Source organism: Micromonospora sp. CA-244673 (assembly GCF_050948395.1).
Classification (GTDB): Bacteria; Actinomycetota; Actinomycetes; order Mycobacteriales; family Micromonosporaceae; genus Micromonospora.
This window is the reverse complement of the sequence record NZ_CP192019.1, coordinates 3,285,131-3,398,590: the sequence shown is the minus strand read 5'-3', so window position 1 is coordinate 3,398,590 and position 113,460 is coordinate 3,285,131. Positions and strand designations below refer to the sequence as shown.

108 protein-coding genes and 4 pseudogenes (2 of these 112 only partly in view) are annotated in these 113,460 nt (G+C 69.2%); 52 read left to right on the top strand and 60 right to left on the bottom strand.

Annotated elements, in window-relative coordinates:
- On the bottom strand, positions 1-147 hold the 5' portion of the coding sequence (locus ACQP12_RS15825; protein ID WP_433288737.1) for a mechanosensitive ion channel family protein. 483 nt of this gene lie to the left of the window's left edge; 147 of the gene's 630 nt are visible here — the first part of the coding sequence; the start codon lies at positions 145-147; its stop codon lies beyond the left edge, outside the window.
- Between the two features lie 144 nt (positions 148-291).
- Positions 292-537 carry a hypothetical protein gene (locus ACQP12_RS15820; RefSeq protein ID WP_433288735.1) on the bottom strand — a complete coding sequence of 82 codons (246 nt, stop codon included), beginning with the start codon at positions 535-537 and terminating at the stop codon, positions 292-294.
- A 538-nt stretch (positions 538-1,075) separates the two neighbouring features.
- Between ACQP12_RS15820 and ACQP12_RS15815 the strand changes: the two genes are divergently transcribed.
- Positions 1,076-2,278 carry a low temperature requirement protein A gene (locus tag ACQP12_RS15815; RefSeq protein ID WP_357945476.1) on the top strand — a complete coding sequence of 401 codons (1,203 nt, stop codon included), beginning with the start codon at positions 1,076-1,078 and terminating at the stop codon, positions 2,276-2,278.
- Positions 2,279-2,357: 79 nt separating this feature from the next.
- On the opposite strand, the gene ACQP12_RS15810 is transcribed toward ACQP12_RS15815, so the two are convergent.
- The gene (locus ACQP12_RS15810) at positions 2,358-2,744 is read right to left on the bottom strand and encodes a hypothetical protein (RefSeq protein WP_433289597.1); all 387 of its coding nucleotides are present in this window, start codon (positions 2,742-2,744) and stop codon (positions 2,358-2,360) included.
- A 193-nt stretch (positions 2,745-2,937) separates the two neighbouring features.
- Between ACQP12_RS15810 and ACQP12_RS15805 the strand changes: the two genes are divergently transcribed.
- Positions 2,938-3,321, top strand: a complete 384-nt coding sequence (locus tag ACQP12_RS15805) for a glycosyl hydrolase family 18 protein (protein WP_433288733.1) — start codon at positions 2,938-2,940, stop codon at positions 3,319-3,321.
- A 436-nt stretch (positions 3,322-3,757) separates the two neighbouring features.
- On the opposite strand, the gene ACQP12_RS15800 is transcribed toward ACQP12_RS15805, so the two are convergent.
- The 5 genes from ACQP12_RS15800 to ACQP12_RS15780 form a co-directional block, all read right to left on the bottom strand.
- The gene (locus ACQP12_RS15800; RefSeq protein WP_433288731.1) at positions 3,758-5,188 is read right to left on the bottom strand and encodes a sugar porter family MFS transporter; all 1,431 of its coding nucleotides are present in this window, start codon (positions 5,186-5,188) and stop codon (positions 3,758-3,760) included.
- A 295-nt stretch (positions 5,189-5,483) separates the two neighbouring features.
- Positions 5,484-5,735 (bottom strand): hypothetical protein, encoded by a 252-nt coding sequence (locus tag ACQP12_RS15795; protein WP_433289287.1) that lies wholly within the window; start codon positions 5,733-5,735, stop codon positions 5,484-5,486.
- A 44-nt stretch (positions 5,736-5,779) separates the two neighbouring features.
- Complete coding sequence (locus ACQP12_RS15790; protein WP_433288729.1) at positions 5,780-5,977, bottom strand: hypothetical protein; 198 nt, start codon at positions 5,975-5,977, stop codon at positions 5,780-5,782.
- A gap of 301 nt (positions 5,978-6,278) precedes the next feature.
- Entirely contained in the window at positions 6,279-6,818 is a 540-nt protein-coding gene (locus ACQP12_RS15785; RefSeq protein ID WP_433288727.1) for a DUF1345 domain-containing protein, read from the bottom strand.
- Positions 6,819-7,457: 639 nt separating this feature from the next.
- Positions 7,458-7,589 (bottom strand): hypothetical protein, encoded by a 132-nt coding sequence (locus ACQP12_RS15780; RefSeq protein WP_433288725.1) that lies wholly within the window; start codon positions 7,587-7,589, stop codon positions 7,458-7,460.
- 1,028 nt (positions 7,590-8,617) lie between these two features.
- On the opposite strand from ACQP12_RS15780, the pseudogene ACQP12_RS15775 reads away from it, so the two are divergent.
- The 5 genes and pseudogenes from ACQP12_RS15775 to ACQP12_RS15755 form a co-directional block, all read left to right on the top strand.
- Positions 8,618-8,908: pseudogene (locus ACQP12_RS15775) on the top strand (IS5/IS1182 family transposase); the annotation flags it as partial.
- Between the two features lie 56 nt (positions 8,909-8,964).
- Positions 8,965-9,432, top strand: a complete 468-nt coding sequence (locus ACQP12_RS15770; protein ID WP_433288723.1) for a GNAT family N-acetyltransferase — start codon at positions 8,965-8,967, stop codon at positions 9,430-9,432.
- A 289-nt stretch (positions 9,433-9,721) separates the two neighbouring features.
- Positions 9,722-10,582, top strand: a complete 861-nt coding sequence (locus tag ACQP12_RS15765) for a class I SAM-dependent methyltransferase (RefSeq protein WP_433288721.1) — start codon at positions 9,722-9,724, stop codon at positions 10,580-10,582.
- A gap of 419 nt (positions 10,583-11,001) precedes the next feature.
- Positions 11,002-11,256, top strand: coding sequence for a DUF6510 family protein (locus tag ACQP12_RS15760; RefSeq protein WP_433288719.1), 255 nt, complete (start codon positions 11,002-11,004; stop codon positions 11,254-11,256).
- 368 nt (positions 11,257-11,624) lie between these two features.
- On the top strand, positions 11,625-12,638 hold the full coding sequence (locus ACQP12_RS15755) for a hypothetical protein (RefSeq protein WP_433288717.1): 1,014 nt from the start codon (positions 11,625-11,627) through the stop codon (positions 12,636-12,638).
- A gap of 60 nt (positions 12,639-12,698) precedes the next feature.
- Here ACQP12_RS15755 and ACQP12_RS15750 read toward each other — a convergent pair whose 3' ends face one another.
- The 7 genes from ACQP12_RS15750 to ACQP12_RS15720 form a co-directional block, all read right to left on the bottom strand.
- Positions 12,699-13,418: a GntR family transcriptional regulator gene (locus ACQP12_RS15750; protein ID WP_433288715.1), complete on the bottom strand. Its 720-nt coding sequence runs from the start codon at positions 13,416-13,418 to the stop codon at positions 12,699-12,701.
- On the bottom strand, positions 13,415-14,425 hold the full coding sequence (locus tag ACQP12_RS15745) for a proline racemase family protein (protein ID WP_433288713.1): 1,011 nt from the start codon (positions 14,423-14,425) through the stop codon (positions 13,415-13,417). The genes ACQP12_RS15750 and ACQP12_RS15745 overlap by 4 nt, the downstream gene beginning before the upstream one ends.
- Positions 14,426-14,429: 4 nt before the next feature.
- On the bottom strand, positions 14,430-15,158 hold the full coding sequence (locus tag ACQP12_RS15740; protein ID WP_433288711.1) for an ABC transporter ATP-binding protein: 729 nt from the start codon (positions 15,156-15,158) through the stop codon (positions 14,430-14,432).
- Positions 15,151-15,969 carry an ABC transporter ATP-binding protein gene (locus ACQP12_RS15735; RefSeq protein ID WP_433288708.1) on the bottom strand — a complete coding sequence of 273 codons (819 nt, stop codon included), beginning with the start codon at positions 15,967-15,969 and terminating at the stop codon, positions 15,151-15,153. The genes ACQP12_RS15740 and ACQP12_RS15735 overlap by 8 nt, the downstream gene beginning before the upstream one ends.
- Complete coding sequence (locus ACQP12_RS15730) at positions 15,966-17,000, bottom strand: branched-chain amino acid ABC transporter permease (RefSeq protein WP_433288706.1); 1,035 nt, start codon at positions 16,998-17,000, stop codon at positions 15,966-15,968. Before ACQP12_RS15730 ends, ACQP12_RS15735 begins: the two co-directional genes overlap by 4 nt.
- Positions 17,000-17,893: a branched-chain amino acid ABC transporter permease gene (locus tag ACQP12_RS15725; protein WP_355056785.1), complete on the bottom strand. Its 894-nt coding sequence runs from the start codon at positions 17,891-17,893 to the stop codon at positions 17,000-17,002. Before ACQP12_RS15725 ends, ACQP12_RS15730 begins: the two co-directional genes overlap by 1 nt.
- 64 nt (positions 17,894-17,957) lie before the next feature.
- Positions 17,958-19,133 (bottom strand): branched-chain amino acid ABC transporter substrate-binding protein, encoded by a 1,176-nt coding sequence (locus ACQP12_RS15720; RefSeq protein ID WP_151460673.1) that lies wholly within the window; start codon positions 19,131-19,133, stop codon positions 17,958-17,960.
- A gap of 201 nt (positions 19,134-19,334) precedes the next feature.
- On the opposite strand from ACQP12_RS15720, the gene ACQP12_RS15715 reads away from it, so the two are divergent.
- The 10 genes and pseudogenes from ACQP12_RS15715 to ACQP12_RS15670 all read left to right on the top strand — a co-directional run.
- Entirely contained in the window at positions 19,335-20,243 is a 909-nt protein-coding gene (locus ACQP12_RS15715; protein ID WP_357945530.1) for a dihydrodipicolinate synthase family protein, read from the top strand.
- 51 nt (positions 20,244-20,294) lie between these two features.
- Positions 20,295-21,251 (top strand): proline racemase family protein, encoded by a 957-nt coding sequence (locus tag ACQP12_RS15710; RefSeq protein WP_433288703.1) that lies wholly within the window; start codon positions 20,295-20,297, stop codon positions 21,249-21,251.
- Between the two features lie 48 nt (positions 21,252-21,299).
- Positions 21,300-22,673 carry an aldehyde dehydrogenase family protein gene (locus ACQP12_RS15705; RefSeq protein ID WP_433288701.1) on the top strand — a complete coding sequence of 458 codons (1,374 nt, stop codon included), beginning with the start codon at positions 21,300-21,302 and terminating at the stop codon, positions 22,671-22,673.
- A complete protein-coding gene (locus ACQP12_RS15700) occupies positions 22,673-23,959 on the top strand; it encodes an aconitase X (RefSeq protein WP_433288699.1) in 1,287 nt (428 codons plus the stop codon). Before ACQP12_RS15705 ends, ACQP12_RS15700 begins: the two co-directional genes overlap by 1 nt.
- 4 nt (positions 23,960-23,963) lie before the next feature.
- Positions 23,964-24,392, top strand: a complete 429-nt coding sequence (locus ACQP12_RS15695; RefSeq protein ID WP_433288696.1) for an aconitase X swivel domain-containing protein — start codon at positions 23,964-23,966, stop codon at positions 24,390-24,392.
- The gene (locus ACQP12_RS15690; RefSeq protein WP_433288695.1) at positions 24,389-25,324 is read left to right on the top strand and encodes an ornithine cyclodeaminase family protein; all 936 of its coding nucleotides are present in this window, start codon (positions 24,389-24,391) and stop codon (positions 25,322-25,324) included. The genes ACQP12_RS15695 and ACQP12_RS15690 overlap by 4 nt, the downstream gene beginning before the upstream one ends.
- Positions 25,317-26,468 (top strand): NAD(P)/FAD-dependent oxidoreductase, encoded by a 1,152-nt coding sequence (locus tag ACQP12_RS15685; RefSeq protein WP_433288693.1) that lies wholly within the window; start codon positions 25,317-25,319, stop codon positions 26,466-26,468. Before ACQP12_RS15690 ends, ACQP12_RS15685 begins: the two co-directional genes overlap by 8 nt.
- Positions 26,465-26,740 carry a (2Fe-2S)-binding protein gene (locus ACQP12_RS15680; protein WP_433288691.1) on the top strand — a complete coding sequence of 92 codons (276 nt, stop codon included), beginning with the start codon at positions 26,465-26,467 and terminating at the stop codon, positions 26,738-26,740. Before ACQP12_RS15685 ends, ACQP12_RS15680 begins: the two co-directional genes overlap by 4 nt.
- A 13-nt stretch (positions 26,741-26,753) precedes the next feature.
- Entirely contained in the window at positions 26,754-28,148 is a 1,395-nt protein-coding gene (locus ACQP12_RS15675; RefSeq protein ID WP_433288689.1) for an FAD-dependent oxidoreductase, read from the top strand.
- A 30-nt stretch (positions 28,149-28,178) separates the two neighbouring features.
- Positions 28,179-29,083: pseudogene (locus tag ACQP12_RS15670) on the top strand (DUF5915 domain-containing protein); the annotation flags it as partial.
- A gap of 78 nt (positions 29,084-29,161) precedes the next feature.
- Here the strand turns inward: ACQP12_RS15670 and ACQP12_RS15665 are convergent.
- Positions 29,162-29,569 (bottom strand): winged helix-turn-helix transcriptional regulator, encoded by a 408-nt coding sequence (locus tag ACQP12_RS15665; protein WP_433288687.1) that lies wholly within the window; start codon positions 29,567-29,569, stop codon positions 29,162-29,164.
- Between the two features lie 28 nt (positions 29,570-29,597).
- Between ACQP12_RS15665 and ACQP12_RS15660 the strand changes: the two genes are divergently transcribed.
- Complete coding sequence (locus ACQP12_RS15660) at positions 29,598-30,209, top strand: hypothetical protein (RefSeq protein WP_433288685.1); 612 nt, start codon at positions 29,598-29,600, stop codon at positions 30,207-30,209.
- Positions 30,210-30,472: 263 nt separating this feature from the next.
- On the top strand, positions 30,473-32,326 hold the full coding sequence (locus ACQP12_RS15655; protein WP_433288683.1) for a GH39 family glycosyl hydrolase: 1,854 nt from the start codon (positions 30,473-30,475) through the stop codon (positions 32,324-32,326).
- Positions 32,327-32,542: 216 nt separating this feature from the next.
- Here ACQP12_RS15655 and ACQP12_RS15650 read toward each other — a convergent pair whose 3' ends face one another.
- Genes ACQP12_RS15650 through ACQP12_RS15630 form a run of 5 tightly spaced genes read right to left on the bottom strand, consistent with a single transcriptional unit; the run spans position 32,543 to position 38,271 of the window.
- The gene (locus ACQP12_RS15650) at positions 32,543-34,084 is read right to left on the bottom strand and encodes a glucoamylase family protein (RefSeq protein ID WP_433288681.1); all 1,542 of its coding nucleotides are present in this window, start codon (positions 34,082-34,084) and stop codon (positions 32,543-32,545) included.
- 28 nt (positions 34,085-34,112) lie between these two features.
- A complete protein-coding gene (locus tag ACQP12_RS15645; RefSeq protein ID WP_357945565.1) occupies positions 34,113-34,961 on the bottom strand; it encodes a carbohydrate ABC transporter permease in 849 nt (282 codons plus the stop codon).
- A 2-nt stretch (positions 34,962-34,963) separates the two neighbouring features.
- Complete coding sequence (locus ACQP12_RS15640) at positions 34,964-35,926, bottom strand: carbohydrate ABC transporter permease (RefSeq protein WP_433288677.1); 963 nt, start codon at positions 35,924-35,926, stop codon at positions 34,964-34,966.
- Between the two features lies 1 nt (position 35,927).
- A complete protein-coding gene (locus tag ACQP12_RS15635) occupies positions 35,928-37,196 on the bottom strand; it encodes a sugar ABC transporter substrate-binding protein (protein ID WP_433288675.1) in 1,269 nt (422 codons plus the stop codon).
- 43 nt (positions 37,197-37,239) lie between these two features.
- Positions 37,240-38,271 (bottom strand): LacI family DNA-binding transcriptional regulator, encoded by a 1,032-nt coding sequence (locus ACQP12_RS15630; protein ID WP_357945573.1) that lies wholly within the window; start codon positions 38,269-38,271, stop codon positions 37,240-37,242.
- 117 nt (positions 38,272-38,388) lie between these two features.
- Here ACQP12_RS15630 and ACQP12_RS15625 point away from each other — a divergent pair, with 117 nt between their 5' ends.
- Positions 38,389-40,806 carry a beta-galactosidase gene (locus tag ACQP12_RS15625; protein WP_433288673.1) on the top strand — a complete coding sequence of 806 codons (2,418 nt, stop codon included), beginning with the start codon at positions 38,389-38,391 and terminating at the stop codon, positions 40,804-40,806.
- A 52-nt stretch (positions 40,807-40,858) separates the two neighbouring features.
- On the opposite strand, the gene ACQP12_RS15620 is transcribed toward ACQP12_RS15625, so the two are convergent.
- The 3 genes from ACQP12_RS15620 to ACQP12_RS15610 are packed head-to-tail and all read right to left on the bottom strand — an operon-like array spanning position 40,859 to position 42,695.
- Entirely contained in the window at positions 40,859-42,052 is a 1,194-nt protein-coding gene (locus ACQP12_RS15620; protein ID WP_433288671.1) for a DUF418 domain-containing protein, read from the bottom strand.
- Entirely contained in the window at positions 42,049-42,468 is a 420-nt protein-coding gene (locus ACQP12_RS15615; protein ID WP_433288669.1) for an ATP-binding cassette domain-containing protein, read from the bottom strand. Before ACQP12_RS15615 ends, ACQP12_RS15620 begins: the two co-directional genes overlap by 4 nt.
- Positions 42,465-42,695 carry a hypothetical protein gene (locus ACQP12_RS15610; protein ID WP_433288667.1) on the bottom strand — a complete coding sequence of 77 codons (231 nt, stop codon included), beginning with the start codon at positions 42,693-42,695 and terminating at the stop codon, positions 42,465-42,467. Before ACQP12_RS15610 ends, ACQP12_RS15615 begins: the two co-directional genes overlap by 4 nt.
- Positions 42,696-42,795: 100 nt before the next feature.
- Here ACQP12_RS15610 and ACQP12_RS15605 point away from each other — a divergent pair, with 100 nt between their 5' ends.
- Positions 42,796-43,683: a TetR/AcrR family transcriptional regulator C-terminal domain-containing protein gene (locus ACQP12_RS15605; protein ID WP_433288665.1), complete on the top strand. Its 888-nt coding sequence runs from the start codon at positions 42,796-42,798 to the stop codon at positions 43,681-43,683.
- Positions 43,684-43,970: 287 nt separating this feature from the next.
- Here ACQP12_RS15605 and ACQP12_RS15600 read toward each other — a convergent pair whose 3' ends face one another.
- From ACQP12_RS15600 to ACQP12_RS15590, 3 genes are all read right to left on the bottom strand, one after another.
- Complete coding sequence (locus ACQP12_RS15600) at positions 43,971-44,102, bottom strand: hypothetical protein (protein ID WP_433288663.1); 132 nt, start codon at positions 44,100-44,102, stop codon at positions 43,971-43,973.
- A 185-nt stretch (positions 44,103-44,287) separates the two neighbouring features.
- Complete coding sequence (locus tag ACQP12_RS15595) at positions 44,288-44,980, bottom strand: VanZ family protein (protein WP_433288661.1); 693 nt, start codon at positions 44,978-44,980, stop codon at positions 44,288-44,290.
- Positions 44,981-45,284: 304 nt separating this feature from the next.
- Positions 45,285-45,872: a GNAT family N-acetyltransferase gene (locus ACQP12_RS15590; RefSeq protein WP_433288659.1), complete on the bottom strand. Its 588-nt coding sequence runs from the start codon at positions 45,870-45,872 to the stop codon at positions 45,285-45,287.
- 663 nt (positions 45,873-46,535) lie between these two features.
- Here ACQP12_RS15590 and ACQP12_RS15585 point away from each other — a divergent pair.
- A complete protein-coding gene (locus tag ACQP12_RS15585) occupies positions 46,536-46,901 on the top strand; it encodes a DNA polymerase ligase N-terminal domain-containing protein (protein WP_433288657.1) in 366 nt (121 codons plus the stop codon).
- A 441-nt stretch (positions 46,902-47,342) separates the two neighbouring features.
- Here the strand turns inward: ACQP12_RS15585 and ACQP12_RS15580 are convergent, their stop codons facing one another.
- Both ACQP12_RS15580 and ACQP12_RS15575 read right to left on the bottom strand, forming a co-directional pair.
- Entirely contained in the window at positions 47,343-47,579 is a 237-nt protein-coding gene (locus ACQP12_RS15580; protein ID WP_433288655.1) for a hypothetical protein, read from the bottom strand.
- Positions 47,579-48,250, bottom strand: a pseudogene (locus ACQP12_RS15575) (MFS transporter); the annotation flags it as partial. The pseudogene ACQP12_RS15575 and the gene ACQP12_RS15580, both read right to left, overlap by 1 nt.
- A 744-nt stretch (positions 48,251-48,994) precedes the next feature.
- Here ACQP12_RS15575 and ACQP12_RS15570 point away from each other — a divergent pair.
- Positions 48,995-50,155: an endo-1,4-beta-xylanase gene (locus tag ACQP12_RS15570; protein WP_433288653.1), complete on the top strand. Its 1,161-nt coding sequence runs from the start codon at positions 48,995-48,997 to the stop codon at positions 50,153-50,155.
- 124 nt (positions 50,156-50,279) lie between these two features.
- Here ACQP12_RS15570 and ACQP12_RS15565 read toward each other — a convergent pair whose 3' ends face one another.
- The gene (locus ACQP12_RS15565; RefSeq protein WP_433288651.1) at positions 50,280-51,428 is read right to left on the bottom strand and encodes an amidohydrolase family protein; all 1,149 of its coding nucleotides are present in this window, start codon (positions 51,426-51,428) and stop codon (positions 50,280-50,282) included.
- A 105-nt stretch (positions 51,429-51,533) separates the two neighbouring features.
- On the opposite strand from ACQP12_RS15565, the gene ACQP12_RS15560 reads away from it, so the two are divergent.
- A complete protein-coding gene (locus ACQP12_RS15560; protein WP_433288649.1) occupies positions 51,534-51,884 on the top strand; it encodes a Rieske (2Fe-2S) protein in 351 nt (116 codons plus the stop codon).
- 3 nt (positions 51,885-51,887) lie between these two features.
- Here ACQP12_RS15560 and ACQP12_RS15555 read toward each other — a convergent pair whose 3' ends face one another.
- The 7 genes from ACQP12_RS15555 to ACQP12_RS15525 all read right to left on the bottom strand — a co-directional run bounded on the left by ACQP12_RS15555 (position 51,888) and on the right by ACQP12_RS15525 (position 59,495).
- Positions 51,888-52,931: a Gfo/Idh/MocA family protein gene (locus tag ACQP12_RS15555; protein ID WP_433288647.1), complete on the bottom strand. Its 1,044-nt coding sequence runs from the start codon at positions 52,929-52,931 to the stop codon at positions 51,888-51,890.
- Positions 52,931-53,929 carry a Gfo/Idh/MocA family protein gene (locus ACQP12_RS15550; RefSeq protein WP_433288645.1) on the bottom strand — a complete coding sequence of 333 codons (999 nt, stop codon included), beginning with the start codon at positions 53,927-53,929 and terminating at the stop codon, positions 52,931-52,933. The genes ACQP12_RS15555 and ACQP12_RS15550 overlap by 1 nt, the downstream gene beginning before the upstream one ends.
- Complete coding sequence (locus ACQP12_RS15545; protein ID WP_433288643.1) at positions 53,926-55,137, bottom strand: hypothetical protein; 1,212 nt, start codon at positions 55,135-55,137, stop codon at positions 53,926-53,928. The genes ACQP12_RS15550 and ACQP12_RS15545 overlap by 4 nt, the downstream gene beginning before the upstream one ends.
- A 2-nt stretch (positions 55,138-55,139) precedes the next feature.
- Complete coding sequence (locus ACQP12_RS15540; protein ID WP_433288641.1) at positions 55,140-56,000, bottom strand: carbohydrate ABC transporter permease; 861 nt, start codon at positions 55,998-56,000, stop codon at positions 55,140-55,142.
- A gap of 122 nt (positions 56,001-56,122) precedes the next feature.
- A complete protein-coding gene (locus ACQP12_RS15535) occupies positions 56,123-57,121 on the bottom strand; it encodes a carbohydrate ABC transporter permease (RefSeq protein WP_433288639.1) in 999 nt (332 codons plus the stop codon).
- Between the two features lie 75 nt (positions 57,122-57,196).
- Positions 57,197-58,378, bottom strand: coding sequence for an ABC transporter substrate-binding protein (locus ACQP12_RS15530; protein ID WP_433288637.1), 1,182 nt, complete (start codon positions 58,376-58,378; stop codon positions 57,197-57,199).
- Positions 58,379-58,493: 115 nt separating this feature from the next.
- Complete coding sequence (locus ACQP12_RS15525; RefSeq protein ID WP_433288635.1) at positions 58,494-59,495, bottom strand: helix-turn-helix domain-containing protein; 1,002 nt, start codon at positions 59,493-59,495, stop codon at positions 58,494-58,496.
- Between the two features lie 89 nt (positions 59,496-59,584).
- On the opposite strand from ACQP12_RS15525, the gene ACQP12_RS15520 reads away from it, so the two are divergent.
- A complete protein-coding gene (locus ACQP12_RS15520; protein WP_433288633.1) occupies positions 59,585-60,568 on the top strand; it encodes a LacI family DNA-binding transcriptional regulator in 984 nt (327 codons plus the stop codon).
- Positions 60,569-60,585: 17 nt separating this feature from the next.
- Here the strand turns inward: ACQP12_RS15520 and ACQP12_RS15515 are convergent, their stop codons facing one another.
- The 9 genes from ACQP12_RS15515 to ACQP12_RS15475 form a co-directional block, all read right to left on the bottom strand.
- Positions 60,586-61,539 (bottom strand): zinc-binding dehydrogenase, encoded by a 954-nt coding sequence (locus tag ACQP12_RS15515; RefSeq protein WP_433288631.1) that lies wholly within the window; start codon positions 61,537-61,539, stop codon positions 60,586-60,588.
- Positions 61,536-63,611 carry a hypothetical protein gene (locus ACQP12_RS15510; RefSeq protein ID WP_433288628.1) on the bottom strand — a complete coding sequence of 692 codons (2,076 nt, stop codon included), beginning with the start codon at positions 63,609-63,611 and terminating at the stop codon, positions 61,536-61,538. The genes ACQP12_RS15515 and ACQP12_RS15510 overlap by 4 nt, the downstream gene beginning before the upstream one ends.
- 25 nt (positions 63,612-63,636) lie before the next feature.
- Positions 63,637-64,554 carry a sugar phosphate isomerase/epimerase family protein gene (locus ACQP12_RS15505; protein WP_433288626.1) on the bottom strand — a complete coding sequence of 306 codons (918 nt, stop codon included), beginning with the start codon at positions 64,552-64,554 and terminating at the stop codon, positions 63,637-63,639.
- A gap of 9 nt (positions 64,555-64,563) precedes the next feature.
- Positions 64,564-65,322, bottom strand: coding sequence for a phytanoyl-CoA dioxygenase family protein (locus tag ACQP12_RS15500; RefSeq protein ID WP_433288624.1), 759 nt, complete (start codon positions 65,320-65,322; stop codon positions 64,564-64,566).
- A gap of 150 nt (positions 65,323-65,472) precedes the next feature.
- Positions 65,473-66,546: a Gfo/Idh/MocA family protein gene (locus tag ACQP12_RS15495; protein ID WP_433288622.1), complete on the bottom strand. Its 1,074-nt coding sequence runs from the start codon at positions 66,544-66,546 to the stop codon at positions 65,473-65,475.
- A gap of 137 nt (positions 66,547-66,683) precedes the next feature.
- A complete protein-coding gene (locus ACQP12_RS15490; protein WP_433288620.1) occupies positions 66,684-67,871 on the bottom strand; it encodes a Gfo/Idh/MocA family protein in 1,188 nt (395 codons plus the stop codon).
- A gap of 46 nt (positions 67,872-67,917) precedes the next feature.
- Positions 67,918-68,178: a hypothetical protein gene (locus ACQP12_RS15485; protein ID WP_433288618.1), complete on the bottom strand. Its 261-nt coding sequence runs from the start codon at positions 68,176-68,178 to the stop codon at positions 67,918-67,920.
- Between the two features lie 521 nt (positions 68,179-68,699).
- Complete coding sequence (locus tag ACQP12_RS15480; protein WP_433288616.1) at positions 68,700-69,602, bottom strand: nucleoside hydrolase; 903 nt, start codon at positions 69,600-69,602, stop codon at positions 68,700-68,702.
- Positions 69,587-70,255 carry a ThuA domain-containing protein gene (locus ACQP12_RS15475; protein WP_433288614.1) on the bottom strand — a complete coding sequence of 223 codons (669 nt, stop codon included), beginning with the start codon at positions 70,253-70,255 and terminating at the stop codon, positions 69,587-69,589. Before ACQP12_RS15475 ends, ACQP12_RS15480 begins: the two co-directional genes overlap by 16 nt.
- 157 nt (positions 70,256-70,412) lie before the next feature.
- Here ACQP12_RS15475 and ACQP12_RS15470 point away from each other — a divergent pair, with 157 nt between their 5' ends.
- The 4 genes from ACQP12_RS15470 to ACQP12_RS15455 all read left to right on the top strand — a co-directional run bounded on the left by ACQP12_RS15470 (position 70,413) and on the right by ACQP12_RS15455 (position 73,468).
- Complete coding sequence (locus tag ACQP12_RS15470) at positions 70,413-70,649, top strand: hypothetical protein (RefSeq protein ID WP_433288612.1); 237 nt, start codon at positions 70,413-70,415, stop codon at positions 70,647-70,649.
- A 250-nt stretch (positions 70,650-70,899) separates the two neighbouring features.
- The gene (locus tag ACQP12_RS15465; protein WP_433285491.1) at positions 70,900-72,174 is read left to right on the top strand and encodes an IS110 family transposase; all 1,275 of its coding nucleotides are present in this window, start codon (positions 70,900-70,902) and stop codon (positions 72,172-72,174) included.
- A gap of 268 nt (positions 72,175-72,442) precedes the next feature.
- Positions 72,443-72,886: a nuclear transport factor 2 family protein gene (locus ACQP12_RS15460; protein ID WP_433288610.1), complete on the top strand. Its 444-nt coding sequence runs from the start codon at positions 72,443-72,445 to the stop codon at positions 72,884-72,886.
- A 201-nt stretch (positions 72,887-73,087) separates the two neighbouring features.
- Positions 73,088-73,468, top strand: a complete 381-nt coding sequence (locus ACQP12_RS15455; RefSeq protein ID WP_433288609.1) for a hypothetical protein — start codon at positions 73,088-73,090, stop codon at positions 73,466-73,468.
- Positions 73,469-74,146: 678 nt separating this feature from the next.
- Here the strand turns inward: ACQP12_RS15455 and ACQP12_RS15450 are convergent.
- Positions 74,147-74,560, bottom strand: coding sequence for a hypothetical protein (locus tag ACQP12_RS15450; protein WP_433288607.1), 414 nt, complete (start codon positions 74,558-74,560; stop codon positions 74,147-74,149).
- Positions 74,561-74,657: 97 nt separating this feature from the next.
- Between ACQP12_RS15450 and ACQP12_RS15445 the strand changes: the two genes are divergently transcribed.
- The 5 genes from ACQP12_RS15445 (at position 74,658) to ACQP12_RS15425 (ending at position 82,616) form a co-directional block, all read left to right on the top strand.
- Positions 74,658-77,342: an ATP-binding protein gene (locus ACQP12_RS15445; RefSeq protein WP_433288605.1), complete on the top strand. Its 2,685-nt coding sequence runs from the start codon at positions 74,658-74,660 to the stop codon at positions 77,340-77,342.
- A 396-nt stretch (positions 77,343-77,738) separates the two neighbouring features.
- Entirely contained in the window at positions 77,739-78,371 is a 633-nt protein-coding gene (locus ACQP12_RS15440) for a hypothetical protein (RefSeq protein ID WP_433288603.1), read from the top strand.
- 223 nt (positions 78,372-78,594) lie between these two features.
- A complete protein-coding gene (locus tag ACQP12_RS15435) occupies positions 78,595-78,825 on the top strand; it encodes a hypothetical protein (protein ID WP_433288601.1) in 231 nt (76 codons plus the stop codon).
- Positions 78,826-79,010: 185 nt separating this feature from the next.
- Positions 79,011-79,694 (top strand): DUF4291 domain-containing protein, encoded by a 684-nt coding sequence (locus tag ACQP12_RS15430; RefSeq protein ID WP_433288599.1) that lies wholly within the window; start codon positions 79,011-79,013, stop codon positions 79,692-79,694.
- 150 nt (positions 79,695-79,844) lie between these two features.
- The gene (locus ACQP12_RS15425) at positions 79,845-82,616 is read left to right on the top strand and encodes a TIGR02391 family protein (RefSeq protein WP_433288597.1); all 2,772 of its coding nucleotides are present in this window, start codon (positions 79,845-79,847) and stop codon (positions 82,614-82,616) included.
- A gap of 240 nt (positions 82,617-82,856) precedes the next feature.
- Here the strand turns inward: ACQP12_RS15425 and ACQP12_RS15420 are convergent, their stop codons facing one another.
- Both ACQP12_RS15420 and ACQP12_RS15415 read right to left on the bottom strand, forming a co-directional pair.
- A complete protein-coding gene (locus tag ACQP12_RS15420; RefSeq protein WP_433288595.1) occupies positions 82,857-83,396 on the bottom strand; it encodes a phosphatase PAP2 family protein in 540 nt (179 codons plus the stop codon).
- Between the two features lie 45 nt (positions 83,397-83,441).
- Complete coding sequence (locus ACQP12_RS15415) at positions 83,442-84,197, bottom strand: ABC transporter permease (RefSeq protein WP_433288593.1); 756 nt, start codon at positions 84,195-84,197, stop codon at positions 83,442-83,444.
- 90 nt (positions 84,198-84,287) lie between these two features.
- On the opposite strand from ACQP12_RS15415, the gene efeU reads away from it, so the two are divergent.
- From efeU to efeO, 3 genes are read left to right on the top strand one after another with little or no spacing between them, the layout of a single operon-like run.
- Entirely contained in the window at positions 84,288-85,154 is an 867-nt protein-coding gene (efeU, locus tag ACQP12_RS15410) for an iron uptake transporter permease EfeU (protein WP_433288590.1), read from the top strand.
- Positions 85,151-85,645, top strand: a complete 495-nt coding sequence (locus ACQP12_RS15405) for a cupredoxin domain-containing protein (protein WP_433288588.1) — start codon at positions 85,151-85,153, stop codon at positions 85,643-85,645. The genes efeU and ACQP12_RS15405 overlap by 4 nt, the downstream gene beginning before the upstream one ends.
- Positions 85,578-86,267, top strand: coding sequence for an iron uptake system protein EfeO (efeO, locus tag ACQP12_RS15400; RefSeq protein ID WP_433288586.1), 690 nt, complete (start codon positions 85,578-85,580; stop codon positions 86,265-86,267). Before ACQP12_RS15405 ends, efeO begins: the two co-directional genes overlap by 68 nt.
- Here the strand turns inward: efeO and ACQP12_RS15395 are convergent.
- The gene (locus tag ACQP12_RS15395; RefSeq protein ID WP_433288584.1) at positions 86,233-86,934 is read right to left on the bottom strand and encodes a phosphatase PAP2 family protein; all 702 of its coding nucleotides are present in this window, start codon (positions 86,932-86,934) and stop codon (positions 86,233-86,235) included. The genes efeO and ACQP12_RS15395 overlap by 35 nt on opposite strands.
- Positions 86,935-87,026: 92 nt before the next feature.
- On the opposite strand from ACQP12_RS15395, the gene ACQP12_RS15390 reads away from it, so the two are divergent.
- On the top strand, positions 87,027-87,413 hold the full coding sequence (locus tag ACQP12_RS15390; protein ID WP_433288582.1) for a BlaI/MecI/CopY family transcriptional regulator: 387 nt from the start codon (positions 87,027-87,029) through the stop codon (positions 87,411-87,413).
- Positions 87,410-88,300 carry a M48 family metalloprotease gene (locus tag ACQP12_RS15385; RefSeq protein ID WP_433288580.1) on the top strand — a complete coding sequence of 297 codons (891 nt, stop codon included), beginning with the start codon at positions 87,410-87,412 and terminating at the stop codon, positions 88,298-88,300. Before ACQP12_RS15390 ends, ACQP12_RS15385 begins: the two co-directional genes overlap by 4 nt.
- Positions 88,301-88,398: 98 nt before the next feature.
- Here ACQP12_RS15385 and ACQP12_RS15380 read toward each other — a convergent pair whose 3' ends face one another.
- Both ACQP12_RS15380 and ACQP12_RS15375 read right to left on the bottom strand, forming a co-directional pair.
- A complete protein-coding gene (locus ACQP12_RS15380; RefSeq protein WP_433289285.1) occupies positions 88,399-89,058 on the bottom strand; it encodes a DedA family protein in 660 nt (219 codons plus the stop codon).
- Between the two features lie 36 nt (positions 89,059-89,094).
- Entirely contained in the window at positions 89,095-90,504 is a 1,410-nt protein-coding gene (locus tag ACQP12_RS15375; RefSeq protein ID WP_433288578.1) for a sensor histidine kinase, read from the bottom strand.
- A gap of 104 nt (positions 90,505-90,608) precedes the next feature.
- Here ACQP12_RS15375 and ACQP12_RS15370 point away from each other — a divergent pair, with 104 nt between their 5' ends.
- From ACQP12_RS15370 to ACQP12_RS15350, 5 genes are all read left to right on the top strand, one after another.
- Positions 90,609-91,298 (top strand): response regulator transcription factor, encoded by a 690-nt coding sequence (locus ACQP12_RS15370; RefSeq protein WP_433288576.1) that lies wholly within the window; start codon positions 90,609-90,611, stop codon positions 91,296-91,298.
- 244 nt (positions 91,299-91,542) lie between these two features.
- Entirely contained in the window at positions 91,543-92,364 is an 822-nt protein-coding gene (locus ACQP12_RS15365; RefSeq protein WP_433288574.1) for a COG4705 family protein, read from the top strand.
- Positions 92,358-93,473 carry an MGDG synthase family glycosyltransferase gene (locus ACQP12_RS15360; RefSeq protein WP_433288572.1) on the top strand — a complete coding sequence of 372 codons (1,116 nt, stop codon included), beginning with the start codon at positions 92,358-92,360 and terminating at the stop codon, positions 93,471-93,473. Before ACQP12_RS15365 ends, ACQP12_RS15360 begins: the two co-directional genes overlap by 7 nt.
- Before the next feature lie 143 nt (positions 93,474-93,616).
- Positions 93,617-94,204, top strand: a complete 588-nt coding sequence (locus tag ACQP12_RS15355; RefSeq protein ID WP_433288570.1) for a polysaccharide deacetylase family protein — start codon at positions 93,617-93,619, stop codon at positions 94,202-94,204.
- A gap of 64 nt (positions 94,205-94,268) precedes the next feature.
- A complete protein-coding gene (locus ACQP12_RS15350; RefSeq protein ID WP_433288568.1) occupies positions 94,269-94,526 on the top strand; it encodes a DUF2470 domain-containing protein in 258 nt (85 codons plus the stop codon).
- A gap of 558 nt (positions 94,527-95,084) precedes the next feature.
- Here ACQP12_RS15350 and ACQP12_RS15345 read toward each other — a convergent pair.
- The 3 genes from ACQP12_RS15345 to ACQP12_RS15335 form a co-directional block, all read right to left on the bottom strand.
- A complete protein-coding gene (locus ACQP12_RS15345; RefSeq protein WP_433288566.1) occupies positions 95,085-95,327 on the bottom strand; it encodes a hypothetical protein in 243 nt (80 codons plus the stop codon).
- A gap of 26 nt (positions 95,328-95,353) precedes the next feature.
- Complete coding sequence (locus tag ACQP12_RS15340) at positions 95,354-102,406, bottom strand: FG-GAP-like repeat-containing protein (protein WP_433288564.1); 7,053 nt, start codon at positions 102,404-102,406, stop codon at positions 95,354-95,356.
- Positions 102,407-103,577: 1,171 nt separating this feature from the next.
- Positions 103,578-104,486: a septum formation family protein gene (locus ACQP12_RS15335; protein WP_433288562.1), complete on the bottom strand. Its 909-nt coding sequence runs from the start codon at positions 104,484-104,486 to the stop codon at positions 103,578-103,580.
- Positions 104,487-104,889: 403 nt separating this feature from the next.
- On the opposite strand from ACQP12_RS15335, the gene ACQP12_RS15330 reads away from it, so the two are divergent.
- From ACQP12_RS15330 to ACQP12_RS15320, 3 genes are all read left to right on the top strand, one after another.
- Positions 104,890-106,152: an IS256 family transposase gene (locus ACQP12_RS15330; RefSeq protein ID WP_433288560.1), complete on the top strand. Its 1,263-nt coding sequence runs from the start codon at positions 104,890-104,892 to the stop codon at positions 106,150-106,152.
- A 366-nt stretch (positions 106,153-106,518) separates the two neighbouring features.
- Positions 106,519-107,079 carry a hypothetical protein gene (locus tag ACQP12_RS15325; protein WP_433288558.1) on the top strand — a complete coding sequence of 187 codons (561 nt, stop codon included), beginning with the start codon at positions 106,519-106,521 and terminating at the stop codon, positions 107,077-107,079.
- An 85-nt stretch (positions 107,080-107,164) separates the two neighbouring features.
- Positions 107,165-108,262 carry a hypothetical protein gene (locus tag ACQP12_RS15320; protein WP_433288556.1) on the top strand — a complete coding sequence of 366 codons (1,098 nt, stop codon included), beginning with the start codon at positions 107,165-107,167 and terminating at the stop codon, positions 108,260-108,262.
- 181 nt (positions 108,263-108,443) lie between these two features.
- On the opposite strand, the gene ACQP12_RS15315 is transcribed toward ACQP12_RS15320, so the two are convergent.
- Complete coding sequence (locus ACQP12_RS15315; protein ID WP_433288554.1) at positions 108,444-108,920, bottom strand: hypothetical protein; 477 nt, start codon at positions 108,918-108,920, stop codon at positions 108,444-108,446.
- Between ACQP12_RS15315 and ACQP12_RS15310 the strand changes: the two genes are divergently transcribed.
- The 4 genes and pseudogenes from ACQP12_RS15310 to ACQP12_RS15295 form a co-directional block, all read left to right on the top strand.
- Positions 108,919-109,095 (top strand): hypothetical protein, encoded by a 177-nt coding sequence (locus tag ACQP12_RS15310; protein ID WP_433288552.1) that lies wholly within the window; start codon positions 108,919-108,921, stop codon positions 109,093-109,095. The two genes, ACQP12_RS15315 and ACQP12_RS15310, sit on opposite strands and share 2 nt — an antisense overlap.
- A gap of 158 nt (positions 109,096-109,253) precedes the next feature.
- Positions 109,254-109,571 carry a hypothetical protein gene (locus tag ACQP12_RS15305; RefSeq protein ID WP_433288550.1) on the top strand — a complete coding sequence of 106 codons (318 nt, stop codon included), beginning with the start codon at positions 109,254-109,256 and terminating at the stop codon, positions 109,569-109,571.
- Between the two features lie 121 nt (positions 109,572-109,692).
- The gene (locus tag ACQP12_RS15300) at positions 109,693-110,517 is read left to right on the top strand and encodes an SCO6745 family protein (protein ID WP_433288548.1); all 825 of its coding nucleotides are present in this window, start codon (positions 109,693-109,695) and stop codon (positions 110,515-110,517) included.
- A gap of 299 nt (positions 110,518-110,816) precedes the next feature.
- Positions 110,817-111,233: pseudogene (locus ACQP12_RS15295) on the top strand (GTP-binding protein); the annotation flags it as partial.
- A 124-nt stretch (positions 111,234-111,357) separates the two neighbouring features.
- Here the strand turns inward: ACQP12_RS15295 and ACQP12_RS15290 are convergent.
- Positions 111,358-111,714 carry a VOC family protein gene (locus ACQP12_RS15290; protein ID WP_354973484.1) on the bottom strand — a complete coding sequence of 119 codons (357 nt, stop codon included), beginning with the start codon at positions 111,712-111,714 and terminating at the stop codon, positions 111,358-111,360.
- The gene (locus tag ACQP12_RS15285) at positions 111,711-112,055 is read right to left on the bottom strand and encodes an ArsR/SmtB family transcription factor (RefSeq protein ID WP_433288546.1); all 345 of its coding nucleotides are present in this window, start codon (positions 112,053-112,055) and stop codon (positions 111,711-111,713) included. The genes ACQP12_RS15290 and ACQP12_RS15285 overlap by 4 nt, the downstream gene beginning before the upstream one ends.
- 265 nt (positions 112,056-112,320) lie before the next feature.
- On the opposite strand from ACQP12_RS15285, the gene ACQP12_RS15280 reads away from it, so the two are divergent.
- Positions 112,321-112,644, top strand: a complete 324-nt coding sequence (locus ACQP12_RS15280; RefSeq protein ID WP_433288544.1) for a hypothetical protein — start codon at positions 112,321-112,323, stop codon at positions 112,642-112,644.
- Positions 112,645-112,662: 18 nt separating this feature from the next.
- Here ACQP12_RS15280 and ACQP12_RS15275 read toward each other — a convergent pair whose 3' ends face one another.
- Both ACQP12_RS15275 and ACQP12_RS15270 read right to left on the bottom strand, forming a co-directional pair.
- Positions 112,663-113,238 (bottom strand): hypothetical protein, encoded by a 576-nt coding sequence (locus ACQP12_RS15275; protein WP_433288542.1) that lies wholly within the window; start codon positions 113,236-113,238, stop codon positions 112,663-112,665.
- A gap of 52 nt (positions 113,239-113,290) precedes the next feature.
- On the bottom strand, positions 113,291-113,460 hold the 3' portion of the coding sequence (locus ACQP12_RS15270; protein WP_433288540.1) for a TetR/AcrR family transcriptional regulator. 424 nt of this gene lie beyond the right edge of the window; 170 of the gene's 594 nt are visible here — the last part of the coding sequence; its start codon lies off the right edge, out of view; it ends in the stop codon at positions 113,291-113,293.

Genomic DNA, 113,460 nt, shown 5'->3' with positions numbered 1-113,460 from the left:
GAACGCGTTGCCGAGCGCGGTGCGCGCGGACAGGCCGAGCACCGCGCCGATCACCCCGGCCGAGGTCAGAATGGTGACGCCGAAGAGGCGTACCGGCCGGAAGGTGGTCAGGATCAGGCCTACTGCGAGGATCGTGACAACGGCCACCGTGAGCCGCCGCACCGGACGGATCTGGGTCGGGGCCCGCCGGACCGACCCTCCGGCTCGTGACCATATCGCCCGGCAGCCGGCTGAACGCGACAGCTTCGGCGACGTGCAATGCCCTGACCACCAGCCACGCACCGACGGCGATCAGGAGCAGCAGGATGGCGTGCCGCAGATGATGCTCCCACCTGCCGGTCCGGGCGGCAGCGCGTAGTACAGCGCCCCGACCAGCAGGACCGTGGCTGCCGGGCGGCGGCAGGCGTGTCGCAGACGCAGAGGTTCCAACAACCACTTGTAGCGGCAACGGGCAACCCGGCGTACCAGCACGCCGGAGACCAGGTCCACGACTACGGCGGCCGCCAGCGCCGCCAGCACGATCAACGCGGTACGCATCAGAAGCCCTTCACCGTGATCCCGATGCCGCCTTCCCGGGCTCGCGACCGCACACCCGCGTTCAGGGTGCCATCAGATCCGGTGGCAAGCGGCGGAATCGAAGATGCCAGACGAGACGGTTGCGGGCGGGTGCCGCCTCCCGAGGCTTCCCGGCCACCCAGCGCTGGCTGGCCGAGAATGCGACGCGGAGCTGGCGGCGTACTTCGCGGGCGAGCCCGCGCCCGCCCAGGCACCGCAGGACGAGCGTTGGCTATTCGCTGACTCGCACTACTGGGGCCGGGCGCTGTCCGGCCGGTGCAGGATGCGGGCAAGGTGAACGGGATCCAGACGCTCGATGGACATCGGCGGTTGGGTCCCGTCCGCCTCGGTAGCAGTCACCGTCGTCCCTTGGTTCGGTCTGGGGCGCCTCGCATGCGGCCGGTGGAGTCGACTTCCAGGCCCGTTCACGTGAACTTCGGTGAGCGTCCGGTACGGGACGGGCCGCGGTCGGAATGATCAGCGGCAGGAACCGTCTTCGCGAGCCGTCCGAGGTGCTGCCATGTCCGACACAGTGACTCCTCCACGGTCTCCCGTCCGGGCCTGGTACCGGCCCATGGTCGCCCGCCCCACCGACGAGCCGTACCGAACCGTGACTCCGCTGGAACTGCTCTTCGACCTGTGCTTCGTGGCCGCGGTGAGGCAGGCCGCCGACCGGCTGCACCACAACCTGGGCGAGGCTGACATCGGTCACGGCATCGGTCTCTACCCGGCGGTGTTCTTCGCGATCTGGTGGGCGTGGATGAACTTCACCACATTCGCCTCCGCGTACGACCCCGAGGACGACGTCTACCGCCTCACCACCCTGGTTCAGATCGCCGGGGCGCTGGTGATCGCCGGTGGCGTACCCCGTGCCTTCGATCACGGCGACTTCTCCGTCATCACATACGGGTACGTGATCATGCGGCTGGCGATGGTCGCGCAATGGTTGCGCGCCGCCCGCAGCGACCCGGAGCGGCGGGCCACCGCACTGCGCTACGCCGCGGGGATCGTGTTGCTGCAAGTGGCCTGGATCGCCCGGCTGGCACTGCCCGACCGGTGGCTCCTGCCCGGCTTCCTGGTGATCGTCCTCGCCGAACTGCTCCTGCCGTTCTGGGCCCGGCGCCCCGCTCCGATCATCTGGCACCCACGCCACATAACCGAGCGGTACGGGCTATTCACCATCATCGTGCTCGGCGAGTCGGTACTCGCGGCCAGCCTCGCCGTCCAAACCGCGTTCGACAGAGGGATCAAGACAAGCACTCTGCTGTCGATCGCCGGTGCCGGCGTCGTGATCGTCTTCGCGATGTGGTGGCTGTACTTCGACCGCCCAGTCCTCCACCTGGCGGCCTCGCCACAGGTCGCGCTGCTCTGGGGGTACGGCCAATACCTAATCTTCGCCTCCGCCGCCGCGCTCGGTGCGGGCATCGCCGTCGACGTGGACTACCAGACCGGCGCTGTGCACCTCGGGCGTGTCGCTGCCGGATACGCGGTGGCCGCGCCGGTCGCCGTCTACCTGCTCGCAGTCTGGACGCTGCACGTCCGCCCCTATCAACAGCTCAAGATGACCGTGCCGTACTTGGCCACGACGGCGCTCCTCCTGCTGACACCGTTCACGCCGGCGCCGTCCCGCCTGACCGCCCTGCTCCTCGCCATCCTCGTCGCCACCACAGTGATCGCGACCCGGCGCGGGCAGGGCACCGGCGGGACAGTGACGGATCACTAGTGTCCCCCGCCTCATTTCGTTTCCTAGATGTAGACCGCGGTGATGGCGGGTCTTGGACGGCCGAGGGCCGAGTTGGTAATCAGTGATGCGGAGCGGGAGAGACGTTGCAGAGCTGGTCGCGCCGGGCGAAGTTGGCGCAGGCGTGGCCCTGCGGTGTCGGATCGTGAAGGCATGCGCCGGCGTTCTGTCGAGTCAGGATGTCGCTGCTCGGTCGGGGGTCAGTCGGCCGACCGTGGGCAAGCGGCGTTCCCGGTTCGTGGCATGCCGCCTTCGCCGCGAACAACAGCCCGCCCAGGAGATCCGGCCCCGAGGAAACAGCGACGAGCACCCAGAACCGACGAACGTGCTTCCGCACAGTGTCGCAAAAGCCGAGATCCTCGACCATCGGGCCGAACCAGCACTCAACCTGGGCCGCCAGGCAAAGAAAGCCATGGAAGTCTTGCTCTCCCGCAAGTCTGACGATCACCCGAGCAGTCTCACGGAAACGGGGCAAACGTTGCCTGACGCGGCACTAGGTGGCGACCCGGCGAGGCTGGAGCCGTCCCGTCCCCGGCCCGGTCAGCTGCCAGAACTCCTGCGGCAACTGGTCGACAAGGTCTCCGTACTCCTTCGCGCTGGCTGACTCACGAAGCGTATCCAGCACAGCCCGCGCTCCGTCGGTGGCCGCCTGCGTACCACGCGACAAGCTCGTGCTCGGCGTGCCGTTCTACGGCCGCGGGTTCCGCGTCACCTCACCCGGCGAGCAAGCCGGCCTGTTCCAGCCCCAGATCGGTACCGTCGATGTCGGTAACTGGCGCGACATCAACCGTGACCTGCTGCCCGACCCGGCATGGCAGCGCCACCGCCATCCGGTGGCCCGCACACCGTGGCTCTACCACCCCGCTAGGCAGACGTTCGTGAGCTACGAGGACGCCGACTCCATCCAGGAGCGAGCCGCGTTCGCGGCGAGGCACCGGCTGCGTGGCGCGTTCACATGGCAGATCGCCGGTGACGACAGCGAGCATTCCCTCCTCGCAGCCATGACCCGCCCGTTCCGCCAGTAGCGCTCTGGCCGACGTTGAGCAAGGACACCGCGGAGGCCGCAGCAGGCCCGGCATATCGGCGGAGCCAGGATGGCGCGGAACAGGTGGCGGTGGCGGGGTTCGCGGGAGATCAGCTCGATGGTGAGCAGCAGCGCCAAGGGCGGCCACGCGGCGATGATTTGGCTTATCGGGTTCGGCGGGCGTGCAGCACGTTCGCGGCCACTGACGCGACGACGCCGAGGGCGAGGCTGGCCCGTGCCACCCACCGCAGTCGCGGGCCGCGCGGCTGACCGGGACACCGTCGGCGATGGCGACGGCCACCCTTAGCCACAGCACGGGTCCCGACGACCTGTGGGTGGGGACCGAATTTCTCCGGGATCGAGGCGCTGCTCATGCGGGCCGAGCTGGCTCCCGGGCATGTAGTTCCTCTCTCCCCCGCAGAACGACCAGGGATGAACTACATCGTTTCCAGTTCTCGTCCCTTCGTTTCGGGGAGAAAGCGCTGGACGAAGACGAGGGCGAGGGCCGCGAATCCGGTGAATATGCCGTACGTGAGGGGGAGGCTGACGTCGGCGAGGCTCGGGAACGAGATAGTGACTAGCCAGTTGGCGATCCACTGTGCCGTTCCGGCGACCGCGACCGCGGTGACGCGGATCTGGTTGTTGAACATCTCGCCGAGCAGCACCCAGAGCGTGGGCCCCCAGCTCGCTGCGAAAGACAGGACGTAGAGGTTGGCCGCGAGGAGCGCGACGATATCCACGCCGGGCGCAAGTGTGACGTTTTCCCCCGTCCCGGTGGCGCGGCTGAAGCACCAGACGAGGGTAGCCAGAGTCAGCACCATGCCGGCAGAGCCGGCCCTAAGCAACGGCTTGCGGCCGACCCGGTCGATGAGGGCGATCGCCACAAAGGTGCCGGTGAGGTTGACCAGGCTGGTGATGACGCTCGTCAGGAGGGCATCGTTCTCGGCGAAGCCGACGGCCCGCCAGAGTGTGGTGGAGTAGTAGAAGATTACATTGATGCCGACCAGCTGTTGCAGGGCTGCGAGAATGATGCCGATCCAGACGATCGGCAGCAGCCCGAAACGTCGGTCCCGAGGAGAACGGCCACGGAGGTCAGCGAGATCAATGGTCTGCGTGGTGCCGGCGAGCGAACGTTTGATTTCCCCGAGGCGCTCGCCGTCGCCGACATACCGCTGCAGCACCTCACGTGCTTGCTCGTCGCGGTGGCGTCGGACCAGGTAGCGCGGGGACTCGGGGATCCGCAGCGCGAGTAGGCCGTAGAGCGCCGCGGGAAACGCGGCCGAGGCCAACATCCACCGCCACGCCGTTCCGCCCCACGGCACGTCGTTGCCGGCACCGCCGGCCAAGGTGGCCAAGGCGTAGTCGATCAGCAGGGCGACACAGATCCCAATCACAATGGCCAGTTGTTGCAGGGAGCCCAATCGCCCTCTCTTGCCTGCGGGAGAGATCTCGGCAATGTAGGCGGGGACAACGACGCTGGCAGCGCCGACGGCCACTCCGGCGACGGCCCGCCAGGCGGTCAGGCTGATGGGACCTACGGCGAGTGCCGCGCCGACGGCGCTGACCGCGAACATGAGCGCCGTGATCAGCATGACCCGTACCCGGCCGATCCGATCAGCCAGCGGACCGGCGAACCACGCGCCGATCGCACCGCCGAGCAGCGCTGCGGAGACCGCGGTGCCCAGGACCAACGCCGAGAGGTGAAACTCGGCCCGAATCGCATCAACGGCACCATTGATCACCGCGGTGTCGTAGCCGAAGAGAAAACCGCCGATGGCTGCGGCCGCAGCGATCAGAACAACGCCTCCTGGCCTTCTGGCTGGCGGCTGGGAGGCGTCCTTGTCGGGGGTGACACCCGGTGGATCCATGCTGTTCATCGTGCCGCAGCAGGCTGACGTTTGTCCTAATTTCCGGGGCTGTCCGGAAATACCGGCTGCCCCGCCGTCGGGTGCATCGGGATACCCCTCCCGCACCGCCGCCGGTCACCGCTGCCGGGCCCGGCCAGCCATCGCGCCTGGGCGTCGGGTGCTGTTGGCGGCCGATGACCGGCGAGGTCTGTCGTCTGTTCGAGCGATGGACCGGTGGAGTTTCGCGACGCCCCGGGGCGGGTGTCGTGGTCAGCTGGATCGATCTGCAGTCGAGGCTGGCAGCTTCCGACTCGTACTACGCCTCCCGACGACGGCCTGGGGCGTCGCGTCCACCATCTGGAGCACCCACTGGCGCCTGTCCCACAGCGGTGAGGATTCGACGAGCCGCCTCGTCTCGGCACGGAGGTCGTCCAGGTCGGCGGTGTGATCGACGTGGATCCGGATCTGGCCGATCACTCGCGTCTCGTGTCGGGTTTTGGAAGGGGTGTTCGGTGAACCAGGTGGTGGGCAGGATGAGTATCCGGTCGTCCCAGAGCCGGATGACCACGTTGGTCAGCTTCACCTCCTCGACGCGACCCCACTGCCCGTCAATCACGGTGAGGTCCCCACGTGGAGGCCATCGGCGAAGGCGACCTGGATGCCGGCGAAGGCGTTGCCCAGTGCGGGTGCGGACAGGCCGAGCAGCGCGCCGACGATACCCGCGGAGGTGAGCACGGGCAGTCCGTTGGTGCGCGGGGCAGGGAAGGTAGTGAGGATCAGTCCGACCGCCAGGATGGTCCTCGTGCCCATCAACTGACCTCTCTGCCCGAGGCGACGGTCATCCGCACTCCCATCCGTCCGCTCGTAGCCAGGCGGCCCGTCCGGGAAGGCCGGCGTGGCGATCCGGCTGGTTTGGTCCTCCCCGGTTGCGAGCAGCCCTTTTGTCCGCCGCAGCTACGGCTTCAGTACCGCCTCTACGCACTTGTCCTGCTCGTTCCTGAAGGTGTCGTAGCCGTACGAGGCGTCGAGCACGCCATCGTGTGGTGTTGATGAAGCTCGATCCCGCCTTGCGGGTCCGCTCTAGCAGCGGGCGCTTCCAACGCTCAGTGGGTCATGACTGACCAAGGTTGGTGACCAGGTTGACGGCGACGGCCAGGATGCCGGTTCCGAAGGCGTACGAGAGCAGCGCGTGCCCGAGCGCGACCCGGCGGATGTGGCTATTCGTGGGTTCGTTCTCGCCCGGGCCGAAGGACATGCCAACCGTGAAGGCGATGTACGCGAAGTCGGCGTACGCCGGCGGATCCTCCCGCTTGAAGTCAATGCCACTGCCGTCGTCGCGGTAGTACAGCCGGGCGTACTTGAACGCGAAAACAGTGTTCACCAGCGCCCACGCCAGGACCACCGCGACGACGCTAAGGATCACCAGCGTGACAGCCACTGCGTCCTGCTGGTTCGAGGCGCGGACGAGCGCCTCGGCCACGGCGGCGAGGCTGATAGCGGACGCGACGAGGATCGCCGTATCGGTGGAACGTGAGTGCCGCTCCGCTTCGGCGAGCTCCTCGGTACGCTCGGGACTCGCCGGCCAGCAGGCCCGCCATACCCAGAGGAGGATCGTGCCCGCCGCGATCGTCCAGATCACCAGCGGCGTCAACTCCGGCGCCCCGACCAGCGCGGTGGCGGCCCCGGCGGCGACACCGACGGCTAGGGACCACAAGGCACGCCCGACGGACAGCAGACGTCCTAGCGATGGTGGTCCAGATCGCTTCCCCGCCCGCTCAGGGTTCCTAGTCGACCGGGTCGCGCCAGGAAAACCCAGAGCGATCACCGGATCGGGCTGCATCGAGGGTGGCGAGTCGCCGCCGATCCACGCTCGGGTCCTGGCCGACCTTCATCCACCAAAGGCCCTGGCGTCTTAGCCAAGTGCCGGCGCCGTGCGGCAAGCCGTGTCCCGGGTTCGCCGCCCAAGCCAAGACCCGGGCTGCGGCTTCTCACGGCCACCCAGGCGGGCGCCGGTTACAGCGGCGTGGGGCGGGGTGTCGCCGCTGTGCTGCGGGGCGCGTTGAAGGCTCCTCGCCGACGGTACCCAGCCCTCACCACCGCCGGCCGGTGGAACGAGGCCCACGACCACGTAAAGGAAGACATTGACATCTGCCAATGGCTTCCCGACGGCCGCGCGCCGGCGCTGGCACTTCACGCTCGCTCACTTCCAAGCCGTGTTAGCCGTCACCCTTGGGTGACGGCTAACACGGCTTAGGCCGTACCGGTGCCGGAGTGTCAACGATCTGGCGGGTCAGGTGACCCCGACGTTCAGGTAGAAGTGGCCGAGCTTGAGTGACAGCGAGGCGCCTCCGAAGTGGTGAATGACCAGCGCCAGCAGGATGACGATCAAGATGCAGACGACGAGCCAGATCAGGAACCACACGAACCCTGGGATCCCGTAGCGACCGACGCGAGCCATTAGGCTCGACCCCTCGCGGTTGGCGCTGCAACACGCGCCGCCCCACATGGGCATGTCGAGTGCCGGTAAGTGCGCCCGGCACGTGCGGACGTTTCCATACAGCCTCCTTCATCGAGGTGTCCGCGAACCTTCCCTACCGAGGCGCGCGTCAAACCGGGGCCGTAGGAGCCCGCTTCGGGATCTCGCCGGAGTCGGGCGGTGTCTGTGCTGGCGATGGCATCCGGGGTCACGGTCGGTGAAGCAAGCCGGGTCCTTGACGTCACTCGAGTTTGCCCTGTTCGACCTTGTTGCTTGCGGGCAGCTCGAAGTCTTCGGTGCTGACACCGAAGCGCACGGTCCGCAGAGCCGGCGTCGACGAGCTGCTTGCATACCGAGAAGCAGCTGGGGCGGCTTATGGCTAAGCACGGTGGTGGCGCGGTGGTAACCGTCTCTGCAGCGGGTTGCGGCTGCGCGCCGTGTCGGGTTCAGCCGCCATTCATCGGGTCATCGGCACGTTCGGAGCGAGCCAGCATCTCCGCCCTCATCTGCCGGGTCAGGTTGACCTGTGGCAGGTACGCCGGCTCGATAGCCGCCGCCTCCCGGTAGTCGTCGGCTGATGTGGCGAGGTTGACGAGCGCCTCGCCGTAGCGGCCGAGAGCGGCGAGGCTTCGGCTCGATAGCGCCGTGCACTAGCCGGCGAGCCACTCGCCGCACGCGGGGTCGAGGTTTCTCAGCTTCCGGCTCGCGGCGACTGCCATCCGGTAGGCGGCGGTGGCCCTCTGGGATTGCCCGGACCGTTCCAGCCCGCGGCCTAGGTTGAGCGCGGCACCGACGAGCGGCTGGCTGTATCGACGCGGAAACAGCCATGTCCCGACGCGCAGTAGCGCGGTCCGGATCCGCAACACGATCACCGGCACATCATTTCCGCCGTGATGTACCCGGCCAACAGGCTCGAAGAGGCTCAGGCGTTAGTAGCGAGCCTTCAGAAGCGGAGCGATGAACGCTGTGCTGCGCGACAGACTCCAATGAGCCTTTTCCAAGGGCGCGACGGTGACACCTGCACCCGCCTCGCCGCCGGCTTCGTCGTCGGCGTCGCCACCGCCTGGCGCTACGTGCAGGAAGCAATCGTCGTGCTCGCCGCGGCCGCCAACGACCTGGCTGCGGCGATGCGGTCCCTCCGGCACCTGGCGTACGCGATCCTGGACGGCACGCTGATCCCGATCGACCGGGTGGCGGACCAGAGGCCGTACTACTCCGGCAAGCACAAGAGGCACGGCGTGCACATGCAGGTCATCCTCGTCCCGCACCACGTCGAAGCGAACCGCCCTACGCAGGATGAGAGTGGTTCTATGATCATCGCTTGATCGATACTGGTGTCACGGTGCGCCGGGCCTCCGACGCGGATGCGCCCGCCCTGGCCGGTCTGCGCTGGCGGCGGGCCATCCAGGAGCGCGGCTACCAGGGCGACAACCTGGACGAGTTCGTCGCGACGCTCGGCGACTGGATGCGCGGCCACCCCGAGCACCGGGCGTTCGTGGCCGAGACCGCCGGCGAGGTGATCGGGATGGCCTGGCTGGCAGTGGTCGACCGTGTGCCCACAGCGAACAAGTACGCCCGGCGCAGCGGCGACGTGCAGTCCGTCTTCGTCGTCCCCGAGCTGCGCGACCGCCGGGTCGGCGCGCTGCTGATGTCGGCCGTGCTGAACGAAGCCCGTCGCCTGGAGCTGGAGCACGTGACAGTGCACTCCAGCACCCGGGCGGTGCCCTTTTACGAGCGCAACGGCTGGGGTCACGATCCCGAGTGGCTCAGCTGGGCCTCCGAGGCGTAAAGCCGCGCTGAATCCGATCAACGGCGACCCGCCACGACCAGTCCATGTCCCACGGCTCCTCCCCCGGCCTGCTGAAGCAGTTGCTCGGGCAGACCTGGAATCGCATCGAGTGGAACGGCGAGGACGCCCTGTGCCCCGCACGGGAGGAGTTCTGCGAGCACTGCCGCGACGACCACGACATCGGCGAACACCTTCGTGCCGTTGCCATGAGGGCCAAGCCTGAGTGCTAGTGCTGTGGCCACGAACGTTCACGGTCTTGGGTGACACGCCGCCCAACTAGGCTGCACTCATGACTCATGCGGCGGAACCGATCGAGCCGTCCGGGGTGTGGGCCACAGCCGTGGGCGTGGCCCGGGTGAGGGCAATGGAGACGGCACGCGAGCAGCCGCTGTTCCGGGACCCGCTGGCGCTGGCCTTCGCCACTGCCGGCGGGAGAGGCCCCGGGACGCCGTCGCCCCCGCGCGCGGACGAGGCGGCGCGGCGCCGCTGGCTCGGTGTGGCCTTCTCGATCGTCATCCGGACGAAGTTTCTGGACGACCTGCTGGATCGGGCGGTCGCGTCCGGCGTCCGGCAGGTCGTGCTGCTCGGAGCCGGGATGGACAGCAGGGCCTTCCGGATGGACTGGCCTGCGGGTACCCGGTTGTTCGAAGTCGACACGGCCGAACCGCTTGGCTTCAAGGCCTCGGTGCTGCGTCAGGAGCGTGCCGTTCCGCGCTGCGAGCGGATCACCGTCCCGGTCGACCTACGCGAGGACTGGCCCGGCGCCCTGGCCGCGGCCGGGCATGATCCGGCGCAGCCGACGGTGTGGATCGCCGAGGGACTGCTGATCTATCTAACCGAGGACGCAGTGGAGTCGCTGCTCGAACGGGTCGGCGCCCTGTCCGCTGCAGGTAGCAGGATGGGCCTCACACTGGGCTCGCGGGGTGTGGTCGAACGCTTCCGTGGGGATGCCGCTTCGGGATCGGCGGCGTCGATGTGGGTCTGGGAGATGCCGGAGGACCCGGTCGGCTGGCTAGCCGGCCTCGGCTGGGAGGCGGAGACCTTCACCCTGCGTGAGCGCGCCGAGGCCTACGGGCATCCTGTGCTCACCCCGCCCCAGCAGGACGAGGGCGCGGGCGGGCTCGTCTCGGCGGTTCGCGCCACGCCCTGATCACTGAGCCGCCGTACCCCAACAAGATCTGCCACCGACACAGCCTGGCCGCGGTAGCGGCAACGAGGCGATTCGGCGGCTCGCCCGGGAGACCGGCATCGATGGCTTCCCCAGCCTGACCGACGACGGCCGGGTGTGGCGCCGGTTCAAGGTCAGGAGCACTACGTGGACTCCGCAGGGACGGTCGTCCACTCCGGGCCGCTATCCCAGGCAGAGCTGCGCAAGCGGGTCGCCGGGCCGAGTTCGTCCGGTCATCGGTACCGGCCGTCGTAGCGGACTCCGCTCCGGGTGTCCGTGAAGCTGACGCCCGCCCGCACTCCGTCCTCGACGATCCACCGAACCGTGTACGCCGCCCGGTACGTCGGCGGCCAGAATGAAGCGAAGGTCCCATCACCCGTGACAGACCACTCGCATCCTGGGTGGACGGTAACGCCCTCGCCGGACCGCTCGGCGAGATCATGGGGACCGACCTCACCGTCGCCGAACTCACCTGCGCCGGGTGCCGGACGCCCCGTCCGCTGGCCGCGATGCGGGTGTTCGACCGAGCGCCCGGCCTCGTCGCCCGATGTCCCGGCTGCGAGGACGTCGTTATGCGCGTGGTGCGCACGGCCGACCGGGTCCTGGTCGACCTGCGGGGGTCGCTCGTCCTCAGCCTCCCGGTGCCGACTGCCTGAGCGCAGCGATCTGCTCGCTCGCACCGGACTGCACCTCCGAACGCAGGCAGGTGCGTCAGACATGGTGTGCGCTCCCCCGGTGGAGGGAGCGGGTCCCGCCGCGGCGGGAGGACAGCCCCGCCGGTCGGCACGGAGCATGGCCTCATGACCAGCAAGCCTTGTCTTATCCATCCGGGGCCGCTGACCCCGAGCGTGGCCGAGGGGGTTACGCGATGACGGGGCGGCAACGGCCCGCGCGGGTGCGAGTCCCGGATGGCATGACAACCGGTCCGGCACGTCGTCGCGACGCTCCGCAGGGAGTCGGCATGCCCGGTCTTTCGACTCGTTCCCCCCGACCGGCTGCCGCTGTTCAGGTCCGGCGGTGGGCGGTGGCCTGCGCCGTGTTCGTCGTCGCCGAGGTGACCGTGCGGACGTACTGGATCTGGGGTGGCCGGTGGGGTTACACGGCTTGCGACCGCACCCATCTGGTCGACCCGACCGGCGGATGCGGCGCGGACCGGGTCGAGACAGTGCCGTTCTGGGCGGGGTGGGGAGCGGTCGGAGTCGGTGCCGCCCTCGCGGTGCTGGTCGTGTGCCTGCTCCGGTTCCCCGGCCGCTGCTCGGTCGCCGGCGGCGGGGCGGCGGCCGCGCTGCTCCTGGTCCTGTCCTTCCCACTGCATCTGCTCTTCGAGATCCCTGCAGCGTTGGTGGGACGCCCCTCGGACTGGCGCGATCTCGGCGCACGGCTCGTGCTGGCGACCGGCGGCCTGCTGTTCGCCGGGCTCACGAACGCCTGCGCTCCGCAGCGCGGCGCGCGGGCGGCCGGCTACCAGCCGGTGCCGCCGTGGACCCGCCGCTGGGCCTACGTGACGGTGGCCCTGCCGGTGGCCGGCTGGGCGGTGCCGCACGGGCTGTGGGTGCTCGGCGTCCCGTTCGGGATCCCGCAACGGGAACTCGACGACATCCACCGCAGCCTTTCGACGTGGACGGGCGTGGCGATCACCCTCGTCCCGCCGCTGGCCGGCCTGCTCGTACTCGGGTTGGTACAACGCTGGGGGCAGCGGTTCCCGCACTGGCTGCCAGGACTGCGCGATAGGCCGGTTCCCCCGCTCCTGGCGGTGGTCCCCGCCGGGGTGGTGGCACTCGCACTGGTCACCTACGGCATCCTGAGCGTCGCGGTGCTCGTGCGGCAGGTTCTCCGCGGCGAGACGCACTGGTCGGACGTGCGTGAGGGGTGGGCGGTGACCGGCACCCTGCTGGTGTTCCTCTGCTGGGGAGTGGCACTGGGCGTCACCACCACGGGCTACGCCATCGCCACCCGGCCCCGCCCGGAGCCGGCCCCCAAGTCAGGCATCGCGGGGCCGACCCAAGGAAACCGGCGGACCGACGAGGACGCCGTGTGAGGTCACGCCGGTCCCGCTCCGCCGCTCGCCTGGTAGACGGGCTTCGCGTGGTGCTGGCCGTCAGGGCTCGTGGTAGCCGGCCCAGGAGCCGCGGACGTGGCCGATGTGGCGTCGCATCAGCTCCGCCACCTTCGGCGCGTCGCCGGCCACGACCAGATCGACGATCTGCTCGTGCTCGGCGGCCGAACGCCCCAGCTCGCCGCGCTCGGCGAGCCCTTGCAGGCCGTACAGGCGGCTGCGGGCCCGTAGGTTCCCCACCACGTCGATGAGATGGCGGTTGCCGGCGAGGGCGAGCAACGAGAGATGGAAACGCCGGTCGACCTCGACATAGCCGATGAGGTCGCCGGTTTCGGCGAGCCGCTCCACCTCCCTCGCGAGCGGGCGCAGCTCCTCGACCGCCGCCCGGGTGGGCTCGTTGATGGCCCGGGCGATCTCGGCCACGGTGGGCACCTCGATCAGTGCGCGCAGCGAAGTGATCTCGTCCAGGTCCCGGTCACTGAGTTCCTTGACCCGGAAGCCCTTGTTTCGAACGATCGTGACCAGTTCCTCGTTGGCGAGGTCGAGCATCGCTTCGCGCACCGGCGTGGCGGAGACACCGAACTGCTCCGCGAGGGTCGGCGCGGAGTACAGCACGCCGGGTCGCATCTGTCCGGTGATGACCGCGCCCCGCAGGATGTGGGCGATCTCCTGCCGAAGGTTGGGCCGGCCGCCGAACTGCGGCAGAGAGAGGGCGTCCGGGCCCAGGCGCCCGGTCGCGGTGTCACCCCTTGTCTCCTTCATCGCAGCGCAAACCCCAGTCCGACGGGGTCGTTGGCCTCAAGAACAAAATGATGTTCACCAGTTCGGTAGGCCATGCCTCGAACCTCCGAAACGTAGGCCGGGCGGCCTTCTGCTTCCAACTCTTGCACGACGCGGCCCAGGAACCGTGTTCCGACCACCGAGTCGTGCGTTAGCACCTGGTCAGGGGCGAGTTGCCCCGATGATGCTAGCAGCGCGACCCGCGCGGAGGTGCCTGACCCGCACGGCGACCGGTCGACCTCACCGTCGGCGAAGACGGTGATGTTGCGCTGGTGTGCGCCGTCGGACCGTCGGCCGAGATCCTCGAACAGAATTGTGCCGTAGATACCGTCAAGCCGCGGTTCGCTCGGATGCCGGGCCCATTCGGTCCCGTTGAGTTTCCATTTGATTTCGCGGCCGAGCGCCAGCAGTTCACCGTAATGCTCGGGGTCGACCGGCAGCCCGAGGACCGAGGCATCGACGGAGGCGTAAATCGCTCCTCCGTAGCTGATGTCCGCGCGCACCGGGCCCCGGCTGGTGTTCACGGCGATGCCTTGACCCAGGACGTACGCGGGCACGTTGCGGAAGCTGACGCCGCGGACCTCGCCGGCCACGCATGAGACGGTGGCCGTGACGCGACCTGACGGTACGTCGATCACCACGTCGGTCTCCCCGTCCGGCGCGGCGTCCACGAGCCCGCTCCGGACTGCCCACGCACCCAGCGCGATGGTGCCGTGTCCGCACGCCGTCGAGTAACCGTCCTTGTGCCAGAACAGCACCCCGAAGTGTGCGCCCTCGTCGTCAGGTGGCACGACGAAGCAGCCGTACATGTCGGCGTGGCCGCGAGGTTCGTTGACCAGGAGCCGGCGCACCGCGTCGACCTGTTCATCGCGCTGGGCGCGTTCGCGCCGTTCCAGCACCGTGGCGCCGGGGATTTCCGGGACGCCTTCGGTGACGATGCGGAACGGCTCTCCCGCCGTGTGGTAGTCGGTGGCACGAATGTCCTGCATCGCCTCAGGCCCCCAGGTACGCCTCGACCACGCGGGAGTCGCGCGCGAGCTCGCGGGCGGCTCCCTGCAGGGTGATCACACCGTTTTCCACCACGTACGCGCGGTGAGCGATCTTGAGTGCGGCCCGGGCGTTCTGCTCGACGAGCAGCACCGAGGTGCCGTCGGCGTTGATCCGGCGGATCAGGGCCATGATCTGGGCCACCACGAGTGGTGCGAGCCCCATCGAGGGCTCGTCCAGCATCAGCAGTTTGGGCCCGGCGACCAGCGCGCGACCGACGGCGAGCATCTGCTGCTCGCCGCCGGACAGGTTCCCGCCCTGCTGGCTGCGCCGCTCGGCGAGCCGGGGCAGCAGGGCGTAGACCTCGTCGATCCGGCGGCTGACCGCGGCCTTGTCGTTCACCAGGTAGCCGCCGAGTTGGAGGTTCTCGTGAACGGTCAGCCGGGAGAAGATGCGGCGCCCCTCCGGCACGTGCACCACCCCGGCGCCGACGATCTCCCAGGGCTTGGCCTTGGTGATGTCCGTGCCGAACGCGCGCACGGTGCCGCCGGTGGACCGCACCACGCCGGAAACCGTGGCGAGCGTGCTGGTCTTGCCCGCGCCGTTGTTGCCGAGCAGAGTGACGATCTCGCCCTCGCCGACGGTCAGGGTCAGGCCCCGGAGGGCGTGGACGCGGCCATAGTGGACGTCGAGAGCGTCGATGTCGAGTGCACAGCGGCCGGCGGCGTCACTCACGGTTCATCATCTCCTCGCTCGTGGCTTCCTCGTCGTCGTCCTTGCCGAGGTAGGCCTCGATCACGTCCGGGTTGCGGCGTACCTCCTCGGGAGTGCCGTCGGCGATCTCCCGGCCGAAGTTCAGCACGACGATTCGGCGCGACACCTGCATGACGAGATCCATGTCGTGCTCGATGAGGACGATGGCGGTGCCGAGCCCACTGATGCGGTGCAGCAGATCGAGCAGTTCGGTCTTCTCGCCGTAGTTGAGGCCCGCCGCGGGCTCGTCCAGCAGGAGCACCGTGGGCCGGCGGGCCAGGGCGCGGGCGATCTCGACGCGCCGCTGCTCGCCGTACGGGAGGTTGCGCGCCAGGCCACCGCGGTCACCGCGCAGGCCCACGAAGTCGAGCCAATGGTTCGCCTCGTCGGTCGCCTCCCGTTCTGAGCGCCGGAACCGCGGCGTGTGCAGGAGCGCGTCGAGGGCGTTCTGCCGCAGCCGCAGGTGCGTCCCGGCGCGGACGTTGTCGAGCACCGTCAGCTCACCGAACAGGCGCAGGTTCTGGAAGGTGCGCGACGTCCCGCGGGCCGCGATCGCGGACGGACGCAGGCCGGTGATGTCCGCGCCGTGCAGTGTGATGGAGCCGCCGGTGGGCTTGTAGAAGCCCGTGATGCAGTTGAACGCGCTGGTCTTGCCGGCGCCGTTGGGTCCGACGAGCGACAGGAGGTCGCCTTCGTTGACCTCGAAGCTCAGCCCGTCAACGGCCTTCACGCCGCCGAAGTCCAGGTGCAGATCCTGTACCCGCAGGAGCGGTGCGGTTCCTGGCGTGCTCACGGCACTACCTCCTTCGCCTTGCCCGCGTCATGCTTCTCGGCCTTGCGCAGGTCACGGCGGGACTGCCGTTCCACGGCGCGTGCCGGCCACAGTCCCTGCCGGCGGAAGATCATCACTACGATGAGCAGGATCCCGAAGACGAAGTACCGGTAGTCCGCGGCCTCGCGGAGAAGCTCGGGCAGCACGCTGATGAAGATGGCGCCGAGCACGACGCCGGGCGTCGAGCCCATGCCACCGAGCACGACGGCCATCAGGATGAGGGCCGACCACAGGAAGGTGAAGCTCGGTGGGGAGATGGCGGACAGCTGGGCGCCGAAGAGAATGCCGGCGAGGCCACCCCAGATGGCGCCGCCGATGTAGGCGGCGAGCTTCACCCGGTACGTGTTGATGCCCATCGCCTCGGCGGCGTCCTCGTCCTCGCGGATGAACCGCCAGGCGCGTCCGAGGCGGCTGCGTCCGAGCCGCGCCGCGCCGAGGACGGCCAGGGCGACGACGACCACACAGGTGTAGTAGAGGCCGACCGGGCCGCTCAGGTCGATCCCGAGCAGCGTGATGCCGGGGATCCCGTAGATGCCGGACGGCCCACCGGTGATGGTGAGGTTGTTCGCCGTGATCCGGATGATCTCCCCGAAGCCGAGGGTCACGATCGCCAGGTAGTCGCTGCGCAGCCGCAGGGTGGGCCCACCGATCACGATGCCGGCGACCACCGCCGCGACGATGACGACGGGCACCGTGGCCAGCAGCGGCCAGCCGTACCGGGTGGCGAGGACTCCGCTGACGTAGGCGCCGATGGCGAAGAACGCGGCGTACCCGAGGTCGAGCAGGCCGCAATAGCCGACGACGATGTTGAGTCCGACCGCGAGCATCACGAAGAGCAGCGCGGAGGTCATGACCGACAGGGCGTAGTTGGTCGCGGTGATGAACGGCGCCAACGCCGCGACGGCCAGTCCGATCAGGCCGAGGTAGCGGTTCTGCTGGATTCGGTCGAACAGGGCGCTGGCGGTGGGTGACGAGGCGAAGTTGGTGGTCATCAGACACGCTCCGTAACGCGCTCGCCGAGGATGCCGGTCGGGCGGAGCGTGAGGAAGATGATGAGGAAGCTGAAGGCGAAGACGTCGCGCCACTGGCCGCCGATCCAGGCGGTGCCGATCGACTCGAGCAGGCCGAGCGCGAGGCCGCCGAGCATCGCGCCCTTGATGTTGCCGATGCCGCCGATGACGGCCGCGGTGAACGCCTTGAGCCCGATGATGAACCCCATCAGGAAGTCGATCTTCCCGTAGTAGCCGCCGGCCATCACGCCGGCGGCCCCGGCGAGGGCGGAGCCGATGAAGAAGGTGCGCGCGATGACGGCGTCGACGTTGATGCCCATGTACAGGGCCGCCGTGGGGTCCTGGGAGATGGCGCGCATGGCCCGCCCGGTCCCGGTCCCCATGACGAGCCACTGGAGGCCGGCCATCAGCAGGACCGCGATCAGGATGAGGCTGGCCTGTTGGATGGTGATGCGGGCGCCGAGCAGGTTGATCGAGTCGCCCGCCAGCCGGACCGGGTAGACCTCCGGGTTGGGCCCGGCCACCAGGCGCATCCCGTACTCGATCGCGAACGAGGCGCCGACCGCGGTGATCAGTACGGAGAGCCGGGGCGCGCCGCGCAGGGGACGGTAGGCGATCCGCTCGAGCAGCAGGCCGGCCGTTCCGGTCACCAGCATCGCGATGATCAGGACGATGAGCAGCGCCACGAAGCCGAGGCCGGTCGCCAGTCCGCCGGCGACGCTCAGGACGCCGAAACCGACGAACGCACCGAGCATGTACAGGTCGCCGTGGGCGAAGTTGAGGAGCCTGATGATGCCGTACACCATGGTGTAGCCCAGGGCGACCAGGGCGTAGAACGATCCGACGAAGAGACCGTTCCAGAGGAGTTGGGTCATGGGAGCCCTCCGGGGGACGCCCCGGCGGCGCGCTCCTGGGAGGGCGCCGCCGGGAGCAGGTGGTCTACTGCAGGGTGTCCTTGAGGACGATCTTGCCCTTCTCCACCGTGAGGATCTGGAAGCCACCGCTGGACAGCGTGTGGTCGGGGGTGAACTTCAGCGGCCCGGAGAACAGCTGGAAACCGTCGATCCCCTCGAGTGCCTTGATGACGGCGCTGCCGTCGGTCGAGCCGGCCTGCTTGACCGCCTCGGCGGCCACCCGCACTGCGTCGTAGGCCTGGGTGGAGTACGGACCGGGGGCGGCGCCGAACTTGCTCTTGTAGTCCGCGATCCACTTGTCGGCGCCCTGGATCGTCTCCGGGGTCTGCGTCATGGTGGCGAAGACGCCTTCGGCGGCCTCGGAGCCGGCGATGTCCACCAGCTTCTGGTCGACCGACCCGTCGGCGACCATGACCTTGCCGGTGTAGCCGGCCTGCCGCAGCTGACGGATGATGAGGCCACCCTCCTGGTAGTAGCCGGTCCAGTAGATGAAGTCCGGCTGTCCCTTCAGGATGGCGGTGACGTTGGCGCTGTAGTCGCTCTCACCGGCGGTGACCGACTCGCGTCCGGCGAGCGCCGGCGAGCCGGTCAGCAGCTTGGCGGTGGTGTCGGCGATGTCCTTGGAGTAGCTGGTGTTGTCGTCCATGAGGGCGACCTTGGTGGCGCCCACCTTCTTCATGAACGTGAACGCCGCATCGGACTGCTGCGCGCCGGTGCCGTTGATCAGGAAGACGTTCTTCTTGTGCTGCTTGACCAGTTCGTTGGAGTTGGCGGCCGGGATGAGCATGGGCACGTCGGCCTTCTCGAAGATCGGCAACGTTGGCAGCGTCGCACCCGAGCAGTAGCCGCCGACCGAGATCTTCACGCCCGCGGTGACCAGCTTGTTGGCGCCCGCCGTGGCGCTCTTCGCGTCGCAGGCCTCGTCCTCGACCTTGAGTTCGAGCTTGCGCCCGTCGACGCCACCCTTGCCGTTGATCTCGTCGACGGCGAGTTGCGCCCCGTTCTTCATGTACGGGCCGATGGCCGAGCTGCTGCCGGACAGCGGAGTCAGCATGCCGAGGACGATCGGCCCCTTGTCCGACGACTGCTCGCCCCCTCCCGAGGCGAGCCCGTTGCCGCAGGCGGAGAGCATCATGGCCGCAACCGCCGCGCCGCCCACGAGGGCGACTCGCGACAGCCGGCGGGTCAGGTATGCCGTCATTGCCAAACCCACTTCCCTCAAGGGCCGACACGTGGACGGCCCAGGTAGCTGGTAGCACTGCTGTGTGACGTAGCACTGCACTATGGCACAGGACACATCGCCGCTCTAGAGGTGCTCGTCGGGGTGTTATCGACGCGTGACTTGAGCCTGGCGGACTGCTGTGTAATATTTTACTGACCGTCACGAAAGGGGCTTTCCGAGATGACTGCTTCCCCCGCTGCCCGTACCCGCCCCTGGCGCGGCGTGCTCGTCGCGACCGCCCTGCCCTACCGCGACGACCTGTCCGTGGACTTCGACGCCTACGCCGAGCACGTGCGGTGGTTGGCCGAGAACGGCGCCCACGGCGTGACTCCGAACGGGTCCCTGGGCGAGTACCAGGTGCTGACCAGTGAGGAGCGCGCGAAGGTCGTCGAGGTGGCGGTCCAGGCCGCACCCGAGGGCTTCGTCGTCATGCCGGGCGTGGGCGCCTACGGCGCGCTGGAGTCGCGGCGTTGGGCCGAGCAGGCCGCCGAGGCCGGCGCGCAGGCCGTCATGGCGCTCCCCCCGAACGCGTACCGCACGGACGAGCGGGCCGTCCTGGAGCACTACCGCGAGATCGCCAAGGCCGGGCTGCCGGTGACGGCGTACAACAACCCGATCGACACCAAGACGGACCTGACGCCGCGGATCCTCGCCACGCTCTACAACGAGGGCCTCATCGTGGGAGTCAAGGAGTTCAGCGGGGACGTGCGCCGGGCCTACGAGATCTCGGAGCTCGCGCCGGGGCTGGACCTGATGATCGGCACCGACGACGTCGTGCTCGAGGTCGGCATCGCGGGCGCCAAGGGGTGGGTCGCCGGATACACGAACGCCTTTCCCCGCTCGACCGTGGCGCTGTACGAGGCCTCGGTGGCAGGGGACCTGCAGACCGCGCTGCCGCTGTACCGGCTGCTGCACCCCCTGCTGCGCTGGGACTCCAAGACCGAGTTCGTACAGGCGATCAAGCTCTCCATGGAGATCGTCGGCCGTAAAGGCGGCATCTGCCGGCCGCCGCGGCAGCCGCTGACCGCCGAGCAGGAGCAGTCGGTGCGCGCCGCGACCGAGGCAGCCCTCGAAGCCGGACTGGCCTGAGGCATGCGGGCCCGCCGACTACTGCACGCCGTCGACTCGCACACCGAGGGCATGCCGACCAGGGTCATCACAGGCGGCGTGGCGCCACTGCCCGGCGCCACCATGATGGAGCGCCGGCGCTGGTTCCTCGACAACAGCGATGACCTGCGCACCTTGCTGATGTACGAGCCGCGCGGGCACTCCGCCATGTCCGGAGCGATCCTGCAGCCGCCGACGCGGCCCGACGCCGACTGGGGCGTGCTCTACATCGAGGTGTCCGGCTGCCTGCCGATGTGCGGACACGGCACCATCGGGGTCGCCACCGTGCTGGTGGAGACGGGCATGGTGGAGGTGACCGAGCCGGTCACGACGATCCGCCTGGACACGCCCGCCGGCCTCGTGGTCGCGGAGGTCGCCGTCTCCGACGGCGCGGCAAAGGCGGTCACGATCCGCAACGTGCCGTCGTACTCCCAGCAGTTGGGCGCGACGGTCGAGGTGCCCGGTTTCGGGACGGTCCGCTACGACCTCGCCTACGGCGGCAACTTCTACGCCATGGTCCACCTCGATGACCTCGGCCTGCCGTTCGACCGGGGACACAAGCAGGCACTGCTGGACGCCGGGCTGGCGATCATGGAAGCGATCAACGAACAGGACCGTCCGGCCCACATCGACGACCCCGACATCAGCGGATGTCACCACGTACAGCTCATCGCTCCCGGCTCGGATGCCCGGCATTCGCGCCACGCGATGGCCATCCATCCGGGCTGGTTCGACCGGAGCCCGTGCGGTACCGGCACGAGCGCCCGCATGGCGCAGCTGCACGCGCGTGGCGAGCTGGCTCTGGACGTCGACTTCGTCAACGAGTCCTTCATCGGGACGCGCTTCGTCGGCCGGCTCGTCGAGGAGACCCGGCTCGCCGGCGGTGTCACCGCAGTGGTGCCGACCATCACCGGGCGTGCCTGGCTGACCGGCACGGCACAGTACTTCCTCGATCCGGACGACCCGTTCCCGGCGGGTTTCCTGCTTTGACGTGACCTCGTCCCACCCGGCCCACCTACCGACGCTGAGGGAGCCTTCGTGATCAAGAGCTACTCACCGCACGCGCCCGAGGACCTCGTCGCCGAGGCGCCCGTGACCACCGCCGACGAGGTGGCGAAGGCGTTCGCGGGCGCTCGCGCGGCGCAGGACCAGTGGGGGCGCGGCCCCGCGGCCGCCCGGGCGCAGGCACTGTCCGACGCCGCCGACGCGGTGGCGGCGGCATCCGACGAACTGACCCGACTGGCGGTTCGCGAGGTCGGCAAGCCCCTCGGCGAAGCGCGCGGTGAGGTGGCTCGGGCGGTGGCCATCCTTCGCTACTACGCCCAGCAGGTGTACGACCCGGTGGGCGCGATGCACGAGCCGTCGACCCTCGGTCTGCTCTTCACCCGGCGCCGACCGCTCGGCGTCGCCGGGCTCGTCACCCCGTGGAACTTCCCCATCGCCATCCCGCTGTGGAAGGCCGCACCGGCACTGGCGTTCGGCAACGCTGTGGCGCTGAAGCCGGCGCCGGACGCCACGGCGACAGCGCTGCGGCTGGCCGCCCTGCTCGACGAGGTGCTGCCCGAGGGGCTGTTCACGGTTCTTCCCGGTGACGGCGACACCGGCCGGGCGATCGTGGCCGAGGCCGACGTGGTGTCGTTCACCGGATCCACGGCGGTCGGCGGTGACGTGGTGCGCTCGGCCGCGGCCCGCGGGGTGCGGGTGCAGGCGGAGATGGGCGGCCAGAACCCGGCGATCGTCCTGCCCGACGCCGACGTGGAGTCCACCGCCAGGCAGATCGCCGCGGCCGCGATGGGGTTCGCGGGCCAGAAGTGCACGGCGACCAAGCGGGTCATCGTCGTCGGGGACGTCGCGCCGATGCGTGACGCCCTCGTCGCGGCGATCGAGGCGCTGGGGTTCGGCGACCCGGCGCGGGCGACGACCGCGGTGGGGCCGGTCATCAGTGAAGCCGCCCGGGACCGGGTGCTGGCCGCCGCCGGCAGCGCGACCGCGGCCGGGGCCCGTCTCCTGACCGGCGGCGTGGCGACCGACGACCCCGGCTGGTTCGTGCGTCCGACCCTGCTCGAGGACGTCCCCGCCGACCACCCGCTCTCGTGCGACGAGGTGTTCGGGCCGATCGCCACGCTGCGCGCGGTGCCTACGCTCCAGGAAGCGGTGGCGGTGGCCAACAACGTTCCGCAGGGACTCGCCGCCGGCGTGTACACGCGCGATCTCACCGCCGCGCTCACGACGGCGGACGCGTTGGCGGCCGGTCTGGTGAAGGTCAACGCACCGACCACCGGGGTCGACTTCTACCTGCCGTTCGGCGGTGAGAAGGCATCCAGTGTCGGCGGCCGCGAGCAGGGAAAGGCCGCGCAGGACTTCTTCACCTCGCTGCACACCGTGACGCTGGCCCCCGGCGAAGGAGCCTGATGCCCGGCGACGACGGCCTGGCGCTCACGGCCGAGGAACAGTCGATGCTGGCCGGAGAGCAGGGCCCGGCCATCGCGATGTGCATGCGTCTGATCGTCGGGGTCGCGCGCGCGAACGGGGCCGAACGACTGGTGCCGATCGAGTCGGCGCACGCCGATGGCTGCCTGTACCACGGCGTGGCCGGGCTGGAGTTCACCGAGCGGCTGGTCTCCCTCGGCGCCCGAGTGCGGGTGCGCACGACGCTCAACGTCGGCTCGCTCGATCTGCTGCATCCCGGATTGGTACGCGCCGACCCCGAGGTGGCCGAGAACGGCCGGCGCCTCATGGATGCGCACGTGGCCCTCGGCTGCGAGCCGATCTGGTCGTGCGCGCCGTACCAGTCCGGCCACCGCCCGGCACAAGGCAGCCATGTGGCGTGGGCGGAGTCGAACGCCATCGCCTTCGTCAACTCGGTACTCGGGGCGCGCACGGACCGGTACGGCGACTTCATCGACATCGCCGCCGGCGTTGCCGGCCGGGTCCCCTACTCGGGCCTGCACCTGACGCGAAACCGCGCGGCCGCGCTGGTGCTCGACTTCTCAGCGGTCCCCGCTGCGCTGCTCGACGACGACGTCGCCTGGCCCGCGATCGGGGCGCTGCTCGGCGAACTCGCCGGAACCCGGGTCGCGGCGCTCACCGGCCTGCCGGGCGACCTGAACGACGGCGGGGTCACCGAGGACCGGGTCAAGGCGCTCGGCGCGACCGCCGCGTCCGCCGGCGGCGTCGCACTGTTCCACATCGTGGGAGTGACCCCGGAGGCGCCGACGCTGGGCGCGGTGCTCGAGCCTGAGGCCACCACCGTGCCGGTGACGGCACACGACCTCAGGCGAGCGCGCGAGCGGCTGAGCACCGCCGCCACGAAGTCACTCGACGCCATCAGCCTCGGCACCCCGCACTTCTCGCTGCCCGAGTTCGCGGCCCTGGCGCGCGAGTTGCGGGCCGGCCCGTCGTTCAGCTCGTCGGTTGACGTGTTCGTCTCGACCAGCCGGGCCGTGCTGGCCGAGGCGGAGGCACGCGGGTACGCCGGCGCCGTGCGCGACGCGGGGGGCCGCATCCTCACCGACACGTGCACGTACGTGACGCCCGTGCTGCGCGACGGGATCCGCACCGTGATGACGAACTCGGGAAAGTGGGCCTGGTACGCGCCGGCCAACCTCGGAATCGAGACCGTACTGGGAAGCCTGGCCGAGTGTGTGGCCTCGGCGCGAGCCGGGACGGTGGTACGCGATGAGCGGCTGTGGGGATGACCCGGTGACCCTGCCCGGCCGCTCCCTTCATCCGGGACAGGCGGACGGCGTCGTACTCGCGCTCGACGAACCGCTCTCGTTCTGGGGCGGGGTCGACCCTTGCGGAGTGATCGTCGACGCTCACCATCCGCAGCGCGGCTCCACGGTCGCCGGGCAGGTCCTCGCGATGCGGGCCGGGCGCGGCTCCAGCTCCTCGACGGCCGTGCTCGCGGAGCTGATCCGGTCGGGGCATGCGCCGGCGGCCGTTCTCCTGGCCGAGTGCGACGCGATCCTGGTGATCGGGGCCCTTGTCGCCGCCGAGATCTACGGCACCACGCTGCCGATCGTGCAGCTCGCCCACGACGATCTGGCACGACTGCACACCGGCACCCGAGCCGCCGTCCTCGCCCACACCGCACCCCTTGCGGCGACCGTGATTGCGAAGAGCCGATGACCGCGGCACTGCCCTACCTCGACGAGGCTGCCATCTTCGGCCTGGTGCCGTTCGCCGATGCCGTCACCGCACTGGCGAAGGCCCTGTCCGGCGGGCTCGATCCGCAGGCGTCCCTGCAGCGCACCATTCATGACGTGGAGCACGGACAGCTGCTACTGATGCCCGCCGAGACCGCGGCCGTCGTGGGAGTGAAGCTGAGCACGGTGGCTCCGGGCAACGTCGATCGTGGGCTCCCCCGCGTCCAGGCGCTGTACGTGCTCTACGACCGGGTCGCGCTGACGCCGGTGGCGCTGCTGGACGGCACGGCCCTGACGACGTTGCGAACCCCTGCTGTCTCCGCGGTCGCGATGGACCACCTCGCCGCGCGCGGGGCGCGCCACCTGGTCGTGTTCGGCTCCGGCCCACAAGCGTGGGGGCATGTGGAGGCGCTGCGAGCCATTCGCCCCCTCGACCGGGTCACCGTGGTCGGCCGGGACCCCGACCGCGCGGCGGACCTGGTGGCCAGGGTCCGGGACAGCGGTCTGGACGCACGCGTGGGCAGCCACGACGACGTCGCGGACACGGACGTGGTGGTATGCGCGACAACAGCCCGCCAGCCGCTCTTCGACGGCCGTCGGTTGCGTCCGGGGACCTGTGTCGTCGCGGTGGGCTCCCACGAGCCGGACGCCCGTGAACTCGACGACGCGACGATCAGCTCTGCCGAACGGGTCGTCGTCGAGTCCCACGGCGTCGCCCTGCGCGAAGCTGGTGACATCATCCAGGCCGTACGCGCCGGCGTGGTCCGCGAGGACAGCCTCATCGAGCTTCGCGACGCGGTACACCTGACACCCACCACCGGTTCATCGGTCTTCAAGAGCGTCGGCATGGGCTGGCAGGACCTTGTGGTGGCCGATCTGGCCTACCAGCGCTGGACGGAGAGACGGCATGCCTGACGTGGTCATCGTCGGCGCGGGCATCGTGGGGGCCGCGTGCGCCTACTACGCCGCGCGCGAGGGGCTGTCGGTGACCGTCCTCGAACGGGGAAACCTGGCCGGCGGCACCACCAGCCGCGGTGAGGGCAACATCCTCGTCTCGGACAAGGAGCCCGGCCCCGAACTGAACCTGGCTCTGGCATCGCGTACGCGCTGGCTGGAACTGGCCGCCGAGTTCGGCGCCGACCCGTTCGAACTCGAAGAGAAGGGTGGCCTGGTCGTGGCCACCTCTGATCCGGGTGCCGCAGCGCTGACCCGGTTCGCCGAGGGGCAACGGGCCACCGGCGTGGAGGCGGTCGCGGTGAGCGCGGACCAGCTCCACGACCACGAGCCGAACCTCGCCCCGGGCCTGCCCGCAGGAGTCCTCTACCCCCAGGACATGCAGGTACAACCGGTACGTGCGGCGGTGTCACTCCTCGCGGCGGCCCGGTCCCTCGGCGCCACGGTGGCCTGCGGCGAGGAGGTCGTGGCGGCCGAACGGGGTCCGGACGGGCGTGTCACGGCGGTCCGGACGCGCACCGGCAGCTATCCCACCAACGCGGTCGTCAACGCCGCCGGAACCTGGGGTGGTCAGGTCGGCGAGCGGCTCGGCGCGCCGATTCCGATCCTCCCCCGCCGCGGGTTCATCCTGGTGACCGAGCCGCTGCCCCGGGTGGTCCGGCACAAGGTGTACTCCGCTGACTACGTCGAGAACGTCGCGTCCGACGTCGCCGGGCTGGAGACGTCCACCGTCGTGGAAGGCACCCAGGGCGGAACGGTCCTCATCGGCGCGAGCCGGGAGCGGGTGGGGTTCGACGACACCATGTCCGTGGAGGCGCTACGGCGGCTGGCCGCGCTGGCGGTACGCATCTTCCCCTTCCTCGCCGACGTGAGGCTGATGCGCACCTACCACGGGTTCCGCCCGTACTGCCCGGACCACCTGCCGGTCATCGGTGCGGACCCCCGGGTTCCCGGCGTGTTCCACGCCTGCGGGCACGAGGGCGCCGGCATCGGTCTCGCCCCGGCGACCGGCAAGCTGATCAGCCAGATGCTGACCAACGATCAGCCGGACATCGACCCCTCGGCGTTCGCGCCATCGAGGTTCGCGCAGGTGACGGCAGGATGAGCCAGCCACACTTCTCCTTCGACGGCCGCCAGATCCCCTTCCGGCCGGGGCAGAGCGTGGGCGCCGCGTTGACCGCGGTCGGGGTGCGGTCGTGGCGCAGCACCCGAGGCGCCGGCCGCCCGCGGGGGTTGTTCTGCGGTATCGGCGTGTGCTTCGACTGTCTCATCGTCGTCGACGGGCGCCCGAACGAACGCGCCTGCCTCCGGCTCGCCGAGCCGGGCATGGAGGTCAGCACGCAGGAAGGAACCGGTCACGGTGACCTCGAAGTCTGAGCGGCGGTTCGACGTGCTCGTGGTCGGCGCCGGGCCGGGCGGGCTGGCCGCCGCGACCAGCGCCGCCCGCGCCGGCGCGCTCACCGCCGTCGTGGACGCCGGTGTGGCGCCCGGTGGGCAGTACTGGCGCCACCCGGCACCCAGCGAGGATGGTGTGTCCGCCGCCGAGGTGGCCCACCTTCATCACGACCTGGCGACCTATCACCGTCTCGTGGCCGGGCTCCCGGCCGTTGCCCGCTTCTCCCAGCACCACGTGTGGACCGTTACCCGCGACCGGGGCGGCTTCGTCGTGCACGCGGTCGACCGGACCGGTGGAGGCGAACAAGCCGTCGAGCTCCGCAGCCGTCGGCTCATCCTGGCCCCGGGGGCGTACGACCGTCAGATCCCGTTCCCCGGATGGGATCTTCCGGGCGTGATGACGGCGGGGGGTGTGCAGGCTCTACTCAAGGGTCACGGCGTCGTTGCCGGACAGCGAGTGCTGGTGGCCGGAACCGGTCCCTTCCTGCTTCCGGTCGCGGCCGGCCTGGCCGAGTCGGGGGCGAGCGTCGTGGGCGTTCACGAGGCCGCCTCCCCGCTGGCGTGGCTGCGCGAGCTCGGCGCCGTGATCCGTAATGTCGGCAAGCTCGGTGAGGGCGCCGGCTACGCCCGGGTGCTGGCGCGGCACCGCATTCCGGTCCGCGCCCGGTCCGTCGTGGTCTCCGCCCACGGCACGGACGCCGTGGAACGGGTCACCACCATGCGGTTGGACCGCAAGGGCCGGGTGGTACCCGGAAGCGAGCGCACCATCGCAGTGGACGTGCTTGCCGTGGGGTGGGGTTTCACCCCGCAACTGGAGCTGCCGCTGGCGCTCGGCTGCGCGACGCGCGTGGATGTCGACGGGTCGCTGGTGTGCGAGGTCGACGACGAGCAGCGCTCATCGGTCGAGGGCGTCTTCGTCGCCGGCGAAGCCTGCGGCGTGGGCGGCGCCGCGCTTGCGACGGTGGAAGGCGAGATCGCCGGTAGCGTCGCGGCGGGCGCCTCGTCGGTCGCACCACGGCTGCGCCGCTCGCGGGCGGCGCTGCGCCGCTTCGCGCAGGCGATGCACCGGTCCCACCCGGTGCCCACTGGATGGGTGGATCGGTTGTCCGACGACACGACCGTCTGCCGCTGCGAGGAGGTTCCTTTCGGGGCACTGCGGTCGATGCGGCAGGACCTCGTCGGGCACGACGGCCGGTCGGCGAAGATGCTCACCCGAGTCGGCATGGGTTACTGCCAGGCACGCACCTGCGGCTACGCCGTCGGCTGCATCCTCGGTCAAGAGGCGTCCGGCACCTCCGGCTTCGCCGAACGCCCCGTCTCGTCTCCGCTCACCCTCGGCGCGTTGGCAACTTCCTCGCCGACGGAGAACAATCCCCCGCCAGCTGAGTGAGGAGGATGGGGGGCACCACACCGATGACCTGCCCTCCAGGAGGTCGTCCGCAAGATCCTGTTGACCTACTGGAACACCGTCGCCTTCCAGGCACTGTACGGCCGTACGGCTGAGTGGTCCCCCTCGGCCGCGAATCCACTGCCCCGGGACCGCCCGGTTCTTGATCGAGGGTTGCTGTCCGAATTGAACACGCTGGTGCAGCAGGTGGACGTTGCGATGGCCGGCTTCGACACGCACCAGGCGGGCCGGCTGCTGTCGACCTTCATCGACGACCTGTCCAACTGGTACGTCCGGCGCAGCCGGCGGCGCTTCTGTCGCGGGGATCCGGCCGCGCTCGCCACCCTGCACGAGGTGCTATCCACGCTCACCCTGCTGCTGGCGCCGCTCACTTCGTTCATCGCCGAGCGGGTCTGGCTGGACCTGGTCGTGCCGGTGACCCCGGATGCCGCTCAGTCGGTGCACCTGGCCGAGTACCCGGTCGCCGAGGAGTCGCTGGTCGACCCCGCAAGGACTCCCCTGCGGGAGACGGGGTCGGCCACCGTCCTGGTGGGGGGCGAGCCGGTGACGCTCGGCGCGGACGAGGTGGTGATCGTCGAGACGCCGCGTGAGGCCTGGGCGGTGGCCACCGACGCTGGGGCCACCCTGGCGCTGGACCTGCACCTCGCCCGGAGCTGCGCCGGGCCGGGACGGCGCGGGACGCGATCCGGCAGATCCAGGAGGCCCGCAAGTCCAGCGGCCTGGAGGTGTCCGATCGGATCGTGCTGCGATACCGGCCGACGCGGGAGGAGACGGCCCTCGCCCTGGCCGAGCATCGCGACCCCGTCGCCGAGTAGGTGCTCGCCACCGAATGCGCCGAGGGCGAGCCGTCCTGGCCGGACGCAGAGGAGTTCACCGACGAATCGCTCGGTCTGACCATCTGGCTCCGCCGGGCCTGACGTACCTGCGGGCCGAACCACCAGGCGGCGTCAGCGCTGAGCCTGCTGATCACGCTGGGCCGTTCCCGCGGAGCGTGCCTACGCGATCGCGTGCGTGCAGCGCATCCACTCGTCGGGTGCGGCCTGGCCGTGGGTGCGCTGAAGGTGCGCCTCGCCCCAGACCCGGACGCCTTCCACGACGGGCAGAACCGTGGTGCCGTAGGAGGTGAGCCGGTAGATGATCGGCGCCGGGACGGGCCCGGTCACGACGCGCTCGACGAGCCCGTCGGCCTCGAGTTCGCGCAGCTGCTCCGCCAGCACTTTGGGCGTGATCGGCGCGCCCAGACGGCGGAGGCCGGCGAAGTGGCACTCGCCATGGGCCAGCCAGTACAGAAGGGTCAGCTTCCACTTTCCACCGATCGCGGCGAACGCCGCGGCCATCGGGCAGCCGGGTAGCGGATTGGGGCGCGACGGTGAGGGGTTACCTGAAGGTGCCTTCTTGTTCATGGGCGCGCTCCGCTCGGATAGTCGGATCATGAACCTTCACACCAAGATCACAATGCCATACAAACGGATTCTGGTCCCGTGCCTCACGCTTTTCATGCTGGCCGCGGTTGCGGCGTCGGGCGACGCCGCGGCGGCTCCCCGCAAGGCTTCGGCGGCTGTCGAGGACGGCCAACGTGACTTCGACTGGGAGATCGGCGCCTGGCACACCAAGGTGCGGGTGCTCGCCGATCCGCTCTCGGAATCCGAGGATGAATGGCTGCACTTCGAGGGTACGAGCGTCGTGCGCCCACTGCTGGACCGGCGTGCCAACGTCGTCGAACTCAAGGTCTCCGGGCCGAACGGCCGCATCGACGGCCTCAATCTGCGGCTCTATGAACCCCAGGCGAGGCGCTGGAGCCTGACCTTCGTGAACCTCCGCGACGGACTGCTCACGCCGTCGGTGTACGGCGGGTTCCACGACGGTGTGGGCGAGTTCTACGGCGACGACCAGCTCGGGGGACGCGCGATCAGGGTGCGCTTCCTCATCTTCCGGCAGGGCCCGGACAGGGCGAGGTTCGAGCAGGCCTACTCAGGCGACGGCGGTAAGACGTGGGAGACGAACTGGATCGCCGTGGACAATCGGCTTGCCAACGCCAGCTGAGCTTCTTCTACAACCTCGGCGGCTGGTCCTCGCCGAGGTCCGCGACGACCTGCGCGACTGGACGCTCGGCCGGGTCATCACAATGGCGTGCCCTTCTTCAGGTCGCCGGTTTCATCGACCAGCAGCACCGCGTTCGGGCCGCCGAACCGGTCGGCGATCAGCTGCCGCAGGTCGTCGTGGACGCGGGTAGCGGGATCACACGACGGACGGTAACCGGTTACATTCGTCGAACCGGTTCAATCAAGACCGCCAGGAGGTACCCGGTGACGAACGCCAGCGGACCCCAGCCGTCCGACGCCCGGACCGATTGGGAAGCCCGCATCGCCCGCCGCAGCGACGAAGGCGACACGGCCGCGCTACCCGACCTACCGCCACCGGCCCGCCTCACCGCCACCCCCGGCCGCGGACACGTCCGCCTCTCCTGGCAGCCCGTCGACGGCGCGGTCGGCTACCTGGTGCATCGTGCGACGCTGGATGGCGATCGGGTGTCCGGCCCGTTCACCCCGCTGGACCACCTCGGCGGCGATGTGCTCTCCGTTCCCGACACCTGGTACGTCGACACCACCGGCACGCCGGGCGAACGATATGCGTATGCGGTGGCTGCCGTCCCCGAGGTGACCGTGACCAGCGCGCTGAGCGACCCGGTCACGGCGGCCGCCCTGCCCGGCGCCGGCGAACCGAGCACCGTCACGCTGCGCCTCGACGCGGACGCCCCGGGCACCACCCTGCATCGTCCCTGGCAGCCGATGATCGGCAGCGAGCGGCTGTCCCAACTGCTCTGCCGGGACCACTCAGGCGGCCGGGAGATCGGCATTGAACTGCTGGCCGCGCTACGCCGGGTACGCGAGGAGATCGGCGTGACCGCCGTGCGGGCGCACGCGATCCTGCACGACGACCTCGGCGTCTACCGCGAGGTCGACGGCGAGCCGGTGTACGACTTCAGCCGCGTGGACCAGATCTACGATCTGCTCCTGGGCGTCGGAATGACGCCGGTGGTGGAGATCGGGTTCATGCCCCGCGATCTGGCCAGCGACCCGGACCGCACCGTCTTCACCTATCGCGGCATCATTTCCCCGCCGCGCGACTGGGACCGGTGGTCCGGGCTCGTTCGGGCGCTGGTGACCCACCTGCTGGACCGGTACGGCGAGCAGGTGCTCGGTTGGGACTTCGAGGTGTGGAACGAGGCCAACCTGGAGGTCTTCTGGAGCGGCAGCCGCGAGGAATGGATGCGGCTGTACGACGTGACCGCCCGCGCGGTCAAGGACGTCGACCCGCGGATTCCGGTCGGTGGGCCCTCGTCGGCGGCCGCTGGCTGGGTGGACGCGCTGCTGGAGCATGCCGTCCGGTCCGGCGCACCGGTGGACTTCATCTCCACCCACACGTACGGCAGCGCGCCGCTGGACCTGCGGCCCACTCTGGCCCGCCTCGGCTTCCCCGAGGCGCGGATCCTGTGGACCGAGTGGGGCGTCACCCCCACCCACTTCCACCCGGTCAACGACGGCACCTCGGCCGCCACGTTCCTGCTCACCGGCATGCGGTCGGCCGCCGGCAGGGTCGAGGCGCTGTCCTACTGGGTGGCCAGCGACCACTTCGAGGAACTCGGCCGGCCGCCGAGGCTGCTGCACGGCGGGTTCGGCCTGCTCACCGTAGGCGGTATCGCCAAGCCGCGCTACCACGCGCTGCGGATGCTCGCCCAGCTCGGCGACACCGAACTGCCGGTACGGGCCGCCGGCGACGGCGCGGACGGCCTGGTGCAGAGCTGGGCCAGCCGGCGCGGCGACGGCAGCCTGGCGATCCTGGTCTGGGTGTCCACCCTCGACCAGGGCAAGCGGGACGGAGACCCGGCGCTGGCCCGGCGAATCCGGTTGGTCATCGACGGTGCGGCCGGCCGGCCCGCCCTGGTTTCCCGGCTCGACCGGGAGCACGGTGACATCACCACCCTCGCCGACCGGCTGGGCGTCGCCGAGTGGCCGACCGATGAGCAGTGGGCCGCCCTGCGCGCCGCCGACCAGGTCACGGCGGAGAAGGTGCAGCCCTCCACCGACGCTGGAGCGGCGGTGTTCGAGCTGGACCTGCCGCAGCCCGGCGCGGTGCTGGTGGAGGTCCCCGGGGCCTGATCCCTGCCCACTCCGGTGGCGTCGTCGGCCGGGGTGTCGGGCAGCCAGGTCCGCGGACCGGCCGGCCTCGGCTCGGCTCCCGCGGCGCCGACCACTCGAAGGATCGTGCTCGATTGCGGAAGTAGGGCCCTACGGCGCGTGGCCGAGGGCCCTACTTCGCTGCACCGGCGCGACCGACGGGCTGGGCAGGTCGACCGTTACCATTTTCCGGCGCTGTCAGGCGGCCCCACGCAGCTGTGGAAGGCTCTGGTTGGCCGGCACGTTGAACGTCTCCTGTGCGATCAGTGGACGAATCCGGCGTTCGAACTGTGGCGAGACGAACGCGCGGCGCAGGAGGTCGTTGGCGAGCTCGTTGCCGAGCGCACCCATGATCATGGCTTGATCGAGCGAGAGGTAGCGCTTGGCCACAGTGCCGCTGCCGACCGCGATCGCGTCGTAGAAGCCGCCGGGGCCGTACGAGTCGAAGTTGGCCTTGAGGCGGGCGAGGTTGTCGACAACCGCCGCCTTGGCGTACGGGAGGGCGAGGAACGCCGCGTGCGGGGTCACCACGCCGTCGCCGTAGTCGGGGTCGGGGCCTGCTGGGCGGCAGTCGCCGAACCCGGCGTCGTACTTCGAGTGCTCCATGTCGGACGGGTAGCCGTCGGTGTCCATGCCCATCGCGTCGACGCCCCAGGCCAGGTAGCCGCCGGCCGGGTCACTCGCCGGGGAGAAGCCCCAGTAGCCGTACCCGGCGTCGTTCATACCGTGCTCGATCTGGCCGGCGACCGTCGCGGGATGGTTGCGGCCCCAGCTGTTGGGGGCCCACTGCGCTTCGGGCACGAACAGGTCGGGCATCAGAGCCTCGAACATGTCGCCGCCCCAGCTGGGTACGAACTGGATGCCGCGGTAGCGGTAGGCGCCCTCGTACACCGGAACGCCCTCGTAGGTGGTGTCGAAACCGACCGGCTGCATCTCGTGCCAGCTCCAGTCGCAGGTGGCCGGCAGGGTGCGCATCGTGTTGTAGTAGGCCTTCGGTGGGATCTGGCCCATCGCGATGCCGAGGTACGTCGCGATGCGCGGCTCGGTGACGGTGATGTCGTAGTGGTTGCAGGTGAACCAGACGCCGTCGCGCTGCTGCGAGCACCCCGGGGGTGGTGCGTCCCAGAATCCGCCGGCGATCAGGCCGCTGGCCCCGAACGGGGTCGACGCCGCCGGGTTGTAGTAGAAGCCGAAGTTCATCTTTCGCAGGATCGCATCGGCCTTGCCGCGCAGCTCCGGCACGGCGCCCTTGACCACGTTGAGCGCGGCCGCGAGCCAGCCGTTGTCCACGCTGGACATGAAGGGGTAGACCGGGCTGCCGTTGTCGGGCCAGACCGTGACGACCGAGCCGTCTCGCGGGTCGTACCAGTTGTAGTACATGCCCGAGGCGGCGTGGTGCTTGAGCCGGGCGAGCGTGTCGAGGGTCCTGGCGATCCGTTGGCGGGCTTCGGCCCGCGAGATGATGCCGAGCTTGCTGGCGGCCACCGCGGACCACAGGTAGCCGCCGATGTTGGTGGGGGACGTGTAGGTGGCGCGGCCGCCGGCGGCGAGGTCGCCGGTGATGTTGTCGGCGACCAGGCCGGTGCCGGGGTCGGTCATGGCGGCCATCGACCGCCACGTGTCCGAGGCGTAGCGGAGCAGGGCCCGGTCGGGGCCGCGCTCGTCGGGTGCCGCGACGGCGGCCGGGCCGCCTGCCAGCACGAGTGCCAGCGCGAGGAGCGGTGCGAGAAGGCGTCGCATGGGTCTCCTTGTCTGGTGCGGGGATGGGTCACTTGATTCCGGTGGTCGCGATGCCGCGCAGGAAGTGCCGCTGGAGGAACAGGAACACGATGAGCACCGGGAGCACGACGACGACCGCGCCGGCGAGGAGCAGCCCGTAGTTGCGTTCGTTCTCGCCGACGCTGTAGAGCGCGAGGGCGACCGGCAACGTGTACTTGTCCTCCGTGGTGGCGACCACGAGGGGCCACAGGAAGTTGTTCCAGGACGCGAGGAACGTGAGGATCCCGAGGGTGGCCAGTGCCGGCCGGCACAGCGGAAGCACCACCCGCCAGAAGATCCGGAACTCGCCGGCGCCGTCGACCCGAGCGGCCTCGATGAGCTCGTCGGGGATCGACTGGAGGAACTGCCGCATGAGGAACACGCCGAACGGTCCGACGACGAACGGCAGGATCAGGCCGGCGTACGTGTTGGTCAGGCCCATGTTGCTGACCAGCACGAACTGCGGGACGAAGGTCACCATGCCGGGCACCATGAGCATGCCGAGCACGGCCAGGAAGAGCGCCCGCTTGCCGGGGTAGCGCAGCTTTGCCAACGCGTACCCGACGAGCGAGCAGAACAGCAGGTTGCCGACCATGACCAGCGTCGCGACCAGTGCGGAGTTGAAGAAGTAGAGCGGAAAGTCGAGCCGGGAGAACAGCCCACGGAAGTTGTCGAGCGTGACCGTCTCGGGCCACCAGGTCGGTGGCACGTCGCGGATCTCCCGCTCCGGCTTGAGCGATGACAATGCCATCCAGAGGAACGGCCCGGCCACGGCGAGTAGCCCGAGGAGCAGGACGGCGTAGAGGATGGCCTTCGCAACCCGATCGCGGGTACGCAGGGTGGTGTCCTTCGTGGCCATCGTCAGTTCCTCTCCCCCAGCAGGCGGAACTGCACGACCGACAGCGCCACGATCGCCAGGAAGAGCACGTAGCTGGCGGCGGCCGCGTAGCCGTAGTTGCCGAAGCCGAACTGGTTGTAGATGTGGAACGACACCGACAGCGTCGAAGAGAGCGGGCCGCCCTGCGTCATGACGAGCGGCTCCTCGAAGAACTGGAGATAGCCGATGCCGGTGATCACCCCGCCGAAGAGCAGCGTCGGCCGGAGCATCGGCACGGTGACGTTGCGGAACTGCTGCCACCGCGTCGCGCCGTCGAGCGTCGCCGCCTCGTAGAGGTCGGTCGGAACCGCCTGAAGTCCGGCCAGGAAGATCACCATCAGGAAGCCGAAGTTGCGCCACGCCGCCATGACGATCAGCGACGGCAGCGCGAGCCTGGCGTCGTACAGCCAGTTCGGCCCGTCGATCCCGACCAGGCGCAACAGGTTGTTGACCAGTCCGACCTCCGGGTCGAGCAGGAAACGCCAGACCACCGCGAGCGCCACGATGCTGGCCACGACCGGCAGGTAGAAACCGACCCGGAACAGCGCGCGGAAGCGTACGAGCCCGGAGTTGAGCGCGGTCGCGGCGGCCAGGGCCAGCACCATCGTCAGCGGCACGCCGATGACGACGAAGACCAGGGTGTTGACCGACGAGCGCAGGAACAGTTGATCGGAGAACAAGCGGGTGTAGTTGTCGATGCCGACGACGTTGACGGCCAACGGGTGGCGCAGGTCGGTGGAGCGCAGGTCGGTGAAGCTCATGAGCAGCGAGACCACCACCGGCAGCGCCATGAACACGAGGAACAACACGGTGAAGGGCGCGGAGAAGGCCCAGCCGGTCAGCGCCCGCCGCAGGCGCTGCCGCCGCCGGACCGACCCGGCGGGCCGGTCGGGGCTGGCCGCCCCGGCCGGTCGCGCCGGCGCCGTCGCCGCGGGGGCGCCGGCCATGTCAGCTCCCGGTCCCGATGGCGCTTGCCTTCTCCTGGATCGACTTGGCGGTCGCGGCCGGGTCCGCGTTCTGCTTGCACAGCTTTTCGGCCTCGAGGTCGAAAGCGGCCGCGATCTGCTCCCAGGTCGTGATCGCCGGCGGCGCCTTCGCGCTCTTGAGCTGCTGACCGAACGTGGTCAGGAACGTGTCGCCGGACAGCGTCGGGTCGTTCCAGGCCGACTGCACCGCGGGCAGGTCCTTGACCGCCTGGTACCACTTGACCTGCACGTCGGGCCTGCTCAGCCACTGCACGAACTTCCAGCCACCGTCACGGTTCTTGGCGTCCTTGAAGACCGCGAGATTGCTGCCGCCGATGAACGAGGTCGACGACTTCTTCGTCGGCATCTGCGCGACCGCGTACTTGTCCTTGAAGCCGGCGCCACCCTGCTCCTCGACGATACCCATGTGCCATGGGCCGGAGATGAAGGCGCCGATCTCACCCTTGACGAAGCCGGGCTCGAGCGAGCCCTCCGGCAGCGCGGTCGGGGACAGGCCCTCCTTGAAGAAGGACTGGTAGTAGCCGAGCGCCTCGGTCATCTCCGGGGTGTCGAAGCTCAGTTTGTCGGCGCTGGCCACGTCCGCGCCGTTGGACCAGGCGAACGGCAGGACCGACTGCCAGCTGCCGGTCTTGCCGGGCTGGAGGTTGAGGCCCCACTTGGCGCCGGCCTTCTCCTTCATGCCCTTGGCCATGGCCTTGAGGTCGTCCCACGACTTCGGCCCGTCCGGGAATCCGGCCTTGGTGGCCAGGTCCTTGCGGTAGTAGATCAGCCGGGTCTCGACGTACCACGGGACGCCGTACGAGGTGTTGTCGACGATCGTGGTGTCCCAGGCGCCGGGGAAGAAGTCGTCTTTCTTGATGAGGTCCGGCGGGGTCGGGTCGAGCGCACCGGTCTTGGCGAACTCGCCCTGCCAGGTGGTACCGATCATCGACACGTCCGGCGTCTGCTTCGCGGCGATGGCGCTCGCGACCTTCTGGTGCGCCGCGTCCCAGGGCACCGCCGTCACGGAGACCTTGGCGTCGGGGTTCTCGGTGGAGAACTCCTTCGCGAACTCGGCGAGCTTCTCGCCTTCGGTGCCCATCGCCCAGACGGTGATGTCCCCGCTCGCCTTTCCCGCGCCGACGGACTTCGCCTCGTCCTGGCCGCCGCCCGAGTCACGGCCACAACCGGCCAGCGCGACCGACGCGGCCAGGACGACCGCGGCCGCGGCGGTTAACCGCCTACTTCTCATCTCGTACCTCCGGAGGTTGGTGGTTTCGATGGGTGTGAGCTACTTACCTGCCGGTACCTCCGGTCGGAGGCGCCGGGCAGCCGCAACTGCGCCGCAGGACGAGTTCGGTGGGCAGCACGAGACTGCCCGCGGGAGTGTCGCCGGGCTGGTCGGCGGCACGCAGGATCAGCCGGGCTGCCTCGGCGGTGAGCTCGCGTACGGGTTGCCGGACGGTGGTCAGGGACGGGGTGACGAGGGCGGCGGCCGGCACGTCGTCGAAGCCGGTGATGACCAGGTCCTGCGGCACGCGCAGGCCCCGGCCGAGCGCGCCGACCAGCACGCCGAGGGCGATCTCGTCGTTGGCGCAGACCACCCCGGCGGGCCGGGGTGCGTCGCCGCCCAGCAACTGCTCGGCCGCGAGCAACCCGTCGGCCTGCTGCATGCTGACCGCGACCGGCTCGTTGGGCGGCTCGATGCCGAGGTCGTGGTGCGCCCCCCGGAAGGCGGCCCACCGTTCGCTGACGTCGGGCGAGCCCGCGGGGTTGCCGACGAAGGCCAGATCGCGCAGGTCGTGGTCGGCGAGCAGGTGACGGGTGAGCGCCAGCATGCTGCCGGCATTGTCGGCGCGAACCGAGGGGATGTCGCCGGGCCCCTCGCCGGCGACCACCACCACGGGGACCATCCCGGCGAGACGGAGCAGCGCCTCGTCAGCGATGGTGCCGCCCATGACGGCGACGCCGTCGACCCGGCGGCCCATCTCCAGCACCTGGTCATCGGAGTCGGAGCGCAGGTGCGTGCAGAGGATGTGCACGCTGGCGCGGGACCCCACCGCCTCGGACTCGAAGCCCTGGATCAGCTCGGTGAAGTAGGGGCCGGACAGGCCGGGGAAGACCAGACCGAGGGCGCCGTGCCGGCCGGCGGCCAGGGCCCGGCCGAGGTGGTCGGGACGGTATCCGTGCTTCTCGATCGCCTCCAGCACCCGTCGCCGCATCTCCTCCGAGACCTGACCGGTGCCGTTGGAGACCCGCGAGACGGTGGCCACGGAGACGCCGGCGAGTCTGGCGATCTCCCGAACCGTCATACGGCTGTTGCCCATCGCTCCCTCAATCCGTAACGTGCCTCACAGAAACCGGTTTCAGGCGACCATAGGCAGCCGCGACGAAGTTCACAACCCTCGGGTCCACAATCTCCCGTGCGAGGAGGCCTGCCCCACATGCCAGAGGTACTGCTCCGGAATCGCCGGATCCTCGTTGACGGTCGGCCCGAGCTGCTGCTCGCCGGTGAGGTGCACTACTTCCGCCTCCCCCGGGCCGACTGGGCGGACCGGCTCGACCAACTCCGCGACTGCGGCGGTGACACCGTCGCCACCTACGTGCCGTGGCTGTGGCACGAACTGCCGGACGGCTCGGTCGACCTGACCGGGCGTACCCACGAGCAGCGCGACCTGGCCGGCTTCCTCGACCTTGCACACCAGCGCGGACTGCGGGCCGTGGTCCGCCCCGGCCCGTTCGTGATGGCCGAACTGAAGAACGAGGGCATCCCTTACCGGGTGTACGACGAGCACCCGCACCTGCTCCCCACCACCTGGGACGGCGCGCCGATCAGCACCCGCACCATCGACTACCTGGCACCCGAGTTCCTCGCCGCGACCGACGGCTGGTACGCCCAGGTGATGCCGCTGGTGGCGGCACGGCTCGCGCCGCGTGGCGGACCGGTGGTCGCGGTTCAACTCGACAACGAGATCGGGATGCTGTCCTGGGTGACCAACTCCCCCGACCTCACCGACGGCCTCTGCGCCGACCTGGCCCGCTGGGCCGTCGAGCGGTACGGCAAGGACACCGCCGCGGCACGGGTCGGCGCCGACCCGGCCGATCCGGTGGCGTGGTCCACCGCCCTGCGTACCCCGGCCGAGGACCGGTCGCTGGCGCTGCACGACGACCTGGGCCGCTACATGCGGGACCGCTACCGCCGGTACGTGACGGCGCTGCGGCAAAGCGCCGAGCGGCACGGGGTGACCGGGGTTCCGTTCCTGGTCAACGTGCACGGCACCGCCGACCGGCGGGGCCGCACCTTCCCGATCGGCATCAGCCAGCTGGCGGAGACGTACCGGGGGCAGCCGGAGTTCACCTCCGGCTCGGACTACTACCTCGGCGACCTGACCGTCGGCAACGTCGCAGACCTCTACGTATCCAACGCCTTCCTGGCCGCCACGCACGACCGCGCCCAACCGCTGACCTGCCTGGAGTTCGAGGCCGGCAACGGCGACTACGGCGAGGACCTGTCCACGCTCTACCCGCCCGAGGCGATCGACCTGAAGACCCGGCTCTGCGTGGCGCAGGGCAACCGGCTGCTCAACCTCTACCTGTTCGCCGGCGGCCACAACCCGCCGCTGGCCGAACCGATCGGTGACGGCAACGACCGGATCGCGTTCACCGGTGAGCGGCACGGCTTCGCCGCCCCGGTCGACCCGGAGGGGCGGCTCAACCCGACGTACGCCGCGGCGAGGCGGGCACTGCACGCCGTACGTGCGGTAGGCGACCTGCTTGCCGACGGCGACGAGGAACACGACGGGTTCGCCCTCGGATTCGTTCGCGACCACTACCTGACCGAGTACCGCCACCCGGCGTCCACCAAGAGGGCGGCGCAGGTCACCGAACTGGAACGGTTCCGCGGCATGGGCGCGCGGGACGTGCTGGCGCGGGCACTGCTGCTCGCCGGCTACTCGTTCCCGGCAGCGGACCTGCAGGCCCCGGGCGGCGCAGCACACGTGCCGGATGGCACGCCGCCGGTGCTGGTGCTGGCCACCGCCCCCACCCTCGGCTCAGACGTCCAGCAGCGGCTGGTCGACCATCTGCGGGCCGGTGGCCGGTTGCTGCTGCACGGACCGCTGCCCACCCGCGACCACGATGGGACGCCGTGCACCCTGCTGGCCGACGCTCTCGGGCTGCGGCCGGACGGCTGGCTGGAGGCAGGGCCACACTACTTCCCGTCGGTGGTGGGCCACGACTGGGCGGCCGGCCCCGCCGAGGTCCGGGTCGGCTACGCCCAACTCCTCGCCGGGCCTGGAGAACGGCTGCTCACCGAGGTCGGCTCCGGCCGGCCCTGCGGAGCCGAGGTAGCCGTGGGCGCGGGCCGGGCCGTGGTGATTGCCACCGACTACCCGTGTCACCTGGACTTCTGGCGAGCAGCGCTGGACCGGCTCGGGGTGCGGCCTCGGCTCCGGCACGACGCGGGCGACCCAGGGCTGCTGCTCACCTCGACCGTGGACCAGTCCGGCCAGCGGCTGCTTCACCTGGTCAACGTCGCGCCGTCGGGGATCGAGTTCGGCCTGTGGCACCGGGACGAGCCAGTATTGTCCGGCCGGCGGCTGCGCATCGGCGCCCGCGCTGGACTGATGCTGCCCGCCGGAATCCGCGTCGGACCAGCCACCCTGGTGGAGAGCAGTTGCGAACTGGTAGCCCGGAGGGGCTCGGAGGTGCTGCTCCGGCCGACCCAGACCGAGGATGTCGCGGTCTTCGCCACCGATCGGCCGCTACGCGCCGACCGGGGTGAGGTGACCGTGGCCGACGGTCGGACCACGCTGACCGTCCGGGCCCCAGATGGCGAACCGGTCCGGGTCAGCGTCGACTGACCGGTCACGCTGCGCGCGACCGGCCTCGTCGATCTTCTTCAGGTCGAAATGACTATCGCCGCAGGGCGGGCCGCTTCCGATGGGTCCAGGCGCGCAACGCCCATTCGACGGGGCCGTATCGGAACTGCCGCATCCACCACGAGCTGGCCGCCACCTGCACCGCGAAGATCGTCAGTGCGATGAGCAGTGTCTGCGCCGGCGACGTGTGGCCGGCCAGGCCCAGCCCCACGCCGGTGAAGACGAGCACGCAGATGAGCGACTGGCCCAAATAGTTTGTCAGCGCCATGCGTCCCGCCGGCGCCAACGTGTCCGCAACGCCCGGTCGCCGTGGAAACAGACGCAGCAGGGTCGCGGCGTAGGCCGCCGCGAGGAACGGCGCGGTGACGATGCTGACCATCAGTCCGGTCATGTCCGCTGTGCCGCCACCGATCGCGAACACGGCGGCGCCCGCCAGACCAACCGGATAGCCGACCCGTTCGCATCGGCGCAGCAGGCTCTCGTGGGTGTGCACGTCGGCGAGCATCCGGTGCTTGCCGGCGCCGAGGCCGACGAGGAACGCGGCGAAGGCCAACGGCCCTTGCACGGCAAGTGCGCCGAGCATTGCCGGCAACGAGCGCAGGTGCTCCAGGACGACATCACCGAGCCCGCCGCGTAGGGCCTCCGTCGAACGGGCACCCGCGGTCAGTGCGGCGGCCTCGTCCGGGACCACCGCGGCACCAAGAACCGCGGCCACACCGACCACGAACGCGATCACGCCCACGATGATCGCCGCGGTGAACAGGGCAGTGCGCGGCTCGGTCCGCCGAACGGCGAGCAGCACGAGACCGAGCAACGCGTACGTGGTGAGGATGTCGCCGTGGAACAGCAGTACCGCGTGCAGCGCGCCGAGCACGAACAACCCGGACAGCCGGCGCAGGAACGACCGGCCGAAGGTCGCCCCACGCCGGGCCGCCGAGTCGAGTTGCAGGGTGAAGCTGTAGCCGAACAGGAAGGAAAACAGCAGGTACGCCTTCATCGCGAACAGCAGTTCCACCGCGCCTGCGATCAGCCGGTCGAGCGCGCCGTAAGCCGGATCGTCAACCAGGTGGAATTCATATCCGGAGCTGAAGTACCACACGTTGACCAGCAGGATGAGTAGCAGCGCGCTCCCGCGCAACGCGTCCACGACGTTGATCCGGGCGTCGTCAGTGTTCTCGGCGGATACCTCCAGGCCATGGCCCTGCCGGTCAGGTCGGAGCACGCTCATGGCAGCGACCCTCCCGAAACCACGGTGTCGGCGTACGAGGCAGCGAGCGGGTCGTGGGCCACCATGACCACGGTGCGGCCGTACTGGTCGACGACCGAGCGGAGGAGGGCGAGCACGTCACGGGCGCTGCGCAGGTCGAGCGCGCCGGTCGGCTCGTCGCCGAAGATGACTGCCGGCTCGGTGACGGAGGTCCGGGCCATGGTGACGCGCTGGCGTCGGCCGCCGGGGAGCGCCTCCGACCGGTCGTGTGAACGTTCGGCGAGGCCGAACTGGGCTGGTAGCACCGCCCGGGCCCGCTTGCCGTCGGCGTGGCGTCCGGCTCGCCGCAGTGGCAGCACGAGGTTCTCCTCCACGGTCAGCGCCGGGAGCATGTCCTGGAAGACGAAGCCGGCTCGCCGCCGGCGGCACGTCGTCATCGCGGCCTCCCGGTGACGGTGAGCTCAGTGCCTCCGGTGAACACCCGCGCGGCGGTGGGCCGGTCCAGGCCGGCCGCGCACTGCGGCAGGGTGCTCGTGCCCGAGCCCGGGAGGCCCGTGAGCGCCGTGAAACTACCCGCGGCGCAGCCGATGGTGACGCCGTCGAGCGCGGTCACCGGGCCAGCGTAGGTCTTGCGAAGCAACTCCGGACGAACGAAATCAGTCATGCCGTACAGCGTATTGGTGCACTAGTATCGGTGACAGTGGTGCTATCCCCCGTATTCATCCTCCGGGTACCGTGACTGCACTAGTGCACGGGAGGCCGCTGTGGAGGAACCGCCCTACCGCCGGATCGCCGCCGATCTCGCGGACCGGATCGCCTCGGGCGAGCTCGCGCCCGGGGCGAGGATCCCGTCGACCCGGCAGCTCATGGCCGAGCACGGGGTCGCGATGGCGACCGCGACGAAGGTCCTGGCAACCTTGCGCGAGCGGGGTCTCGTCGAGCCCGTGCGGGGCGTCGGCACCGTGGTCGCCGCCGCCGGTGCGGGTAGAGCACCCAACCCCGACCGCGAGCAGGTGGTCGCCACCGCCGTGGCCATCGCCGACGCCGAGGGGCTGCACGGCCTGTCGATGCGCCGGCTCGCCGGTCAGCTCGGCGTTCCGACGATGGCCATCTACCGGTACGTGGCCGACCGGGAAGAGCTGGTTCTGTTCATGATCGACAAGGTCATGGCCGACAACCCACCCCCGGCCCTCAGCCCGGCCCGCGACGGCTGGCGGGCCTGCCTCGAAGCCATCGCCCAGCAACATTGGGCGATGTACCGCCGGCACACCTGGCTGGCCCAGGCGGTCTCCTTCATCCGGCCGCTGCCGGCCCCGCACGCCATGGCCCACACCGAGTGGATGATGCGGGCCCTGAACGGGCGCGGGCTCGACCTGAACGCACAGTTCACAGCGGCGGTGACGGTGGCCAACTACGTGCGCGGCACGGCGGTGAACCGGGTCGAGGAGGCACAGGCCGAGCAGGACAGCGGCCTGACCGACACCCAGTGGATGGACGCCCAGGAGGAACGGATCGGCGCGGTCCTGGCCGACGGGCGGCTCCCGTTGATGGCCCGCTTCATCACCGCCGACGAAGGGGTCTGGAACCTGGACATGCTCTTCGAGTTCGGCCTCCAGCGCCTCCTCGACGGCCTCGCCCCGCTCCTGCGATGAACGGAAGACAGGGGCACTGGCGGCGATGCAGGTGGAGGGGCGGACTCGTTTTGAGCGGCCCCGCAGAGGCAGATCGTCAGTTTGAAAGAGCGTGATCCGCCGCCCGTGATGCCCAGAACACCTGCTCAGCGCGACCACGTGGCTCACCGCAGGTGCCCGCTCGTGACCGCGTGCGCAGGGGCTGGCACTGCACGCTTGCTCGCTTCCACGCCGTGTTAGCCGTCACCGAAGGTGACGGCTAACACGGCTGTTGCGTTACCGACGCTGGAGTGTCGACGACCTGGGCGTCAGGTGACCCCGGCGTTCAGGTAGAAGTGGCCGAGCTTGAGTGATAGCGAGGCGCCTCCGAAGTGGTGAATGAGCAGGGCCAACAGGATGACGATCAAGATGCAGACGACGAGCCAGATCAGGAACCACACGAACCCTGGGATCCCGTAGCGACCGACGCGAGCCATTAGGCCCGCCCCTCGCGGTTGGCGCCGCAACACGCGCCGCCGCGCATGGACATGTTGTCGTCCCCGCCTAGATGTGATCAGCCGGCCAATAGTCGATCTTGCTTCAGGGCGCGTCCAGGTTCCGTCTTGCGGATCATAAGTCCCGCTCGTTAAGTCTCTCGGGTCGCCGGATCGGCTCCTGAACGCCGAGGCGGGGACGGGTGCCACGGCGGGTTCTTGGCCGGCGAGATCGTTTCGGCCGGCCGCGTCCATCCGGCCGTCGGCATCATTTCGGTCGGTGGCGCCGTATCGGCCGGCGGCATCGGTTCGGCCGGCTTCAGCAGGCAGTGTGCGGCTAGGAGGACCAGGCCGGCGGCGGCGCCGAGTAGTGTTCCGCTGCTGTTGTAGAGCCAGTCCGCAGCGGTGGCGTCGCGGACGCCGCTGACTGCCTGCCAGCCCTCGACGCCAAACGACAGGGCGGCGCCGCCGAGGACGGTCCAGAAGGGGCGGCGGGTCGCCAGGGCACCGAAAACGCCCAAGGGGATGAACAGCAAGAGGTTCGCGAACCGTTCCTCGTGCCTGGCTGGGGCGACCAGGGCCGCCTGGAATGTTGCTTTGTTCAGGAATGAGCTGACGTATTCGGCGACTCGGGGGATCGCGCCGTCCTGCCAGCCGAGCGCCCCGAACGGAGCGGTGAAGACCAGGATGGGACCCAGCGACAGCAGTGCGAGCAGCGTCAAGGCCGGTCGCCAGCGCATCAGCCGGGCCATGGGCCAGAACAGCGCTGCGGCGGCGAGGGCGCAGAACAGCAGTAGCTCCACCGCGCCGGGCCGCTGGAGCGCCAGGTCGAGCTGATACTGCATCATCCGCTCCCCGCGCGTCGCTTCTCGTCCGGTGCTGTCAACAGTGCCAGGCGAAACGTATGGCGCCGATAAAGGCCGGACTGAGCTGCGGCTATCCGCGCCGACATGCACCAAGGCAGCCTTCCGCGCTCCCCCGGCTGGGTTGACCGTCAGTTTGAACAGCGTCAAGCGGTCGTGATGCCCGAAACGCCTGCGGCCGCCGGTCCGCCGGGCTGCGTCTCGTGCCCGCTGCGCGCCACGGCTACTGGCCCACGGATGGCCCATGCCGGCCTTCGACCGCGGAGGCAACCCCGGATCAGGCGAGTCACTCGTCACCACGGATACGGGCGTGCAGGTGCATGTCGTGCCGGCCGTCGGAGTGGATGGCGTCGCTGCGTTTGGTGCCTTCCAATAGAAACCCGGCCTTGACGGCGACCCGACAGGAGGCATGGTTGCGGGTTGAGTGATCCAGGTGCAGACGATGGAAACCGGCCTCGCCGAGTGCCCAGACGCTCAGGGCCGTCAGCGCCCGGGAGGCCACGCCTGCTCCGCGAGCGGCCGGGAGCACCCAATATGCGCACCCTGCGACACCGTCATCGAGATTCATGCTGCCCATGGCGATGCGCCCCAGCACCTCACCGCCGCCGCGCGTCACCGCCCAACTCGCGCCCGTCTCCTGCTCCCAGGCCTGGCGATACTGTTGGAACCACTCACGGACCTGGTCCTCAGATGCGGGTTGGCGAGTGTGCCAGTGCTGGATCTCGGGGTCCCGGTACGCAGCGAAGAAGGCCGACGCATCGGAAGGCTCCCAAGGTCGCAAGAGCAGGCCACCCTGGGCGGAAAGCATCGGTTGCGGAGCTGCGGCGAGGGTGCCGGCGGGAATAGCAGGAGGCGTCGAAAGGGAGGACCGCACCCGCTTATCCTCTCCTGGCGACGATGACCTGCGTCAAGTTCCCAGGCCTAGACCTTCCAGCCCCGTCGCAGCAGCTCATTGCGGACCTTCTCTCCGCGCAACGCCCAGAAGATCCCGCGTCCTCGTGATCGCTCGTCGCGAATCGGACGCCGTCGGCCAGCACAAGTATCCCGCGAAAGTGCGCGATGGCAACCAGGTTGGCTCGCGTCACCTTGAACGTCGCGGACAGTGAGGTGATCAGAACGCGTTCCGCGTGGACGCGGAGCCTGGCGAATGGCCAAGTCGCGTTCTTGTGGCTCGCGAAGCCCTGACCACACGCCGTCACTCCCGGGTCGACGTAGGCCACGCCACCACGGCTACTGAACCCGTCTGCCACAGCCGGGATGATCGCCTAGCCAGGCAACTGTAGGCGTGAGTTATGGCCCACGGACGGCCCACAGATCTGAGCGGAGGAGTGGCCGACCCGCCCAGGATCGGGGGATGCAGCCTCTGACCTGGGCCGGAGGCTGTTGGAGCGGGCGACGGGAACCGAACCCGCACCGTCAGAAGGACGAGGATCACCGGCGAACAGGACGTCGTCGGTGCGAAGGTCGCCTCTACTGTTGAGCGGTAACGCACCCAGCATGCGCATTTGACGGGCGGCATCGTCGCCGTGCGCCCACAATGGAAAGGGTGCCGCTCGCCTTCGTCCTGCACCACCACCGCAAACCACGACCGCACTTCGACCTGCGGCTTGAGGAGAATGGAGTGCTGCGCTCATGGGCGGTGCCTCGCGGCCTGCCGGAGGATCCCAGTGACAACCGGCTCGCGATCGCCGTGCCCGACCACCACCTCAATCACCTCACCTACGAGGACGCCGACAAGTCGATCGCCGACATCGGCACGTGGGAGGAGCACGACCGCACCGAGCGCCGCATGCTGTTTACGTTGCACGGCCGCACCGGCCGCCGGCGATACGCGCTCATCCGCACCGGCGAGGGGTGGCTGCTCCACTTGACGAAAGAGCAGCCTTCGGACGAGCGCGCATAGCAGGCTACCGAGGCCCACCCCCGCGAGCGTGGGAACGACTATCTTCTGCTGAACAGCTCACTCGGCCCTGGGCTACCGCTAGGGCACCCGCGGGATATGCGCGGCCGCCCGTGGACGTCCAGGGCGCTGACTCGACCGACTGTGACGCTGCCGTCAGCGGCAGATCGGTGCGGGCGCCCGATACCGTCCGTTGCTCATACCAGAATCGCCGGGATTCTTGCTTCCTCTTAGGCGGCGTTAGCCGCGCTCGGCGGCCCGGCGGCAGCTCCCGGTCAGGTCGTAGGCTGCAGGGGTCGCCATGATCTCCTGATTCGTTTTCACGGACGGCTGCTGATCCAGCCCCGCGGTGTCGCGCGCACAGCAGCAGCGGAGTAGGTGCCCAAGTCAGCTGAGTGCGGCAGGGCCGCGTTGGCCCCGATTCGGCGTCATCCGGCCGTCTCCTCACCGCCCGCGAGCGAACACGAACCAGGCGATGGCGCAGACTGCGGCCGACATCAGCAGGGCCGATCCAGTGCCTGCGGCGACGGCGGCACCCATGACGACGACGCCGAGGGTGGCGCCGACCTGGCGCACGGCGTTGAGCAGGCCGCCCACGGCACCGGCCGTGCCCGCCGGAGCGACGCCGACAAGGGCCGCCACCAGAGCCGGCAAGGCATAGGAGACGCCGAAGCCGGTCATCAAGAGACCCACCGCGAGCCACATGTAGCCGCCGTCGGCGAAATCACGCCTGCTAGCAGGGCACCTCCAGCGGCCAGCAGAGCCAAACTGGCCAGGATCGGACGGCGAGGACCCACCCGTGCCACGATCTTGCCCGTGAACCGCCGATTGGCCGCGAAGGGAACCGTCAACGGCAAGAACGCCAGTCCGGTCTGCAGGAAGTCCAGGTGCCGCTCCTGCTGCGACAACAGCGGCAGCACGAACAGACCCTGAGTCAGCGCGACGTTCACCACCGCAGCGGCCAGCAGCCCAGCCCGCACCCGCCCTGACCGCAGCAGCGCCCGGTTCAAGACCGGCACCTGACTGTGGCGCTCCAGGCCGCAGAACGCCAGCACCGACACCCCGACCCCCACCGACGACCACGCGGCGTAGGCCCATGCCTGCGAACCGGCAGCGATCAGCGCGTCAGTGAACAAGGCCAGCACCTCGGCGGCTACCAGCTGGGCGGGCCAGTCGATCCGGCGCTCACTACGCGGGCAGGCCACCGCCCGGCCCAGCGTCAGCGCCAGCACCACCAGGCCGATGGGCACATTGAGAAGGAAAATCGACCGCCACCCGGCCGGGCCGACCAAGGCGCCGCCCGCGATCGGACCGGCCGCAACGGCGGCACCGCTGATCGCGGCCCATGCCGAGACCGCGCGCGTCCCCCTCGTTCCCCGCCTGTCGTACCACTAGTCACGCCGCACGCCCGCCGGCGGTTGCCCGACGGGCAGTGGTTACGCTCCGGAACTGGCAGGGGGACGCAGTGGTCCGGAAGCACGGACACGGAGTTCATCCGGGTGGCGCGTCGACGGGCCGCGACCGCGAGCCAGCCGTCGTACATGTCCATCAGGCGTGGTCTACCAGGTCAGGATCCTCGCCCCGACCTCGAGACGTTCGTGACGGGCCTCGCTGACGTGGAGGACTGACTCCCGCATTACGAGCCGGTTGCGGCCTGTTGATCGTCGCCGACCTGGTCCTCGTCGACATGCGCGTCACGTTTGCCACCGTCCGCAGCCGTGCGGCGGCTTGGCTGCTCCGATGGCTGCTCGGCCGGAGCGCCCACGAAGGGTCATGTTCTTCTTTGGCGAGACGACATGATCAACGAAGACCGTCTTCGTGTCCACCCACGACAGCGCAAACATCAGGCCAGAGAGCCGAAGGTCAAAAACAGGACTAGTGACCACCCTGCTGGCTCCACTGCAGGCGACTGGCGGTCGGCTCACCCTTGGGGCCTTCCCAGGAGGCGGCTGACGGGTGTATACGTATGTAAATCGATTTGCGTATGGCAATGGATCGACTCGTCACGGGCGGCCAGCGCTGTGACAGTGCTCGCCTGCCCGCTATCACAGCACCTCAGACGCGGTTCTTCGAACAAGTCGGTGAAGGAGAATGCGATGGCAGGTCAGAGAGGTCTCCGCCGGAGGTCGTTCCTCGTCGGCGGCATGGGAGCCGCGGTGCTGCTGGGTGGTGGTGCGTCGCAGTTCATGAACATGAGAGCGGCTTGGGCGGCACCGACAGGCAATCTTTATCAGGCAGCGCTGGCCAAGGGGATCCGGTACGGCTCCTCGGCCGCGACGTGGCAGGTGCAGCCCGACCCCGCCTACGCGGCGCTGTATGCGCGCGAGAGTGGGATGCTGCTCACCGAGGACGACCTGCTGTGGTATCGGCTCAAGCCGACGCAGACCTCGCCCTTGGACTTCAGCTACGGCGACCAGATCGTGTCGTTCGCCGCCGGCAACGCTCAGCCGGTGCTCGCGGCGCATCTGGCCTGGGACGAGGGACTGGGTGACGGGTGGGACCCGGACGCCCTCTACAACCTCAGCACCCAGGATGCGCGCGACCTGCTGTTCGGGACGATCCAGCAGGAGGTCACGCACTATGCCGGCCAGGTGATGGCCTGGGTGGTGGCCAATGAGGTGACCGACGGGCGGCGCAAGGACGCCAACGGGTTCTGGACGGTCGAGCCCTGGTACCAGACGATCGGGCCGAGCTACGTCGAGGAGGCGTTCAACCTGGCCCACCAGTGTGACGCGAACGCTCTGCTCTTGATCAACGAGTTCGGATTCGAAACCGGGTCGAACGCGGCGGCTCGGCGGACGTCGATGCTCAAGGCCATCGACTATCTGCAGAGCAAGAACGTCCCGGTGCACGCGCTGGGGATCCAGGCACACCTGAATACGAACGGGTTCAGCCGGCAATTCGATACGGCGGCCTACCGGACCTTCCTGTCGGATGTCGCGGCGCGGGGGCTGTCCATCTTCATCACCGAGATGGATGTTCAGGACGACGGCCTGAAGGCCGACATCACCAGTCGCGACGCGGGCGTAGCGGAGGTGTACTCGCAGTATCTGTCCGTGACCCTCCAGGAGCCCGCGGTCAAGGTCGTGCTCAACTTCGGGCTGAGCGACCGCTACACGTGGTTGCAGGAGGACTTCCCGCGCAAGGATGGAGCCGCGCGCCGGCCGCTGCCCTTCGACGAGAACCTCCAGCCGAAGCCGGCCTACACCGCGATCCTGCAGGCCTTCCAGAACGCTCCGGCACGCACACCACTCTGATCGGGCTCGGCGGGGTGCACTCCCCGGCTCTGGCCGGCGCCAAGGCGCCGGTCAGAGCCGGCTCCCAAATGGCGGCGGCCGCCACCCGGAGGGCCCTTCACGCGCCACCGGATCTACGGGATCATCACAGTCGATCGCCGTAGGTCTCCACGGCGTTGTCGCTGCTCACCCGCTGCCTGATCGCTGGCGGCAGCGACGCCAGGGCGTGCCGCGGGTCGTCGAAGTCCCAGTGCGGGTAGTCGGAGCTGAACATCAGGGTTCGGTCCGCGCGAGCGATCTCGCAGAGCACATGCAGGTGGTGGCGGCGCTTCGGCTCCGGGAGTGGCTGCGTCGTGAACCGGACGTGATCCACGACGTACTCGCTGGGCAGTCGTTTCACCCACGGCACCTCGTCGCGCAGGCCCTTGACGTTCTTGTCAAGCCGCCACATCACGTCGGGGATCCAGCCCAGCCCACCCTCGGTGAGGATCACCTTGAGGTTCGGGAAGCGCTCGAAGACCCCGTGGCAGACGAGGCTGATCACGTTCGCCTGGAACACCTGACTGAGCCCGCTGTGCCACTCGACGTAGTACGTCGGCGTCCCGCCGGCCATTGGCGGGGAGGTGCGGAAGATGCCTTCGCCCGAGTTGGGGTGGACGGCGACCGGAATTCCCACCTCATGCGCGGCCTCGTAGATCGGGTAATAGTGCCGCAGCCCCATCAGGATGCCGGTGAGCGGCAGCAGCACGCCGACGAAGCGCTCGTCCTCGGCCGCGCGCCGGATCTCCTGGGCCGCCAGCACCGGGTCCTGCGCACCGACCACGATGTAACCGCGGTACCGGTCGTCGGCATCCAACCAGGTCGCGGCCAGCCACTGGTTGTACGCCGAGGCGATCATAGCGGCGGCATCCGGGTCGGGCATGGCCCCGAGCCCGAGCACCTCGCCGCCGATGAGCACCGCACGGTCGATGCCGTTGCCGTCGAGCAGCTGTTGCGCCGTGAAGGCCGGGTCGGCGCCCGGCGCGGACCCGTCCGGGGCGCGGGCGTCGTCACGGAGCACCCCGGCCGGGTTGAGGTAGAGCATGTTCCGCGGGATCGACACCGCCTCGCGGTGCCCGATCGTGGTGAGGTTACGGCGCTCGTCGAGGCCCAGGCGACGCTGCGCGGCCTGGGACAGGAACGGCCGGAGCTCCCCGAGGCCGCCCTTGGTGATCGGGTGGACGTCGCAGTCGACGAGCCGGTAGCGGCTCGGTTCGGCCGCCTCGGCGGTGGGCTGGTCGAGCAGATCGGCCACGGGAACTCCTGTCCGGACAGTCGTTGCGGAAATGGCTCGAAGCCGCCAAGCTCATGCATAGCAAATCGATTGGCATGGCGGTAGACGAATCAGTGGGTGGGCCGCATGGAAGTTCGGGTCGGCAGCGTCGAGGAGGTGCGCCGGGACGGGTGCCGGATCGTCGAGGTGAACGGGCGGCCGGTCGGCGTCATCAGCATCGGCGAGGAGTTCTTCGCGATCACCGACAGGTGCCCGCACATGGGTGCGTCGATGTGCGCGGGCTCGCTGAGCGGTACCTTCGTCGCCTCCGAGCCGCAGGAGTACGTCTACGGCAAGGCCGGCCGGGTCATCCGCTGCCCCTGGCACGGCTGGGAGTTCGACCTCGAGAGCGGCCGGTCGCTCCTGGAGCCGAACCGCTTCGGACTCAAGACCTACCGGGTCACCCAGCAGGCCGGCGAGGTCGTGCTGCACGCGTAGGCATCACCGGGCACCGGGCTGTCGGAGCTTGACAACCTGCCCCAGATTCGAGGAACGATAGCCCGCCAGCGCGACCTCCAGGGCGCGCACGCCGTCCTGCCCCGTTGCACAGGGGTCCTCAATCACGCCTGCATGCACCGACGCGAGGAACGCCTCGATCATCGCTTGATCGGCGTCCTCGGCGAACGAGGCCTGACGCAGGCCCCGCGGACTGCCCTCGCGCGCGCTGACGACGTTCAGCGCCTCGGCCCCGTCGGTTATCTCCAGCGAGCCCTCGGTGCCGACCAGGCGGAGGTAGAAGTCGTAGTCGTACGGGTGATCCGCCGGCACCGACCAGCTCGGGTCGATGCTGCCGACCGCGCCGTTCTCCAGGCGCAACGAGACCACCGCGACGTCGTCGACGTCGAGGTTCCAGAGCAGCGACCCGGTCTCGGCCGACACCTCGGTCACCTCGAGCCCGCTGACGTGCCGCATCACATCGGTGACGTGGACGGAGTGGTCGATGAGTGCACCTCCGCCGGCGGCCACCGGGTCGGTGATCCAGCCGGGGTACGCCGGGGGCAGCGGCGGGCGGCCGCGGTTACCACCGACCAGGCCGATCAGATCGCCCAACCGGCCGTCGCGGACCGCCGCACGCGCCCGCTCGACCATGGGCAGAAAGCGGGACACGAACGGCAGGTGCAGCTGCACGCCCGCGGCCGCGCAGGCGGCGACCATCGCCTCGCCGTCCTCGACCGTCGTGGCGATCGGTTTCTCGCACAGGACGTGCTTGCCGTGGGCGGCGGCGAGCTCGACGTGGACACGATGCTCGTCGTTGGCGCTGCACACCAGCACGGCATCCACCTCGGGCGAGGCCAGCAGCGCCTCGGCGTCGCCGGTGAGTGGTACGCCGAAATCCTGGTGGATCCAGCGGGTGTGCTCGGGCTGGGGATCGTACACGCCCACGATGCAGGCGTTCGGCGACTCGGTGAGCGCCCGCGAGTAGGCCCACGCGTGGCCCATGTGCGCCGCGCCGAGGATGCCGACGCCGACCGGCTTGCGGCTCATCAGAGCTCCCACGTGGTCAGGTCGATCGTCCGGTCGGTACGGGCCGATTCGAGGGCGGCGAGTGCCGTGCGCAGCGACTCGACCGCCTCGACGGCGGGCACCGGCGGGGGTCCGCCGTCGCGGCACGCCTGGAAGAACGCGCTCAGCTCGTGGGTGAACTCGCGGTCGCCGAGCACGTCCCACCACTCCGGGTCACCTTCGTGGGCGTGCAGTACGCCGCCCATCATGTGGTCGTAGTCCCACGACAGCCGGCCCTCGGTGCCGGTGATCTCCGCCCGGAGCTTGAAGCCGCGCGAGGCCGGGTGCGCCCAGCTGCACTCGATGTGGGCGATGGCGCCGTTCTCGTAGCGGACCGTCGTCAGGGTGTAGGTCAGCGGGCCCGCGCCGCTGTCGGCGGCCATGCAGTGCACGCGGACGGCGGGACTGCCGATAACCCACCGGGCGTAGTCGAAACTGTGCACGGCCTGGTCGAGCAGCGGCCCACCGGATGTCGCGGGGTCGGCGAGCCATCCCCCCTCGCTCCACCCCGGTAGCGAGGTCGTCGTCGAGTGGCTGAGCATGCGGACGAGCCCGATGTCGCCCGACGCCACCAGGTCGCGGGCGAGCCGGTGGTCCGGGCCGTAGCGGGCCACCTGCCCGATCGAGAGCAGGCCCGGCGCGGCCTCGGCGGCGGCGAGGACGCGGCGCGCCTCGTCCATGGTGCGCGTGATCGGCTTCTCACACAGCACGTGCCGGCCCGCCCGGAGGGCGGCGATCGTGGCATCGGCATGGGCGGTCGGCGGCGTGCAGATGTCGACGACGTCGACGCCGAGGTCGAGCAGCGCGTAGAGGTCCGGCACGATCTTCGCGCCGTGCCGGTCGGCGATCCGCTCGGCCTTGCCCGGCACCGGATCGGCAACCGCGGCCAGCCGCACGCCCGGGCATTCGCGATAGGCGTGGGCGTGGACGCCGGCGATCATGCCGGCGCCGAGCAGGCCGACCTTCAGCTCGCCGGTCATCGCGCCCGGACCGGGATGGACGGCGCCTCCGTGTGGAGGTCGGGCCCGAAGAACAGGAACAGCACGAGGTCCTCCCGTCCGGTGTTGGCGACCTCGTGCTCGCGGGTCGCGGCATCGTGGGTGACCACCAGTTCGTCGCGGCCCGGCTCGCCGCCGCGCACCTCGTGTCCGGCGAGCGTGCCGTCACCGGTCCAGGCGAAGACGCTGTAGACGCCGGGCTCGCGCAGCCGGTGGATCCCGCCCGGCGGGACGACGAGGCGCTTTCCGGCGTACTTGCTGGTGTTGTAGAAGACCCAGGTCTCCTCGCCGTCGCCGTCCGCGCCGGCGACGGGCTGCGGGCTCAGGTGGCGGTTCTCGTAGAACCATGGGTCGCCGTTGACCTCCCAGTCCACGAAGCCGAGCGGGAACCGCTCTTCGTGCTCCTCGCGGTCGCGCGGGCGGACGTCCTTGAACAGCAGGTCCTTGGAGATGATCCGGCCGGCGTTCAACGCCTGGAACATCGACAGGACGTCGGAGTCCTCCTGCAACTCGAGGGTGAGTGCCGTGCCGGGGGCGTGCAGCACGCCGGACGGCACGTGGAATCCCTCGCCGGCGACCTGCAGCTCCGCGCGGGCATGCCGAAGGATCAGGTCGCTGTTCCAGTCGACGAGGTAGGGCAACAGCACTTCGTGCGCCGACTGCTCCGCGATCCACGGGTGCACGCCGAAGAACGTCTCCGGGTGCGCGCCCGGGTCGACACCCGGCAGGAAGTGGTAGGACTCGTCCTTGGCGTTGCGCCCGACCAACGACGCGAACTCTTGGGGCGGATGGATGTGGTAGGGCAGCCGGTAGGCGTAGTCGAAGATCTTCGCCAGCCGCCCCAGTCCTGCGGGGTGCGAGGCGGCGTACGCCGCGCCCAGGATCGCCGCCGGGTCGGCGGCCAGGGCGTCGCGCAGCAGGAGCCGCTCACCGTGCTCCCCCACGACGTGGCTGAGCCCCTCGTCGTCGGGCCCGACGCGGTTGTCCGCCTTCGTCGTCGAGGCGAGCCACCGCTCGCAGATCGCGCCCCGCTCCCCGACGTCGTAGGCGTTATCGGGAAGGCCCAGCCGCCGCCCCGGCGGCAGGAAGTCGCGCGCGACCCACGCCGGCTCACACCTCAGCACGCCGTTCCCGGTTTCGAGCAGCCGGGTGAGCACGTCGCGGCCTCCACCCGGATTCGCCGTCGCCACGATCAGCCCTTCACACCGGTGAGGGCGATGCCCTGCACGAACTTCCGCTGGAAGACGAGGAACACGATGATCATCGGCAGGGTCGCGATCACCGACCCGGCGAAGAGCAAGGTCCAGGACGTGCGGTTCTGCACCACGAACAGGGCGAGCCCCACGGGCGCGGTGATCTTTTCGGGGCTGGACAGGATGATCAGGGGCCAGAAGAAGTCCTCCCACGCCCCCTGGAAGGTGAAGATCGCGTTTGCCGCCAGCGCCGGCGCGCACAGTGGCAGCACGACGGACCAGAAGATCCGGAATTCGCTCGCCCCGTCGATACGGGAGGCCTCAAGCAGTTCGTCGGGAATCGAGAGCATGTACTGACGGATGAGGAAGATGCCGAACGCCGACACGATCCCGGGCATGATCAGACCCCAATAGGAGTCCAGCCAGCCGTGCCCGCCGTTGCCCATCCAGTCGTTGCCGCCGAAGAACGGGATGTGCTTGATGATCAGGTAGTTCGGGATGAGCGTGACCTGGCCGGGAACCATCATCGTCGCCAGGAAGAGCATGAAGATCACGTTGCGGCCGGGGAACCGGCGCTTGGCGAAGCAGTAGGCGCACAGGGCGTTGAAGAAGGTCTGCAGCACGGTGATCGCGATCGCGACGAAGGCACTGTTCACGAACCACCGCCAGTCACCGTGTCCCTGGCCCTGCTGGGCCTTGGTGAGGTGACCGACATTTAAGAAGCCCTTGTAGCCCTCCAGGGTCGGGTCCTTCGGGACCCAGTGCGGCGACGTGGAGAAGATCTCCCCCATCGGCTGGAACGACGCGCTGATCAGCCACGCGAACGGGGCCACGAACAAGATCGCGAGCGGGGCGAGCACCAGGTAGGTGACCGCCTTCTGGTGCCACGTGAACCGGTTGACCCCGTTCCGCGGCGACCTTCGGGCCGGTGCAGCGGGCTCCGGCGCTGTCTCACGCAGGTCGGCTCCTGCGACGACGCCGCTCATGCGTCGTACCCCTGCCGCATCAGGCGCAGCTGGAGCGCGGTGAACGCGAGCAGCATGAGGAAGAGCGCGAAGGCCAGGGTGCTGGCGTAGCCCATGTCGAAGTACTTGAACGCCCAGAGATACATGTAGTAGACCATCGTCGTCGTCTTGTTGACCGGTCCGCCGCTGGTCATCACGAAGATCTGGGTGAAGACCTGCAGCGAGCTGATGATCCCCATGACGGCCAGGAACAGGGTGGTGGGCCGGAGCATGGGGATCGTGATGTACCGCAGGCGTTGCCACACGCCGGCACCGTCGATGCGGGCCGACTCGTAGAGCTCACTGGGGATCGCCTGCAGTCCGGCGAGGTAAACCACCATCGAAAAGCCGGTGCCCGCCCACACGCTCATCAGGACGACCGCCGGCATCGCGAGGTTCTTGTCCGACAGCCACAGCAAGGGGGCGTCGATGAGGTGCGCCTGCAGCAGGTAGTGGTTGAGCAGCCCGTAGTCACCGTTGTAGAGCCACTTCCAGAGGATGGCGGAGACCACGAACGGGGTGACGACCGGAAGGTAGAACATCGCCCGGAACAGGCCGCGCATCCGCAGCGGCAGGTTGAGCAGAAGCGCCAGCAGCAGTCCGATCGCCATCGACAGCGGGACGGAGGCGCCGCTGAAGTAGATGGTGTTCAGCACCGACCCGGTGAACCGCTCGTCCTGGATCATGTCGCGATAGTTGTCCAGGCCGACGAACGGCCGGTCCGGCTCGATGATGCTCCACCGGTGGAAGGTCAGGTAGACGGCGAAGATCAGGGCGGCCAGGGTGAAGACCGAGAAGATCAGCATGCCGGGCAGCAGGAAGACGTACGCCGACCGTTCCGACCAGACCCGGGCTGCGACGCCGCGCCGCCTCCCGTGCGGGGTCTCGCGTCTGATGTGTGGCCGGGCCCATCGCCCGCGGGCCTTCACACCGACCGCGTCCGTCTCGGGCCGCCCCAGCGACCGTGCCGTCGCCATCACCGTCTCCTTTCCTCCGTGCGTCACCGGGCCGGTCCGGCCCGGTGACGCATCGCCGGTGCAGTGGCCGCTTCGTCAGCGGGCCAGGATCGCCCGGCCCTGCTCGGCGGCGTTGTCCAGCGCCTGTGCGGCGGTCTGGTCGCCGTAGATGGCCTTGCCGAGTTCCTCGTTGAGGATGGTCTCGATCCGCGGGTACTTCGGGTTGGAGACCGTGCTCGCGACGCCGCACGACATCAGGTCGGCGAAGGGCTTGAGGACCGGCTTCTCCTTGGCGAGGTCGGGGCTGCCGAGCAGCGACTTCGTCGGAGGCAGCAGCGTACCCTCGGTCTTGTACGTCCAGTTGGCCAGGTTGTCGGGCCGCGAGAGGAACTCCATCCACAGCCACGCGGCGTCGGAGACCTTCGTCTTGTTGAACATCACCAGCGAGTCTCCGGCGATGGTGGTCTTGCACCCGGCGACCCCGTCGGGAAGCGGTGCCGCCGCCCACTTGCCCGTGAGCTTGGGGTACTCGTCCGCGAGGGTGCCGGCGAACCAGGCGCCCGCCACGTACATCGCCACGTCGCCCTTCGCGAACGCCACCCGGCCGTCGTAGGAGTTGGAGTTGAGGTAGTCCCGCGGGGAGTACTTGGCAAGGTTCACGTAGAACTCGGCCGCCGTCTTGCCCTGCGCGCTGTCGAAGGCGACGTCCTTGCCGTCCTCGGTCAGCGCGTCGCCACCGGCCTGGTAGAGCCAGGGGTACCAGTAGTACGCCGACTCCGAGGCGAACATCTCGAAGCCGTACTTGCCGTTCGCCGTGAGCTTCTCTGCGGCGGCCTTGAACTCGTCCCAGGTCTTCGGCGGGCCCTCGATCCCGGCCTCCTTGAAGCGGTCGGTCCGGTAGAACAGACCGGTCGTCTCGCCGTCGAACGGCAGTCCCCACATCTTGTCGTTCCAGGTGACGAACGTCTTGAAGCCGTCGACGTAGTTGTCCGGCTTCACGATCTCGCTGCGCTCCATGTAGTTGCCGAGGTCGACGAGCGCCCCTCTGGCGGCGTAGTCGCTGGTGTCGCTTGCGTTGATGTAGGCGACGTCCGGGGCGGTGTTGCCGGCGATGCGGGTGCTGAGCACCTGCTGCGCCTGTTCCGCGGGGGCGTTCTCGAATTTGATCGTGATGTTCGGGTGCTGCTTGTGGAACTCGTCGGCCATCTGCTTCATCTGCGGTTCGTTGCCGACCCAGGAGAAGAACGTCACCGTCTGTGGCGAGGTCGGGTCCGTCACCGGACCTGCGCCCTTGCCGACGCCGGTGCTCGGCTCCTTCCCATCGCTTCCGCACGACGCGACGCTCAGCGATGACGCGAGCGCCAACGCAACGATTGCCGCAGTCTTCCTGGACCTATGGAACCTCACGACGCCTGCTCCCTACTACTCGCTCGGTGGAAGTTGCGGAGCCCTGAACGGATGCAAATCGATTGGCTACATGGCGGGCAGTGTCGCCAAGGGACCGGGCATTTGTCAACGGATTCGGGTGGCCTCCGTCACATTGTGACGGCCCCGAGACCCCTCGCGCGGGTGCGTGTCCAGCCGAGCGGTCTGATGGAGCGGTACCGTACCGGCGGCGGTAGGCACGACCGAAGTGCGAGAGGCTGTTGAAGCCGGCGGCGTGACACACCTCGGTCACGGACAACGGGGTCGACGCGAGCAGAGACCGGGCGAACCGCAGACGGCGCTCCTGCAGGTAGAGCTGGAAGGACGAGCCGGTGTACGCCCGGAACCGCTCGCTGAAGTAGTTCGACGACAAGTGCGCCCGCCGGGCGGCGTCGGCGAGCGAGATCGGCTCGCGAAAGTGCCGGTCGATGAAGCGGACCGCGGCTCGCAGTTCATCGGACACGCCGAGGCGGTGGTGGGCGACCGCGGCCTCGACCGGTTGGCGCCGCGCGAGCTCGACCACCAGGCATCCTACGAGCGCCTCGACCAGTCGTGCGCTGCCCAGCCGTGGCTTTTCGAACTCGGCCTGGAGCCGGCGCAGGTCGACTTCCGCATCGAGAAAGTCGTCGGTCTGCCACGGGAGGTCCCCGACCGATGGCGGCCCCAGCCCGCCGAACTGTCGTTCCATGAGCCCCGGGTCGATGACGGTGTTGTAGCAGGCGAGCGGCTCTTGACCGACCGCCCGGATGGCGTGGAAGTCCGCGGGCGACAGCAGGAAGGCACTTCCCCTGCCAATGGGTCGCGGGACACCGTTTACCACGTGCTCAGCCGCTCCTGAGACCACCAGGCACAGTTCGTAGTAGTCGTGCCAGTGCACGTCGACGGTGTTAAGCCGTGGGCGCATCACCCGCGCACCGCTGTCGGGAAGGAGCAGCGACTCGCTGCGGAACCGCTCGACCAGGTCGGTCATGGAACGACCCCAAATCGTTTTGCGATGAGATCTCCCAGTAGGATACGGCCATGTTGAGGAGCGAGGCAGCGTCTGACCAACGCTCGCGCGTGACGATCGCGCAGGTCGCCAGCCGCGCCGGGGTGAGCCCCACCACCGTCTCCCACGTGTTGTCCGGCAAGCGCGCGGTCGCAGTCGCCACCCGAAGCACCGTGATAAAGGCGATCCGCGAACTCGGGTACCGGCCGAACATCGTGGCCCGCAACCTGCGGACCCGGCAGTCGCACATGATCGCGGTCGTCGTCCCCGATATCACCAACCCGTTCTACGCCGTGCTCACCCGAGGCCTGGCGGACGCCGTCGACGCCGCCGGGCACGGAACGTACGTCTGCAACACCGACGGCCAGCACGACCGAGAGCGCAGGTTCTTCCAGGACGCCATGGACCGCGGAGTGGACGGCATCGTCTTCGCCTCCGGCGAGACCGCGTCGCAGGTCACGTTCGGGGAGGCCGACAAGCAGACTCCCATCGTCTGCATCGGCGACCAACTCGACCATCCCCTCTGCGACGCGGTCATCCCCGACGATGAGACCGGCTCTCGCGCTGCCGGCTCCTTCCTGGCCTCGCGCGGCTACCAGCGGATCGCAATGATCCAGGGCCCGTCTCACTACGGCGCGTCGCGCACGGCGGGCTTCCGTTCGGCGATGCAGGCCGCGAAGCGGAAGGTCCCCGCCGAACGGATGGTGCGCGGAGACTGGACCCGCAAGGGAGGCTACGAGGCCATGAAGACGCTCATGGCGCTCGAGGTCCGACCCGATGCCGTCTTCTGCGCGAACGACCTGATGGCGATCGGAGCGCTCGACGTGGCCCACGAGCTCCGACTCTCCGTCCCGCAGGACGTGGCCATCGTGGGCTTCGACGACGTCGACGCCGCCACTATCGTGACACCGCGGCTGACCACGGTCCGCAACCCGGCGTACGAGGCCGGCGGCACAGCCGGCGACCTGCTGATGAGCCGGATGTCGGGCCGCTACACCGGTGCCGGACGGACCGTCGTGCTGCCCTGCCCGCTGATCGAGGGCGGAACCGCCTGAGCGGCGACCGACCACAGTCACGGCTCCGGGAACGTCACGACCGCCTTGACGAACCCATCAGGCTTCTCGCGCAGCGTGGCGAAGGCGCTGTTTATCTCCTCGAGCGGGAAGCGGTGGCTGACGAGGCCGTCCATCGAGAGCACGCCGCCGGCCAGGAGGCGCATGCCGACCGACATGCCGCGCATGATCACCGCAACGTCACGGAAGTGAGCGTTGACGACCTTGAACGCCATCCAGTTCCAGTAGGCCAGCGGGATGGTGCGATCGGCGCCCTGATGGAAGCCGACGATCGCGATGGTGCCGCTCATCCGGGTGGTGTCACCGCACACCGTGAGGGCGCGTTGAGTGCCTGTGCACTCGAACGCGACATCGGCGCCGCGCCCGCCAGTGAGGGACCGTACGACGTCGGGCAGCGACTCCTTCGTCACGTCAACGGTCCGCGTGGCGCCGAGCCCCACAGCGCGCTCCAGGGCGTCCGCGCGCGCGTCGGCCACGATCAGCTGCCGCGGGCCGCGCAGGGCGGCGAGCTTCTGCACCAGGTTCCCCATGAATCCGGCCCCGATGATGACCACGTCGTCGCCCAGGCGGACGTCCGCGGCCTCGACGGCGTTGACGGCGCAGGCGATCGGCTCCGCGAGCGCCTCGTCGAGCCGGCCGTCGCCCGCCGGGAAGCAGTACGCCGCGCGCACGGCGACGTACTCCGCGAAGCCGCGCTCGGTGACCCAGACGCCGACCCGGTCCCCGGCCGCCGGCACGGTCACCTCGGCGCCGACCTCGACGACCACGCCGCTGACCTCGTGGCCCGGGTACTGGGCCTCCCCCACCCGCGGACCGGTCAGCCACGGCTCGAGCTCCGACGCGCACACGCCCGAGGCCACGACGCGGACTAGCACCTCATCCGGCTCGATCGACGGAACCGGGGCCTCCTCGACCTCGAAGGTCTCGCGCCCACGCAGCGCCGCGATCCTCACAGCGCCTCACCATCGTGGAAGACCACGATCGCGTATACGCCCAGCGAGTCGAGGCGCACGACGTGCGCACCCTTTTCGCGGACCACCTCCAGCGGCGTTCGCGTCCCGTCGCTCGCCACCACGGTCGCGTGCTGCCGGTCTTTCGGTAGCCGCACGCGGAGCGGGACATCGGTGAGCGTGCGCACCGCGTCGACCTCGCGGTCGTAGTCGTAGTTGACCAGGTGCAGCGCGTAGGAGCCGTCGGCCAGGTGCTGGAGGTTCGCGGCGGCCGACACCGTGGTCTCGACCTGCCGCCCGTGCGGAAGCAGCTCATCGAGCACGTCACGGCGCGCGGTGCGGACACCTCGGTGTTGTGGGAGGGAGCTTGCCACCCGGTCGGTGACGACGACCGTCCCGCCGGCCACGAGGTATCCCTCGACGGCAGCGACCTGCCCCTCGGTCAGGGCGAAGACGTCCGGCAGGATCACGGTCGAGTACCGCAGGAGCGCCTCGGTGCTCGAGCGGTCCGCAGCGGTGACGCCGTCCGGCCAGATCACCACGTCGTAGGGCACCGCGGCGTCTGACAGCGTCTTCGTCACGACGCGATACGGCACCACCACCGACTCATCGCGCGCGTTGGTGGTGTTGTCGCCGTCGTCCGCCTTGCCGATCAGCTCGCGCGTGCTCTCGACGCTGAAGACGACCGCGATGTCGTTGGCGGTCCGGCGCGCGAACAGCTGCTCGTGGTCGGCCAGGAACGCCTGGATCTCGCTGGCGAGCTCGTGGGGCGCGTAGAACGAGTCCTCGATGACACTGCCCATCCACGAACCGTAGGGCACCGACATGTTCGAGCCCATCGCCGCCGCCTCGAACAGCGAGAGCCGGAACAGGTCGTACCCCTTGCCCTTCCCGAGCAGGTCGATCAGCTCCGGAACAACGCCGCCGTACGGGTTCTCGACCACTACGACATCCTTGTCACCGGCGAACGCCGCGACGTACCGGTACCAGTCCGGCTGGCGGTACGTCGTGTTCCGCATCTCCGTGATGACCAGATCGACGTCGTCGGCGAGGGCGAGGTACATCGGCTCGAGATTGAAGAAGTTGCCGGAGACGATGATCTCGCGGCCGCGCGACCGCGCGTACTCGCGGGCGTAGTCGGCGAGCTCGGCGAAATACCTCTTGATCGACAGGCACTGGAAGGCGTAGTAGTCGCCGAACAGCGGCGTCGACTCGCGGTCCGACGTGAAGTCGTAGCCCTGCGCGAGCAGCCAGTCGCCGTAGTGGAAGGTCTCGAGGTCGACCCCGTCGAGCACGAGGTCCACCTCCGAGGGCTTCAACCCTTGGAGGTGGGCGCGGAACCCTTTCATGCAGTCCTTGCAGAAGCAGGCGCCGTACTGGAATGCACCCATCGGCAGCTCGGCCTCGTCGAGCTGGATCCCGTCGACACCGGCATCGACCTGGATCCTGATCACTGCCTTGAGGTACTCGCGCCAGACCGGGTTGTTGCGGTCCATGTAGAAGCACTGGTGCTCGCGATCCGGACACTCCACCCAGTGCGCATGGCAGGGCCGGCCGTGGATATCGCGTGCCACGCACTCCTCGATCAGGTCGGTGACCGGGTCGCCGTCGGAGTTCACCAGGCCGCCGGGGAAGTAGTGTTCGATCGGCTTCCAGAGCTTCGGGTAGCGGTTGGACGAGAACTCGCGCAGCCCCATCCAGTCGCGTTTTCCCACGCCGCGCAGCTCATTGAGGGCGAGGACGGCGTCCTCCTGGTCGGTCAGCTCGACCGGGAACTCCCAGCCCTGGGCCTCGAAGATGATGCCCAGCACCTTGATGCCACGCTCGTGGCAGGCAGCGATGAACTCGCTGTCGTTGACGAAGCCGTAGAAGCGTGAGCGGGCGTCGACCGGGCCGGTCGCCTCCTGCTCGAGGTACGGCAGGGCCAGTGAGCCACCGCCCATGGCAGACCACACCAGCACGGTGGCGCGGTAGTCGACGAGCTCGTCGACCATTCGCAGGCGGCGGGGCGGGAGACTCGGGTGGTAGCAGTGCTGGCGGGGGAACCAGGCATCGAAGTAGACGCCGCGGTGCATGGGCGAGGCCCTCCTGGGCGGTCGGTCAGACGTGGACGTGCGGGGCGAGGGTGCGGTGTGCGATGGTCAGGCCTTGGCGGACGCGGCCGGGGTCACCGCTCCAGACCGGGTCCTCGTGCTCGACGGAGACGGCGCCTTCGTACCCGTGCTGGTGGAGCGCGTCGATCAGTCGCGGCCAGTCGACCTCGCCGAGGCCGGGGATGCGGTAGCGCCACCACCCGCTCTTCCAGGGCTGCTTGTCGAGCACCTGTCCGAACACCCCGTAGCGGTTGCGGGCGGCGGCGTGCACCTCGACGTCCTTGGCCTGAACGTGCAGGATCCGGTCGGCGTGCGCCTCGAGGGCCGCCAGTGGGTCGATGCCGAGCCAAACCAGGTGCGAGGGGTCGTAGTTGAGCCACAGCCCGAGGTCGGCCATCCAGCCCCAGAGCTCGGGCGAGTACGCGAGGTTGGCCGGATAGCCGTCGGGATGCCAGCCCTCCATCGGGCAGTTCTCGATCACGAGGCGTACGTCGCGGGCCGCGGCGTACTCGACCAGCGGCGGCAGCACCTGCTCGGCCAGCCGGAGGTTCTCGGCCACCGTGAGCGTCCCGTCGCGGCCGACGAAGGTGCCGACCAGGCGCACGCCGAGCAGGTGGGCGGCGTCGATGCACCGGCGCAGGTGCTCGTGCGTCGCCTCGCGGACCTCCGGGTTCTCATGCAGGTTGTTCTCGTAGTACGCGACCGCCGACAGGGTCAGGCCGTGCCGGTCGAGGATCGCGGCGACCCTGTCGGCGTCGGCCTGCCCGAATGCCTCGACGTTCAGGTGGCTGGCCTCCCAGTCGCGGCCGGGCCGGTCGGGCCAGGCGGCGACCTCGAGGGCGGCGTACCCGTGGCCGCCGGCCCACCGGGCGATGTCCTCGAGCGACTCGCCGGGCAGGCAGGCGGTCAGAAGTCCCAGTTTCATGAGAGAACCTCAGGCGCGGGCGGGTGCGTTCGCGTAGTCGTTGCCGGCGAGGTCGACCCCTCGGGCCAGCCAGATCTTCCATCCTTCGTTCTGTGGGACGCCCTGCATCTTCACCGAGCTCGGGAAGTACCGCATGGTGTAGCCGGTGCGACGGGTGGCGCTGGTGTTGGCTCGGGCGCCGTGGACGATCCGGCCGTCATGCATCGAGAACTCGCCGCGCTGCAACTCGAAGTACACGGCCTTCGCCTCGTCCACACCGGCGATTTCGGCGTGGAAGGTCTGCCCGGTCATGTCGGTGGGCAGGTAGTTGTCCGAGAACCCACCGTCCAGGTGCGAGCCCGGAATGACCCGCATGCAGCCGTTCTCCTTGAATGAGCCGCCCTCGAGGGCGAGCCAGATCGTAACGATGTTGTCGTAGTCGTCGAAGCGGCCCTCCCAGTACGCGCTGTCCTCGTGCCAGGGGGTGGCCCGGCCGGTGAAGGGGTCCTTCGAGATGAAGTGACTCGACCAGAGGGCAATGTTGGGGCCGACCAGCGGCTCGACCCAGTCGAGGACCTCGTCGGAGAGCAGGTAATCCAGCAGCCGCCCGTCGTGGTAGTGCGGCGTGTCGAGCTCGTCGGAGAGCTTGTCGCCCCTGGCTTCGAGGTGCTCGTTGAAGATCAGCTCGAGCCGCGAGAGGCGATCCTCCGACAGCAGTTGGCGGCCGGGCAACAGATAGCCGTTCTCGCGGAAGAACGCCACATCGGCGTCGGTCAGGGTCTCGGTCATCGCGGCGGCGCCTTTCCAGGTACGGGTGTGTTCGGGGATCAGGGGCGTAGACGACGCTACGGCGCGGCGACCGGGGCCACGACACCTATCTTCGGCTGGGCTCGACTTATCCTCCGGATGCCGTCGCGCCCGACGCCGTCCGGGGCGTGATCAGCTGTTCTCCAAGGCACGGATGATCTCGATGAAGAGCTCCATGTCCTGCACGTAGTCTTCCGGACTCGTCTTGGGCGTCGCACCTGTGGTGATCGCCTCGTGGAAGTGCTCGAGCTCGTAGGTGTAGGGGTCCTTGAGGTGTGGTCGCCGCACGGATCGCTCGTAGGAGTCGCCGTCGGTGAGTTCCAGATGCAGCGTCGTCGGGAAGTGCCGGACGTAGGGCGTGTCGTACACCACCTTCATCGTGCCGCTCGCGCCGTACACCTCGATGTAGGTGTCGTAACGCAGCTGGTCGTCCACCCCTGTCTCGTAGGTGACGACGAAGTCGCCGTAGTCGAGGAGCGCGACGACGTATCCACCGTTGCGCCACATCTTCGCCGCCGAGACCTCCTTCGGGCGACCGAGCAGCTCCCGCATCGCGGAGAGGTCGTGGCTGCCGAGGCCGCAGAGCAACCCGTAGGTCCACTCCAGCTCCTGGGGAACGTCGCCCAGCGCCTCTTTCACGAGCGCCGAGCGGCGCGCCCACTTCTCGTTGACCGCCTCGTCCGGGACGTCATCCGGCCGGTCGACGTACGACGTCTGGTCGACGATCAGCCGGTTTTCGCCGATCACGTCGTGGACACGCACGTAGCGGATCGGGCCGAGCTCGGGCAGCTTCTCGACCGCCTCGGTGAACGCCGGTGCGAAACGCCGCATGTAGGCGACCATCACGGTCTTCCCCGACCGGTCGCGCGCCGCGATGATCTCCTGTGCCTCGCGGGGGCTGAGACACATCGGCTTCTCGACCAGTACGTCGAGACCCGCGTCGAGCGCCGCGACCGTGCAGTCCGCGTGGTACTCGTCGCTGTTGAGCACGATCACGCAGTCCAGGCCGCCGGCGGCGAGCATCTCGCGGAAGTCGGTGTAGCGGTGCTCGACCCGATAGCGAGCGCCCAGACGCTCCAGCAGGCCGGGCGAGATGTCACAGATCGCCGCGAGCTCGTAGCGGTCGGGCAATGACTCGAGGACGGGCAGGTGGATGACCTGGGCGACCTCGCCCAGTCCGATCACGCCGACGCGCAGCTTGCTCAAGTGTGTACCTCTCAGTAGTGGGTGGCCGGTAAGGGCGACCGGTCAGCGGCCTGGAACGAGCGCGGCGTCGAGCGACGCTGCAGGCGGCCCGGTCGCCGCCGGTGAGCGCACGCACGGGTCCTCCCGTCGGCCATTGGTCAGACTGCGGTCCACCCGGCGCCCCCTGCCGAGGATCGCTCAACGGCGTCCAGCACCCGCTGGACCTGGAGGCCGTCGGCGAACGACGGCGTCGGCGGTGTGCCGGCTGCGACATCGCGCACGAAGTCGGCGATCTCATGCACGAACGTGTGCTCGTAGCCCAGGCCGTGGCCGGGCGGCCACCAGACGCCGGTGTAGGGATGGTCGGGCTCGGTGACCAGGATCCGGCGGAACGCGGCGTCACGGGAACGCGCGGTGCCGTCGTACACGTGCAGCTCGTTCATCGACTCGAAGTCGAAGGCGATGCTGCCGGCCGAGCCGTTCAGCTCGATCCGCATGGCGTTCTTGCGCCCGGTGGCGAACCGGGTCGCCTCGTAGGTCGCGAGCGCGCCGCCGTCGGTACGCCCGAAGAACACCGCGGCGTCGTCGACGGTGACCTCGCCGGTCTCGACGCCGCCGCTCGCACTCAGCCCGGACGTCGCCTGTGCGACGGGACGGCGCTCGACGAAGCGGGTGAGGTGGCCCGAGACCTCGGTCAGGCGCTGACCGGTGAGGAACTGGGAGATGTCGACGACATGTGCGCCGATGTCGCCGAGCGCGCCGGATCCGGCCTTGTCCTTCTGCAGTCGCCAGACCAGCGGGAACTCCGGGTCCACAATCCAGTCCTGCAGGTAGTGAGCACGAATGTGGCGAACCGTGCCCACGGCGCCTTCCTCGATGAGCCGCCTTGCGTAGGCGAGCGCCGGTGTACGCCGGTAGTTGAATCCGACGGAGGACAGGACGCCTTGCGCTTGTGCCGCCTCGGCCGCGGCGTTCATCTTCTCTGCCTCGGCGACGGTGTTCGCCAGCGGCTTCTCGCACAGAACGTGCTTCCCGGCCTCCAGGGCCGCGACGGCGATATCGGCGTGCGTGTCGCCGGGCGTGCAGATGTCGACGACCTGAACATCGTCCCGGTCGAGTACCTGCCGCCAGTCCGTCGTCCAGTCCGCCCACCCCATCTTGTCGGCGGCCGCCCTGGTGGCGGACTCGGTGCGGCCGCAGATCACGCTCATCGCCGGGTTGACTGGCAGGTCGAAGAACCGGTGCGCGGTGCGCCAACCCTGAGAGTGAGCGGCACCCATGAACGCGTAGCCGATCATCGCTACCCCGAGCTCGGACCGCGGGCCGCCGGGCTGATGCGCGCTCATGATCTCTCCTCCGGGCCGGTGCAAATCGGTTTGCTAAGCGAACACGCTAAGGCGTGCGCACCTTCCGGGTCAACGCAGCCGAGCGATCAGACGGGCGGTCGGTTCCGTGCCGTGAACGCCACAGCGCGGCGTACGCGCCGAGTTCGGTGACGCGCCTGCCTTCGACCACTGCGACCCGATAGGCGGCGCGCGCGGTGTGCAGGTAGTGGGCGATGGCGATCACCGTACGGCCCTGGAGCTGGGCGACGAGGGACCGCTCGGTGCGCCGTGCCGTGGTCGGATCGATCAGGGAGGTGGCTTCGTCCAAGACCACGGTGTGCGGATCGGCCAGACCACGCGAGCCAGCGCCAGTTGCAGCGCCTTCGACGCATCTCGCCCGGGCCGTGCTGGGTGTCCAGGCCCTCGGGTAGCTCCGCCGCCCAGTCCGCCCCGGCCCGCGACCAGGGCCGCGCGGCTCGCTGCGTCGGCCGTGCCCGCTGCCGGGCATCGCCAGGTTCTCCCGCAGCGAGCCGATGAACACGTGGTGTTCCTGCGTCACCAGGACAATACGTCGGCCCGGTTCCGCGGGGGAAGTTTCGCCACCGCGACGCCGCCGATCCGTACGCTACCGGCTCGGCCCCCGCTCCGACGAGGGTGCCGGGCAGCGGCTCGACGGCCCGCGGGTACTGAGGTACTGCAGCCCGGCGGTGTCGTACGGCGCATCGCCCGGTACGGCGCGCAGTACGCCCTCGGTGAGTCCGCACGGCGCGGACCAGGCTCAACTCGCTCGCGGGTACCTCGTGACAGCTTCCCCTGACGACAGGCCGGCCACCACGTCGACCGACACGCTCACGGCAGAGCAGCCATCCGCTCGAGGAACAGCTCCCGGAAGGCACGCGCGTCCACCGCTGTCGCGATCCGGCAGTTGGGCTCGGGTGGGTTCTCCCACATCAGGAGGTCGGCCACCGCCACCCCGCGCGTGACCTGGCCGGCCGTTTCGATGGCGACGTGCGCCTCGGTCCAGGTGACCAGATCCGGACGGGTGACCACCGCGACGGCGAGTGGGTCGTGCAACGCACAGCTGCCCTGCTCGATCGCCTCTCGCGGCTTGACCCGCTCCTGGAAGTCGATCCAGGCCTCGGTATGGCGTGCGGCGATACGGCCGAACTCCCCTTCAGACGCCAGTGCTCGGGCGTCCTCGCGGCTCAGCCGCACCTGACGGGTCACGTCGAGCCCGACGAACCGCAGGCGCGCGCCGCTCTCGCAGACCGCCTGGGCCGCCTCCGGGTCGCACCAGAAGTTGTACTCACCCGGCATCGCCGCGACGTTCGTCTGCCCGAGGAACACCCCACCCATGACGACGACCTCGCGGACCGCGCCGGCGACCCCCGGCGCGAGCGCGAGCGCGCGTGCGACATTGGTCAGCGGTCCGATCGCGACGATGCTCAACTGCCCTGGCTCGGAAAGCACCCGACGCGCGATCTCCTGGGCTGCGACGACATCGGCCGGGGCACCCTGCACCACGGGCACGTCGCCGCGGCCGAGCACCTCGAGCAGCTCACGAGTCAGCCGGGTCGAGGTCACGACGTCGCTGTTGCCACCGACCGTCGTGACCAGCTCGACGCGGAGACCCGGGTCGGCCAGGGCCAGCGCGAGCGCGAAGCCGTCGTCGATGTCCGATCCCGGTGCCCCCATAGCCAGGTCCGTGTCGACGATGATCCGAATGGGCTCCCCGGTCAGCGGCTCGCCCACAGCAGCCCCCTCTCGGTCAGTGTCCTCACATCGGGGTGGTCGAGGTCCTCCAGCTTGTGGCCGATCGTCGAGACGAAGACCCTGCCCTTCCCCCACTGGCGAGTCCATACCGCGGGGCAGGTCAGCTCCTCCCGCCACGGGGTGTCGTCACGCACGCCGAACGTGGTCGTGGCGAGCACATCGTTCAGCTCGTCGGTGAGCACCCAGTACTGCTCGGTGTTCAGCTCCCACCGGTCCAGGCCCTGGACGATCTGATGCCCGCGCCGCTCCGGCACGACGACCACCTCGTACTCGACGAAGCCGCCGGGGTGCGCGGCCCATTGCCCGCCCGTGAGATGTAGGTAGTCGGGCGAGCCGCGAAAGGAGTCGCAGATGCCACCGTGCCAGCCCGCGAGACCGGTGCCGCCCGCGACCGCGACGGACAGCCCGAGTACCTGTTCGACGGTGGCGACGCCCTGGGTGTAGCACTGCACGACGAGATCGGTTGCTGCGAGCTTCTCGCCGTCGGCGTACACCTCGGGGCTCTCGTGCACCTCGACGGCGTAGCCGTGCTCCTCGAGGAACGGGATGAACCGCTCGGTCGCCGCGACCGGGCTGTGCCCCTCCCAGCCACCCCGGACGACAAGGGCCTGACGGGTGCGCCCACTGTCCATGCTTCTCCTTGGTGTGAGGTCCGATCGGCACACTAGCCAATCGATTTGCAGAACGCCAGGGATGTGCCGGCGTGACCACCTTCGAGGAACCCGGGTTTGCCGCCGTCGAGGCGTGGGTGTCCGACCTCCGCCGCTCGTTTCGGCGCACCAGCACGACATGCCGCCGACGCTGGTGCGGAGCGAGGCCACCGGCGAGCGGGAGGTGCTGTTGAGCAGCGCCGACCCGGGCATCGAGAGCGTGCGCGCGGCTGTGGGCACCACCGAGGCGGTGACGTGGTCAGCACCCGACGAGCTGCACCTGCAGGGCCCGCTCGACCTGCCGCGAGGCGACGCGCCGTACCCGCTGGTCGTCCACCCGCACGGCGGTCCAGTCGGCGCCTACCAGGACGGCTGAATCGGACGCGACCTCGACACCACGACCCTGGCGCGCGGCTACGCCGCTACCTGCACCCAGTCTGCGGGATACGGCGGCATAGAAAGACGTTCTGCGTGTCGATGCAGGACGTGGGAACGTCCCCCTGATGCGCTTGTCGGGCTTGGTGTCCCATCGCAGGAGGAGGACGTTCATGGGTAACGGTAGCGGTGTGTCCCGGGGTGATCGCAACCGCAACGCCCGGATTGTTCGGCTGCGGGCGTTGGTGCCGGTGACCAACGCGATCGTGGGCATCGACTTGGCCGACGCGAAGCAGATGGTCGTCGTCACTGATCACGACTCGAAAGTGTTGGCCCGTAAGACGTTCCGCTGCCGGGCCTGGAATCTCGGGGCAGCGTTGGACTGGGCCGCCGAGCGGGCCGCGGCGAAAGGGTGGGCGGGGGTGACGGTGGCGTGCGAGCCGACCGGGCACCGCTGGCGGGTCCTCGGCCAGCTCGCTGCGGATCGGGCGATGCCGTTCGTGTGCGTGCAGCCGATGCTGACCTCGTGGGCGCGGCGCAGCGAGGACCTGACTTCGGACAAAACCGATGAGAAGGACGCTGTGCTGATCGCTCGGCTGACCGCGCAGCTGCGCTGCTACGTGCCGGAGTCGATCGATGAGACCTGGGGACGGCTGCGGCATCTGGGCGCCCGGCGCGACCAGCTCATCATCGAGATGGTCAGCCAGGTCCAGCAGATACGCGCCCTGCTCGAGTGTGTCTGGCCCGCCGCGCTCGACACCGCCAAGCAGCCGTTTCGCTCCCGCACCTGGGCTGCAGCGATGACGGTTATCTGCGATCGTGACGGCGGTGACCTCACCCGCACCCGACGCCTCGGTGCGGCCCGATTCGAGCAGGCCGTGCGCCGTGAGATCACCCGCCGCGGCGGGTGCAAACCCTCGCTGCGCATCCTGCGGCACCTGTTCACCGCGTTGACCGACCCCACCGGGGTGGCCGCCCACCGGCCCGGTGCGCTGGAGCGGGTCGCGTTCCTGTTGCAGGACTGGCAGGCCGCCGCCGACAAGCTCACCGACACCGAGACCCGGATGACCGACGTCCTCGACGAGCTCAAGCTGACCGATCTGGCCACCTCCATCCCCGGCCTATCCGCGGTTGGCGCGGCGGCGATCCTCGCCGAGACCGGTGACCCGAACCGGTTCGCGACCGCCCGCGCCCTGGTCAAGCACGCCGGCCTCGCACCGCGGGAGAAACTGTCCGGGACGTTCGTCGGCCGCACCAAACTCACCGGCCAGGGCCGGCCCGCGCTGCGTCTGGCCGCGTGGCGGGCGGTCTGGGGTGCCCAGCGCAGCAACGCCGTTTATGCCGCCCGCTACCAGCATCTGACCACCCGGGAGACCAACAAGCTCACGGCGACCCAAGCCCAGACCGTCATCGCCGCGGCGATCCTGCGCCAGTTGCACGCCGTCATCACCACCGGACGAGAGTGGAACGCCGACATCGCCACCTACGGCAGCCACCACCGCAGGCAGGTGGCTTTAGCCGCCTGATTCTTCGTCGCGGCGTTCAAGCTGACGGCCGGGGCGAGCCCTACGCGGCATTGAGACACGCACTGTGATCTCGCCTGTCATCATGGGCAGCCCCGGCCCGTCGTCTCATCAACCCGATTACACGTTGCTGGGGACCAACCCCATCACCGCTATGCAGGGACAGACGACGGCCGAGGCACCGACCAGAAGCTTGACACAAAACGACTTACGCTGATGACAGGATGGTCGGACCTAAACCAGCCTGCTCAGCCTTGGGGGCGGAGTCTCAATGCGTAAGCCGTTTGACGATGATCCCGCCATCGGGGCCGACGGCGCGGATATCGCCAGCGTCGAGGCGCTGCGCGCCGCTGAACGGCGTCTTCAACGTGCCCAACTGTCCTCCGATGTCGCGGCGTTGGATCGGTTGATCGACGACCGGCTCGTGTTCACCGGACCTGATGGCCGCCTCTACTCCAAGCAGGACGACCTGCACGCGCACCGATCCGGCCAGCAGACAATGAACCGCGTGGACGAGGAGGACCTGGCGGTGCTCGTCGCTGGCGGCACCGGGGTGACGTGGTTCCTTGGCACGCTGGAAGGCACCCTTGCCGGCGAGCCATTTCTCGCCCGGGTCCGCTACACGCGGACATGGATCCTCGACGAGGACAAGGGCTGGCGCCTACTTGCGGCACACGTTAGCCCCGCCAACCGAGACACCGTCGCGCACGGATGACCGGACGATAGCTGGCCACCAGGCGCGGCGGATGGGGGTCTTCTGCTGGCTCGGCCTTCGCCCGCGCTGGCCTGTTAGTTGAGGTGGCCAGGGCCGACGTGGTTCCTTCGCAGGCGGCCGCAGGGTGCCGCCCGCGAGGAGTTCCGCGTGGTGTGGCTGTCAGCGGTGGCGGCGGAGGAGGAGGCGTAGGGCGATCGCCGCTTGGGCGGGGACGACGCCGTTGCCGAGGACGCGCAACGCGCCGGTGCGTGGGAGATTGAGCCTGGGGTCGGTGACCCAGTGGGCGGGCAGGCCCATCAGCCATTCCACGAACGGCGGTGCGAGCACGGGCTTGCCGTGCTGAGCGCACTGGACCTGCCAGCACTGCTCCGCCGCTGGCAGGTCCGCCTCACCTTGTCCGTCCTCGTCGAGGTCACCGCTACCGGCCGTGAGGACGCCTTCGACGCCGCCGAAGCAGCCGTCGAAACGGCCCTCACCGCCGCGGACGTGGGAGCGCGGTTCGAGTGGGACGGCAGCGAGCGCGACGGCGCCGACGCCGGCGATGTGGACCCGACCGCCGACGAACCGGCCGAGCTGGGGTGAGCGCAAGATCTTGTGTTGCGGTCAACCCCGCCTGACCAGTGCGGACGTCATTGTCGGCACAAGCAGGGCTGCTCCGAGCTCCCCCAGCGCCACATCGGGCAGGTCATCGGCGTCGCCCGAGCCCGGGCGACCCTCCGCGCCATGCACGCGTATCCCGACCGGGTCCGAATTCGATGTCGTCGGTCGGCGGCTTGTCGTCCATCTCCGCCATCGCGACCTCGATGCGCTCGGCGCGGATCCGCGCATCGCGTCGTTCGCGTCGTTCCGCGATCTCCTCGCTCGGCTGACGTGGGCGCCCGTGCCCGTTGCGGCTCATAGCGAGTGAGAGTCGCATCTCGGGGATAGTTCTTCAAGAGTCAACGGCTCGACAAGCCTCGCCGCCCAGGGCGCCGGGGCCGGAGCCCAGTCGACCAGCGGTCCGGTTCCACGTTGTTCGGCCACCCTGATGTCTGCCAACCGTTCGCCCCCTCTGGCTATGGTCGGTCACCGCACCACGGAAGGTCTGCGCGAATCGAGGCAGCTCCGGATACGTCTTGAGCGGCGTGCGGAGAAGCGCCGACGCGACCGGGACGAAGGTGTCTCATGAGGCCTGAACGGTGCGCTGACCGGATTGGCCGGCGAGCTGGATCCCGGGGTGTCCGCTCCGGCGCGGAAGGGGCACCCGGGGATCCGCACGGATCAGGAGGCGGTGCGGCGCAGGCCGGTGATCTGGAGGGCGGCGAATCCGGCGACCACCACCGCCTGTGCGATGACGAGCGCGACGCCGAGGGTGGTCAACGGGAACCAGCCGGCGATGAGCAGCTCGACGCTCGCGGCGACCCAGGCGATGTTGACGGCGATCACGACTGCCACGGCGGGTCGGCTCACCGTCGGCCTCGACGCGAGGAAGAGCAGGGCGGCCGCGAAGGCGACCAGGAAGGCGCCTACGGGGTAGAGAAGGCCGGCGGGAAGGCCGAACAGCCGGCCGAAGATCGCCGCGGCGGCGAGGTAGACGACGCCGTTGGCGCCTGAGCCGATCGCGTCCTGCTTGAGGGCGAAGCGGAGCAGCTTGGCGTCGTCGGTGGTCCGGACGGTGCTGGCGATGGTGGCCATCTCGAAGTCCCTTCGTGGTGCTGACGTGCGTCTGATCACGAAGCTACGGAGCTGGCGGCCATGCCGAATCCGTCATCGTGACGGTAGGTTGCCAGTCGTGCTGCACGGGCGGGCCGAGGAACAGGCGCAGATCGACCGGCTGGTGGACGGTGCCCGGGAAGGTCGCAGCGGCGCCCTGGTTCTCCGGGGTCCGGCGGGGATCGGCAAGTCGGTGCTGCTGGAGTACGCCGCGCTGCGGGCGACCGGCATGCGGGTGGTGCGCGGTGTCGGCATCGAGTCCGAGGCGGCGTTGCCGTTCGCCGCACTGCATCTGCTCCTGCGGACCGGGCTCGACCGGATCCACGCGCTGCCCGACGCGCAGGTGAGGGCGCTCGGCGCCGCCTTGGGGCTGCGCGACGCGCCACCGCAGAGCCGGTTCCTGGTGGGCCTGGCCACCCTCAGCCTCCTGTCGGAGCTGGCCGGGGACGGCGGGCTGCTCTGCCTCGTGGACGACGTGCAATGGTGCGACGAGGCGTCCGTGGACGCTCTGGTGTTCGCGGCGCGCCGGCTCGGGGCCGAGGGCGTCGCCATGGTCTTCGCCGCTCGTCCGGATCTCCCGGTCACCGGGCTTCCCGAACACCGTCTCGCCGGGCTCGACGACGAGGCGGCCGCCGCTCTGCTCCCCGCCGATCTTCCGCCGCAGGTCCGGGAGCGCCTCGTCGAGGAGTCGGCCGGTAACCCGCTGGCGCTCATGGAGCTGCCGGCCGCGCTGACTGCCGAACAGCGGGCTGGGCGGTTGTCGCCGGTGGGGGCGATGCCGGTGGCGGAGCGGATCCAGGAGGCCTTTCTCGCGCAGATGGCCGCGCTGCCCGAGGCCGCGCGCACCGCGCTCCTGGTCGCGGCGGCGGAAGGCTCCGGCGAACTCGCGACGCTGGTCGCCGCCGGCGCTCCGCTCGACGGTCTGGAAGCCGCCGAGCGGAGCCGGCTGATCGGGATCACCGGAACGGCCGTCGGTTTCCGTCATCCCCTCATCCGGGCGGCCGCGTACCAGAGCGCGTCGGTGAGTCGGCGCCTTGCCGTGCACCGGGCGCTCGCAGATGCGTTGAGCAGCTCGACCTCGCCCGACGCCGCCGACCGGCGCATTTGGCACTTGGCCGCCGCGGCGCTCGGTCCCGATGAGGGCGTCGCGGGGCAGCTGGAGGAGGCGGCGGGTCGGGCCCGTACCCGAGGCGGCCACGCCGCGGTGGCGGCCGCCTACCAGCGGGCCGCCGAGCTCACCGTCGATCCGGTACGCCGATCCGCCCGGCTGGCCGCGGCGGCGCTGGCCGCGAGCGACGCCGGTCTGACCGACCGCGCCGCCGCGCTCGCCGCAAGCGCCACGCCCGACGTGGACGACCCGGCGATGATCGTGGCGTTGACCCAGGTCCGCGCCCACCGCGAGGTCGAGCTGGGCACCCCGCTGGCCGCCGGCCGGATCATCCTCGACGCCGCCCTCCGGGTGGCGGCGCGCGACCCCGAGCAGGCGACCTGGCTGCTGGTGGAGGCGGTCCGCTGCGCCTGGTTCGCCGGCGACGCGCCACTGGCCGGACAGGCGGCGACGGCGCTGCACGAGCTGCCGGCGACCGGTTCGCCGCTGGTCGGCCAGGCGGTCGGGCTGGCCCGGCTGCTGGCCGGCGACCTCGCGGGTGGGCTGCCGCTCACCGGCGGCGCGCTGGACCCCTCCGGGCTCGCCGGGCTGGGCGTTCCGGGGCTGACCTTCACCGCCGGCACCGCGCTCGCGACGGGCCGCGCGGCCCTCTGCGAGGAACTCACCGAGCGGGTCGTGGCGGACTGCCGCAGGAGCGGGATGATCGGCTGGCTGGCGTTCGCCCTCCAGGACCAGGGGTTCGCGCAGGGGCTACAGGGCCGTTACGGGGAGGCGAGGGCGACCCTCGACGAGGGGCTGCGGCTGGCGACCGACCTGGGTCACGAGCACCGGGTCATCCACCTCACCTGCTGCCTCGCCTGGGTGCTCGCTCATCAGGAGGACGTGGCGGGGTGCCGCGCGAGGGCCGAGGACGGCGTCCGGCGGGCCGACGACCGCAAGCTCCTCCTCGCGACGACCCTCGGACGCTGGGCGCTCGGCCGGCTCGAACTCGGCCAGGGGAACGCGGATGCCGCGCTGGCGCAGTTGGAACGGATCCCGCCGACCGGGTTCGGGACGCTCGCCGCCGCCGATCTCGTCGAGGCGGCGGTCCGCAGTGGCCGGCCGGAGCGGGCCGGCGAGCCGCTGGAGCGCTACCTGACCTGGGCGCGGCATGTCCGTCAACCGGCCTCGGACGCGGTCGCCCTGCGCTGCCGGGCCATGATGGAGCAGGACGAGGCGCACTTCGTTGCCGCCGTCCGCGCCCACGACGGCGACGACCAGCCGTACGAGCAGGCGAGGACGCGGCTCGCCTACGGCGAGTGGCTGCGACGGGCCCGGAGGCGGGCGGATGCGCGCACGCAGCTCCGCGCCGCGCTGGAGGTCTTCGACCGGCTGGGCGCGGAGTCGTGGGCCCGGCGGGCCCGCACCGAGCTGCGCGCGACCGGGGACGTCCCGGCCGCGCCCCGCCGGGCTGGCGACCCGCTCAGCGTGCTCACCGCGCAGGAACGCGAGGTCGTGCGGCTGGCGGCCGCGGGCGCCTCTAACCGCGACATCGCCGCCCAGCTCTTCCTCAGCCCACGAACCGTGGGCTACCACCTCTACAAGGCGTTCCCCAAGCTAGGCATCACGTCGCGGGCTCAGCTGGCGACGCTGGCCGGGGCCGCGGCCGCCGAGTGACGACGGCCGCCCGCGGGAGCGGGCGGCGTCCGGGCCGATGTTCCTGGTGGGCGATACTGGATCTGAACTTTGCCGGTGGCGTCCTCTCGGGCGCGATCGGCGGCGTGAGCGCGAAGGCAAACGAGGGCACAGCCCGAGCAGCGGGCAGCCACGCCGGACGGTCGAGCTGTGGCGATAGATTCGACCTGTGACCGTGCCTGTCTTCTATGCGCGCCCGGAGCTCGTGGGCAGCACACTCAGCGTTCCACCCGCCCTGGCCGGCTGGGACTCGGCTGGGTCACCTGGCCAGGCTCGCTCCGCCGCGTTTGCCGCCGACGTCCTGGCGGCGATCGCCCCGAAGCTGCCCGTCACTCCGGAACCGCCGCGCTGCGCCTGGACATCGGGCTGCCGAACCTCGTGCCCCTGCTCGCGCTCAACGATCTCGACAACTACCTGTTTCCGCTCGTCCCGAGGCTGACCAAGGGCACCGGGCGGCAGTTCGCCTCGGTGTGGGCGACCAAACGGCATGCAGCGACGTCCTCGGTCGCGGTGTGCCAGACGCAAACTGTCCAGGATCCCGGCGGGTTGTACTCGCTGCAGGTACACACCACCGCGTCGGCTAGTACCAACGCCTACAAGCGGCAAATCCGCGACCAGATCACCGCCGCTCAACCACTTCCCGATGGCGCTATCGCCCTCCAGCTTGCGTTCGTGGTCGGGCCCCGCCGCGCCTGGCCGAACCTCTGGAAGGCCACGATCGACTCGCTCGGTTCAATCTTGGGCGTGATTCCGGTGCCGGCGAGTGGAACGCACGCGACGGCCGCATCACAGACCTTGGAGTGCACTGCGTCATCGACCCCGCCATGGGCAACCACGTCACCATCCGAGCCTGCCCAATTGGCAAGCAAGCAGCCCGCTGACGAGACGCTGAGCCGCATACGACCTGAGCTCGGTTCAGTGATCAACGGTCAGGCAACAGGCCGATGCCATAACGCCACGGGCACGGGCATAACGCACGGTACGGCAAGAGCGTGCAGGGGATCATTGTGACGGACCGCGCTGCCTTTGCCTTCTTCATCGCCCCGGGTGCTTTGCGTCGCGAACCGGCGGGATGCACGATGCAGTTATGCCAGGTCAGGTCGAGACGGCTATTCGAGCTCGGGTTGCGGCGGGTACGTGCCTCCCAACGCCGACCGGTCGCGCCACCTTCGGGGTTGACGAGGTTTCCTCAGCTGGAGTGGTCTTACTCCTCGGGGACAAACAGACTCGGACGGTGGTCAGCTGGTCCTGCCTCGAGGGCATCCCGGGGTACCTGCACGGACGCGGCTGGGTTCGCATTGGGGCGAACCGCGATGTTCGCGGCAATCAAGGCACATTGGACGGGTATCTCAAGGAATTCGTCAGACGGCAGACGGCAGACTACTTAGCCGTCGTCCTGGAGCGCGCCGGCGTCGTCGATCTGAATCGAGAACGTCCCGCACGGGTGCGGCTGCGGAGGACGTGACCAGCGTCAAGCTGTGTTCATCGCTCAGGGCACTCGCACAGCTGGTGACGAGCGCCGGGCAAACGCCCCCGGCGTTCTCGGCGGCTACAGGTACGGATGCCGCCGCAAGTTCATTTCGGCTTGGCGCTCACGTGGATTCGGAATCTCGGTGGAGCGGTCGAGCCCCGATCGGCGAGGATCGGGGTGTGCCCGTTCCCGCCCGTCAAATCCGCGCCCGCTACTCGGCCGACACCATCACCGTGTACCAGGCGTATCCCCCGCAGATCGCGCTGCCGGCGGTGGCAGCCGGCCGTTTCGTGGCCCCCTTCAAGCGGGACCGGATGACGTGGATCAAGCCGTCTTTCCTGTGGATGGTGTACCGCTGCGGCTGGGCCACCAAGCCAGGGCAAGAGCGCGTTCTGTCCATCGACATCACGCGGGAGGGATTTGAGTGGGCGCTGGCGGAGGCCTGCCTTAGTCACTACGACCGAGAGCTGCACGGCGACAAGGCGACCTGGTCACGGCATCTGAAGACCAGCCCAGTCCGAGTGCAGTGGGATCCGGAGCGGTCACTGCATCTGACGGCGTTACCGTACCGGTCACTGCAGGTCGGGTTGTCCCGCGAGGCCGTCGACCGGTACGTCGACGGCTGGGTTGTTGCCATCACCGACATCACCCCCATCGTGCGCCAGGTCCGGAACCTCCTGCGGGGCGGCGACGAACAGGCGGCAGTAGCTCAACTGCCGGTCGAGCACGTCTACCCGCTGCCGGATCAGATCGCCGCCGGTCTCAACGCCAGCCCGGACATCATCACCAGCAAGGTGCCCGAGCAGCAGCACGGACAGCGCCCGCCGCGCGGCCGGCCAACGCGCCCCGGTCGCGGCAGATGAGGGTCCCTGGCAAACCCGCCAACAAGCGCTAAGGATCAGGCTGACGACGCCAGGACTTCGGGTGTCGCATATGTGAGGGATTCGTACGACAGGGTTGGGGCCGGTAGATCGGCGTAACAGACAGGGCTTTCGGTCGTGGAGAATCGCCACGTGATTGAGGGAGAATCCGGGCGGCTCAGCGTCGCCGTGCAGGTGTTGTACGACCAGTTGCGCGACAGAGGCGCATGGCCGACGTTCACACAAGTCGACCGCGTCCTTGATCGCCAGTTCGGAATCGAGGACGCGCAGGCTGAGCTCGCCGCGCTTCCCGCCGAGTACCTGCCGCGATCCCGGAGCCGGGCGATCTTCTCGGATACCGACGAGATTCGGTTGACCCTTCGCGGTGTTGCGGCCTGCGCCAACAGCCAGGATGACCTGCAGCTCTTGGTGTCATTTCTGAGATGGGCCGCCGAGCGGGAACGGGCCGATGAGAGTGACGGTCAGGTCGTGGTGTCGAGTGTCGAGTTCGCCACGCATGCCGGACTTTCTCTTGACGCCGACGACAAGGACGATGATCGTTCGGAGTTGCCGGAGGTCGCCGAGGCCCGCGGACGGGTGATCCGGCTCGGTGTCCTTGCCCAAGCCTTGCCGACCTTCTGGAACAGCGCGGGTCGGGCCTCGCAGCAGCGGTGGAGATGGACATTCACTTTGAGTCGCGGTATCCGCCAGTTCCGCCGCCTCGCCGATGTTGAAGAGCTTCTTGAGCGTGATCGAGAGTTCTGGCAGGAGATCCACGAGGCACTGTCGCCTGCGGTCGACTCTTCCGCGGACCTGCCGGTGCATACGGTCGGCAACGGCGCACAAGACGATGCGACTCCCCTCGACGTCCTAGTCACGATCTTGCGTCCCGAGATAATCGACGCCTCCGTGAAACAGCTGCGCAGTGGCCACTTCGACGACGCGATCTTCGCCGCCTTCCGCCGGATCGAGCACGAAGTCCAGCAGCGGACCGGTCTAAACTCGATAGGGGATCGCCTTATCGGCGAGGCGTTTGGTAAGAACTCGGGAAAGCCCCGGATCAGCATCTCTGACCGGCAACGAGACACCGATCGGCTCGTCGAGATCTTCGGCGGCGCTGTGGGCTTACACAAAGGCGATCGGTCTCATAAGGACAGACCCGCATTGCCGTGTCGATCGCGTAGCGAGTGCCTTCGGTTGCTGGCACACGCCAGTGCGCTGCTTGACTTACTAGACCGAGGGGTGGAGCTTGCACCGGCTGTGGTGGGTTACCAGCAGCAAGGTGATCTGCTGGAGTTGTCGGTCCAACGGCTCGGTCCGGAAGTGCAGGTGTGGATCGACGACCAACCGTGCCGTGTCCGGGCAAGAACGGCCGCAACGCTGACGATCGATATCGATGGCATTTCGACTGGACCGCACGACCTATACCTCGTGGCGGGCACACGACAGGGTCCTGCGGTGCCAGTCTTCGTCTCCCACGAACTGGGCAGCGAGAACTGGCATCGCGTGGAGGAGATCGGGATCGAACTGTTCCATGACGAGTCCGGCGCCCCTCATTCAGATTTATTCGGAGTGCGCCTGCACAGCTTCGAGGACGGCCTTCATCTTCACCGGATTTTCCCGACCGACGAGCCCTACCAGGTCGGTGACTACATTCGCTGGTCGTCGGGCGGCAGGTCCATCGGAGCGGTGTGGGCTCACCAGGAAGGATCGACCCAGCTGACCAAGATTTACGATGGGGCCACGTTGTTCGATGGAGCAGTCATCGGCCCCGGTCAGCCCGAACGGACTTACAGACTCTCGCTGGAGCCGGCAGTGGTGCGACTTCGACGGGACGAGAAAACGCCCCTGCGCGCCCTACGCCACGTAACCGACGGCGTAGCCAGCTGGACCGAGCCACTCGACGGCCCCGGCGTAGTGTCAGACGACGAGCGCGTGGCCCACTACAAAGGAGGCGTCGTCACCGCCAAGCATGACGGGACGACAATACTGCGGCTTCACCATGATGGCCTGTACTGCGCTGCCTCGGTCCAGGTCGGCGCTCATCTCAGCGGCGCAATAGCCGAGGTGCTGACAGGGCTGCCTCCTGTGGCTGGCATCGCCTGCATTGGTGACAAGCTCGTAGTCAGCACACGTCAAGGCACCCTTTGGGCCGTCGAGCACGGCAAGTACGAGATCCTGACCTCCGTACCCCTCCTGCCTCCCGCCTACGGCGGCACAGACACAATCGCCGCCGCGACGAACGGCGACCTGTCCATACGAATGCTCGACCGGCGCGGCATCCTTCTTTTGCGTGCGGACGAGCAGTACCGACGCAGCCGCCCGATAGAGCTTCCGGAGGCCCACCTGATCAGCTCCATGTGCTGGATGGGAACCACACTGTTCGTTGGCACTCAGACCGGCGAGGTGTGGCAAGTCGCCGCCGACAGTAAGCAGACGAAATTGGCGGAGGTCGGTGGGTTTGTGGTGGCGCTCGCCGTAGACGATGAACGGGTCTACGTCGCCGCCGGCACACCCCGTCGGCTGCTGAGCTTCCCTCTGAAGGCGCCAGATCAGGTGGAGGACGTCAGCTACCCAGCCGTATCGCTCGATATCACCGACATCATCATGAACGACCAGACACTCTTCCTCACCGACTTTCACAAAGGACGTGTACTCGCCCTTCGCGACTCTCAAACGCGCGAGATTGCCACGGGCCTAAGAAACCCCGGAAGCCTCGCCTGCTCAGGTGATGGCACCGTGTGTGGGTTGCGGCCCGAAACCGGCCGCAACCCACGCATTTTCATTGCTGTTGGCGCTCTACCGGCTAGCTTTGATCATTCTCTTCAGCTCCACCGTCGCCAGCGTATTGATGAGTGCGGCCAGTTTGGGATCCGAGTCTCATACATCACGGCCCAGGTCACCTCGGCGTCGTCAGCGAGATAACCCTCAAGATGGTCGTTGCACACCCGACAGACACGCCTGTCGCTGTACAGCTCAGTGATCCGCCGACTGTCCTTCGTTGCGCGCTGCGGCAAGATGCGGCGCCGGACACCAGGATGACCCGGTCGGCGAGGTCACCACTGACGTTGCTGGCCACGGTCATGTGCAGGTGGAGCAGCCTCGGCTGCTGCTTCGCGCCTGGCCCGTCCGTCCGCCACCCGCGCGTGTCAAGGTGGGTGTTCGTTATTTGGCGGCGCCCAGGGACCGGGTGCGATCGCGTTGCCGGTGACTCCCGATGGCGACTGCCACGACGGCGAGGGCGGCAATGGCTGCTGCGGCGAGGATGTCGCCGGGATAGTGCACGCCGACCCATACCCGTGCGATGCCGACGGCCAGCGCCGCGACTGCCAGGATGACGCCCAAGCGGTGATTCAGGAAGGCGTAGACGCCGAAGGCCAGCGTGAACGCCGCGGTGGCGTGGTCGCTGGGTAGTGATACCCCCGGGTCATGGGGGATCAGTTGGTGGACGTGATGGCTCTGAAATGGGCGCAGCTGGCTGTTCAGGTGCGCCAAGGCGGTAGCCGCGGCGAACGCGAGGAGCAGGGCGCCGCCGAGTTCGAGCACCGGGCGTATCCGTCGGCGGTGCAGTGCCACCGCGACCGGGACCGCAGAGGCCGCGAATATCAGGTACACCAGCCAGGACGCGGCGAACTCCATCGCGTCATCGATGCCGTCGATCCGCCCGGCGGGGCCGTTGATCAGCTCGAACAGTCGATAGTTCACGCGATTATCCTGCCGAACTGCTGGTAAGAAATCGCTGAAAGCGGGTCACCTGTGCGGGGTCGGGCGGCGTAGCAGCCCGTTGGCCGCCAGTTCAATGGTCGTGGCGACGGCGATCGCCTCGACGGCCAGCAGCGCCACCAGGACCAGCAGTTGAGTTGCTCCGGCTTGAACGGGTGAGCCGCCACCCAGCAACACTCCGACGAAGGCACCGGGAAGCGTGACTAGGCCCACCGTGCGGGTCTGGTCCAGCGCGGGTACCAACGCCTGCCCCGCGTGGGGCCGGCAGATCTCGAGAGCGGCGTCGCGAGGCAGTAGGCCCAGTGCCAAGGCTGCCTCGTACTCGCCGTGTCGGTCGCGTAGTTCGTCTAGCGCGCGCCGGCCCGCCAGCGACGTGGCGGTCATCGCCCCGCCGATGAGGATCCCGGCGATGGGGACGACCGCGACCTCGGTCAGCGGTACGGTGCCGGACGCCACGACGAGGGCGCAGATCGGGAGCGCTCCGACCGCGATGGGCGCGAGCACCGGCCAGCCGAGGCGAAGCGAGCTGACCCGGCGGGCGGAGGTGGCCGCCGCGACCAGGACCATCAGCGTGATGAATCCGGCGCTCGCCCACCACGACTGGAGGACGGCGGCGATCAGCAGTGCGACGACGCCCAACTGCAGCACGGCGCGGGCCGAGGCGGTTGCGACGCTGCGGCCGCTGCCCAATCGGCCGATCAGTGCCGTTACCGCCGCGACGAGTACGAGAGCGGCCAGCAGGACTGCGAACATCGGACCGACCCAGACCGCACCGTGATCCATCCCTGCATTCAAGCAGCCCGACTTGACAACTCCCACAGCCTGTAGGAGGTTGGCCGATGAAGGTAAGGCTAACCAATCTGAGGAGTGCGAGTGGCCGGGGTCTTCTTCGCCAGCTATCTCATCGGGCTGCGCGACGGCCTGGAAGCGGCGCTCGTCGTGACGATCCTGCTGACCGTTTTGGCCCGCGCCTCGCGCCGCGACGGCCGGGCGGCGCTGTGGTGGGGCGTGGGGCTGGCCATGCTGGTCGCCGGTGTCCTCGGCGCGGTGCTCACCTACGTCGCCACGTCGCTGCTCGGCGGCGTGCGGCTGGAGCTGTTCGAGGCGGTGACCTCGCTGGTCGCCGTGGCGATGGTCACCTGGATGATCTTTTGGATGCGGCGCAGCGCCCGCACCCTCAAGGCCGAGCTGACCGGCAGGCTCACCGAGGCGCTCGGCATGGGCTCAGGGGCGATAGCCTTGCTGGCTTTCATCGCGGTCATCCGCGAGGGCGTCGAGATGGTACTGCTGGTCTTCTCCGCCGCCCAAGCCGCCGCGCAGACCATCGCGCCGCTGCTCGGCATGATCGCCGGCGCGCTCTGCGCGGTGCTGCTCGGCTGGCTGATGAACAAGGCCGTCGCACGGGTCAACCTCGGTCGGCTGTTCACCTGGACGGGTGTGCTGCTGATCCTGGTCGCCGCCGGCATCGCCAAATATGCGGTGCACGGCTTCCAGGTCGCGGGCGCGCTGCCGGGCGCCGGGAACCTGGCCTACGACGTCTCCCACACCGTCGAACCGGCATCCTGGTACGCCACCCTGCTCGCCGCCACAGTCAACCTCACCCCGAGCGCCACCGTCCTGGAGATCCTCACCTGGATCGGCTACGCCGCCGTCGTCCTCCTGGCGTTCTTCCGCCCGGCCCGCCCGGCGAAAAGCCCAGAGCAGGAGCAGAAAATGGCGCGTTCCGAGGCGGCTGCGTGAGGGCGTCCCGGGCCGCAGCGGCGCTGATGAGCGCCGCCGTGGTGGCCGGCTGCGGCGGCACGCCGAGCGCCCCCGGGACGAGTGTCGTCGCGGTCGCCGCCGACGACACGGCCTGCACGGTTCGGCCCAGTGAGGTGCCGGCCGGGGTGCGGGTGTTCCGGGTCACCAACGGCGGCGCGAAGGTCACCGAGTTCTACGTGTACGGGCCTGGCGGCCGGGTGCTCGGTGAGGTGGAGAACGTCGCTCCGGGCGTGTCCCGTGACCTTCGGGTGGAGCTGAGCGCCGGCGCGCACGAGGCGGTGTGCAAGCCAGGCATGACCGGCGACGGGATCCACACGCCGGTGACCGTCACGGGCACCGCCTCGGCCTCGGCCGCCCGCCGACGCGCGGCTCGACGCCGCCGCGACGGCCTACACCCGGTATGTGCGCGCCCAGGCCGACGACCTGCTGACCCGGACGACGACCTGGGTCGCGGCGGTCAGGGCGGGTGACCTGCCGGCGGCGCGGGCCGGTTTCGCGACGACTCGGGCGCCCTACGAGCGCGTCGAACCCGTCGCGGAGAGTTTCGCCGACCTCGACCGGCGCATCGACGCCAGGGACACCGACCTGGGCCCCGGCGAGGTGTGGACCGGCTTCCACCGTATTGAAAAGGACCTGTGGGGCGGTGGCCGGCCCGACTCGGCGGTGGCCGAGCAGCTGCTCGCCGACGTGACCACACTGCACGGGCAGCTCGCCACCCAGACCTTCAGGGCGTTGGATCTGGCGAACGGCGCGAAGACCCTGCTGGACGAGGTGGCGTCGAAGAAGATCACCGGCGAGGAGGACCGCTTCTCGCACACCGACCTGTCGGACCTCGCGGCCAACGTCGAGGGCTGCACGGCGATAACACGTGCACTGCGCCCAGCCGTCGCCCAGCGTGAACCCGCGCTGGGTCCGCTGATCGACAAGCGCGCGGCCGAGGTCGACGCTCTCGTCGCGCACTACCGTGACCCCGCCGGCCGGTACACGGACTATCAGCGATTGACCCCGGCGCAGGTGCGGGAGCTCTCCGACGCGATCAACGGCTTGGCCGAGCCGGTCAGCCGGCTTGCCGCCGTGGTAAGCCAGCGGTGACCTCCGGCGCGCCGCGACCGCGCGCCGCGCCCAGCACCGCCGCCGTACCGGGGACCGTGACCAGCACGAACAGCCAGGCGCCGATGATGTCGCTCGGCCAGTGCACCACGAGCGCGACTCGGCTGACCCCGACGCTGAGCGCCCACCCGCCGGCGGCGACTGCCAGCAGGATTTTGCTCCACCGGCGTCTGAGCAGCGGCCAGCAGACGACGACCAGGATTAGCGCGGCAGCGGCGGACGCCGTGCTGTGCCCAGACGGAAACGAGTAGCTCGACGCCGACGCGAGTTGGTCGGCAGGACGGGCCCGGGCGACGACAACGAGCACGACCAGCCGCAGGCACACCGTGGCGGTCATCGCGACCGCGGCGAAGACGGCTTGGCGCCACAGGCCGAACACCAGCAGGATCACGCAGCCCAAGGCGGTCAGCGGGCCTAGCACCGCGGTACTGCCGGTCACGGTCAGAGCGGCCATGCTGGTCCGCCAGAGGGGGTGAGCCACCGCCGCGGCATACGCCGCCCTGCTGACCCAGGCGTCGAGACGCGTAACCGGCCCGACCTGACCGGCCACCAGTGCAGCGAGCAGCGCGAACGCCGCCGCCGGACGGCCGACAAGCAGAACAGCGGCGCGGGTTCCGGCGGGAGGGTGGTGCCACTGGCGCAGAGTCACGAGGACGAGACTAACTCCTACAGCTTGTAGGTTCGTGGTGTCGCCGTGGCGGTCGCCGGGGAGGTGTCGGGCTATTCTGGCGGCGGAGGTCGGTGATTGTGACGATCAAGGGCGGGCGGCGACCGCCGGGCACCCTCGAAGCCGAGGTCATGGGGGTGTTGTGGGCCCACGCTGAGCCGATGACGGCGACCGACGTGCAGGCCGCGATCGGCGGTGACCTCGCGTACAACACCGTGCAGACGATCATGATTCGGCTGCGCGACAAGGGCCTCGTCGCGCGACGCCGAGCCGGCCGCGGGCACCTCTACTGGCCGGTCGAGGACGCCGCCACGGCCGCCGCCTCGCAGATGCGCGCGGCGCTGGCGGGCCGCCCCGACCGTCAGGCCGTGCTCCAGCAGTTCGCCGCTTCACTGGAGGAGGCCGACGCCGTCGCCCTGCGAGACCTTCTGGACGCCGCGCGGCGTCGGCGACGCTCATGACGGTCGCGGTTTATCTGCCCCTCCTGCTGGCTCTGGTCCTGGCCTGGTTGGCTCCCAGGATCGCCGAACGCGGCGGACCCGGTCCCGCCGCTCGCGGGCTGACCGCGATCGCGGTCGCCGCAGCAGCCTCGTCCACCTGGTCGCTGGCGATGCTCGCGCTGACCATGTTGGACGACCTGCCACCGTTGGCCGCCCTGGACGACCATCCGACCCTGGAACTGCCCGAGCCCGTGCCGGGGCTGGTCGCGCTCGTCGCGGGACTCGCCCTGCTCCTCGGAGGCGTACGGCTGCTGATCGAGCTGCGCCGTCGCCTGGTCACTCACCGGCAATTACGGGAGGCCGGCACGGCGAAGGACGGCTTGGTCGTCGCCGACTGGTCTACGCCGCTGGCCGTCGCCGTGCCTGGCCGGCCGGGCCGCGCCGGTCACCTGCTCGTCACCACGGGCATGTTGCGGTTGCTCGACGCGGACGAGCGCCGGGTGGTCTTCGCCCACGAGCAGGCTCACCTGGCGCACCGCCACGGCCGCCTCGTGGCCGCCACTGCGGCCGCGGCCGCACTGAACCCGCTGCTCGTGCCGGTCCGCGAGACCGTCGCGTATCTGGTCGAGCGGTGGGCCGACGAGGACGCCGCGGCAGCCGTCGACGACCGCGACCTGACCGCCCAGGCCGTGGCCCGGGCCGCCCTGGCAACCGTCGGGTCTGGTTCGGCTGCCACGCTCGGAATCAACGGTGGCGCCGCGCTGCAGCGGGTGCGGGCACTCACCGAGCCCGCTCCCACACCGCGACGACGGCGGCTGATCGGCCCGGCCCTGCTCGGCGGTGGGTTTCTGACGACAGTCACCGCGGCGACCGTCGAGTTCGTGGCCCTGGTCCGCGCCTGGCTCTGATCTGGGTGGGTCAGGCACCGCGGTCAGACGTCGGCGGCATCGGTCGGGAGGCCGGGATATGTCAGTCTCGTCGCCGAACTGCTCATGTCCAATGCGCGTCAGCGTCGCTCCACGCGGGCGCGACGACCGCGGCGGCGCCCGCGCAGCAACTCGACGCCGATCGGGATCACCGAGACGACCACGATGCCGATCAGGATGAACTCGATGTTGTTCTTGACGAACGCCACCTGGCCCAGGAAGTAACCGAGGATGGTGACCCCGCACCCCCACAGGGTGCCGCCGAGGACGTTGTAGACCAGGAACGTGCGGTAGTGCATGTGGCTCGCGCCGGCCACGATCGGCGTGAACGTCCGCACGATCGGCACGAACCGTGCCAGCACGATCGAGCGGGCGCCGTACTTTCCGAAGAAGTCCTGGGCCCTGGTCAGGTTCTCCTGCTTGAACAACCGGGAGTCCGGTCGCCGGAACAGCGTGGGGCCGAGGCGTCGGCCGAAGAGGTAGCCGAACTGGTCACCCGCGACCGCCGCGATCGACACCAGCAGGCACATCAGCCACAGCGGCTGGTGCAGGTAGGTGCCGTCGGCGACGAGCAGACCGGCGGTGAACAGCAGCGAGTCACCAGGCAGGAAGAAGCCGATCAGCAGGCCGGACTCGGCGAAGACGATGGCCAGGATGCCGATCAATCCGAAGGTGGAGATGAGCCACTCCGGGTCCAGGAACGACGGGCCCAGCGCAAGAGTGTTCGGTGCGGCCAGCATCTGCACGATTTTCTCCTCGACGGCGGGCTGTTAAACCTACACGCCGTAGGTTTTAGGGTCGGGGATCGGTAGCTCGACCCGCAGCGCGGCGCCGTCGGTCAGCGCCTCAACGGTCACGGTCCCGCCGTGGGCGACGACGATGTCGCGGGCGATCGGCAGCCCCAGCCCGGCACCGCCACCCTGCCTGGACCGGCTGCCATCGAGGCGCACGAACCGATCGAAAACGCGTTCCCGGTCGCCAGCGGCGATAGCGGGCCCGTCGTTGCCGACGACCACCTCAGCATGGCCGTCGCCGGCGGCGAGGCTGACGACGACGGTGTGACGGGCGTGCCGCACAGCATTGTCGACCAGGTTGCGGAGCGCACGGTGCAACTGATCGGGATCCCCCACCACTCGCACCGGCTCGACGCCGCCTTCGATGCGCAGGCCGGGATGCTCGACGGCGACCCGTTCCCGCTCGGCGTAGACCAGATCGTCGAGGTCGACCTCGTCGCGGCGCAGCCGCACGGCCTGGTCGTCCACCCGGGCGAGCAACAGCAGATCGTCGACCAGCCGCGCCATCCGGGCGCTCTCGGCACGGATGCGGCGCACTGACCGCGCCGGGGTCTCGGCCAGCCCTGCCGCGTCGAGCAGATCGGCGTTGGCGTGGATCGTCGCCAGCGGGCTGCGCAACTCGTGGCTGGCGTCGGCGACGAACCGGCGCTGAGCCGCCGAGGCGGCTTCGATCCGGTCCAGCATCGTGTTCATGGTCGCCGCGAGCGCCGCGATCTCGTCGTCGGCCGCCGGCACGGGCAGCCGGGCATGCAGGTTGCGCGCGGTGATCGTGGCCGCCTGCCGCCGCATCGCCTCGACCGGGTACAGGGTACGACCGACGAACAGGAACGTCGCGACGCCCACCACGACCGCGAGCAGTGGCAGCCCGACCACCAGCGCCGCGACGATCGCCTCGGTGCCGTCGTCGACCGTGTCCATCGACTCCGCCACCAGCACGATCCGCGAGCCCGTCGGGGTGCTCACCCCGGCCGCCACGATCCGAAACGGCGAGTCCCGCTCGATCTCGAGACGCCGGGTTTCCCATTCACGCTGCCCTACCGCCGGCCGCAGGGCGGATATCGGCGACACGGTAGAGACCGCGTTCGACGCCGCGACGACCCGACCGGCCGGGTCCAGCACTTGAACGACGGACCGTTGCGGGGTGAACGGCCGCAGCGCCGCGGCAAGGGCTGTGGAGTCGCCTGCCGTCAGTGCTGCCGTCACCTGCGTGGCCCGGTCGTTCGCCGATGTTGTCACGTTGTCAAGCAGGATGCCGCGGGCGGTGACGATTAACACGCCGCCTGCCAGCACCGACGCGGCAGCGACGACGAGGCCCGCCGCGAGCGCGGAGCGCAGCCGTACGCCCAGTCGCCGTGCCAGCCTCAGCCGTCGCGCGAGATGGGGTGCCCACATGGCCGTCACGCTAACCACGACCCGCTGAGGACACGCTGAAAGTCACGGTTCAGCGCTTTCTCAGCAGACTCGGGCAATCTAGGTCGGAAGCAGGGAGGTTGCGGATGCGGATGCTCGTCGTCGAGGACGAGGTGGGTCTGGCGGAGACGATCCGTGACGGGCTCACCCAGGAGGGTTTCACCGTCGACCTCGTTCACGATGGGTCCGAGGGCCTGTGGACCGCCACCGAGGCGCCGCACGGCGCGTACGACGCCATCGTGCTGGACATCATGCTGCCCCGGCTCAGCGGCTACGAGGTGTGCCGGCAGTTGCGTGGGCGCGGCATCTGGACCCCGGTGCTGATGCTGACCGCCAAGGACGGTGAGTACGACCACGCGGACGCCCTCGACCTTGGCGCGGACGACTACCTGACCAAGCCGTTCTCATTCGTCGTTCTGATCGCCCACCTGCGCGCCCTGGTCCGTCGCGGCGCGCCGGAACGCCCCGCGGTGTTGAGCGCGGGTGACCTGAGTCTCGACCCGGCCGAACGCCGCGTCGCCCGCGGTGGCACCCCGGTCGCGCTGACACCGCGCGAGTTCGCGCTGTTGGAGTTCCTACTTCGCCACCGTGGCCATGTCGTCACCAAGACCGCGATCATCGAGAACGTCTGGGACGCCCACTTCAGCGGCGACCCGAACATCGTCGAGGTGTACGTCGGCTACCTGCGCAAGAAGATCGACCACCCGTTCGGCCGGATGGCGATCGAGACCGTCCGGGGGGTGGGTTACCGCCTGGCCACCGACGGCGGCGCGTGACGGCGCACCTGCCCCGTCCATTGGCCGTGTGACCGGCCGGGCCAACGCGGGCCTGTCGGACCCCGGCCGGTCAGGGTTCCGCCGCCCTCGGCGTTCGCCGGTCGTGTGCGGTGCGAGAAGGCGCCGTGCTGAGGCGCGGGCGGCGGATGTGGCGCGACGAGTGGGCCGGATCCTGAGATTTCGCTGAACTGCCTGCTGAGCGGTTTTCAGCGATCTCTTAGCACGCCGCTGTCAGCCTTCCGCCATGACCTACATCGCGAATCCTGATGTCGACCGTCCGTTCCGCCGTTTCTTGAGCAAGGCGCCGGAGGTCACCGTCTTCTTCTGGATCATCAAAATCCTGGCGACCACCGTCGGCGAGACCTTCGCCGACTTCCTGAACGTCACCGCCGGGCTCGGCCTGACGCTGACCACCGTGGTGATGAGTGTCCTGCTCGCGATCGTCCTCGTCCTGCAGTTCCGCACCGTCCGCTATGTTCCTGCGCGGTACTGGCTCGTCGTGGTGCTGATCAGCATCGTGGGCACGCTGATCACCGACAACCTCGTCGACAACATCGGCGTGCCGCTCGAGGTCACCACCGTCGTCTTCGCCGTGCTGCTGGGAGCCACCTTCGCCGTCTGGTACGCGGCGGAGAAGACCCTGTCGATCCACACGATCGACACGCCGCGCCGGGAGGCGTTCTACTGGCTCGCGATCCTGTTCACCTTCGCGCTGGGCACCGCTGCGGGAGATCTGGCCGCCGAGGCACTGGGACTCGGGTACGCCGTCGCCGCGGCTATCTTCGCCGCCCTCATCGCCGCCGTCTGGCTCGCGCACCGGTTCATCGGGCTCGGCGCCGTCGTCGCGTTCTGGATCGCCTACGTCCTGACCCGGCCGCTCGGCGCGTCGCTGGGCGACCTGCTCGCCCAACCCGGCGACGAGGGCGGCCTCGGCTTCGGCACCGTGGTCACCAGCTTCGTCTTCCTCCTCACGATCCTGGCCGTCGTCGCGTACCTCAGCGTCTCCAAGCGTGACCAGCCGGCACTGGACGCGCAGGCGCAGCGGGTCAGGACTCGGTCGTGGTGACCCGGCCGGTCGTGGTCATCTCGGCCAGCATCGGCGCCGGACACGACGGCGCGGCACGGGAGCTCGCCCGCCGGCTGACCAGGCTGGGGTTCCCGGTGCTCCGGCTCGACTTTCTCGACCTGCTGCCGCCCGGCCTCGGCTGCGCGCTGCGCAGCACATACGCCCGGCAGTTGCGTACCGCGCCGGCGACATGGGGGTGGTTGTTGCGTGCCGCTGCCGGCCCACGGTTGTCGGCGCAAGCCGCCGCGCTGTCGGCCCGTGCCGCCGCAGGGCGGATGCTGGCCGCGATCGACCCGGCCGCCGCCGTGGTCATCTCCACCTATCCGCTGGCCACTCAGGTCCTCGGACGACTCCGCCGCTGCGGCCGGGTCACCGCACCCACGGCCGCGGTGATGACCGACCCCTCCGTGCACACACTGTGCGTGGCACCGGGCATCGACGTACACCTGGCACCGGGGCTCCCGACCGCCGCGCAGGTACAGAGGCACGGCTTCCAGGCGGTCCCGGTATCCCCGATCGTCGACCCGGCGTTCCGGCCGGTTCACCACAACGCCGAGAAGGCGGCGGCCCGCCGCCGGCTCGGGCTGCCGACCGACGAGCGCCTCGCGGTGGTCGTCGCCGGCTCGTGGGGGGTCGGCGATGTCGAGTGGACCGCGCGGGACACCGCCGCCAGCGGCACCGCCATCCCGGTAGTGGTCTGCGGACGCAACGACTTTCTGCGTCGCCGGCTCGGCCGATCGGGCGACGCGATCGCGCTGGGCTGGGTCGGCACCATGCCGGAACTGCTGCGCGCCGCTGACGTCGTCGTCCACAACGCCAGTGGACTGTCAAGCGTGGAGGCGATGGCCAGCGGCGTACCGCTGATCAGCTACCGCTGCCTGCCCGGGCACGGCGCCGCCAATGCGGCCGTGCTCGCGGCGGCGAACTTGTCGCCCTGGCCACACACCCCACACGAACTCGCTGCTGAGCTGAGCCTGGCCTTGGACGGCAGCGCGATCCTCCGGCAGCGCGCGGCGCTTGCCGCCGCGGCGGCAAGCGCCGATGCGGCTGAGGTAATCGCCGGACTCGCCGGGATCGTCGCCCCGCCCGCCGGGAGCATGGCGGCATGAGGGTCCCCAGTACGACGGCCCGGGTGCTTGCGGCGGCCGCCACAGTACTGACAGTTGCCCACGCCGGGCCGGCACTGGCCGCCGTCGGGCCGCTGCGCCGGCGCCTCCTGCCCGCCACGGCGGGCATCGGCGACTCTGCACACGTGGCCCTCACCTTCGACGACGGCCCGCATCCGCAGGCGACCCCCGAACTGCTGCGGCTGCTCGACAGCACCGGGACACGGGCGACGTTCTTCCTGCTCGGCGAGATGGCCGAACAGCACCCGTCAATCACCCAAGCCATCGCCGCCGCCGGACACGAGATCGCCGTGCACGGATACGAGCACCGCCTCCTGCTCACGCGCCGCCCCGCTGAAACCCTTGTCGACCTGACCCGCGCCACGGCGGTCATCTCGGAGCTGACCGGGATGACGCCGCGTTGGTGGCGGCCGCCCTACGGGATCGCCAGCACCGCTGCGGTCAGGGCTGCCCGGCGCCTCGGCCTCACCCCTGTGCTGTGGAGCTGCTGGGGCCGCGACTGGACACGGCGGGCCACTCCCGACTCAGTCTTCCGCACGGTGCGGCGCGGACTCACAGGCGGCGCCACAGTCCTGCTGCATGACAGCGACCACTGTGCCGCCCCCCACTCGTGGGAAGCCACCATCGGGGCGCTGCCCGCGATCCTGACCACCTGCCGAGCGCGCGGCCTCGACATCGGCCCGCTCAGCGAGCACGGGCTGGTTCATCTATAGCCTCGGCTGCCGGCCAAGCCAGCGGAATACCGAGCGGCTGTCCAGGTGGGCCGTCAGCCGGCACATGAACGACGATCACGCCGAGGACGCGCTGCTCATCTGCCGCACCCTGGGCGGCCAACCAACCGCCACCCAGGCCAGGACCACCAGCCTGGACGCCGACAGCATCGCGTTCGCCGCCATCGTCGGGCGGCACCGAAGTCCCGGTCAGCATCCCGTTCGCTCACCGGCTGACCCAACGGGCGCAGATCCCTCAGGAGCTGGTACGCATGCACCGGGAGGTTTGCACCACCTCGGCACCTCATCACGACCGGCCGGCTGACCGTCGCCCGCCTCACCGATGCCCGACGGTGCGGGCAGCGCTACGGCTCGACGGGCGACGACAGCCGGGTATCCTCATCTGCCCGGCAGCACGCGTGAAGTCGGGCCGTGCGCTGTCACGGCGGCGGGCCCCTCGGATCGATCCGAGGGGCCCGCCGCCGTGTGCGTTACGCCTCGCCCTTGCGGCCGATTGGTTCGCGGGGCGACGGGGTGGTTGATCCGAACTGGCCCTGTCGGGCCAGCAGGACTCGCTTGCGGAGCGGGACCTCGTAGCACCGTCTCGCCGCGGGTCGCAGGCTCTCGCCTACAAGGACAGCGTGCGGCGTGCTCGGGCTACGAGGGACTGCGACGACGAGGCTATCCTGCACTGACTGGGCCTCACCGCTCGAGGTCAATACCAGAGGTCAGAGCGAGCACTTCGGGCGCGGTGAGTACTTCGCCAACCTACACGCAATCTGCTCCCCACTTGCAAGGCCAGGCCATCCGGCGGCTCCTTTTCTGCCAGACGCCAAGGCTCGAGGGTCCACTTTTCAGGAACCAACCCATCCAGCGGCATTTACTACTGCCCAGAGTTGTAGAATACGGTGATCGAAGGCCATTCACCGTATTCATTTACCTCACCATCAGTGTACATCAATCCGACGATTTCAAGTTCGCCCGCCTCAGTGAGGCTGTCGATGGAATCGGCAGCGTGCCGCAGGAGAGCAGCAACATTGCCCTGACCCTCGCCCAGCGGCAGCGAAATCGAATAGTAGCGGCAGGACCAATGCCCCTTGGGGTCACTTACGTCTTTTCCAGGCAACGGGCACTCCATTCTGGATCGCTGCACTATGCGCCTGCAAGGTTCGGGTTGAAAATGCAAACGGTGATGATACACAGGATGATCCCGATCGTGGCTACGGCTTCAGCAGCGCCAGCCGCAGCGTCCGGATTCGGTGCTCGCACCTGCACGCCCTGACCTTCCTCGCCACCGGCCTCCTGGGCCCTCTTCTGCCGCTCACCAGCGCCGTACTGACTCTGCCTCTTCTGCTGATCCCGACTTCCAGCCGCCTTCTCGTTTGTGTCCGTCTTTTTCTTAGCTCGGGCATAAGCCTTCCTGTCGAATGGACGGCCCGCCTTTTTGTCCTCGAGCGCCTTCTTTTCTTCCTGGGTAAGTTGCTCAGTGATGACCCGCTTTCCTCGCGAAGCCATCGCGCATGCAGCATCGTCGTCGTCACATTCTTTCACAGGATCGAGCTGCAGATGCTCGTCCTTCTGCAGAAGCTCCGCGGCTTCCTGACGCGACTCTCTCTCCTCGTTGCTGAGGCAGGAGTCCGGATGAGGGCAACCGCGATGACCCGGGCCACGGAAGGCTCCGGCGTTCGTGCCGCTGCGGTGAATTCGTGCGCGTGTCGTACTTCTTGCATGCGTCGCGCCCCATTCGAGGTTCCGCTTAGTACCACAACCGCGAGGGCATCCGCCGGCTCCGCGCCCGTCGCCCTTCTTCAACGGCCGAGGATCGTAGCCATGGCAGTCGAACTCGAGGCAGTCACTGGGAATCAGGCCCGTGGGATCACTACTGGTCACGGGCGTGTTGTTGGCGTACGAATATCCGTTCCACTGCTGCGGATCGTCGACATCGACTATTGGGTCGACACTAATAAATCGCCCAATCGTGGGGTCGTATTCTCTGGCGCCGAGGTGGGTAAGTCCGGTGGGGTCTTGGGTGCCGCCGACAAAGCTCTTCTCGCCAGGAAAGTCGTTAGATTGGAGGCCGCGAGGCTCGCCGAAGGGCATGATGCGTCGACGTGCGATGTCGAGGTTGGAGGGACTGATGGCGAGTTGGCTTGTGTTCTGATGGTCGGCGACGAGCCAGGTGAGGCCAGTGATCGTGCGTACCGCGACGGTGACGCCGCCGTGCTGGTAGTACCGAGTGCCGTCGATTTGCCCGTCGGCGCTGAGGTGTAGTTCGGTGGCGCCGAGGTAAAGCGTGGTACCGCCAGAGTCGCGCCGGATTAACCGGCTACCGGCGGGGTCGTAGACGTAGCTGGTGTTCTGCCCGCTTTCCACGGTGGTGGCGAGGTGGCCTTCGGGATCCCAGGTGAGGGTTTGGGAGTTGCCGTTCACGGTGCGGGTGGTGGTGTTGCCGGCGTTGTCGTAGTCGTAGCTGTCGGTGCGGGTGGTTTCGCCGGTGTAGTCGACCTTGGTGAGCTGGTGGGGGTCGGGACCGCCCGCAGCGGGGTAGCTGTAGGTGGCGGTGGTGGTGCCGGTCGGGCTATGGCTGCTTTGGGTGCGCCGGTTGCCGACCGTGTCGTAGGTCCACGACAGTTGGTAGGGGTCGGCGCCCGTTCGTTGTGGGGTTTGGCAGGTCCAGTCGGCTTCGGTCCACGCGTCGGTGAGGCGGCGTAGGTAGTCGTAGCGGAAGCATTCGACCTGGTCGCGAGTGCCGTTGGTTTTGCCGGCGATGGCGGTGATGTTGCCAGCTTGGTCGTAGCCGTATTCGCTGGTCGCCTTGTCGTCGAAGGTGCCAGGCGTGGTCTGGTCTTCAGTGTCGACTTGCCTGCTGGTCAGCCGGCGGGTGGCCTGCTCGCGAGTGTCGGTGAGGCGCACCTGTTTGCCGGCGGCGCCGAGTAGGCGACGAGACACGGTGGCGTCCCAGGTGTATTCGGTTGAGGCGACGTAGGTGATGGCGCCGGTGAGGGTGGTGGGCAAGCCCACGTCGTTATACCTGTAAGTCAATGTTTCGGCCGGGAGGCCGCCTACTGCGGGTAGTTCAGTGGCGGCGGGTGAGCCGTCCGGGTTGTAAGTGCTGTTGGTGCTGTAACTACCAGACAAGCCGCCTTCAACGGTGGGGATGGTGACGGTGCTGCCGGTCGGGGCATACAGATCGGTGTAGCCGGCGACTGTGGTGGTGTAGGAATCGGAGCCGACGTGCCGGGTGAACGAGGTGAGCTGCCCCTTGGCCAGGGTGTCGTAGACGTAGGAGGCACGTAGCGGGCCGCTGGTGGTGTCATCGTGAAGTTGGGTGAGCCGGCCAAGGTTGTCGTACACGCGGCCCAGGACTTCACCACGGCCGTCTGTAGTGGTGACCAACTGCCCTGCGTCGTCGTATGACGAGGTAGTGGTGCCGGCGTCGGGGTCGACTCGGCTGGTCTGCCGGCCGAGCAGGTCGTAGCCGTAGCTCCAGGCGTTCCCGGCTGTATCAGTCATGCCGGTGAGACGGTCAACGTGGTCGTAGGAGTATCGAGTCTCGTCGTAGTCGCCACTGGGCGCTGAGCCCTTGTACTGACGAAGGGCAGCCTTCCGGCCGAGGGCGTCGACGATGGTCGTGGTGGGGGCCGCGCCGTCGGGTGGGTCGACAGTGACCCGGTCGCCGTCGTAGCTCATGGCGGTCTGCCACTTCAGCGTGCCCAGCGACCACAACGCCCCGATCGTCTGCCGTTCGAGCCCGTCGTAGGACGCCCGCTGCTGAGTAGCCACGCCGGTGTCGGCGAAACCGGCAAGGACGCCGGAGGGTCCAGAGGCGCTGTTGTAGAACGTGGACACCTTGTTCGCTAGACCGCGGCCGTCGTACTGCGTGTCAGCGATGGCCCGTTTGCCGTCGGGAGCGGCGCTCTGGGTCTGACGTAGCCGCAAAAGCCCATCGTAGATCTCGAAAGAGCTGATGTGGTTGTTGTTGGGACCCAGGGCCTTTGTTTCCACGAAGCTGGGTGCGGTTTTGGTGATGGAATAGGTGTATTCCTGGTTGCCAGTGCCGGAGGTGGACCGGCCTGGGAGCCATACCTTGGTCAGCCTCCCAAGCGCGTCATAGGCGGCGATGGTGGTCTTGTCGTTGGCGTCCGTGGTTGTCTTCGGCACGCCCAACGCCGGGTCGACGGAGGTTGTCGTTTGGTGCGAGGCGGGGTTGGTGGTCTTGTAGCTGGCCAGGAGCCCGTTGGCGCCGTGGGTGTAGGCGGTGGTGGTGGCCCGCCCGAGGGCGTCCTTCACAGTGGTGGGCCGTCCCCACTGGTCGTAGGTCACCTCGCCGGTGGTAATCCAGTTGGGGGTTGACCCGTTGTACTTGTCGGCCTGCTCGGTGCGGGTCACGTCGCCCACAACGGGGAGCGCGGATAGGACCGGGTTGTCGGTGCTGGGCTGGTCGAAGTAGTAGCGGGTGTCGCCGAGGGCGTCGGCGGGGAAGCTTGGGGTGGCCGGGCAGGAAACCGCCTCGGTGTGTTGACTGGCCTGAGGCGAGGTCAGGTAGCGCTGTTGGCGGGCGAGTAGGTCGGCTTTGCCGTCGCCGGTGATGTCTCCGGTGGCGATGAACCAGTCGGTGTCCAGGCCGATCAGGCCGGTGGCCAGGCGCACGCGGGTGGCGTAGCCGCCGGTGCCGTTACCCGCAAACAGCCAGACGCCGGCCTGGTCGGCGGCCATGATGTCGGTCCTGCCGTCGCCGGTGATGTCTCCCCAGCCGAAGGCTTGGCTATAGGCGTCCCAGCCGGAGGCGACGATCTGCACACCGGGGTTGACGCGGCCGGCGCCGGTGCCCGGCCAGATATACAGCGCGCCGTTGGTGTTGTTGCGTCCCAGCACGTCGCTCTTGCCGTCGCCATTGAAGTCGCCTGGAGAAAACAGGTCGTAGTACTGCCAGCTGCTGGTTCCGATTTGGATTGGGTTGGCCAGGTTAGTGGCGTTGTCGTACCGCCACAGCGTGCCGTCTGGCTTGGAAGCGATAACGTCCGGTTTGCCGTCGCCGGTGAAGTCGCCTGGGGAGAAGAGGTCCTGGTAGATGTTCCATCCGCCGTTGCCGATCTTCACCGCGGTGCCGTAGCCGCCGGCGCCGTCACCGGGAGCAAGCCAGAGGCTGCCGTCGGACGGCCGCCGGGCGATCAGGTCGGTCTTGCCGTCGGCGTTGAAGTCTCCGGCCGGAGAGGTCATGTCGTAGCCGGACCAGTCGGCAGCCACCACACTGGGCCGCGGGTTGATGGCTGACGGGCCGGTGCCGTCGAAGCGGCGCAGGTTGGCCGTGGTGTTGCTGGCGTACGTGTACGTGGTGCAGGTTTCGTCGGCGGGTGCGGCGGCGTCGGTGTCCCCTGCGTCGTCGACCTGGGTGAGTAGACCGGTGCTCGGGTTCCAGGTGTTGGTGACGCGGGTCGACCGCCACGTGTTGGTGGCTGCCAGCCAGGTGTAGGTCGACTCCTGTGCGGTGCGGTTGATGTACGACGTGTGCGTGGTCGGGATGGCCCAGTCGCTGCTGAGCACCCGCTGCCCGGTTTGGTGTGACACGGGAGTGGAGATCGTTTTGATCAGAGCCTGGCCACCCGGGCTGGCGTATTCGATCTTCTCGTGAAGGAAGCCGGCTCGCTGCTTGTCGTCGGTGGATACCTGGTTGAGGGAGTTGGTGATAGAGGCTGCCCGGTTCTCACCGCTGTCGGTGTAGTCCTTCGACAGGCCGCGGAAGTACAGATACTTCGTCTGTGTTTGCGGGCCGCTGGATGGACCGGTCGTGACGGTGACGGTGGAGTAGCCACGCCAGTCGGCCCACGACCGCTTCGGCATGAACGACGCCCAGGTGGCCGCGCCGTCGTCGTGGCCCCACAGCACCGGTGTTGACGAGCCGGCTGTGGAGTAGCTGTAGCTGGTGAGGACGTCCGGGGAGCCGCCGACCAGGTCCTTCTCGGTGACGGACTTGACGATGTACTTGTGCCACCAGGACCAGCCCTCGGGGGCCTGCTGCGGGTAGTAGTACTGGGGGAAGCACCGCTTGCTGTTGTTGTCCGGGTCCGGGAACGGCGAGCCGAACTTACAGCCAGGGTCGGTCGCCTCATAGTCGACCTGAATCCGCCCGCCCGTTTCGTTGTCAATCTGCGCGATGCGCCACTTGCGGGGCTGGGCCATCGTCCCCTGCGGGTCGTAGTCGGCGCGCTGGTCAAAACGCACCCCGATGGGGGTGATCGCCGGCAGGGCGATGCTGCCTCCGTTGGCCTTACCGGTACGTGTGACGGTGGCAAGCCACAGTACGGGCGAGGTGCCGTTGCCCGTGGACGGGAACTGGTGCGTCAGATCCCACTGATCCACCGGGTTGTAGGTGGTACCGACCCCGGTCCACGTCTGCGACTCGATCTTGATGAGGCGCCGGGTCGACCAGAACGACGCTGGACCGCACGGGCTCGCCGAGCATGCGAGGTCCCACGGGGTGTCCGGCCAGTTCGCCTTGTCGTGTGTGGCACACGACGAGGTGAGACAGCGATCGCCGGTGCTGAACACAATTCTGGCCGGCGCCGTCGTCGTGCTCTCGCTACCCGCGCGCAGACCGTACTCGACGCGGTCCAGCTGCGCCGCGCGGTCATAAGTGGCGATGGTCGACGTGCTGCCGATGACCCGTTGCTTGTTATACTCCTTTTTGTAGTAGTACACCATCGAGTTGCCGTGCGCATCGACGACGTAATCCAGGTTCCACCGATACGCCATCGCGCAACTCGACGCGGCCAACGACGCCGTCGAAAAGCACGGCTCGCCGCTGTCGTTCGACACCACCCGCTGCCCCTGCACCGAGTTGGTCGGCGTCGTCGTGCCCGGAAGAACAGACTGACCGAAGTAATACTGAGTGCCGTCGCCGGTGGTAATCCGCCACCGCTCGTTGTGCCAGTTCAACGTGACGTCGCTGCCATCATCCGACAACAACTCGACCTTCGAACCGTCATCGTCGGCCAAGCGCCACACCCCATCGCCACCAAGGACAATCTCCGTGGCTCGGCCCTGCCAGGAAATCCGGGCGTTGTTTAAACGCCAACACGCATCCGGCAGCCCGTTCGCAGCCGTCCAATACGTGGTGGTGGGCTCCCTGTCATCCCAGCACGGCCGGTACGACCGCTCGATGAACCCCGGCTGGTAGTTCCACCCCTCCCCCAGCCACGACGGCTGCACGTTCTCACCCGCCGTGCGCCCATCAACCGAGCCCGAGTTGTAGCCCAGCGACACCTCAGGCTCCAACTCCCCGGGCACCGGCGGACCAGAAATGTCGTAGCTCCACGAAAAGTCCGCCGACGAACCGCCAGCCGTCCACTGCGAAGACGCGCTCAAATCCGTCTTCGAATAGTCACCAGTGTCCGACGACGAACCCGTCGAGCTCAACGCCACAACCGTCTGCTCGGCAGCACCGACGGCAGCCGGGCGGTCCAGGCCGGCCGCGGCAGCGTCCTTCTCCGACAAAACCGGAAGGTCCGGCGTCACCTCCACCTCGGCACGCAACACCCCCGCCCGGTAGTCATTAACCGTAGGCAACGGCTTCGCCTCACGACACGCCACCAACTCGGGCGACGTCAACGCGCACGCCGGTAGGGACACCAACTGGAGTCGAGAGTCCCAGTCCCCGCCGTAAGCGTGCCGGAACGCCGAATAGTCCAGCTCAAGCTCGACCCGACCAGCCTCACTTCGGCCATCCGCCCGCGCCACCTTCACCGCCAACGGAAACCCAGCCCGCCGCGACGCCGCCCGATCCAACACCCGCACAGCCACCCGAGGCGGGACAGCGGCATCGCCAGCCGCTCCCGCTGCCGCTTTCGCAGACACCGGAGCAGGGGCGACGGCGACTGGCAGCCCGCCGACCTTCGTTCGGGCGGCAAGCCGCCGCGCCCCGTCGGCCGCAACAGGTAGGTCCACCACCGCTGCAGCCGCAGACGGCCACGACACCGCGGCTGGCTTAAATTTCTCCATGGCCGGCAGCGCAGCCTTCTTCGGCTTCACCGCAGACACCGGCACCGAACGATCCCGCGGCACCGCATCCGCCGACGGCTTCGGCGCCGCCTGCGCCGGCACAAACGGCAACAACGACAAACCCACCGCCACCGCCATCGGCAACGCCCCACGCCGCACCAACCAACCCAGCCGCGCGAACAACCGCGACGAACCCAACCCACCCACCACGTCGCTCCCCCGAATCCACGAGCCAAGTGATCGAGGAGGTTAAGATCACCACCCCTCGGCGTCAAGGCCCGAACACAAATGGTGAGGATGACGCGCCCAGAACCGGACAGATACGGCCGCCCAGCTCACCAAAGGTGATCAACAGCAACACGCCGACCTGCCGCAACCCACGCCTCGGCAACCGGCCGTGATACCTCGCGCCGTCGGGACTAGCCGAGACGTGCCCGATGCCGAGGCGACGAGAGCTTCGCGCTGCGCGAGCAGGACATCGGCTGGCGGTGCACACGGAATCCGCCGGTTCATCCGGAGGCGAAGGCGAGCCCAGGGCGCAGGATGCTGCTCTAACGCCGCGTACCGTCGTTCGGCCATCTAAGGCCAACACAAGCTCCAGGGACCCGAGTCCAGACGCGAGTTGCTGACCTCTCCGGTCTTCCCGAAGAGGTCAGTCAGCGCCATCAACAACGATCATGATGAAGGAGGCGGCCGGGCAGAGGAGACAATCTGGGCACTGATGGAACGACTCGCCCCGCACCGCGAGCCGTCTTCAGCGACAGACCCGGTCGACTGGGCGCGGCAACTGGCTGTGGAGATGCGCGACACACTCTCGGATGTCCGGCGGGCCGCGACCGGAGTGTGGCGTGCGGTCCGCTGCGTCTGGGCGGTGAAGTGTGCGGAGCTCCAAGCCGACGAGCTGGGCGCTCTCGCGTCGGAGCTCGACGCAAAGGTGGTCACCCAAGGAGCAAGCTCTTCTGGTCGTGGGCGAGACCAGGCAGGGCCTCATGCGTCTCTACGAAGTCCTCGAGGACCTGAACAGCATTCGTTAGAGGACCGGACTCCGCCTGCCTCTGGCGGGTCTCGGCGGCGGCTCAAGGACGAGGTGTTCAGGTTGGCCAGCGAGACTTTTGGCCTTCAGCAGGCAATCCGGCGTCTGTTCGAGCCGGCTGACCACACGGCCGACGCGCTGCTATGACCTGATCTAAAGAAGCATCTGCGGCACGGGGTTCGTGCACGCTCAGGTGCCGGTGCTGAGGATCCGAGCGCGAAACACCCCCACGCCGGACGGCAGGCCGCTGCGACCGAGCGCGATGATGGGCACCGGTCGACGGTGGACAGCCAGACCGGCCCGGCTCACCCGATTGCCCCGCCCGCCTCCGCCGGCGCACCGCGTTCAGCGGACTGGCAGCGCCTTCGTGCCACCGCCCTTGATCGAGTGGGTCACCTTCGGACCCCCCGACCAGTAGAAGCAGCGGATCCCCCGGTCACCGCGCGCCCACGCCTCCGCGGCCGGCACCAGGTACGAGGTGCCCGTCCGGTAGCGCAGCACGCCGTCGACCGGGACCTTCGCGTACCGGGCCACGAGGGCCCGGCACTTCGCGTGCACGCCGTCCTCGTCGCGGCCCGCGTCCGCGTACGGGGTGTCGGGCGCCGTCCACGAACCGACGTACTCGAACGTGTGCGGCCGGGCGCAGCCGGTCTGCTCGAAGGCGCCGTACCGGTCCTCGTTCAGGCACCCGAAGGCCAGCGGTGACGGGCCCTTCAGCGCGTCCCGCAGGCTGCCGGTGTGCTGCACCGGGTGGTCGTCCGGATGCCGTTGCGCGGAGCCGCCGTCGGCCGTGTCCAGCTCAAAGATGTCGCACCGGAACCAGCGACTGCCACCCTGCCACCCGCCCGAGGACGGCGGCGCGACCTGCACCGTCAGGCGAGCGCCCCGCCAGTCGCCACCGACGAACGCGGTCGCCTTCGCGTCGCATTGGGCAAACGCAGGTCGCAGCACCGCCGAGCCCACCGGCGGCGGTGTTTCCCGTTCGGCTACCGCGCCCGTGAACGTGCCCAGGTAAAAGGTCTCCAGCAGGTGCTGCCGCATGCAGTCGACCGGCTGGTAGCTGGTCAGGTAACTCGACGGGCCGGCGATCACGTGGCAGTCGCCCACCTTCGGGCTGAACTGCACGGCCGCCGCGGCGGGCCGCCAGTCGTCGGTCAGGTCGCCGTCCAGCCCGGCCGGTGCCCCGCACCCCGCCATCGCCGTCACCGCCCCGGCCAGGGCGGCCACCGCCACCCGTACCCGCCACCGTCGCATGTCATCCTCCCCGTCGTGCCGGCGCAGCATATGCCACCCGGAGGCATCGCCAGGGTCCCCGTCCGTCGTGCGACATCCGGCGGAGGCCAGGCGCTGAGAGGGCGCGGGCGGCCCGTGACGACCCCGACGGCGAACGGCTCAGGGGCGGTCCCGGTCTTTCGTCACACCGCATGCTGGCCACTCCCGCCCCGCGCAAGACGCTGCAGCCACTTACCTGGCTGCTCCCCACGTGCTTCCCGATCCCCGGCGGGGCGGCCGTAGCGTCCCCGGCACCTACCTTGATTTTTAGCCTCCGAGGGTCCTGTGGGGACCCTGGCTGATCAGGGACTGCGTAGATTTCCGTGTTTGACCTGGGTGTGGTCCGTTGGACAGGACGTTGATCCTGTCCGGGAAGGACCACGTCATGGCAGACAAGAAGAACGCTGTTCAGCTTCCGCAGCCGACGCCGGCGGAGGTGGAGTTCGCGCAGCAGTTGGTCGAGCGGGCCAAGGCCGATGGAGTCTCGTTGGTCGGGCCGGGCGGGCTCCTCGCGGGTATCACCCGCACCGTCCTGGAATCGGCGCTCGGTGCGGAGCTGGATGCGCACCTCGACGAGGCCGGCGTCGACGAGGCCACCGGCCGGCGGGTCAACATCCGTAACGGGCACGGGGCGAAGACGGTGCAGACCGAGGTCGGGCCGGTGCGGATCCAGGTCCCGCGGGATCGGGCCGGTTCGTTCACGCCGCGGATCGTGCCGAAGCACACCCGCCGGTGGGACGGGTTCAACGAGGCGATCCTGTCGCTGTATGCCAAAGGCCTGACGACCGGGGAGATCTCCGCGCATCTCGCGGACGGGTATGACGCCGACGTGTCCCGGGAGTTGATCAGCCGGGTCACCGACAGCGTCCTGGACGAGATGGAAGCCTGGCGGCAACGGCCCCTGGACCGGGTCTATCCGGTGGTGTTCATCGACGCCCTGGTGATGAAGATCCGCCAGGGGCAGGTCGCGAACCGACCCGTCTACGTCGTGGTCGGGATCAGCCTCGACGGAGAACGCGACGTGCTGGGCATGTGGGCTGGCACCGGCGGGGAGGGCGCCAAGCAGTGGGCCGGCTACCTCACCGAACTACGCAACCGCGGTGCCGAGGACGTGTTCATGGTCTGCTCCGACGGCCTCAAAGGCATGACCGACGCCATCGAGCAGGTCTGGCCGCAGGCGGTGCACCAGCAGTGCGTCGTGCACCTCGTGCGAGCCAGCCTGCGCTACACCAACCGCAAGGACTGGCAGAAGATCACCCCCGCTCTGCGGGAGATCTACACCGCCCCCACCGTCGCGGCTGCGGAGGCCCGGTTCGAGGCCTTCGCCGCCGAGTTCGGCGATCAGTACCCGGCCGTCATCCGGCTCTGGCGGACCTCCTGGCCGCAGTTCGTGCCGTTCCTGGACTACGACCACGAGGTCCGCAAGGTCCTCTACACCACCAACATCATCGAGAGCCTCAACGCACGGTTCCGCCAAGCCGCCCGCCGGCGCGGGCACTTCCCGACCGAGCAGGCCGCGATGAAGGTCCTCTACCTCGTCGTCCAGCAGAAACGTAAGGGAGGCGGGAGCATCACCGGCCGGGTCTACGGTTGGGCCAAGGCCCTCAACGCCCTGATCCTCGCCTACGGCGACCGGATCACCATCTAACAACATCGATCACACCACAGGCCCAAACACGGAAATCGACACACTCCCCACAGAGGGGAGCCAAACCATTACGCCGAAACAAACCATGGCCGGCTACACGTGGTGACGGCTGCGCCGGCGCCTGCGCGCACCACCCGCGGCATGAGGGTGCGGACGAGGGCGGCGCGCCGATGGAGTCAGTCCACTGCGGGAGTCCCTCCAGCAGAGACAATCACGACGACAATCAGGAGGCTACTGTCACCGGGTCTGTCAGGTCACCAGCGTGGATGCGGGCCCTGCGGCGCGCCTGGCGTCGCCTGCATGGCAACTGAAGGTAGTGCAAGTCATGGTGGACGGGCCGATTCCAACCACGGCGAGGGGACGTCGGTGAGACTGCTGGAGACCATGATGACGCAGGTGCCGGCGCTGATCGGGGTGGTGGTCGGAACTGTCGGCACGATCGTTGCCACGACAGTGGCCGAACGGGCCCGTTGGCGGCGCAGTCAAATGGTGCGATGGGACGAGCGGCGGCTGGACGCTTACGCTGATTTCACGCGCGCCGTGAAGGAGGTCCATCTGCTGGCGCTGGGAATGCTCAGCGCCCACCGGCCCGGCGCCCGGACCCCGGCACTTGACGGCGAAGAGGGATTAGCCCGGTTGGCTGAGGCGGATGTGCGGCACACCCTGACCTGGGAGTCGGTTCTGCTGCTCGGTGATGAGCTCACCGTAGGTGCGGCCTCGGCATGGCGTCACGCCGTACGAGCGCTGGAGCAGGCGGCGCGTTCCTTGCCGGAACCGCCCGGCGATCTGACGGAGCTGGTTCGGCGAGCCGATGAGACTCGTGACGGCTTCTACCGGGCCGCGCGAGGCAGCCTCGGTGTCCGCGGCGGCATCGTCGACCAGGTGCGACGGCCGGCCGACATTCGGGCGACGGCAACTCGCCTCTGACGTAGGTCCACGGCAGGAGCACTTCGCGGCAGATCCGGATGTGCGCGGCGGCCAGTCCGGCGAGGCGACCAGTAGGATCCCGGACATGTCCGATCTTGCCGCGCGGTTCGCCCGGCTCGCTGGCGAGTACGACTCCCGGAAGAGAGCGGCGACCGCGCTCGTCGGGCGCTGGGACTGGTACACCTGGCCGGGTCTTGATCTTCGTCCGTTGCACTTCGAACGGGACCTGCTCAAGGCTGGCCGCCGGTTGGACGCCAGACCGTCGGTGGATCGGGATGTCCTCCGCATCGGGTTCGACGCCGAGGGCCGCGCGGTGGTTATCGAGGAGTACAGCGGCTTTCTTCACGGCCGCCTGTACTACGAGACGTTCATCCGCCACGACGGCGACGTGGTCGAGGCGGCGCACTTCGATACGAACGGGCCCATCTACCTGCACGACTACCGCTTCGTGGACGGGTTGATGCGCTCGGCCGACACGGTCGCGCGGGGCGGCTCGGGGCGGGAGTCGTACGCATACACCGATGGGCGGATCAGCCGCGTCGAGATCGAGCACGACGGCCGGGCGCCTTCGGTGCTGACGGCGGAGCACGACGACCGCGGCCTGGTCCGCATCGACGAGGTCATGGGCCGTCGGTCCGAGGTCCGCTATGAGCGGCCGCCGGCCGGATTAGACCTCGAAGCGGCGTGCCGGACCATCGAGGACGCCTTCCTCACGCTGATCCCGGACGCCGTGGCGCGCCTGCCGGTCGACGGCCCCGCCGCCTGCGTCGCGCTGAGCTACTACCGATCGGACGCGCTGTCCTTCGAGGTACACGGGGCCACTGAGGACGAGCGCGCCTCCCTGGCGGCGATCGACGCCCAGGCAGCATGGTCGCCGGCCGACTTCGAGACCAGTACCGACGTCGACCTCGACGACGCAGGATCGGTGCGGCTGGTACGACAGGAGCTCGCCCTGCTCGACGCCAGCGACCTCGATGCCGCCGCCGGATCCGAGGTGGGCCGGCGACTGTTGTGCGCGGTGGCGGCTCGGCTCAACCTCCGCGACTGGTCGGACACGCTGCCAGTCGCCGACGACTTCGTGGTGTACCCGGTCGACCTTGAGCTGGTCGACCTGGAGCGGAACCTGGCCGACTGCCTGCCGGCGGACCGGCTCGCCCGGCTACGCGAGCGCGGCCTGCTGTGACTGACCCCGGCCTGGCCCGACCTCCCATCCGCACATGGGCACGTGCGTGCGTCTCCAGACGCGGTGAACCGGCGGCTCGGCGTACGGACGGTGATGCACTGCAAAGCCGGTGCGCTCGCTCGGCGGATGTGCGGATGCCGCTGTGGGCGACAGGGTCGGCAGGCGGCGCGGTGGAACAAGGTCACGGTGGGTCGGACGGGCTGGGCGCAGTGCCTACGCCCGGCAGGTAGCCGCTTGGCCGGCGTACCGGCAGCCGGTCTAGCCGGTCCGCTGAGCCCAAAACGTGACGTTTCGCTATATTGACGAACCCCAACCGCGCGGCCTCCATCAGCTCCGTCGCCACGAACCACGCGGCCTCATCGGCGATTTCGCTGCGGTCGATGCGGTCACTGTGCTGCCAGAACACCGCATCTACCTCGCCCGCAGCCTCGACGACCGCTCGATCGGCGACCAGGCTGATCTTCGCGAGGGCTTCATTCCATGGCATCCAGTCGACACGCTGGTCGTGCTTCCACTGCCCACGTAGTGACAGCTGAACGCGGGTCGACTCGACCACGATCGCCGCACACGCCTCGATTTGCTGGCCCCGAGCCCACTGCCGCTTCTGCACCCGTGCGGTTAGGAAGCCACCCATCGCTACTCCGAGCAGCGCGGACATGCTCGATATGATCGCGGGCCACAGCAGTGTCGACATGGAAGACCTCCATCTGGACTGCCTGCTCATCAATCAACGAGACCACGCCGTCGGGCTGGCTCAGGATGCGTGCCGACCAATCATCTGGTACGGCGACAACGTCGTCTGCGGCGGGAACCATAGCCGCCACGCGGCGTAGCGCGGATCGCGGCATGAACGGTAACGTGATCAAGCGGTCGAGGAGGCGGGCCGACCTTATCCGGTTGGTGGCGACGAACGTGAGCTCGAGACTGAAGAACGTGTTGGACCATTGATGCCCGGGGTGCGGCCAGCGTTGCGGAACGAGCCTCCCCGACCGTGTCGGTGCACCTTGCCATCTCTGCGCCGCCCGCCGCGATCTGGGACCGCCTGCCGGCCGACGCTCGAAAGGCGATCGACGACGCAATCCGCCGTGGTGCGATACCCGGCCTCCTGGCGATGCGGGCGGTCGATCCGTCGATCCGGCTGCCCCCGCGGCAGACCTTTTCGCATTCCGCCAAAATGCCTCAGTCACCAGCGACACCACGGGCTAATAGCTTCGCAGCTCGCATTGGATTCCACGTTCGCTCGACACTCGAGGCGCACGAAGCGTCGATCATGACGATGACAGGCCGCCGTGCGCGAACGGCGGCATGAGAGTAAGCCTGATCTTGGCTGGGTTGATGTCGACCGGAGTTGTCGTATCCGGGCCGCGTTGTTCGTAGCTAGGGTGAGGCACCCACGAGGGCGCGGTCACGACCACAGGAGATGCCGACCCATGCAGCACCCCCTGGCCAAGATCCACCGCATGTTCGAGCTCGTCGAGCCGATCGCCACCGTCACCTTCTCCGAGGTGCCGAACGAGGCGTTCCTGGCCTTGGGCATGCGCAACTACTGGGACGGGTACTTCGCGGGCCGGGCCGCGCCGCTGGGGCTGGCGCCGGCCGAGGTGGTGCACGCGGTCTTCTACAACTTCGCCGACGGCGAGGTGGCGCGCCACATCCCGTGGGTCTGGGGGAAGACCACCCCACAGGAGGCGATCGCCGTGCGCGAGCGGGGCAGCGCCGCAGCGCTGCGGCAGAGGATCGGGCAGCTCGCCGACTCCCCCGATCTGGTGCGGGTCGCCGACCTGGCCACCCGGGCGGCGGTCAGCGCGCCGACCGAGGGCCGAGCGCTGTATGCCGGACTGCGGGCGCTCGACGTGCCCGCCGAGCCGGTGGCCAGGCTCTGGCACGCGGCGACGCTGCTGCGGGAGCACCGCGGGGACGGCCACAACGTCGCCCTCCTCGCCCACGGCATCGGCGGCACCGAGGCCCACGTCCTCCTCGCTCTCTCCCTCGGCATGAGGGCGGAGGAGTTCGGCCGGATCCACCACCTGCCCAAGGCACAGCTCGCCGCTGTCGTCGACGGGTTGCGCCGCCGCGGCCTCGTGGACGCCGCCGGCGGGTTCACCGACGCCGGCCGCCAGACCAAGGAGCGGATCGAGGCCATCACCGACGAGCTGGCCGCGCCGGCGTACGACGTACTCACCGCCGACGAGCTCGACGAGCTGATCGCGGAGCTCGAGCCGATCGCCGCCGCAGCACAGGAAGTCGACCACTGAGCCGGCGCGCCAGGCGACGGCCACGAGAACAGACGGTCGCTGCGCGTAGACACTCGCGTGCGTTGTCCAGCAGCGAGCGCACTGCGGCAGATCCGGATGTCAGCGTCTACCACCGACGATGCCGCTCATGATGGGAGTCGTATGGAAGGGCAGGGGCCTTGTCGGAACGCTGACTGTTGGCTCAGGTCAAGACATCGCAGGGTGTACCGGCATACTTGCCTGATGTCGAGGACCGCGGCCCACCGAGGGGCCACTGCGGCGCTAGTCGAACTGCTTTAGGCCGTCACTCCAGTCGTACCGGAAAGCTGACCCGTCAGCTGCGCCACACCCACCGGCACCGGCCGGATACCCCCGGGATTCTCGCCTGCGGTCTGCAGGGCTCCATCCTCGGCACGCACGAGCCGGAGCCCGACTGCGGAGTCGTCTCCACCGTCTTCCGCGGACGCCGGCCCTTCCACCCCCAGCGCCTGCACAACGTCCTCGAAGAGGTGAACGCCGAGGTGATCCGCTCCCGCGGCCACCTTTGGCTAGCCAGCCAACCCGACACCGTGGTGACCTGGGAATTCGCCGGCGGCGGGCTGGCGATGGGGTCCCTCGGGCACTGGCTGGTGAGCCTGCCCGAGGACCGGTGGCACCACGTTGACGACCAGCGCCAGCTTGCCGCCGCCCCCTGGAGTGGGACCCCCTACTACGCAGACCGGCACCAGCACCTGGTCTGAGTGCCCTTTCATCGGGCCGGCGATCCGGTCGGTTAAGGACCTCAGCTGGTTTCGTCGACGCGCACGGCTGGCGGAAGAAGCGATCGTTCCCGCGCCTCTAGCATCACCATGCCCGCCACGTTCAGCGTTGGTCGTAGGCGTGCAGCCCGAGCAGGAGCCCGGCGGGGTCGATGACGTAGCAACCGCGGCCGACGCCGGCCAGCTCGAACGGCGGTACGACGACCGTGCCGCCGTGCGCGCCGACCGCGGCGGTTGCCGCGTCCAGGTCCGGGACCCGGATGACCGGCACCGCCCGGGGTTGCCCGTCTCGGGAGGTCAGCAGGGCGGTGTCGACGCCGGGGCTGTCGCCGTGCGGGGCCACCAGGTACTCCGGGGTGGCGAACGGCTGGGGTTCCCAGCCGAACACGGCGCGGAAGAATGCGGTGGACGCGGGCAGGTCGGGCGAGTTCAGCTCGACGTAGGTCACGGGCTGGGTCACGGCGTGTTCTCCTTGCGGAATTCGGCGGTTCGTTGCGGTGCCCCGGCGCGGTCGTCCAGCGTTGGGGCGGCGGCCCATGTGTCGGCCAGGCTGCGGACCCACTGCTCCACCAGGTAGAGCGGGCCCGGCGCCAACTCGTGCCACCGGTGCCGGCCCAGCGCCGTCGAACGGACCAGGCCGGCGGCCTGCAGCACCTGCAGGTGCTGCGAGGTGGCCGGCCGGCTGACGCTGAGCAGCTCGGCGAGCTGCCCGGAGGTGGCCGGCCCGTGCGCGAGCCGCTGCAGCAGCACCCGCCGCGATGGATCGGCCAGGGCGTTGAGCACGGCGGCCAGGTCAAGCACCACCCCACCTCCAAACGTGTAAGCTGCAACTTACACGTTGGTTTGCCGCTACGCCACCACCCCGCCAACTCCTGCTCTTTTACGGCGCACTGTTCACAGCGAAGCAGGGCGACTGGCTGGGCTGCTGGTATTCACGCTGAGTAGTCAACGAACGTTAGGTGCAGCAGTCGCCTCACCTGGCGGCTGCCCGCGTGCTCTTGTAGATGCCGATGGCTGCTGTGCATTAGCCGGCATACGCCGCTCTGCACTGGCCCGCCGGTCGGCGATGGCGCTGGAGTATGGGGAACGGATCTCTCCCGATCTGTGCGCCGGCGTGGGCCAGCTCGCCGATGCCGTCGAGCTGCTCCGTCGGGAGCACCGGTCCGCGCGGCACATCGGCAGGACGCAGCAGAAGATCGACGACGCCGTACAGGCCGCCGGCCGGGCCCAGGCGCAGGGGCTCAACGAGTTCGGCGAGGCCGTGGTCACCCAGCTACGCACCGCCGCGAGCGACTTGCTCCGGGCCGCCGGAGCCGACCCTACGACGGCGAACCGGGAGGTGCGCGCCTCGATCAGGCGCGGCGTGGGCTCTGTGCGCGGCGGCGGGTGAGACCGCCGCGGATTCGGGTCAGGCCGGTTGCGGACGGGGGCGCGGCTGGCGCAGCGCCCTGACGAGCGCGACGGCCCCGAAGACCGACAGGAACAGTCCGGCGCCTACGCCGGTGACAGCGCTCGGCGCGACTGCGGTGGTGAGGCCGGTGATCAGGGCCGCGACCGCCGTCGCGGTGAGCAGGACGCCGAGCGCGATGAGGTTGCGGTCCCGCAGCACCGCCGTCAGCGGCAGGAAATGGACCCCGACCACGGCGCAGATCCATACCGGAATGTACGCCGGCAGGCCGAGCATGCCCAGAAGCACTGCGCCGAGCCCGGCAAGCGTGAACTCGATGCCCACGATGGTCCCGTAGCGTCGGCCGGCGGCCCGGCTGTTGATCGCGGCGGTGGAGGCCGGGCTGGTGAAGCCGACCACCGCGCCGACTGCGGCGACAAGCAGCGCCGCGATGCTGCCGACGGTCAGCCACGGAGGCAGCCAGGCCGGTGGGTCCGCCTGCCCCCACCCGAACCAGCTCGCCGCGAAGAATCCCTCCACCAGCGCGGTGATTCCGCCGTCGCGGCGCGACTCGGGTCCTGTCTGCATGGCGGCCACTCTAGTGCCGTGCCCGAGGCGCACCGAGCGGGTTGACGTGCGGCCGGAGGAGTCAGGCGCCAACGCGGGGGGCGGCGGCCAGCAGGGCGAGGGCGGCCTGCTTGGCGTGCTTGCCGGCGCTGGTTCGGTCGTAGTGCGCGGCGATCAGGGTGGCACCCTCGACCAGGAGGAGCAACTGTCGCCCGACGGAATCCGGGTCGGCTGCGCCGGCGCGCCGGGCGA

What these genes read in the sequence shown, in the direction of transcription:
- ACQP12_RS15820 (WP_433288735.1), bottom strand. Translation starts at nt 537, where the DNA reads ATGCGTACCGCGTTGATCGTGCTGGCGGCGCTGGCGGCCGCCGTAGTC.
- ACQP12_RS15815 (WP_357945476.1), top strand. Translation starts at nt 1,076, where the DNA reads ATGTCCGACACAGTGACTCCTCCACGGTCTCCCGTCCGGGCCTGGTAC.
- ACQP12_RS15800 (WP_433288731.1), bottom strand. Translation starts at nt 5,188, where the DNA reads ATGGATCCACCGGGTGTCACCCCCGACAAGGACGCCTCCCAGCCGCCA.
- ACQP12_RS15790 (WP_433288729.1), bottom strand. Translation starts at nt 5,977, where the DNA reads ATGGGCACGAGGACCATCCTGGCGGTCGGACTGATCCTCACTACCTTC.
- ACQP12_RS15765 (WP_433288721.1), top strand. Translation starts at nt 9,722, where the DNA reads ATGACTCATGCGGCGGAACCGATCGAGCCGTCCGGGGTGTGGGCCACA.
- ACQP12_RS15750 (WP_433288715.1), bottom strand. Translation starts at nt 13,418, where the DNA reads ATGAAGGAGACAAGGGGTGACACCGCGACCGGGCGCCTGGGCCCGGAC.
- ACQP12_RS15745 (WP_433288713.1), bottom strand. Translation starts at nt 14,425, where the DNA reads ATGCAGGACATTCGTGCCACCGACTACCACACGGCGGGAGAGCCGTTC.
- ACQP12_RS15730 (WP_433288706.1), bottom strand. Translation starts at nt 17,000, where the DNA reads ATGACCACCAACTTCGCCTCGTCACCCACCGCCAGCGCCCTGTTCGAC.
- ACQP12_RS15725 (WP_355056785.1), bottom strand. Translation starts at nt 17,893, where the DNA reads ATGACCCAACTCCTCTGGAACGGTCTCTTCGTCGGATCGTTCTACGCC.
- ACQP12_RS15720 (WP_151460673.1), bottom strand. Translation starts at nt 19,133, where the DNA reads ATGACGGCATACCTGACCCGCCGGCTGTCGCGAGTCGCCCTCGTGGGC.
- ACQP12_RS15715 (WP_357945530.1), top strand. Translation starts at nt 19,335, where the DNA reads ATGACTGCTTCCCCCGCTGCCCGTACCCGCCCCTGGCGCGGCGTGCTC.
- ACQP12_RS15710 (WP_433288703.1), top strand. Translation starts at nt 20,295, where the DNA reads ATGCCGACCAGGGTCATCACAGGCGGCGTGGCGCCACTGCCCGGCGCC.
- ACQP12_RS15700 (WP_433288699.1), top strand. Translation starts at nt 22,673, where the DNA reads ATGCCCGGCGACGACGGCCTGGCGCTCACGGCCGAGGAACAGTCGATG.
- ACQP12_RS15690 (WP_433288695.1), top strand. Translation starts at nt 24,389, where the DNA reads ATGACCGCGGCACTGCCCTACCTCGACGAGGCTGCCATCTTCGGCCTG.
- ACQP12_RS15685 (WP_433288693.1), top strand. Translation starts at nt 25,317, where the DNA reads ATGCCTGACGTGGTCATCGTCGGCGCGGGCATCGTGGGGGCCGCGTGC.
- ACQP12_RS15680 (WP_433288691.1), top strand. Translation starts at nt 26,465, where the DNA reads ATGAGCCAGCCACACTTCTCCTTCGACGGCCGCCAGATCCCCTTCCGG.
- ACQP12_RS15665 (WP_433288687.1), bottom strand. Translation starts at nt 29,569, where the DNA reads ATGAACAAGAAGGCACCTTCAGGTAACCCCTCACCGTCGCGCCCCAAT.
- ACQP12_RS15660 (WP_433288685.1), top strand. Translation starts at nt 29,598, where the DNA reads ATGAACCTTCACACCAAGATCACAATGCCATACAAACGGATTCTGGTC.
- ACQP12_RS15650 (WP_433288681.1), bottom strand. Translation starts at nt 34,084, where the DNA reads ATGCGACGCCTTCTCGCACCGCTCCTCGCGCTGGCACTCGTGCTGGCA.
- ACQP12_RS15645 (WP_357945565.1), bottom strand. Translation starts at nt 34,961, where the DNA reads ATGGCCACGAAGGACACCACCCTGCGTACCCGCGATCGGGTTGCGAAG.
- ACQP12_RS15640 (WP_433288677.1), bottom strand. Translation starts at nt 35,926, where the DNA reads ATGGCCGGCGCCCCCGCGGCGACGGCGCCGGCGCGACCGGCCGGGGCG.
- ACQP12_RS15635 (WP_433288675.1), bottom strand. Translation starts at nt 37,196, where the DNA reads ATGAGAAGTAGGCGGTTAACCGCCGCGGCCGCGGTCGTCCTGGCCGCG.
- ACQP12_RS15630 (WP_357945573.1), bottom strand. Translation starts at nt 38,271, where the DNA reads ATGGGCAACAGCCGTATGACGGTTCGGGAGATCGCCAGACTCGCCGGC.
- ACQP12_RS15625 (WP_433288673.1), top strand. Translation starts at nt 38,389, where the DNA reads ATGCCAGAGGTACTGCTCCGGAATCGCCGGATCCTCGTTGACGGTCGG.
- ACQP12_RS15620 (WP_433288671.1), bottom strand. Translation starts at nt 42,052, where the DNA reads ATGAGCGTGCTCCGACCTGACCGGCAGGGCCATGGCCTGGAGGTATCC.
- ACQP12_RS15615 (WP_433288669.1), bottom strand. Translation starts at nt 42,468, where the DNA reads ATGACGACGTGCCGCCGGCGGCGAGCCGGCTTCGTCTTCCAGGACATG.
- ACQP12_RS15610 (WP_433288667.1), bottom strand. Translation starts at nt 42,695, where the DNA reads ATGACTGATTTCGTTCGTCCGGAGTTGCTTCGCAAGACCTACGCTGGC.
- ACQP12_RS15595 (WP_433288661.1), bottom strand. Translation starts at nt 44,980, where the DNA reads ATGCAGTATCAGCTCGACCTGGCGCTCCAGCGGCCCGGCGCGGTGGAG.
- ACQP12_RS15585 (WP_433288657.1), top strand. Translation starts at nt 46,536, where the DNA reads ATGGAAAGGGTGCCGCTCGCCTTCGTCCTGCACCACCACCGCAAACCA.
- ACQP12_RS15580 (WP_433288655.1), bottom strand. Translation starts at nt 47,579, where the DNA reads ATGACCGGCTTCGGCGTCTCCTATGCCTTGCCGGCTCTGGTGGCGGCC.
- ACQP12_RS15570 (WP_433288653.1), top strand. Translation starts at nt 48,995, where the DNA reads ATGGCAGGTCAGAGAGGTCTCCGCCGGAGGTCGTTCCTCGTCGGCGGC.
- ACQP12_RS15560 (WP_433288649.1), top strand. Translation starts at nt 51,534, where the DNA reads ATGGAAGTTCGGGTCGGCAGCGTCGAGGAGGTGCGCCGGGACGGGTGC.
- ACQP12_RS15555 (WP_433288647.1), bottom strand. Translation starts at nt 52,931, where the DNA reads ATGAGCCGCAAGCCGGTCGGCGTCGGCATCCTCGGCGCGGCGCACATG.
- ACQP12_RS15550 (WP_433288645.1), bottom strand. Translation starts at nt 53,929, where the DNA reads ATGACCGGCGAGCTGAAGGTCGGCCTGCTCGGCGCCGGCATGATCGCC.
- ACQP12_RS15535 (WP_433288639.1), bottom strand. Translation starts at nt 57,121, where the DNA reads ATGGCGACGGCACGGTCGCTGGGGCGGCCCGAGACGGACGCGGTCGGT.
- ACQP12_RS15525 (WP_433288635.1), bottom strand. Translation starts at nt 59,495, where the DNA reads ATGACCGACCTGGTCGAGCGGTTCCGCAGCGAGTCGCTGCTCCTTCCC.
- ACQP12_RS15510 (WP_433288628.1), bottom strand. Translation starts at nt 63,611, where the DNA reads ATGCACCGCGGCGTCTACTTCGATGCCTGGTTCCCCCGCCAGCACTGC.
- ACQP12_RS15505 (WP_433288626.1), bottom strand. Translation starts at nt 64,554, where the DNA reads ATGAAACTGGGACTTCTGACCGCCTGCCTGCCCGGCGAGTCGCTCGAG.
- ACQP12_RS15500 (WP_433288624.1), bottom strand. Translation starts at nt 65,322, where the DNA reads ATGACCGAGACCCTGACCGACGCCGATGTGGCGTTCTTCCGCGAGAAC.
- ACQP12_RS15490 (WP_433288620.1), bottom strand. Translation starts at nt 67,871, where the DNA reads ATGAGCGCGCATCAGCCCGGCGGCCCGCGGTCCGAGCTCGGGGTAGCG.
- ACQP12_RS15475 (WP_433288614.1), bottom strand. Translation starts at nt 70,255, where the DNA reads ATGGACAGTGGGCGCACCCGTCAGGCCCTTGTCGTCCGGGGTGGCTGG.
- ACQP12_RS15470 (WP_433288612.1), top strand. Translation starts at nt 70,413, where the DNA reads ATGCCGCCGACGCTGGTGCGGAGCGAGGCCACCGGCGAGCGGGAGGTG.
- ACQP12_RS15460 (WP_433288610.1), top strand. Translation starts at nt 72,443, where the DNA reads ATGCGTAAGCCGTTTGACGATGATCCCGCCATCGGGGCCGACGGCGCG.
- ACQP12_RS15450 (WP_433288607.1), bottom strand. Translation starts at nt 74,560, where the DNA reads ATGGCCACCATCGCCAGCACCGTCCGGACCACCGACGACGCCAAGCTG.
- ACQP12_RS15415 (WP_433288593.1), bottom strand. Translation starts at nt 84,197, where the DNA reads ATGGATCACGGTGCGGTCTGGGTCGGTCCGATGTTCGCAGTCCTGCTG.
- ACQP12_RS15385 (WP_433288580.1), top strand. Translation starts at nt 87,410, where the DNA reads ATGACGGTCGCGGTTTATCTGCCCCTCCTGCTGGCTCTGGTCCTGGCC.
- ACQP12_RS15380 (WP_433289285.1), bottom strand. Translation starts at nt 89,058, where the DNA reads ATGCTGGCCGCACCGAACACTCTTGCGCTGGGCCCGTCGTTCCTGGAC.
- ACQP12_RS15375 (WP_433288578.1), bottom strand. Translation starts at nt 90,504, where the DNA reads ATGTGGGCACCCCATCTCGCGCGACGGCTGAGGCTGGCACGGCGACTG.
- ACQP12_RS15370 (WP_433288576.1), top strand. Translation starts at nt 90,609, where the DNA reads ATGCGGATGCTCGTCGTCGAGGACGAGGTGGGTCTGGCGGAGACGATC.
- ACQP12_RS15365 (WP_433288574.1), top strand. Translation starts at nt 91,543, where the DNA reads ATGACCTACATCGCGAATCCTGATGTCGACCGTCCGTTCCGCCGTTTC.
- ACQP12_RS15350 (WP_433288568.1), top strand. Translation starts at nt 94,269, where the DNA reads ATGAACGACGATCACGCCGAGGACGCGCTGCTCATCTGCCGCACCCTG.
- ACQP12_RS15335 (WP_433288562.1), bottom strand. Translation starts at nt 104,486, where the DNA reads ATGCGACGGTGGCGGGTACGGGTGGCGGTGGCCGCCCTGGCCGGGGCG.
- ACQP12_RS15330 (WP_433288560.1), top strand. Translation starts at nt 104,890, where the DNA reads ATGGCAGACAAGAAGAACGCTGTTCAGCTTCCGCAGCCGACGCCGGCG.
- ACQP12_RS15320 (WP_433288556.1), top strand. Translation starts at nt 107,165, where the DNA reads ATGTCCGATCTTGCCGCGCGGTTCGCCCGGCTCGCTGGCGAGTACGAC.
- ACQP12_RS15310 (WP_433288552.1), top strand. Translation starts at nt 108,919, where the DNA reads ATGCTCGATATGATCGCGGGCCACAGCAGTGTCGACATGGAAGACCTC.
- ACQP12_RS15315 (WP_433288554.1), bottom strand. Translation starts at nt 108,920, where the DNA reads ATGTCCGCGCTGCTCGGAGTAGCGATGGGTGGCTTCCTAACCGCACGG.
- ACQP12_RS15300 (WP_433288548.1), top strand. Translation starts at nt 109,693, where the DNA reads ATGCAGCACCCCCTGGCCAAGATCCACCGCATGTTCGAGCTCGTCGAG.
- ACQP12_RS15280 (WP_433288544.1), top strand. Translation starts at nt 112,321, where the DNA reads ATGGCGCTGGAGTATGGGGAACGGATCTCTCCCGATCTGTGCGCCGGC.